The sequence below is a fragment of the Kibdelosporangium philippinense genome (assembly GCF_021390435.2).
GTDB classification, from domain to species: domain Bacteria; phylum Actinomycetota; class Actinomycetes; order Mycobacteriales; family Pseudonocardiaceae; genus Kibdelosporangium; species Kibdelosporangium philippinense.
In genome coordinates, this window is the sequence record NZ_JAJVCN010000003.1 from 171,756 (window position 1) to 286,816 (window position 115,061).

The 115,061-nt window shown below is 65.4% G+C and carries 116 protein-coding genes and 2 pseudogenes (2 of these 118 cut by a window edge); 47 read left to right on the top strand and 71 right to left on the bottom strand.

The genetic code is table 11. The features are described 5' to 3' along the window. Positions 1–773, top strand: partial view of a DNA-formamidopyrimidine glycosylase family protein gene (locus LWC34_RS32610; protein WP_233729124.1) — the 3' portion only. 52 nt of this gene lie to the left of the window's left edge; the window shows 773 of its 825 coding nt (coding positions 53–825); its start codon lies beyond the left edge, outside the window; its stop codon occupies positions 771–773. A 249-nt stretch (positions 774–1,022) separates the two neighbouring features. Here LWC34_RS32610 and LWC34_RS32615 read toward each other — a convergent pair whose 3' ends face one another. The 3 genes from LWC34_RS32615 to LWC34_RS32625 are packed head-to-tail and all read right to left on the bottom strand — an operon-like array spanning position 1,023 to position 3,650. Further along, a complete protein-coding gene (locus LWC34_RS32615) occupies positions 1,023–1,922 on the bottom strand; it encodes an ornithine cyclodeaminase family protein (RefSeq protein ID WP_233729125.1) in 900 nt (299 codons plus the stop codon). Between the two features lies 1 nt (position 1,923). After that, positions 1,924–3,021 carry an alanine racemase gene (locus tag LWC34_RS32620; protein WP_233729126.1) on the bottom strand — a complete coding sequence of 366 codons (1,098 nt, stop codon included), beginning with the start codon at positions 3,019–3,021 and terminating at the stop codon, positions 1,924–1,926. Beyond that, positions 3,018–3,650, bottom strand: coding sequence for a helix-turn-helix transcriptional regulator (locus LWC34_RS32625; RefSeq protein WP_233729127.1), 633 nt, complete (start codon positions 3,648–3,650; stop codon positions 3,018–3,020). The genes LWC34_RS32620 and LWC34_RS32625 overlap by 4 nt, the downstream gene beginning before the upstream one ends. 95 nt (positions 3,651–3,745) lie before the next feature. Here LWC34_RS32625 and LWC34_RS32630 point away from each other — a divergent pair, with 95 nt between their 5' ends. Then, a complete protein-coding gene (locus LWC34_RS32630) occupies positions 3,746–4,774 on the top strand; it encodes a quinone-dependent dihydroorotate dehydrogenase (protein WP_233729128.1) in 1,029 nt (342 codons plus the stop codon). A gap of 35 nt (positions 4,775–4,809) precedes the next feature. Here the strand turns inward: LWC34_RS32630 and LWC34_RS32635 are convergent, their stop codons facing one another. The 7 genes from LWC34_RS32635 to rimO all read right to left on the bottom strand — a co-directional run bounded on the left by LWC34_RS32635 (position 4,810) and on the right by rimO (position 11,500). Continuing rightward, positions 4,810–6,081, bottom strand: coding sequence for a uracil-xanthine permease family protein (locus LWC34_RS32635; RefSeq protein WP_235730366.1), 1,272 nt, complete (start codon positions 6,079–6,081; stop codon positions 4,810–4,812). A 281-nt stretch (positions 6,082–6,362) separates the two neighbouring features. Next, complete coding sequence (gene pspM / locus LWC34_RS32640; protein WP_233729130.1) at positions 6,363–7,148, bottom strand: phage shock envelope stress response protein PspM; 786 nt, start codon at positions 7,146–7,148, stop codon at positions 6,363–6,365. A gap of 20 nt (positions 7,149–7,168) precedes the next feature. Further along, entirely contained in the window at positions 7,169–8,005 is an 837-nt protein-coding gene (locus tag LWC34_RS32645) for a PspA/IM30 family protein (RefSeq protein ID WP_233729131.1), read from the bottom strand. Between the two features lie 297 nt (positions 8,006–8,302). Further along, positions 8,303–8,818, bottom strand: coding sequence for a helix-turn-helix domain-containing protein (locus LWC34_RS32650; protein WP_233729132.1), 516 nt, complete (start codon positions 8,816–8,818; stop codon positions 8,303–8,305). A gap of 122 nt (positions 8,819–8,940) precedes the next feature. Continuing rightward, positions 8,941–9,417, bottom strand: coding sequence for a CinA family protein (locus LWC34_RS32655; RefSeq protein ID WP_233729133.1), 477 nt, complete (start codon positions 9,415–9,417; stop codon positions 8,941–8,943). 23 nt (positions 9,418–9,440) lie between these two features. After that, positions 9,441–10,088: a CDP-diacylglycerol--glycerol-3-phosphate 3-phosphatidyltransferase gene (gene pgsA / locus LWC34_RS32660; RefSeq protein ID WP_372496675.1), complete on the bottom strand. Its 648-nt coding sequence runs from the start codon at positions 10,086–10,088 to the stop codon at positions 9,441–9,443. Then, complete coding sequence (gene rimO / locus LWC34_RS32665; RefSeq protein ID WP_233729134.1) at positions 10,085–11,500, bottom strand: 30S ribosomal protein S12 methylthiotransferase RimO; 1,416 nt, start codon at positions 11,498–11,500, stop codon at positions 10,085–10,087. Before rimO ends, pgsA begins: the two co-directional genes overlap by 4 nt. Before the next feature lie 107 nt (positions 11,501–11,607). On the opposite strand from rimO, the gene LWC34_RS32670 reads away from it, so the two are divergent. Then, positions 11,608–12,108 (top strand): amino-acid N-acetyltransferase, encoded by a 501-nt coding sequence (locus LWC34_RS32670; protein ID WP_308200173.1) that lies wholly within the window; start codon positions 11,608–11,610, stop codon positions 12,106–12,108. On the opposite strand, the gene LWC34_RS32675 is transcribed toward LWC34_RS32670, so the two are convergent. Continuing rightward, the gene (locus LWC34_RS32675; protein WP_233729135.1) at positions 12,105–12,719 is read right to left on the bottom strand and encodes a TetR/AcrR family transcriptional regulator; all 615 of its coding nucleotides are present in this window, start codon (positions 12,717–12,719) and stop codon (positions 12,105–12,107) included. The genes LWC34_RS32670 and LWC34_RS32675 overlap by 4 nt on opposite strands. 68 nt (positions 12,720–12,787) lie before the next feature. On the opposite strand from LWC34_RS32675, the gene LWC34_RS32680 reads away from it, so the two are divergent. Then, a complete protein-coding gene (locus LWC34_RS32680) occupies positions 12,788–13,282 on the top strand; it encodes a CcdC protein domain-containing protein (RefSeq protein WP_233729136.1) in 495 nt (164 codons plus the stop codon). Here LWC34_RS32680 and LWC34_RS32685 read toward each other — a convergent pair. From LWC34_RS32685 to LWC34_RS32700, 4 genes are all read right to left on the bottom strand, one after another. Then, positions 13,263–14,111 carry a DUF8832 domain-containing protein gene (locus tag LWC34_RS32685; protein WP_233729137.1) on the bottom strand — a complete coding sequence of 283 codons (849 nt, stop codon included), beginning with the start codon at positions 14,109–14,111 and terminating at the stop codon, positions 13,263–13,265. The two genes, LWC34_RS32680 and LWC34_RS32685, sit on opposite strands and share 20 nt — an antisense overlap. A 141-nt stretch (positions 14,112–14,252) precedes the next feature. After that, positions 14,253–15,545 carry a choice-of-anchor B family protein gene (locus LWC34_RS32690; RefSeq protein WP_233729138.1) on the bottom strand — a complete coding sequence of 431 codons (1,293 nt, stop codon included), beginning with the start codon at positions 15,543–15,545 and terminating at the stop codon, positions 14,253–14,255. 125 nt (positions 15,546–15,670) lie between these two features. After that, entirely contained in the window at positions 15,671–16,969 is a 1,299-nt protein-coding gene (locus tag LWC34_RS32695) for a cytochrome P450 (RefSeq protein WP_233729139.1), read from the bottom strand. Between the two features lie 29 nt (positions 16,970–16,998). Beyond that, positions 16,999–17,817: an SAM-dependent methyltransferase gene (locus LWC34_RS32700; RefSeq protein ID WP_233729140.1), complete on the bottom strand. Its 819-nt coding sequence runs from the start codon at positions 17,815–17,817 to the stop codon at positions 16,999–17,001. 179 nt (positions 17,818–17,996) lie between these two features. On the opposite strand from LWC34_RS32700, the gene LWC34_RS32705 reads away from it, so the two are divergent. Together LWC34_RS32705 and LWC34_RS32710 are read left to right on the top strand one after the other, a co-directional pair. Next, a complete protein-coding gene (locus tag LWC34_RS32705; RefSeq protein ID WP_233729141.1) occupies positions 17,997–19,013 on the top strand; it encodes an alpha/beta hydrolase in 1,017 nt (338 codons plus the stop codon). Positions 19,014–19,019: 6 nt separating this feature from the next. Beyond that, positions 19,020–20,888: a diguanylate cyclase domain-containing protein gene (locus LWC34_RS32710; RefSeq protein WP_233729142.1), complete on the top strand. Its 1,869-nt coding sequence runs from the start codon at positions 19,020–19,022 to the stop codon at positions 20,886–20,888. Here LWC34_RS32710 and LWC34_RS32715 read toward each other — a convergent pair. Both LWC34_RS32715 and LWC34_RS58230 read right to left on the bottom strand, forming a co-directional pair. Beyond that, positions 20,873–21,253: a VOC family protein gene (locus LWC34_RS32715; RefSeq protein WP_233729143.1), complete on the bottom strand. Its 381-nt coding sequence runs from the start codon at positions 21,251–21,253 to the stop codon at positions 20,873–20,875. The genes LWC34_RS32710 and LWC34_RS32715 overlap by 16 nt on opposite strands. A gap of 10 nt (positions 21,254–21,263) precedes the next feature. Further along, positions 21,264–22,097 (bottom strand): helix-turn-helix transcriptional regulator, encoded by an 834-nt coding sequence (locus LWC34_RS58230; RefSeq protein ID WP_233729144.1) that lies wholly within the window; start codon positions 22,095–22,097, stop codon positions 21,264–21,266. A gap of 32 nt (positions 22,098–22,129) precedes the next feature. On the opposite strand from LWC34_RS58230, the gene LWC34_RS32725 reads away from it, so the two are divergent. The 3 genes from LWC34_RS32725 (at position 22,130) to LWC34_RS32735 (ending at position 24,560) form a co-directional block, all read left to right on the top strand. Further along, positions 22,130–22,900 (top strand): alpha/beta fold hydrolase, encoded by a 771-nt coding sequence (locus LWC34_RS32725; RefSeq protein WP_233730914.1) that lies wholly within the window; start codon positions 22,130–22,132, stop codon positions 22,898–22,900. Then, a complete protein-coding gene (locus LWC34_RS32730) occupies positions 22,897–24,060 on the top strand; it encodes a CaiB/BaiF CoA transferase family protein (protein WP_233729145.1) in 1,164 nt (387 codons plus the stop codon). Before LWC34_RS32725 ends, LWC34_RS32730 begins: the two co-directional genes overlap by 4 nt. Before the next feature lie 62 nt (positions 24,061–24,122). After that, a complete protein-coding gene (locus tag LWC34_RS32735) occupies positions 24,123–24,560 on the top strand; it encodes a phospholipase (RefSeq protein WP_233729146.1) in 438 nt (145 codons plus the stop codon). A 45-nt stretch (positions 24,561–24,605) separates the two neighbouring features. On the opposite strand, the gene LWC34_RS32740 is transcribed toward LWC34_RS32735, so the two are convergent. Then, on the bottom strand, positions 24,606–25,340 hold the full coding sequence (locus LWC34_RS32740) for a dienelactone hydrolase family protein (protein ID WP_233729147.1): 735 nt from the start codon (positions 25,338–25,340) through the stop codon (positions 24,606–24,608). 34 nt (positions 25,341–25,374) lie between these two features. Then, positions 25,375–27,765 (bottom strand): FtsK/SpoIIIE family DNA translocase, encoded by a 2,391-nt coding sequence (locus LWC34_RS32745; RefSeq protein WP_233729148.1) that lies wholly within the window; start codon positions 27,763–27,765, stop codon positions 25,375–25,377. A 96-nt stretch (positions 27,766–27,861) separates the two neighbouring features. Here LWC34_RS32745 and LWC34_RS32750 point away from each other — a divergent pair, with 96 nt between their 5' ends. After that, positions 27,862–28,689 carry a lysophospholipid acyltransferase family protein gene (locus LWC34_RS32750; RefSeq protein WP_233729149.1) on the top strand — a complete coding sequence of 276 codons (828 nt, stop codon included), beginning with the start codon at positions 27,862–27,864 and terminating at the stop codon, positions 28,687–28,689. A 96-nt stretch (positions 28,690–28,785) separates the two neighbouring features. Next, positions 28,786–29,742, top strand: coding sequence for an EamA family transporter (locus tag LWC34_RS32755; RefSeq protein WP_233729150.1), 957 nt, complete (start codon positions 28,786–28,788; stop codon positions 29,740–29,742). A 52-nt stretch (positions 29,743–29,794) separates the two neighbouring features. Here LWC34_RS32755 and LWC34_RS32760 read toward each other — a convergent pair whose 3' ends face one another. From LWC34_RS32760 to thyX, 7 genes are all read right to left on the bottom strand, one after another. Continuing rightward, positions 29,795–31,477 carry a ribonuclease J gene (locus tag LWC34_RS32760; RefSeq protein ID WP_233729151.1) on the bottom strand — a complete coding sequence of 561 codons (1,683 nt, stop codon included), beginning with the start codon at positions 31,475–31,477 and terminating at the stop codon, positions 29,795–29,797. Next, positions 31,474–32,433, bottom strand: coding sequence for a 4-hydroxy-tetrahydrodipicolinate synthase (gene dapA, locus LWC34_RS32765; protein WP_233729152.1), 960 nt, complete (start codon positions 32,431–32,433; stop codon positions 31,474–31,476). Before dapA ends, LWC34_RS32760 begins: the two co-directional genes overlap by 4 nt. Before the next feature lie 85 nt (positions 32,434–32,518). Next, entirely contained in the window at positions 32,519–33,145 is a 627-nt protein-coding gene (locus tag LWC34_RS32770; protein ID WP_233729153.1) for a TIGR03085 family metal-binding protein, read from the bottom strand. 13 nt (positions 33,146–33,158) lie between these two features. Then, positions 33,159–34,610 (bottom strand): serine/threonine-protein kinase, encoded by a 1,452-nt coding sequence (locus tag LWC34_RS32775; protein WP_233729154.1) that lies wholly within the window; start codon positions 34,608–34,610, stop codon positions 33,159–33,161. A 76-nt stretch (positions 34,611–34,686) separates the two neighbouring features. Further along, positions 34,687–36,153, bottom strand: a complete 1,467-nt coding sequence (locus LWC34_RS32780) for a serine/threonine-protein kinase (protein ID WP_233729155.1) — start codon at positions 36,151–36,153, stop codon at positions 34,687–34,689. 99 nt (positions 36,154–36,252) lie between these two features. Then, positions 36,253–36,636 carry an ACT domain-containing protein gene (locus LWC34_RS32785; RefSeq protein WP_233729156.1) on the bottom strand — a complete coding sequence of 128 codons (384 nt, stop codon included), beginning with the start codon at positions 36,634–36,636 and terminating at the stop codon, positions 36,253–36,255. Continuing rightward, positions 36,633–37,385, bottom strand: a complete 753-nt coding sequence (gene thyX / locus LWC34_RS32790; protein WP_233729157.1) for an FAD-dependent thymidylate synthase — start codon at positions 37,383–37,385, stop codon at positions 36,633–36,635. Before thyX ends, LWC34_RS32785 begins: the two co-directional genes overlap by 4 nt. Before the next feature lie 109 nt (positions 37,386–37,494). Between thyX and LWC34_RS32795 the strand changes: the two genes are divergently transcribed. Both LWC34_RS32795 and LWC34_RS32800 read left to right on the top strand, forming a co-directional pair. Continuing rightward, entirely contained in the window at positions 37,495–38,010 is a 516-nt protein-coding gene (locus tag LWC34_RS32795) for a toxin-antitoxin system HicB family antitoxin (protein ID WP_233729158.1), read from the top strand. Then, a complete protein-coding gene (locus tag LWC34_RS32800; protein WP_233729159.1) occupies positions 38,007–38,870 on the top strand; it encodes a DUF4097 family beta strand repeat-containing protein in 864 nt (287 codons plus the stop codon). Before LWC34_RS32795 ends, LWC34_RS32800 begins: the two co-directional genes overlap by 4 nt. A gap of 61 nt (positions 38,871–38,931) precedes the next feature. Here the strand turns inward: LWC34_RS32800 and LWC34_RS32805 are convergent, their stop codons facing one another. After that, positions 38,932–40,143, bottom strand: coding sequence for a winged helix-turn-helix domain-containing protein (locus tag LWC34_RS32805; protein ID WP_233729160.1), 1,212 nt, complete (start codon positions 40,141–40,143; stop codon positions 38,932–38,934). A gap of 193 nt (positions 40,144–40,336) precedes the next feature. Between LWC34_RS32805 and LWC34_RS32810 the strand changes: the two genes are divergently transcribed. Together LWC34_RS32810 and LWC34_RS32815 are read left to right on the top strand one after the other, a co-directional pair. Further along, positions 40,337–40,894 (top strand): GNAT family N-acetyltransferase, encoded by a 558-nt coding sequence (locus tag LWC34_RS32810; RefSeq protein WP_233729161.1) that lies wholly within the window; start codon positions 40,337–40,339, stop codon positions 40,892–40,894. An 84-nt stretch (positions 40,895–40,978) separates the two neighbouring features. Beyond that, the gene (locus tag LWC34_RS32815; protein WP_233729162.1) at positions 40,979–41,488 is read left to right on the top strand and encodes a YqaA family protein; all 510 of its coding nucleotides are present in this window, start codon (positions 40,979–40,981) and stop codon (positions 41,486–41,488) included. Here the strand turns inward: LWC34_RS32815 and LWC34_RS32820 are convergent. Further along, a complete protein-coding gene (locus LWC34_RS32820; protein WP_233729163.1) occupies positions 41,469–42,863 on the bottom strand; it encodes an aminotransferase-like domain-containing protein in 1,395 nt (464 codons plus the stop codon). The genes LWC34_RS32815 and LWC34_RS32820 overlap by 20 nt on opposite strands. On the opposite strand from LWC34_RS32820, the gene LWC34_RS32825 reads away from it, so the two are divergent. The 3 genes from LWC34_RS32825 to LWC34_RS32835 all read left to right on the top strand — a co-directional run bounded on the left by LWC34_RS32825 (position 42,862) and on the right by LWC34_RS32835 (position 46,980). Further along, complete coding sequence (locus LWC34_RS32825) at positions 42,862–43,764, top strand: DMT family transporter (protein ID WP_233729164.1); 903 nt, start codon at positions 42,862–42,864, stop codon at positions 43,762–43,764. The genes LWC34_RS32820 and LWC34_RS32825 overlap by 2 nt on opposite strands. A 177-nt stretch (positions 43,765–43,941) precedes the next feature. Beyond that, a complete protein-coding gene (locus LWC34_RS32830) occupies positions 43,942–45,396 on the top strand; it encodes a DUF1996 domain-containing protein (protein WP_233729165.1) in 1,455 nt (484 codons plus the stop codon). Between the two features lie 117 nt (positions 45,397–45,513). Continuing rightward, the gene (locus LWC34_RS32835) at positions 45,514–46,980 is read left to right on the top strand and encodes a DUF1996 domain-containing protein (RefSeq protein ID WP_233729166.1); all 1,467 of its coding nucleotides are present in this window, start codon (positions 45,514–45,516) and stop codon (positions 46,978–46,980) included. 79 nt (positions 46,981–47,059) lie between these two features. On the opposite strand, the gene LWC34_RS32840 is transcribed toward LWC34_RS32835, so the two are convergent. The 13 genes from LWC34_RS32840 to rpsO form a co-directional block, all read right to left on the bottom strand. Further along, entirely contained in the window at positions 47,060–47,530 is a 471-nt protein-coding gene (locus LWC34_RS32840; RefSeq protein ID WP_372496744.1) for a MauE/DoxX family redox-associated membrane protein, read from the bottom strand. Then, positions 47,530–48,108, bottom strand: coding sequence for a cell wall protein (locus LWC34_RS32845; protein WP_233729168.1), 579 nt, complete (start codon positions 48,106–48,108; stop codon positions 47,530–47,532). The genes LWC34_RS32840 and LWC34_RS32845 overlap by 1 nt, the downstream gene beginning before the upstream one ends. Before the next feature lie 13 nt (positions 48,109–48,121). Continuing rightward, on the bottom strand, positions 48,122–48,280 hold the full coding sequence (locus LWC34_RS32850; protein WP_233729169.1) for an RlpA-like double-psi beta-barrel domain-containing protein: 159 nt from the start codon (positions 48,278–48,280) through the stop codon (positions 48,122–48,124). Positions 48,281–48,778: 498 nt separating this feature from the next. After that, a complete protein-coding gene (locus LWC34_RS32855; RefSeq protein WP_233729170.1) occupies positions 48,779–49,759 on the bottom strand; it encodes an ABC transporter permease in 981 nt (326 codons plus the stop codon). After that, entirely contained in the window at positions 49,756–50,706 is a 951-nt protein-coding gene (locus LWC34_RS32860) for an ABC transporter permease (RefSeq protein WP_233729171.1), read from the bottom strand. The genes LWC34_RS32855 and LWC34_RS32860 overlap by 4 nt, the downstream gene beginning before the upstream one ends. After that, entirely contained in the window at positions 50,703–52,136 is a 1,434-nt protein-coding gene (locus tag LWC34_RS32865; RefSeq protein WP_233729172.1) for a sugar ABC transporter ATP-binding protein, read from the bottom strand. Before LWC34_RS32865 ends, LWC34_RS32860 begins: the two co-directional genes overlap by 4 nt. Next, complete coding sequence (locus LWC34_RS32870; RefSeq protein ID WP_233729173.1) at positions 52,120–53,112, bottom strand: autoinducer 2 ABC transporter substrate-binding protein; 993 nt, start codon at positions 53,110–53,112, stop codon at positions 52,120–52,122. Before LWC34_RS32870 ends, LWC34_RS32865 begins: the two co-directional genes overlap by 17 nt. 257 nt (positions 53,113–53,369) lie before the next feature. Further along, positions 53,370–54,812, bottom strand: coding sequence for an amidase (locus LWC34_RS32875; RefSeq protein WP_233729174.1), 1,443 nt, complete (start codon positions 54,810–54,812; stop codon positions 53,370–53,372). A gap of 9 nt (positions 54,813–54,821) precedes the next feature. Further along, positions 54,822–55,262, bottom strand: coding sequence for a hypothetical protein (locus tag LWC34_RS32880; protein ID WP_233730915.1), 441 nt, complete (start codon positions 55,260–55,262; stop codon positions 54,822–54,824). A gap of 2 nt (positions 55,263–55,264) precedes the next feature. Next, the gene (dapB, locus tag LWC34_RS32885) at positions 55,265–56,005 is read right to left on the bottom strand and encodes a 4-hydroxy-tetrahydrodipicolinate reductase (protein ID WP_233729175.1); all 741 of its coding nucleotides are present in this window, start codon (positions 56,003–56,005) and stop codon (positions 55,265–55,267) included. Then, on the bottom strand, positions 56,002–57,372 hold the full coding sequence (locus tag LWC34_RS32890; RefSeq protein WP_233729176.1) for a M16 family metallopeptidase: 1,371 nt from the start codon (positions 57,370–57,372) through the stop codon (positions 56,002–56,004). Before LWC34_RS32890 ends, dapB begins: the two co-directional genes overlap by 4 nt. Beyond that, a complete protein-coding gene (locus tag LWC34_RS32895) occupies positions 57,369–59,639 on the bottom strand; it encodes a polyribonucleotide nucleotidyltransferase (protein ID WP_233729177.1) in 2,271 nt (756 codons plus the stop codon). Before LWC34_RS32895 ends, LWC34_RS32890 begins: the two co-directional genes overlap by 4 nt. A 220-nt stretch (positions 59,640–59,859) precedes the next feature. Beyond that, on the bottom strand, positions 59,860–60,129 hold the full coding sequence (gene rpsO, locus LWC34_RS32900) for a 30S ribosomal protein S15 (protein ID WP_054294817.1): 270 nt from the start codon (positions 60,127–60,129) through the stop codon (positions 59,860–59,862). A 277-nt stretch (positions 60,130–60,406) separates the two neighbouring features. Here rpsO and LWC34_RS32905 point away from each other — a divergent pair, with 277 nt between their 5' ends. The 5 genes from LWC34_RS32905 to LWC34_RS32925 are packed head-to-tail and all read left to right on the top strand — an operon-like array spanning position 60,407 to position 64,238. Beyond that, on the top strand, positions 60,407–61,612 hold the full coding sequence (locus tag LWC34_RS32905) for a sensor histidine kinase (protein WP_233729178.1): 1,206 nt from the start codon (positions 60,407–60,409) through the stop codon (positions 61,610–61,612). After that, a complete protein-coding gene (locus LWC34_RS32910; protein ID WP_233729179.1) occupies positions 61,609–62,253 on the top strand; it encodes a LuxR C-terminal-related transcriptional regulator in 645 nt (214 codons plus the stop codon). Before LWC34_RS32905 ends, LWC34_RS32910 begins: the two co-directional genes overlap by 4 nt. Before the next feature lie 43 nt (positions 62,254–62,296). Continuing rightward, on the top strand, positions 62,297–63,019 hold the full coding sequence (locus LWC34_RS32915) for a TspO-related membrane protein (RefSeq protein ID WP_233729180.1): 723 nt from the start codon (positions 62,297–62,299) through the stop codon (positions 63,017–63,019). A gap of 33 nt (positions 63,020–63,052) precedes the next feature. Beyond that, on the top strand, positions 63,053–63,361 hold the full coding sequence (locus LWC34_RS32920; protein WP_233729181.1) for an ArsR/SmtB family transcription factor: 309 nt from the start codon (positions 63,053–63,055) through the stop codon (positions 63,359–63,361). Between the two features lies 1 nt (position 63,362). After that, positions 63,363–64,238 (top strand): SRPBCC family protein, encoded by an 876-nt coding sequence (locus tag LWC34_RS32925; protein WP_233729182.1) that lies wholly within the window; start codon positions 63,363–63,365, stop codon positions 64,236–64,238. A gap of 45 nt (positions 64,239–64,283) precedes the next feature. Here the strand turns inward: LWC34_RS32925 and LWC34_RS32930 are convergent, their stop codons facing one another. From LWC34_RS32930 to truB, 5 genes are all read right to left on the bottom strand, one after another. Beyond that, positions 64,284–64,880, bottom strand: coding sequence for a DUF4383 domain-containing protein (locus LWC34_RS32930; RefSeq protein ID WP_233729183.1), 597 nt, complete (start codon positions 64,878–64,880; stop codon positions 64,284–64,286). A 48-nt stretch (positions 64,881–64,928) separates the two neighbouring features. Then, positions 64,929–65,384 carry a 2'-5' RNA ligase family protein gene (locus LWC34_RS32935; protein ID WP_233729184.1) on the bottom strand — a complete coding sequence of 152 codons (456 nt, stop codon included), beginning with the start codon at positions 65,382–65,384 and terminating at the stop codon, positions 64,929–64,931. Beyond that, positions 65,381–65,860 carry an XRE family transcriptional regulator gene (locus tag LWC34_RS32940; RefSeq protein ID WP_233729185.1) on the bottom strand — a complete coding sequence of 160 codons (480 nt, stop codon included), beginning with the start codon at positions 65,858–65,860 and terminating at the stop codon, positions 65,381–65,383. Before LWC34_RS32940 ends, LWC34_RS32935 begins: the two co-directional genes overlap by 4 nt. Positions 65,861–65,940: 80 nt before the next feature. Next, positions 65,941–66,885 (bottom strand): bifunctional riboflavin kinase/FAD synthetase, encoded by a 945-nt coding sequence (locus tag LWC34_RS32945; protein WP_233729186.1) that lies wholly within the window; start codon positions 66,883–66,885, stop codon positions 65,941–65,943. Positions 66,886–66,914: 29 nt separating this feature from the next. Next, positions 66,915–67,811, bottom strand: a complete 897-nt coding sequence (truB, locus tag LWC34_RS32950) for a tRNA pseudouridine(55) synthase TruB (protein WP_308200174.1) — start codon at positions 67,809–67,811, stop codon at positions 66,915–66,917. Between the two features lie 47 nt (positions 67,812–67,858). Between truB and LWC34_RS32955 the strand changes: the two genes are divergently transcribed. Then, a complete protein-coding gene (locus LWC34_RS32955; protein ID WP_233729187.1) occupies positions 67,859–68,245 on the top strand; it encodes a YfbO family protein in 387 nt (128 codons plus the stop codon). Between the two features lie 57 nt (positions 68,246–68,302). Further along, positions 68,303–69,106, top strand: a complete 804-nt coding sequence (locus LWC34_RS32960) for a helix-turn-helix domain-containing protein (RefSeq protein ID WP_233729188.1) — start codon at positions 68,303–68,305, stop codon at positions 69,104–69,106. Between the two features lie 3 nt (positions 69,107–69,109). Here LWC34_RS32960 and LWC34_RS32965 read toward each other — a convergent pair whose 3' ends face one another. Further along, positions 69,110–70,336 carry an MFS transporter gene (locus tag LWC34_RS32965; RefSeq protein WP_233730917.1) on the bottom strand — a complete coding sequence of 409 codons (1,227 nt, stop codon included), beginning with the start codon at positions 70,334–70,336 and terminating at the stop codon, positions 69,110–69,112. Between the two features lie 92 nt (positions 70,337–70,428). Continuing rightward, positions 70,429–71,721 carry an MATE family efflux transporter gene (locus LWC34_RS32970; protein ID WP_233729189.1) on the bottom strand — a complete coding sequence of 431 codons (1,293 nt, stop codon included), beginning with the start codon at positions 71,719–71,721 and terminating at the stop codon, positions 70,429–70,431. A gap of 67 nt (positions 71,722–71,788) precedes the next feature. On the opposite strand from LWC34_RS32970, the gene LWC34_RS32975 reads away from it, so the two are divergent. After that, positions 71,789–72,325: a CGNR zinc finger domain-containing protein gene (locus tag LWC34_RS32975; protein ID WP_233729190.1), complete on the top strand. Its 537-nt coding sequence runs from the start codon at positions 71,789–71,791 to the stop codon at positions 72,323–72,325. A 30-nt stretch (positions 72,326–72,355) separates the two neighbouring features. Continuing rightward, positions 72,356–73,327, top strand: coding sequence for a DHH family phosphoesterase (locus LWC34_RS32980; RefSeq protein WP_233729191.1), 972 nt, complete (start codon positions 72,356–72,358; stop codon positions 73,325–73,327). Here LWC34_RS32980 and LWC34_RS32985 read toward each other — a convergent pair. Next, complete coding sequence (locus LWC34_RS32985) at positions 73,311–74,126, bottom strand: alpha/beta hydrolase (RefSeq protein WP_233729192.1); 816 nt, start codon at positions 74,124–74,126, stop codon at positions 73,311–73,313. The two genes, LWC34_RS32980 and LWC34_RS32985, sit on opposite strands and share 17 nt — an antisense overlap. 165 nt (positions 74,127–74,291) lie before the next feature. On the opposite strand from LWC34_RS32985, the gene LWC34_RS32990 reads away from it, so the two are divergent. From LWC34_RS32990 to LWC34_RS33005, 4 genes are all read left to right on the top strand, one after another. Next, positions 74,292–77,102, top strand: coding sequence for a DEAD/DEAH box helicase (locus LWC34_RS32990; protein WP_233729193.1), 2,811 nt, complete (start codon positions 74,292–74,294; stop codon positions 77,100–77,102). A 28-nt stretch (positions 77,103–77,130) separates the two neighbouring features. Then, complete coding sequence (locus tag LWC34_RS32995) at positions 77,131–77,505, top strand: VOC family protein (protein WP_308200175.1); 375 nt, start codon at positions 77,131–77,133, stop codon at positions 77,503–77,505. Positions 77,506–77,507: 2 nt separating this feature from the next. After that, positions 77,508–78,296 (top strand): NAD(P)-binding domain-containing protein, encoded by a 789-nt coding sequence (locus LWC34_RS33000; RefSeq protein WP_233729195.1) that lies wholly within the window; start codon positions 77,508–77,510, stop codon positions 78,294–78,296. A 465-nt stretch (positions 78,297–78,761) separates the two neighbouring features. Beyond that, positions 78,762–79,007 carry a hypothetical protein gene (locus LWC34_RS33005; protein ID WP_233729196.1) on the top strand — a complete coding sequence of 82 codons (246 nt, stop codon included), beginning with the start codon at positions 78,762–78,764 and terminating at the stop codon, positions 79,005–79,007. Here the strand turns inward: LWC34_RS33005 and LWC34_RS33010 are convergent. After that, entirely contained in the window at positions 78,977–79,519 is a 543-nt protein-coding gene (locus tag LWC34_RS33010) for a hypothetical protein (protein WP_233729197.1), read from the bottom strand. The two genes, LWC34_RS33005 and LWC34_RS33010, sit on opposite strands and share 31 nt — an antisense overlap. 804 nt (positions 79,520–80,323) lie before the next feature. Between LWC34_RS33010 and LWC34_RS33015 the strand changes: the two are divergent. Next, a pseudogene (locus LWC34_RS33015) lies at positions 80,324–80,530 on the top strand (restriction endonuclease); the annotation flags it as partial. Between the two features lie 181 nt (positions 80,531–80,711). On the opposite strand, the gene LWC34_RS33020 reads toward LWC34_RS33015, so the two are convergent. Next, the gene (locus LWC34_RS33020) at positions 80,712–82,586 is read right to left on the bottom strand and encodes an ABC transporter ATP-binding protein (RefSeq protein WP_233730918.1); all 1,875 of its coding nucleotides are present in this window, start codon (positions 82,584–82,586) and stop codon (positions 80,712–80,714) included. A 467-nt stretch (positions 82,587–83,053) separates the two neighbouring features. Here LWC34_RS33020 and LWC34_RS33025 point away from each other — a divergent pair, with 467 nt between their 5' ends. Further along, positions 83,054–84,088 carry a TRM11 family SAM-dependent methyltransferase gene (locus LWC34_RS33025; protein ID WP_233729198.1) on the top strand — a complete coding sequence of 345 codons (1,035 nt, stop codon included), beginning with the start codon at positions 83,054–83,056 and terminating at the stop codon, positions 84,086–84,088. A gap of 31 nt (positions 84,089–84,119) precedes the next feature. On the opposite strand, the gene rbfA is transcribed toward LWC34_RS33025, so the two are convergent. The 6 genes from rbfA to rimP all read right to left on the bottom strand — a co-directional run bounded on the left by rbfA (position 84,120) and on the right by rimP (position 90,109). Then, positions 84,120–84,569, bottom strand: coding sequence for a 30S ribosome-binding factor RbfA (gene rbfA, locus LWC34_RS33030; protein ID WP_033381079.1), 450 nt, complete (start codon positions 84,567–84,569; stop codon positions 84,120–84,122). Between the two features lie 26 nt (positions 84,570–84,595). Then, positions 84,596–84,892 carry a DUF503 domain-containing protein gene (locus tag LWC34_RS33035; protein ID WP_233729199.1) on the bottom strand — a complete coding sequence of 99 codons (297 nt, stop codon included), beginning with the start codon at positions 84,890–84,892 and terminating at the stop codon, positions 84,596–84,598. Positions 84,893–84,968: 76 nt separating this feature from the next. Beyond that, positions 84,969–88,103 carry a translation initiation factor IF-2 gene (gene infB, locus LWC34_RS33040; protein WP_233729200.1) on the bottom strand — a complete coding sequence of 1,045 codons (3,135 nt, stop codon included), beginning with the start codon at positions 88,101–88,103 and terminating at the stop codon, positions 84,969–84,971. A gap of 90 nt (positions 88,104–88,193) precedes the next feature. Then, entirely contained in the window at positions 88,194–88,484 is a 291-nt protein-coding gene (locus tag LWC34_RS33045) for a YlxR family protein (protein ID WP_233729201.1), read from the bottom strand. A gap of 96 nt (positions 88,485–88,580) precedes the next feature. Beyond that, complete coding sequence (gene nusA, locus LWC34_RS33050; protein WP_233729202.1) at positions 88,581–89,597, bottom strand: transcription termination factor NusA; 1,017 nt, start codon at positions 89,595–89,597, stop codon at positions 88,581–88,583. Further along, positions 89,594–90,109, bottom strand: a complete 516-nt coding sequence (gene rimP / locus LWC34_RS33055; RefSeq protein WP_233729203.1) for a ribosome maturation factor RimP — start codon at positions 90,107–90,109, stop codon at positions 89,594–89,596. The genes nusA and rimP overlap by 4 nt, the downstream gene beginning before the upstream one ends. A 119-nt stretch (positions 90,110–90,228) precedes the next feature. Between rimP and LWC34_RS33060 the strand changes: the two genes are divergently transcribed. Together LWC34_RS33060 and LWC34_RS33065 are read left to right on the top strand one after the other, a co-directional pair. Then, complete coding sequence (locus tag LWC34_RS33060) at positions 90,229–90,681, top strand: hypothetical protein (RefSeq protein ID WP_233729204.1); 453 nt, start codon at positions 90,229–90,231, stop codon at positions 90,679–90,681. Further along, complete coding sequence (locus LWC34_RS33065) at positions 90,678–91,139, top strand: ferritin-like domain-containing protein (RefSeq protein WP_233729205.1); 462 nt, start codon at positions 90,678–90,680, stop codon at positions 91,137–91,139. The genes LWC34_RS33060 and LWC34_RS33065 overlap by 4 nt, the downstream gene beginning before the upstream one ends. A 32-nt stretch (positions 91,140–91,171) precedes the next feature. Here the strand turns inward: LWC34_RS33065 and LWC34_RS33070 are convergent, their stop codons facing one another. Both LWC34_RS33070 and LWC34_RS33075 read right to left on the bottom strand, forming a co-directional pair. Next, complete coding sequence (locus LWC34_RS33070) at positions 91,172–91,885, bottom strand: hypothetical protein (protein WP_233729206.1); 714 nt, start codon at positions 91,883–91,885, stop codon at positions 91,172–91,174. Between the two features lie 22 nt (positions 91,886–91,907). After that, a complete protein-coding gene (locus tag LWC34_RS33075; protein WP_233729207.1) occupies positions 91,908–92,939 on the bottom strand; it encodes an aminotransferase class V-fold PLP-dependent enzyme in 1,032 nt (343 codons plus the stop codon). Between the two features lie 30 nt (positions 92,940–92,969). Here LWC34_RS33075 and LWC34_RS33080 point away from each other — a divergent pair, with 30 nt between their 5' ends. After that, positions 92,970–93,380 carry a secondary thiamine-phosphate synthase enzyme YjbQ gene (locus LWC34_RS33080; protein ID WP_233730919.1) on the top strand — a complete coding sequence of 137 codons (411 nt, stop codon included), beginning with the start codon at positions 92,970–92,972 and terminating at the stop codon, positions 93,378–93,380. Here the strand turns inward: LWC34_RS33080 and LWC34_RS33085 are convergent. Further along, on the bottom strand, positions 93,318–94,289 hold the full coding sequence (locus LWC34_RS33085) for a YhgE/Pip domain-containing protein (protein ID WP_233729208.1): 972 nt from the start codon (positions 94,287–94,289) through the stop codon (positions 93,318–93,320). The genes LWC34_RS33080 and LWC34_RS33085 overlap by 63 nt on opposite strands. A gap of 125 nt (positions 94,290–94,414) precedes the next feature. Between LWC34_RS33085 and LWC34_RS33090 the strand changes: the two genes are divergently transcribed. After that, complete coding sequence (locus LWC34_RS33090; RefSeq protein WP_233729209.1) at positions 94,415–95,110, top strand: DUF8017 domain-containing protein; 696 nt, start codon at positions 94,415–94,417, stop codon at positions 95,108–95,110. On the opposite strand, the gene LWC34_RS33095 is transcribed toward LWC34_RS33090, so the two are convergent. From LWC34_RS33095 to LWC34_RS33105, 3 genes are read right to left on the bottom strand one after another with little or no spacing between them, the layout of a single operon-like run. Continuing rightward, a complete protein-coding gene (locus tag LWC34_RS33095) occupies positions 95,107–95,412 on the bottom strand; it encodes a transcriptional regulator (RefSeq protein WP_233729210.1) in 306 nt (101 codons plus the stop codon). The two genes, LWC34_RS33090 and LWC34_RS33095, sit on opposite strands and share 4 nt — an antisense overlap. Then, positions 95,409–96,236, bottom strand: coding sequence for a hypothetical protein (locus LWC34_RS33100; RefSeq protein ID WP_233729211.1), 828 nt, complete (start codon positions 96,234–96,236; stop codon positions 95,409–95,411). Before LWC34_RS33100 ends, LWC34_RS33095 begins: the two co-directional genes overlap by 4 nt. A 5-nt stretch (positions 96,237–96,241) precedes the next feature. Beyond that, positions 96,242–97,726, bottom strand: coding sequence for a hypothetical protein (locus tag LWC34_RS33105; RefSeq protein WP_233729212.1), 1,485 nt, complete (start codon positions 97,724–97,726; stop codon positions 96,242–96,244). Positions 97,727–97,856: 130 nt separating this feature from the next. Between LWC34_RS33105 and LWC34_RS33110 the strand changes: the two genes are divergently transcribed. Together LWC34_RS33110 and LWC34_RS33115 are read left to right on the top strand one after the other, a co-directional pair. Further along, positions 97,857–98,570, top strand: coding sequence for an HAD family hydrolase (locus tag LWC34_RS33110; protein WP_233729213.1), 714 nt, complete (start codon positions 97,857–97,859; stop codon positions 98,568–98,570). A 10-nt stretch (positions 98,571–98,580) separates the two neighbouring features. After that, entirely contained in the window at positions 98,581–99,414 is an 834-nt protein-coding gene (locus LWC34_RS33115) for a DUF8017 domain-containing protein (protein ID WP_233729214.1), read from the top strand. 56 nt (positions 99,415–99,470) lie between these two features. On the opposite strand, the gene LWC34_RS33120 is transcribed toward LWC34_RS33115, so the two are convergent. From LWC34_RS33120 to mtnA, 7 genes and pseudogenes are all read right to left on the bottom strand, one after another. Beyond that, positions 99,471–101,219: a proline--tRNA ligase gene (locus LWC34_RS33120; RefSeq protein WP_233729215.1), complete on the bottom strand. Its 1,749-nt coding sequence runs from the start codon at positions 101,217–101,219 to the stop codon at positions 99,471–99,473. Between the two features lie 67 nt (positions 101,220–101,286). After that, positions 101,287–101,973, bottom strand: coding sequence for an SDR family oxidoreductase (locus LWC34_RS33125; protein ID WP_233729216.1), 687 nt, complete (start codon positions 101,971–101,973; stop codon positions 101,287–101,289). A gap of 141 nt (positions 101,974–102,114) precedes the next feature. Then, positions 102,115–102,201, bottom strand: a pseudogene (locus LWC34_RS59415) (hypothetical protein); the annotation flags it as partial. A gap of 15 nt (positions 102,202–102,216) precedes the next feature. Next, complete coding sequence (locus LWC34_RS33135) at positions 102,217–102,822, bottom strand: IS630 family transposase (RefSeq protein WP_233724349.1); 606 nt, start codon at positions 102,820–102,822, stop codon at positions 102,217–102,219. After that, the gene (locus LWC34_RS33140; RefSeq protein ID WP_233723037.1) at positions 102,801–103,292 is read right to left on the bottom strand and encodes a winged helix-turn-helix domain-containing protein; all 492 of its coding nucleotides are present in this window, start codon (positions 103,290–103,292) and stop codon (positions 102,801–102,803) included. The genes LWC34_RS33135 and LWC34_RS33140 overlap by 22 nt, the downstream gene beginning before the upstream one ends. Before the next feature lie 15 nt (positions 103,293–103,307). After that, positions 103,308–104,369: a class II aldolase/adducin family protein gene (locus tag LWC34_RS33145; protein WP_233729218.1), complete on the bottom strand. Its 1,062-nt coding sequence runs from the start codon at positions 104,367–104,369 to the stop codon at positions 103,308–103,310. Beyond that, the gene (gene mtnA, locus LWC34_RS33150; protein ID WP_233729219.1) at positions 104,350–105,309 is read right to left on the bottom strand and encodes an S-methyl-5-thioribose-1-phosphate isomerase; all 960 of its coding nucleotides are present in this window, start codon (positions 105,307–105,309) and stop codon (positions 104,350–104,352) included. Before mtnA ends, LWC34_RS33145 begins: the two co-directional genes overlap by 20 nt. Positions 105,310–105,530: 221 nt before the next feature. On the opposite strand from mtnA, the gene LWC34_RS33155 reads away from it, so the two are divergent. From LWC34_RS33155 to LWC34_RS33165, 3 genes are all read left to right on the top strand, one after another. Next, the gene (locus tag LWC34_RS33155; protein ID WP_233729220.1) at positions 105,531–105,881 is read left to right on the top strand and encodes a VOC family protein; all 351 of its coding nucleotides are present in this window, start codon (positions 105,531–105,533) and stop codon (positions 105,879–105,881) included. Between the two features lie 14 nt (positions 105,882–105,895). Then, entirely contained in the window at positions 105,896–106,633 is a 738-nt protein-coding gene (gene yaaA, locus LWC34_RS33160; protein WP_233729221.1) for a peroxide stress protein YaaA, read from the top strand. Between the two features lie 151 nt (positions 106,634–106,784). Beyond that, entirely contained in the window at positions 106,785–108,278 is a 1,494-nt protein-coding gene (locus tag LWC34_RS33165; protein WP_372496676.1) for a DEAD/DEAH box helicase, read from the top strand. A gap of 567 nt (positions 108,279–108,845) precedes the next feature. On the opposite strand, the gene cobA is transcribed toward LWC34_RS33165, so the two are convergent. Next, a complete protein-coding gene (cobA, locus tag LWC34_RS33170) occupies positions 108,846–110,060 on the bottom strand; it encodes a uroporphyrinogen-III C-methyltransferase (protein ID WP_233729223.1) in 1,215 nt (404 codons plus the stop codon). A gap of 84 nt (positions 110,061–110,144) precedes the next feature. Between cobA and LWC34_RS33175 the strand changes: the two genes are divergently transcribed. From LWC34_RS33175 to LWC34_RS33195, 5 genes are all read left to right on the top strand, one after another. Further along, complete coding sequence (locus tag LWC34_RS33175; protein ID WP_233729224.1) at positions 110,145–111,059, top strand: alpha/beta hydrolase; 915 nt, start codon at positions 110,145–110,147, stop codon at positions 111,057–111,059. Between the two features lie 46 nt (positions 111,060–111,105). Continuing rightward, on the top strand, positions 111,106–111,870 hold the full coding sequence (locus tag LWC34_RS33180; RefSeq protein ID WP_233729225.1) for a DeoR/GlpR family DNA-binding transcription regulator: 765 nt from the start codon (positions 111,106–111,108) through the stop codon (positions 111,868–111,870). Positions 111,871–112,041: 171 nt separating this feature from the next. Then, positions 112,042–113,526 carry a sugar ABC transporter ATP-binding protein gene (locus LWC34_RS33185; protein WP_233729226.1) on the top strand — a complete coding sequence of 495 codons (1,485 nt, stop codon included), beginning with the start codon at positions 112,042–112,044 and terminating at the stop codon, positions 113,524–113,526. After that, positions 113,523–114,350, top strand: a complete 828-nt coding sequence (locus LWC34_RS33190) for an ABC transporter permease (RefSeq protein WP_233729227.1) — start codon at positions 113,523–113,525, stop codon at positions 114,348–114,350. Before LWC34_RS33185 ends, LWC34_RS33190 begins: the two co-directional genes overlap by 4 nt. Beyond that, on the top strand, positions 114,347–115,061 hold the 5' portion of the coding sequence (locus LWC34_RS33195) for an ABC transporter permease (protein WP_233729228.1). Its footprint extends 176 nt past the window's final position; only the first 715 of its 891 coding nucleotides appear in the window; its start codon is at positions 114,347–114,349; its stop codon lies off the right edge, out of view. Before LWC34_RS33190 ends, LWC34_RS33195 begins: the two co-directional genes overlap by 4 nt.

A 115,061-nucleotide genomic window follows, 5' to 3' on the forward strand; every position in this document is an offset into this window, starting at 1 on the left:
TGGCCGGGCAGGAGCTGACCCGTGGTGAGCTACGTCACCCGCAACTGTCGACGCATAACCTCGCGGGCCGGACGGTGGTCGGCGTGCGGACGGTCGGCAAGCACATTTTCATCCGTTTCGACCACGACCTGAGCTTCCATAACCACCTGCTCATGGACGGCGGGTGGCGCTTCGGCCGACCGGGCGCACGGTGGCGTTCGCCCGCGCACCAGGTGCGTGCCGTGCTCACCAACTCCACGGCCGAGGCGATCGGTGTCCACCTGCATCAGATGCAATTGTTGGCCACTGGCAAGGAAAACACGCTCGTCAGCCACCTCGGGCCGGACCTGCTCGATCCATCATGGACAGACGAGCACACCCAGCGCGCCGAGCACGCGCTAGCTTCGGACCCGGTGCGTGAGATCGGCATCGCCCTGTTGGACCAGCGGGTCATGGCAGGCATCGGAAACGTCTACAAATCGGAGGTTTGCTTCCTGCTCGGCGTGTCACCGTGGACGCCGGTATCCGAAGTAGACGTTGCACGCGCGGTGTCGATCAGCCGGGATCTGTTGGTACGTAACGCCATGACCCCTCGTCGGAACACGACAGGCTCCGCTGTGCGCGGACGTGAAATGTGGGTTTATGGGCAGAATCGGCGCGGCTGCCTGAAATGCGGTGGCCGCGTCCGATCGGCCGATCAAGGCAGCGGGCTCGAGGTGCGCACGACCTGGTACTGCCCGGCCTGCCAACCCGGTCCGCAAAATTCGTTGCCGCCTGGCACCCACTCGACATAAGTTGGATGTACACGAGAGAGGAGGTGGTCCAAAGTTGTATACCAACAGGACACGTGAGGTGGCTGTCCGCTAAGGACCACCACAGGCTCTAGCCGGCCTGCGAACACGGCAGACGCTGGTCCGCCAGCGCCGTAGACGCGGGCGTATGGTCGGCGAATCCAAAGCAGCCACCGGCCCTCGGGGTTTCCGGGATCGTCCAGTCCCGGACCTTGTGCCCATGCACAAGGAGTCACCCCGAGGGTTTTTTTACTACCTTCTCAGCAGCTCGACGGCCACGTAGAGGTCCTGCAACGCGATGCCGGAGCTGTCGAAGACCGTGATGTCGTCGTCCGCGACGCGCCCTTCAGCCTTCCCTGTCAGCACATCGCCCAGCGCGGTCAACCCCGTGGCATCTATGGCGTGCTGCATTTCACCAATCTGAACGGACTGCTCAGGCAGGTCGCAGAACAAACGCGCTTTCGCCAGCAGCTCAGGCGGCAGTTCCTGCTTGCCGCGCGCGTCCGAGCCCATGCTCGCCACGTGCGTTCCCGGACGAACCCAGTCGGCGTCGAACAGTGGCGCTCGGGATGTTGTGGCGGTGACGATGATGTCGGCCTGACACGCATCCTGTGCCGTACTCAACTGGGCACGAAGTCCTTTGCTTGACAGCAGTTCAACGAACCGCTCACCACGATCAGCCGATCGGGCAACGACCTGGACCGACTCCAGGTCACGAACCTTGCTCACCGCAACGCATTCGTAAAGCGCCTGGTGTCCGGTTCCGAAGATCGCCAGCGTTGTGGCATCCCGCCGGGCGAGGACATCCGCGGCCACCGCGTCGGCCGCGGCGGTACGGAAAGCGTTGACCTTCCCGGCTTCGATCACCGCGGCGGTACGACCGGTTTCCTGGTCCAGCAGCAGGATTGTGGAGTTGTGCCGCGGCATGCCCTTGGCGTCGTTGCCGGGCCAGAAGCTGCCGACCTTCACGCCAGCAAGCTCGGCAGAAGCCCCTGATTTGACCGTGAACCGATTGCCAGGGTCCGTTCCGTGGCCGAAGACAGCTGGGAACGTCTGCCCAGTGGTCGCGGCAATCAGCGCCTCACGGACGGCGTCGAAGGCGATTTCCTCGGTGATCAGCGCGGCTGACTCCTCTTCGGAGAGAAAACGCACGTCACCACCCCCGCACACGGGGCCAGACGGACTCGATCATGCGAGAACCTTTCGTCACTTGGTACTGGTCGTGCTGCGCGGCGGTGGCGCAGGCGTGATTCGGCAGAATGCGCAGCCGCGTGCCGACGGGAATGTCCGGGAGCTCAGCGGTGCTCCCTGGCCGGACCGACAGGATTCCGTGCTCCTGGCTGGCCTCGGTCATCAGCAGGTCAGCGAAGAGGGCGCCATCGAGGTCAGCGACCAGGCCGTAGCCCTGATCCACGCGCTGACGAGCGGTGCCGCGGTCCCGGGAAGTCGCCATCCACCCGCCGTCGGTGAGGATCCAGCCCTTGTCCGGGCGATGCCCGATGACCGTGGTGACCACAGTCATCGCGAGATCCTGGATCTCGCACACGCCAATGCCCACCATGACCAGGTCGAAAAACACGAAGTTGCCCGCGCGCACCTCGGTCACGCCGGTCAGGTCCTCCGCGAAATGCGCGGTCGGCGTCGATCCGACGCTCACCATGGGCGACTGAAACCCTTCCGCCCGAAGGAATTCCGCGACCTGCACGGCGCAGCGGCGCTCGTTTTCAGCGGCTGCGGCCAACGCCGAGGGACTGTCGGCGTAGTACGACTCCCCTGCGTGGGTCAGCACTCCACGCAGGCCGTCCTGCAGTGATCGCGCGATGTCCACAATGGCCGGATCGTCCGGTACGACGCCACCTCGATGGCCGTCGCAGTCGACCTCGATCAGGGCCGGAACCCGTTTAGCAGCAACAGCATCGGCTTGTTCCACACTGTCAACAAGCACCACGAGGTCCACGCCGCGTTCACGCAAGGCAGCGACCCGGTCAAGCTTGTCCGGCGCGATGCCAACGGCGTAAAGGATGTCGGTGAAACCCTGTTGAGCAAAGGCTTCCGCCTCGGCGAGGGTCGACACCGTGATCGGACCAACCCCGTCGTCGAACAACATTCGAGCCACCTCAACGCTTTTCGCAGTCTTGAGATGGGGGCGAAGTGTGGTTCCCAAGCGGCCGCGCAACCTGGCGATGTTTGTTTCGACTTTGTCCTTGTCCAGCACCAGAAACGGCGTCATGAGCGATTCGAGCGTGGTCATGATTCCTGCTTCCGGCATTCCGAGAGATCCGCGTACAACCCTGATCGAGATATGCCGAGGCGCTCGGCGACCCGGAGCGCCGCGTTGCGCACGGCGAATACGCCGCGCTCATCGAGAGCCTTGATCAAGCCGAGCCGCTCGACCCGGTTGAGCGCGGCGAATGGCTTGCCCCGCACCAGTTCTTCCTTACGCACCACCGCGTCGACCACTTCAGCGAAGTCGTCGGTGAAGGTCGTTGGCGCGACTTCCACCGAGGTCGTGCCCGCCAGCGCGGACAGGAGGTCGCCCGCCTGCCGCAGGGCGGTCACGTCGATGTTCACGCACAGTGCGCCGAAAACGTGGCCTTCCTCGTCGCGCAACGGCATGGTCGAGGACTTGACGACGCGTCCGTCCGGCGTGCTTGTGACGTAGTTCAAGTCGTTCTCCGCCAGATCGCCTTTGGCCAGCACCGCGAGCCCGATTTCGCTCAGTGATCCGCCGACCCGGCGGCCGGTCACGTCTCCGGCCACCGCCACCACCGACCGCTCCCCCTGGCGGTAGTCGTGCAGGACGACCTCGCACGACGGGCCGAACGTCGCCGCCAAGCCTTCAATGACCGGCCGTAGCGCGGCCAGGATCGCATCCGACATGCGTCCGAGTCTAGACTAAAAATCCAGATCTTGGATTTTTAGTCTAGATCGAGGTGGTGAGCGAGCCGCTGAGGTGACAAGGCAGCATGTAGAGCGTGTACAAGCTGATTCGACGGGCTCTTTTCCGGTTCGGCGGTGGGGACGCGGAGGTCGCGCACCACCAGACCACCACGCTGCTCGCCAAGGCCGCGCCGGTGCTCGGACCATTGGGGACAGTGCTGAACGTCGACGCGCCGGTGACGGTGTTCGGCGTGCGGTTCCCCAACCCAGTCGGCTTGGCCGCCGGAATGGACAAGGACGGCACCGCCCTGCACGCGTGGCCAGCTCTGGGATTCGGGTTCGTCGAAGTCGGTACGGTGACTGCGATCGCGCAACCCGGCAACCCGAAACCCCGGTTGTTCCGGCTTGTCGACAGCGAGGCCGTGATCAACCGGATGGGGTTCAACAACTCGGGCGCCGACGCGCTCGCCAGCCGGTTGCTGGACGGCCGGAAGCCCAAGGTGCCGTTGGGAATCAGCATCGGAAAGTCCAAAGTAGTCCCGGTCGAGCAAGCGGTTGAGGACTACCGGCAGTCGCTGCGGACGCTCTACTCGTACGGCGACTACTTCGCCGTGAATGTCAGCTCCCCCAACACTCCTGGGCTGCGTGGCCTGCAGGACCGCACGGCACTGAGCGAACTGCTGGCCGAATTGACGTTGGAGTGCAAGGCTTTGGCCGAACGAGACCGGTCCACACCAAGGCCGCTGCTCGTGAAGATCGCGCCGGATCTGACCGACGACGCGATCGCGGAAGTCCTTGAGGTGTGCGATGAACACGGTGTCAGCGGCGTGATCGCGACCAACACCACGCTCAGCCGTGACGGCATCGCGCCCGCGGATCAGCACCTGAGCGGCGAGGCCGGTGGGCTCAGCGGACGACCGTTGACCGTGCGTGCGCGTGAAGTCGTGTCCTTTGTGCACAAACAGACCGGTGGCAACCTGCCGATCATCGGGGTCGGCGGAATCATGGACGCCGACGACGCGGCACGGATGTTCGACGCTGGCGCCAGTCTTGTCCAGCTGTACACCGGCTTCATCTACGGCGGGCCGGGTCTGGTGCGCAGAATCAGTCGTTCCCGACGGTGACCGCGAATCCGCCGTTGGTGTTCCAGGTCATCTGATCAGGTGAACTTGGGCCCTTGGTTGTCCCGACGCACCCGCAGCCGCCGTACAACTGGATAGAGGACGACGATCACGAGCGAGCCCCACGCGACGCCGTGCAGCTCAAGTCCCCAGATAGAGACGGTCAAATCGCCAACCCCGGCGATGATGGCGGCGCCCGCGATCATCATCGTGACCGGGTTGGTCAGGTCGATTTTGCTCTGCGCCCAAATCCGGACACCGAGCATGCCGAGCAGCCCGAACAGACCGATGCCCAACCCGCCGACCACGCCAGGCGGCATCGTGTCGATCAGGGCGGTGAACTTCGGCATGAACGCGAGCAGCACCGCGCACACCGCGGCCATCGCGCACGCGGCTGTCGACAGCACCTTTGTCGCGACCATCAATCCGGTGTTCGCTGGGTAGGCCGTAGTGCCCGTACCGCCTGCGGCCCCGGCGAGTGCTGTCGAGATTCCGTTGGCGATCAACGTGTCACCGATGCTGGGGTCAAGGTCCTGCCCGCTGATCGCGGCAATGGCCTTGACGTGCGCAACCATCTCGGCGACCAGCACCAACACGACCGGCACCGACAACACCATCACCGACGGCAGCAGCTCAGGTGCGTGAAACTCCGGCACGCCAAACCATGGCGCGTTGATCAGCGCGTCGACCTTCGCCGTCTCTATGCGACCCGTCGCGATTGCGACGAGCCAACCGACACCCACCCCGACCAACAACGCGAGCCTCGCGAGCATGCCACGTGACAACACGAGACACAGCAGAATGGCTCCCACGGTGACCGCGCCTATGCCCGGCTGCGATTGGAACGGGTCCGCGGCGTACGGCGCCATGCTCAACCCGATGAGGAGTACAAGCCCACCGGTGACGACCGGCGGCAGCACTGATTCGAGGAGGCGTACACCCAACGCCTTGACCGCGATACCGAACACGATCAGGATGCCGCCCGCGACAACGACAGCGCCCAGTTGCGCCGCGACTCCGTGTTGCTTCGCCGCGACCAGTGGCGCCATGAACGCGAAGGACGAACCGAGGTAACCCGGCACACGGTTACGCGTGACGACGAGGAAGATGATCGTGCCGACGCCGGAGAAGAGAAGCGTGGTACTCGGCGGCAGGCCGACCGCGACCGGGACGAAGACCGTCGCACTGATCATGGCGGCGACGTGTTGCACGCCAAAGCCCGCCATCACCGGCCAGCTGAGTCGCTCACGGGCGCCGATCAGCTCACCGTCGCGTACCCGGCGTCCGTCGCCGTGTACGGACCACAGCATCACCGTCGCGTCCCTTCCCCGCTGAACCTTGCGGGCATACTGCCACGTCAGGTAGCCAAGGTTGGTACGTGACCCTCCTGTTATCACACGTTTGCCCTAGCGACCTGGCAGCAAGCTGCCGCAGCGCGACGCCGGAGCTACGAAGAGTGACCATGGCGACACTCACCGAGGTGTAGGGAGATTTCGGTGTGTCGGAACGGTGGACACGATGTGCCGCAACGGTGGACACGGTGTTCTGGAACGGTGGACACGGTGTGCCGGAATGGTGGACACGGTGTTTTTTAGCGGTCGGGGAAGATTTCTCTTAGGCCTACTGCCAGTCCGTGCAGGCGGTCTGTGGCGTCGGTGAGGGCGAAGTTGTCCGGGCTGCTGGACGAGCTGGCGGCGACGAGGCGGCCGGCGGCGGCGATGAGGGCGCCGTAACCCTCAAGGCCTTCCTCAAGCTGTTCCTTCATTCGAAGTACGCCTTCGGATAAAGCATGTCGGTCGGCCGCCGGTGCCATGTCACGGGCGCGTTCAACGGCTTGCAATTCGGCAGCCACTTCACGCAGTGCACTCGCGGCCTCCGCGCCTGATTGGCGCGCTTGCTCCACCGAGTCCGCTGGCACCGCACTTCTTGGCGAGCTGAGCTGGCGGAGTAAGTCCGCCAGCACTCGTTCTGCGTCCTGCAATCGCTCCATTGGTTCCCGGGCCGCGGACCTGGCAGGCGGAAGCGAAGGCTTCGCGGTGGGGGCCGGGGTGCGATTCAGCCTGCGCAGGCGGCCTCCGGACTTCGCCCCCAGCGCGAATGAGCCAAGGGCGAAGACGCCGATCACGGCACCCATCAGCATTGCTTCGACGCCAGCGGTCCCTGTGGCGATCACCGCGCCGACTACCGCGAGCAGCAAGCCGAGGAAGACGAAGAACCACATTGCCGCGGCCGCGCGTTTCTTGCGGCGTTCATGTTTGACCGCCGGGTCTCCGAAACGGGCCAGTTGGGCGCGGACCTGGTCGGCGACCTGGCCGCGTAGCTGCTTTTCCACAAGCTGGCGAAGTTCAAGGAAATCGCCCCTACGCGGCCTGTCCACAGGTCACATCCTTTGTAGTTTCAGTTGCCTTGCTGGTTCGCCCGCTGTTCCTGCGCCACTCGCTGCTGGATCTCGGCCTGGATGTTGGCCGTTGGGTTCGCCGCGGTCGGCTGGCCGCTGGTCACCTGCTTCGCTCCACCGGACATGGACGCGCGGATCTGCTCGAGCCGGGACTGGCCAGCCAGCTCCGAGGTGGAGGCCTGCACCTCCATCATCCGGCCCTGTACGGAGTTCTGTGCCAGCTCCGCCGATCCAAGCGCGGTCGTGTAGCGCTTCTCGATCTTGTCGCGGACCTCTTCGAGCGATGGGACGTTGCCGGGCGCGGCCAGTTCGCTCATCTGGTTGAGCGAGCGGGAGACCTGCTCCTGCATCTTGGCCTGCTCGAGCTGGCTGAGCAGCTTCGTGCGCTCGGCCAGCTTCTGCTGCAGGACCATCGCGTTGCGCTCGACTGCCTGCTTGGCCTGCGCGGCCGCCTGCAGTGACTGGTCGTGCAGCGTCTTGAGGTCTTCGATGCCCTGCTCCGAGGTCACCAGCTGGGTCGCGAAGGACTGCGCGGCCTGCTCGAACTGGCCTGCTTTCGCCTCGTCGCCCTTGGCGCGCGCCTCGTCGGCGAGCACGAGCGCCTGGCGGGCCGAGGCCTGCAGCTTCTCCACCTCGCCGAGCTGGCGGTTGAGCTTCATCTCCAGCTGACGCTGGTTTCCGATCACCGCTGCGGCCTGCTGCGAGAGGGCCTGGTGCTGGCGCTGCGCCTCCTCGATGGCCTGCTGGATCTGTACCTTCGGGTCGGCGTGCTCGTCAATCTTGGACGAGAACGACGCCATGAGATACTTCCAGAACTTCACAAAAGGGTTGGCCATCTCCTCCGCCTGCCTTCTTGCGTACTACGGCTGCCCACAGGCAACGACCCGGGTACCTGTCCTGGTTCCATCGTGTCAGGTGCGCGATTGTCGTTCCACCGGGCCCAGGGGTAAATCAGGGATGGCCCTGATCATTCCCCACGGGTCTGCCGGACGACAGTCAGTTGACCTCCTTGAGATCTCCGGAACCCCTGACATCGAACTTAACCCTGTTGCGCGCGCCTGGCCGCAGATTCATGCAAATGACAGACCGGCCGGGTCCCCATGCGGGAACCCGGCCGGCCTGCGTAGTAGTAGTTACGCCGCGAAAACGCTCGCCCTGGCGATGTCGGAACCGATCCGATGCGACAGCGTCGTCTGAATCCGCAGGTCGGAGAAGTTGTCGCCGACCACCGTGTCCAACCCGATGTCACCGGCACCCAGCAGCTCGTCCGGTACGCCAAGCGGTCCACCGTCGAGTCCAGCTGCCGACATGCTCGCTTCGCCGCCGCCACCGGACTGGGCCGGTGCGCTCGACGCGGGCTCCTCGCGCTTGGCCGCGGACTCCATCTGGGCCGATTCCAGAAGCTTGTCCGGGTCGATGCCGCTCATGTCGTTCGCGACGTTGTAGAGCAGCTCCGGCATCGGCAGCTCCAACGCGTCACAGATCGCGGCCAGCAGTTCACTGGACGCTTCCTTCTGCCCACGCTCCACCTCGGAGAGGTAGCCCAAGCTGACCCGCGCGGTCCGAGAGACCTCGCGCAGCGTGCGGCGCTGGATCGTGCGGGCATGACGGAGCCGATCACCGATCGCCTCACGCAACAGCACACTCATCGCGCCTCCCTTCACCGGCGGGCCCGTGCCGACAACGTTACCGACCCGGTAGGTCATCACGCATCGACTTGGCACGCCGTACGCCAAGGGCGAACGACTCAGCGTGGCGGAATGTTCCCCCGTCAGGGTGCAGTGCCACGCTCAGCGAGCAGGTCAACCGCCTTGCGCACGCTCGCCGCCCGTACTTCGTGCCGATCACCGGCAACAGTGATCGTCGCCACGTCCACGCCTGTCGGACCGGCGATGCCGAGATGGACGGTACCGGGCGCGACGCCGTCCTGCGGGTCGGGCCCGGCGACACCGGTCAGGCCGATCCCCCACGTGGCCCCGCAGCGATCCCTTGCTCCGGTCGCCAGTTGGACAGCGACGTCCGGATCGACCGCGCCGCGAGCCGCAAGCAATTCAGGGTCGACTCCGGCAAGTCCCCACTTGAGATCGGTCGCGTAGACCACGAACCCGCCGCGGACCACGGCGCTGGAGCCGGGCACGGTCGTCAACGCGGCCGCGACGAGACCAGCGGTGAGCGACTCGGCAGTGGCGACCGTCTCTCCCCGATCACGCAGCGATCCGATCAACGCGACGAGCTTGCCCTCGTCCAAGCCTAGAGCATCGGACAGAGGACTCACTCGGCAGCTCGCCGCGCGCGGATGCCCTTCGCGCGAAGCCGGAAGGCACGGAACACATAGTCGAGACCGGTGACCACGGTCAGCAGGACCGCGATGCCCATCAGCACCCAGTCGACCACGTCGAAGAACGCGGGCAGTGGCGCGAGGAAGAAGCCGATCGCGACTATCTGAGTGAGCGTCTTGGCCTTGCCACCGGGGCTGGCCGGGATGACGCCGTAGCGAATCACCCAGAAGCGCAGCAGGGTCACGCCGATCTCACGGACCGCGATCACGATCGTCACCCACCACGGCAGTTCGCCGAGGATGCTCAGGCCGAACAGGGCCGCGCCGGTCAGCGCCTTGTCCGCGATCGGGTCGGCGATCTTGCCGAAATCCGTGACCAGGCCATGTTTACGAGCCAGCCAGCCGTCGAGCTGGTCGGTGATCGAGGCAACCGCGAAGATGATCGTCGCCGCCAGCCGCCAGCCGAACGACAGACCTTCCGAAGTGAACAGCGCGACGAGGAAGACCGGGACCAGGATCAGCCGGGTGACCGTAAGGATGTTGGCCACGTTCAGCAAAGGCACCTGCCGCATCGGGACCACCGCCTCAGGCGCGGGTGCTGGCGCCTGTGTCTCGTGTGGATCGGCGGGCGCGGCGCTCACGTCACGACCTCAAGAGCACGAACGATCAGATCCACACCCTCAGCACCCTCGACACGGCATCGCACGAAGTCACCAACGGCAAGGCCGTCGCCGTCCTCGATCACGCATTCGCCGTCAACCTCAGGCGCCTGATGGGCGGCACGACCGATCACCTCGTCATCGGCCTGCTCGACCATGACGACAACCTCGTCGCCGACACGGTCCTCGGCGCGTTCCATCATGACCTGCTCGACCAGCGCGGATATCCGCGAAACCCGCTCGGCCACGGTGTCAGCGTCGTGTTTGTCCTCAAAACCCGCGGCTTCGGTGCCGTCCTCGTCGGAGTAACCGAACACGCCGACGGCGTCCATCCGCGCGCCGAGGAGGAACCGCTCGAGCTCCTGCAGGTCCTCTTCGGTCTCGCCGGGGAAGCCGACGATGACGTTGGTCCGGATGCCCGCATTGGGTGACAAGGCACGGATCTGCTCGGTCAGGCCGAGGAAGCTGTCACAGTCGCCGAACCGGCGCATCCGGCGCAGCACCTTGCCGCTGCCGTGCTGGAAGGACAGGTCGAAGTAGTCGGCGACGCCTGGCGTGGTCGCGATGGTCTTCACCAGACCCGGCCGCGTCTCGGCTGGCTGCAGGTACGACACGCGGACCCGCTTGACCCCGTCGACCTCGGCCAGCCGGGGCAGCAGCTTCTCCAGGTGGTCCATGCCGCGGCCGAAGTCCTTGCCGTACGAAGTGGAGTTCTCGCTGACGAGGAACAGCTCGCGGGCGCCGTTCTCGGCCAGCCACGCGGCCTCGGCCACGATCTCGTCCGGCGTCCGTGACACAAAAGCCCCGCGGAACGAGGGAATTGCGCAGAACGTGCACCGCCGGTCACACCCCGACGCGATCTTCAGCGCGGCGACCGGCGCGTCGTCCAGCCGGGTACGCATCACGCGCGGGCCCCACCCGTGTCCTGGCACAGCCAGTTCGGTCTCGCGCCGCTGCACCGGGCTGATCGGCAGCAGCGTGCGCCGGTCAACGGGAACGTGCGACTCGATCTGTTTGCCGTGCACCACCTCGTCGAGCCGCTCGGCCAGCTCCGGGTACTCGTCGAAACCGAGGACCGCGGACGCTTCCGGCATGCTCTCGGCGAGCTCCTTGCCATAGCGCTCGGCCATGCATCCGACCGCGACGACCTTCGCGCCGGTGTCGGCGGCGGCCAGCAGCGTGTCGACCGAGTCCTTCTTGGCCTGTTCGACGAAGCCACAGGTGTTCACCACGATCACCTCGGCGTCGTCCGCCTCGGACAGCTCCCAGCCACTGCCGGTCAGCCGACCGGCTAGCTCCTCGGAGTCGACCTCATTGCGGGCACAACCGAGGGTGAACATGGCTACGCGCCGCTTCGCGGTGGGGGAAGACACCGAATCAGAGTAACTGGCCATGGGGCATGACTCCGACCACACTACGAGCCCCTGCACCACACGGATGGGGCAACCGCGCAGGCCAGGGGTTAAGTTAAGCGGCAGGTCTCAGACAAACTGGCGGGTACGTGAACGACACGACTGTTGTGCGGCGCGCTCGCACCTCGGATGTCCGGGCGATGAAGACGGTCATCGATCGGTACGCAGGCAAGGTGCTGCTGGCGAAGCAACTGGTCACGCTGTACGAGGACATCCAGGAGTTCTGGGTGGCCGAGCAGGACGGCGAACTGGTCGGCTGTGGCGCGCTGCACGTCCTCTGGGAGGACATCGCGGAGATCCGCACGATCGCGGTGCTGCCGCAGACGCTCGGCAGTGGCATCGGCCACGTCCTGCTTGAGCGGCTCATCGCGACGGCGAAGGAACTGGGTGTGTCGCGCCTGTTCGCGTTGACGTTCGAGGTCCGGTTCTTCGAGCGGCACGGGTTCCGCGAGATCGAGGGCACGCCGGTCAGCCCTGAGGTGTACGAGGAGATGCTGCGGTCGCTCGACCAGGGTGTCGCGGAGTTCCTCGACCTTCCTTATGTCAAGCCGAACACCCTCGGCAACAGCCGGATGGTACTGGAGCTTTAACGTCCACTGTGGACCAGGAGGCTGGTGAGGTGGCGGCGCAGGATGGCCAGCGCGGTCTCCGGGTCCATCTGGGACGGGTGCAGGATCGCGTCCATCGACAGCCCGTCAAGCAACGCGCACAGGCGGCGGGCCTCTAGCGCGACATCGACATCCGGAGCGAGGCGGCCTGAGCGACGGCCGCCCTCGAAGATCCGGGTGGCCAGCGTGATCAGGTCTTTGTAGACCTCATCCGCGTGCGAACGCAGCGATGGGTGCGTTCGGGCAGCGTTGACGAAAGCCAGCCACACGACCACCTCCCGTCGCCGTTCGGCATCCAGGGGAAGCACCTCGGCGAGCATGTCGATGGCCACTTCAAGCCGATCGTCCGTGCCCTGGAGGCGCTCGAAGTGCGCTGACAACCGGTTGGCGACACGCTCGCTCATCGCCTTCATCGCGAAGACCATCAACTCGGCGTGATTGTCGAAGTAGTGCCGCACTGAGCCGAGGGCCAGGCCCGCTTCGGCGGCCACGTTGCGCAGCGACGCCTGCTCCAGACCATCCCGCTCGACCACGCTGAACAGGGCCTCCACCACGGCTTCCCGGCGAAGCGACGGATCGACGACTTTGGGCACACCTTTTTATAGCACGGCTGTGCTACTTTGATTTAGCACAGTCGTGCTATATCAATGGGAGGGTGCAAATGTGGGTGACTGTCATCGTGATCGCGCTGGTCATCGGGGTGATCGTGAAGCGCTTCCTTGGCGAGCCACTGAACGCGCGAGACGTCTTCGTTCCGCCGGTCGTGCTCACCGGGATCGGGGTGTATCACCTGGTCAAGGACGTACATCCGACCGGCGGCGAGATCGCGTGGATCGTCGTCGCCGCGCTGGTAGGCCTCGGGTTCGGCGCGATCAGGGGCCTGACTCCGAGGTTGTACGCCAAAGAAGGCCACCTCTGGCAGCGCTACACCGTGTGGACGCTCGCGGTCTGGGTGACGTCGATCGTGGTCAACTTCGGGATCGGCTTCCTCGCCACGACCGCGGGAGTCCCGACCGAGGCAAGGCCGATGACACTGTCCATCGGCGTCAGCCTCCTCGGCGAGGCGATCACGCTCGGCGGGCGCGCGCTGAAGATGAACGTCCCGTTCACGCCGGAGCAGGACATTCTCGATCGGATCAAGTCACGAATACGGTGAAAGCGGCGGTCCGGACAACGCCGCCAACGCGGAATTCCAGGAACAGCCGGTGCTCGCCGCGTTCGGCGAAGTTGGCCTGGAACGTCAGCTCCCCTTCCGGCAACGCCATTCCCAGGCGCTGCAACGGATGCAGGTGCGTGACCGAGTGCAGGATCGCGTTGAACCCGGTCAGGTGGCCGTAAGCCCCGAGGTGTTCTTCGGGCGCGGTCACGGGCGCGCCCGAGGAGTCGGTGAGGCGCAGCCGGATCGTGGACGGCTTGCCAACCAATGGTTTAGCCGCGCCTTCCGGCCTGGTCACGACGAAGCCATCGACCGAAGTGGACCCAGCGGGTTCGGGCAGCGGCACGAAAGTCGTGTCGCCGGGAATGATGAAAGCCGAGCCCAAGACGACAGGGTGCAACGGATCGCGTCCGATGAACTCGGCATACATCCGGTACGCGCCGCCATCCGGCACGGAAGCCGTGACATGCCAAGTGTCGCCGCGCAGCTCAGGGTGAACGTGTTGGTAGGACTGCATATCGTCCCGGACCACGAAGAAATGCAGCTGCTTGGTCTGGTTCTCCGGGAAAGACACCTCGGGCTTGCCCGATGGACCGATGATCTGGAAGGAAATGGGCACCGAGGCGCCGCGTTCCGATGGCACCACAACGGGTTGGAAGCGGAAACCGTCCTGATTGTCCGACAGGCCGTCGCTGTGCGGCACGACCGGCGGCGGCGCGACGTGGTGCACCACCGGCGAAGGCCGGGTCACGACATAGCCGACCGCGCCGAACACCAGCAGAATCAGGACAATCAAACCGGTCCGGGTCGCCCAGTGCAGTTGCCGCAACGCGATCCTCTATTCCACGGGATGTTTCACGAACAAGTGGGTCGGTAGTGCCACCCGACGGTCATTCGAGAGGAGGGAACGCCGGTCTGAGGGAGGGAATCGGCAGGGTGACCCCCTCCGCCAGACCGGCGTTCCGGTTCTTCAGCCAGCCAGGTTGGGCTTCACCAGCACGAGGCCTTGCTCGATGCCGCTGATCGCCACGATTCCACTGGCGAAGAACGGATAGTTGTTCCACGCGCCGTTGAAGCCGCTGCTGTTGTTGGCCGGGTAGATGTCGAAGAACGCCACCTCGCTCAGCTGGTTCTGCGCGATCCCGCCGATGTCCAGGATCCGCAGGCCCGCGCGGTAGTTCGCCTGGTAGCTGTACTTGCCGATGATGTACTGGTTGTGGTCGGTCGCCTGGATCGTCGGTGAGGTGTACACGCCGGTGTTGATCGGGTTGTCCAGGTCACGCACGTCCCAGATGAACGTCTTCGTGCCCGGCCGGTCGGTGTCGAGTTCGTCGTCGAGCAGCAGGCGCTGGTGGTCACCGGTCAGCCAGCCCTGGTGGCTGTAGCGCACTCCGGCGTAGCCAACGCGTGCGATCTGCCGTGGGGCCGACTTCGTCGTGACGTCCACAATGGTCAGCGTGTCGACGTTGTAGTTGAAGCAGATCTCACGGCCTTGGTACGTGGTGTCCGGGCCGCGGTAGGTCACGCACTGGTTCTCGTGCACGTAGCCGTCGTTGCTGACGCAGCCCGCGTTCACCGGGCTCTTGGGGTTGCGCACGTCGACCATGTGCACGCCGCCGTTGCAGGTGTTGGAGCCGACGGCGTAGATGAAGCCGGTCTCGTTGTTCACCGCGAGCGTGTGCGACGGGCCAAAACCGGTGTAGCGCGCGTCCGGCGTGAAGGTCTGCGGCGTGGTCACGGTACGCAGCCTGGTCAGGTCGAACACCTGCATGCCGTGGCCGCTGATGGAGTCGGCGCCGATGAAGGCGTGGTTGGCGTGCACCTTGATGTCACGCCACGAGCTGCTGGTTCCGTTGTGCGACGGCAGGTTTCCGAGGTAGCGGGGCGCGGTCGGCGTGGAGACGTCGATGAAAGCGGCGCCGTTGGACCGGCCGAAGATCACGTATTCCTTGCCGGTCGACGAGTCCGTCCAGCCCCACATGCTGTTGCCCTGGCCACCGCCGATGCTTGAGAGCGGCAGCACCGACAGCAGGTCCACGTTCTTGCAGGGGTACTGGTTGGCCATGCCGTTCACACACGGCACCGCGGCTGCGCCGGAGACTGCGGAGTCGCGGACCGGCGGTTCCAGGTCGGCCGCGAACTTGGCGTGTGCCGCGCGGCCTTCGGGCGAGTTGGGGTCGTGGGCCGAAGCCGGGGCCGACATGATCGCGACGACACCGGCGGCCAGCAGGGCCAGTCCGGTCAGCCGTTCCGGAAACCGCATATCAGTACTCCTCGACGCGGAGGCAGGACACGTTTGGGCGGTTTGACGGTAAATCGCCAACAACCGGACCCGGATGCGCCAATCGGCGGGAATCCGCAACTGTTAATTCACCAGATTTTCGCCTCTCACCTTCGTTGAACGGTCATCAACAAAGCGTTGGGGCGCAGAAAAGCCCTGGCCACTTCCCGTACGCGGTGCCCAGGAACAGGCAGGAGCTCCCAGTTCTGACAGACCGTCACCAACGCGGTGATCATCTCCGCGAGGGCGAAGGCCTCCCCGATGCACCGGTGGCGGCCAGCGCCGAACGGCACCAGCACGCCCGCCTTCGGCCACTCGCTGGCGCGCGGATCAAGCCACCGATCCGGGTCGAACCGCAAGGGATCGGTGAACAGCGCCGGATCGCGGTGCAACGCGGGCATGCTGATCATGACCTGCGCCCCGGGCGCGAGAGTCACATCGCCAAGCGTGACTGGCGAGATCGCCTTGCGCATCAGCAGCCAGACCGGCGTGTGCATGCGGACGGTCTCGGCGACCACTCGCTCCACATAGAGCAGCCGAGGAATGTCGGCCGCGGTGACAGGCCGCCCGCCAAGCACGGTGTCGACCTCTTCGAAAACCTTGTGCCGCACGGCCGGATCAGCGGCCAACTCATGGAAAGCCCAGGACAGCGTGATCGCCGTGGTGTCGGTCCCGGCCATCAGGATGTTCATCACCTGGGTACGGACCTCGGTATCGGTCATCTCGCTGGCCACCAGCATCGACAGCAGGTCGCCGTGGTCCGTGCCGGATTCCCGGTAGGCCTTGATGACCTCGTCGACGATCGTGGTCAGCCGTCGCAGACCCGCGTCGAACCGGCGATTACCGGGAGTAGGAATTCGTTCGTACACGTCCGGCACCATCGCGCGCTTGGTCACGCCGTTCAGAATCGGTCCGAGGGAACGACAGACCTCGCTGACCGCCGCAGTTCCGAGATCTGCCCGGAACAACGCCTTCGCGGTGACCGCGAGCGTCAGCTGGGAAATCTCGCGATCAAGCCGGACGACGTGACCCGGCCGCCATGAATCGACAAATTCGCGCATTTCCGAGCGCATGATGTCGACATACGCGGCCATCCGATCACGGTGAAACGCGGGTTGCATGATCCGTCGTTGCCGCATATGCGCTGGTTCGTCGGCCGTCGCCAAACCGTCGCCGAACAATTGCCGAGCCTTCGCAAATATCTGGCCACGGCCGAACCGATGCGCGTCGGTCACCAGCACCCGGCGAATCAGTTCGGGTGAATTGATCTGATGGATCGGCGTCGTGCCCAGATAGAACGTGACGACGTCGCCCTGCGCACGTAATCCCTGGATGAACCGCATCGGGCCGCGGGCAAGCGCGAGCGCATGCCCCAGCCCAGGCACGCGACCGGCCGCGACCGTCACCGCCCCACCCCCCGACTTTCAGTTAGCGATCAGGGCTTGCGCGCCACCGCCGCCAGCAGCGATGAATGCGCGGGCAGGTCACGGACCAGTTGAAGCCGCGTGTCCGGCCGCCACTGCGACGTGTAAACCACTCCAGGTTCGGCGACGTCAAGCCCGCTCAGCAACTCCTCGATCCAGTCACGCGACCGCGCCACACCCGCGCTCGACGTGGTCTTCGACAGCTCTACCAGCCTGTTCACCTCGTCCGCGCCGTCAGCCCCGCTGTCGCTGATGTGGGAGATCACGAAGTAGCTGCCTGGCACGACCGCGTCCATGTATGCCTTGACCACCCGGACGGCTTCCGCTGGGTCGAGCACGTAGTGCAGCGAGGACGCCATCAGCACCGCGATCGGCTCGTCGAAGTCCAGCAGTTCCCTGGTCGCGGGGTGATTCAGCACGACGCTGACGTCCCGCATGTCCGCGCCGACCATCTCGACGCCGTCCGTGCCGGACAGGATGAGGCCGCCGTGCGCGACCGCGACCGGCTCCTGCTCGACGTAGACCACTCGCGCGCACGGCTCGACCTCGCGCGCGACTTCGTGCACGCTCTTGGCCGTCGGCATACCCGATCCGAGATCGAGAAACTGCCGCACACCCGCTTCTGCGCAGAACCGCACGGCACGAGTCAGGAACTGACGATTGTGCCGAGCGAGTTCACGCACCCACGGCATTCGATCGATCGCCGCCTGCGCCATCATTCGGTCGATATCGAAATTCCAGCTCCCGCCGAGCAGATAGTCGTACACCCTGGCCGGACTCGCTCGCTCGACGTCGATGTCGGTCGGTATCCACGTCGCATGATCCGTCACTGTCGGTTCACGCCCTTCGCACATCACACCGGAAGGAATCGGAAAGGGACAAACGCTACCCGCAGACCCGATCGAAACGCAGAACACTACCCGATCGGATGACATGGGCCCGACTGGAGACATACTAGAGGTAGCATCTGCGCCTCGCATTCATCACCAATTCGGGAGATGACCTTTCCGTGCGACAGCGACGAACTCTTGTCGGTGTACTGATCTCCGCTTTCGCCCTTTCCGTCTCAACTCTCACCGCGTCCAACGCGGTTGCCGAACCGGCGCGCTGCGCGACAGTCAGCGTGCCGGTCATGCTTACCCTGCTGCCACAAACCGTCCGCGGGCAGATGTGCCTGCCCGCGGACGACACGCCTTCGACCGTGCAGCTCCTTGTCCACGGCGGCACGTACAACCGCGCCTACTGGGACATGTCCGATGGCTACTCCTACCAGCGCGAAATGGCCGCGGCTGGGCTCGCAACGTTCGCGATCGACTTCCTGGGAACGGGTGAAAGCTCACAGCCGTTGAGCACCCTGATCACGGGCCTGACCGCGGCGTCGGTAGTGCATCAGGTCGTCCAGAAGCTGCGGTCCGGAGTTGACGGGTACCAGTTCAGCACAGTGATCCTCGCCGGGCACTCGATGGGCTCCGGCATCGTCATCCTCACTGCGGCGACGTACCGAAGCGTCGACGGCGTGGTGCTGACGGGGATGACGCACTCGATGGACCTGGTGGCGCTGACCGGGATCTTCGTTGACGGCGTCCGCCCGTCACTGCTCGACCCGAGGCTGTCCACGCGGGCCGCGGATCCTGGCTACGTGACCACGCTGCCCGGCACTCGCGGGGTGTTCCACCTGCCCGGCGACTTCGTGCCCAGCATCCTTGACGCCGACGAGGGCACCAAGGACCAGGTGTCGGCCACAGTCGTGCCCGACCTGCTGACGCTGGCGTTCGAAGGCCCGGCCTCATTGGGCATCAACGTGCCGGTGCTGATCGCCAACGGCAGCAAGGACACGCTGTTCTGCGCGTACACGTGCTCGAGCGAAGCCGCGCTGCGGGCCGCCGAGGCACCGTACTTCAGCTCAGCCGCGCAGCTCAGCGTGCATCTGACGCCGGACGCCGGGCACTCGGTTGGCCTGTCGGTGCACGCGGACACGCACCGTGCGGCCATCCGCACCTGGATCGGAAGCCGCTTCGGCGACTGACCCGCCATGACCGCGCCTCAGCCATCCCGCAGGTCGTCCCGGGCCAAGATCGTCCGGCGATGGGCCGTCGCGGTCACTGCCGACACCCACATCCCACTGCAGGCCGATGAGCTGCACGAGCGGCTCACCGGTCTGCTCGACGACCTGCTCGACGCGCTCACCAGCGACCCGTTCACGCCCGATCCGGCGTTCTTGTGCGGTGTTCAGCTGGTGGAAATGCACTGCGGCACAGCCGAGAGCATCCGGTCCACAATGGATGCTCTCGGCGCCGGGCTTGCCGCGATGCCGGAACTCGCCGGACTGTCAAGGCGGACCGAACGGATCTTCTCCACGCTCGGTGCGATGGCCGCCGGATACAGCGAAGCGACCCGGCAATCCACGTTCGCCCAGCAAGAAGCCGTGCACCGGGCCTCGCTGACCGCGCTCGGCGACGTGCACCGAAAGCTGCGGGATGTCTCGGCCGAGCTCGACGAGGTGCTCAACGGGTGCACGGACGGCGTCGCGCTGATCAAGGAGGACGGCCGGTTCATCCGCGCGAACGCGGCGTTCCGGGAAGTTCTTGGCTACGAACCGAAAGAGCTCACCGACAAGACACTGTTCAGCGTGGTCCCACCGGAGGACGCCGGGCTGTTCCGCTCGCTGCTCGCCGGTGGTACCCGGCATTTCGAGCGTAAACAGCAACTGATCGGCAAGGACCAGCAGGTTTCGTGGACCAAGCTGACGCTGTCACGGCCAAGGCAAGCCGGGTTCGTGATCGTGTTCGAGGACCGGACCGAACTGGAACTGTTGCAGAGCCGGGTGAACCACATGTCGTTGCACGACATGCTGACCGGGCTGCCCAATCGCCAGTACTTCACGACCCGGCTGGAAACGGCGCTGCCGCGCGGGGTCACGCTGTGCCAGCTCGACATCGACGGCTTCGCCGCGATCACCCGTGGCCTCGGCAGGCAGATCGGTGACAACGTGCTGATGCACGTGGCGCAGCGGTTGCAGACCGCGGTGGCCGCTGACGACACCATGGTCGCCCGGTTCGGGCCGGACGAGTTCGCCGTGCTGATGCCGACCACCGCGCCGGAGTTGATCGTCCGGCATCTGCAAGAGGCGTTGCGGCAACCGATCGAGGTGTCCGGTCATCACATCGTGCTGAGTGTGGCCATTGGCGTGGTCAACGCGGTTGGCAGCGACCCTGGCGACGCGCTCGACGCGGCCGAACTAGCGCTTGCTCGCGCACAACGGCTCGGCCCGGGACAATGGTCCCTGTTCGGTCCGCAGGATCGTGAACACGCGATGGCGGCCGCGGTTCTGCCGACCGCGCTGCAGACCGGCCAGGTCGCCGTGCACTACCAGCCGCTGCATCGGTTGCCCGGCAAGCAAAGGGTCGGTTTCGACGCCGAGCTTTCGTGGGGCACTCTTTCGCATTGGGACTGTGTCAAGCGAGCCGAGAACTGGTTGCTGCGCACGGTGTGCTCGGCCGGTCCGGACCTGCCCGTGCACGTCGGCGTGAATTCCCCGGATCCCGGTGAGGTCAAACGGATCGCGGCCGAGACCGGCCGTGAGCTCGATCGGCTGTGTTTGAGTGTTCGCGGTGGCGACCAGCTGTTGCCGTTGGCGGATACCGGTGTGGGGATCGAGATCCGGGACTTCGACCTGACCGATCTTGCGTTCCTTGAAGCGTTGCCGATCAAGGCAGTTCGCCTCGATCGGCGCATGCGTCACCCCGGCGCCCTGACCACCAAGGCGTTGCGGCACGTGCTCACGGTCGTCCGTTCCGTTGGCGCGTCGGTCATTGTCGACGGCCTGCCGAGCTGGCGGGAGGCCGAGCGGTGGCGTGACCTTGGCGCGGACATCGTCGCGGTTGATCAAACGGGCCGGTAGGTGCCGAAATGCCAGTGGTTGCCTTCGAAGTCGCGTGCCGAGTACTCACGTGAGCCGTAGTCCATGTCGGTCAGTGGCATCGTGATCTCGGCGCCCGCCGCTTTCGCCCTGTCGTAATGTGCGTCCACATCGGACACTGCGATGTAGAGCGAGGCGGGCACGTACTTGAAGTCGGCGGACGGCGTGTAATCGAAGTCGTCCGGCGCGGAGTTGAGCATGATGATGCCGTCGTCGAAGCGCAGTTCGGCGTGGGCGATTGTGCCGTCCGGAGTTAGGTTCACGGACGATTTCTCGAAGCCGAAGGCCTCAACGAGCCAGTCGACGGCCTTCACGGCGTCCCGGTAGCGCAGCGTTGGATAGATCATGCGCGCAACGCTAAGCCGAGCCCGGCATGCCCGCTTGGAAAAATGGGATGCTGCCCGGGACGATCCCGGTGATCAGTTTGAAGTCCCGGTTGAGGTGGGACTGATCGAAGTAGCCGCACTCGTACGCGATGTCCCCGATCGACTTCCCGCCTGCCTGAAGCAGCCGCATCGCATGCCGACAGCGCAGCACCCTGGCAAGCGACTTCGGCGGCACGCCGATCTGCGAGCGGAACTGGGTCAGCAGGTAACGGCGGCTGCAGCCGAGCTCGTCGACGAGCGTGCCGATCGAGACCCGGCCTTGGGTTTCGGCGATCCGTTGCCACGCGTACTCGACCATGGGTGCGGGCGGACGGCCTTCGTCCAGCCATCGCGGCAGAACGGTGTCCATCACGGCGAACCGGCTTGGCCAGTCGGGTAGCTCAGCGAGGTGTTCGATCAGCCGCTTCGCCTTGACGCCGATCAGGTCTTCCAGATCGACCACGACCCCGGTGAGCACGTCCAATGGCACACCGAGCAGGCGGCTGGCGCCGAGCGGGCTGATCATCACCTCAAGGCCGTACTGCTCGCCGATGTACTCGGTGTCCGCCCAGGTGTCGCTGACCGTGGCGGCGAAACTGCCGACGCTTTCAATGGAACAGGCGCCGCCTCCTGCCACCTCGATGCGTGGCCCGAAGCTCATGATCAGGGCGACGTCCCCGGTCGGGACTTCCCTGCGGCGCACCGGGACCAGCGAGTTCTCTCGGTAACCGACGTACTGGCGGACCGTCGGGCGCAGTGGCGCAGCCGGCTCTTGGGACACCATTTCCCACCAGCCGGTTTCCATGAAAGACCGGAAAACCCGCACGATGTCTGTCTACCATGGGCCGAGTGCCGGAAATGATCATGCGTGGGCGACGGTTTTCGTATCTCGACGAGGGCGAAGGTGTCCCGGTGCTGGCCTTGCACGGCACCTTCGGGCGTGCCGAGATCCATCGGCCGCTCGCCGACATCCTCGGCCCCGGTTATCGCCTGCTTGCCCTTGACCAGCGCGGCCACGGGCTCTCGTCACACGGCGGGGACTTCAGCAAAGACGCGTTCGTGCAGGACGCGGCAACGTTCCTGCAGAGCTACGGTCCCGCGATCGTATTCGGGCATTCACTCGGTGGGGTGCACGCGTACCAGCTCGCGGCTCGGCACCCCGATCTGGTGCGCGGACTCATCGTCGAGGACATCGGTGCGGTCACCGAGCGGCCCGAGGTCGCCCAGCCGACGGTGGACATCGGCTCGTGGCCGAGAATCACCCGGACGAGGGACGAATTCGTCGAGTTCTTCTCGGTCCTGCCGGATCCCGGCTACTTCCTGGCCAGTCTCGTGCAGACAGCCGAGGGCTGGCGGATGCTCTACGACTACGACGACATGATGGCCGTACAGCAGGCCAACGTCGGTCGTTGGTGGGACGACTGGCTGGGATCGTCGTGTCCCGCGTTGCTGCTGCGCGGTTCGGAAAGCTTCATGCTGTCCGCGGCACAAGCGCAGGACATGCTCAAGCGCCCGAACACCCAGTTGGTGGAGTTTCCCGGGGCTGGTCACTGGCTGCACACTGATGATCCAGAACGGTTCGCGCGGGTGATCCGCGAATTCGTTGCGAGTACTAACTTCGATCTGTGACTACTTCGCACGGTCCGCTGACCGGTGTCCGGGTGATCGACCTCGCGTCGGTGGTGATGGGCCCATACGCCGCCCAACTTCTCGGCGACATGGGCGCGGACGTGATCAAAGTGGAGCCGCCCAGTGGGGACCTGACCCGGATCACGCGGCCACAGCGCAATCCCGGCATGGGCGCGCTTGCGTTGAACGTCAACCGGAACAAGCGCGGGATCGTGCTCGACCTGAAGACACCGGCCGGCCAGGAGGCGCTGCTCAAACTGGTTTCCGGAACGGACATCCTGCTCACCAACATGCGGCCGGGGGCGCTCAAGCGGCTGGGACTGGACTACGAACGGCTTTCCGCGGCCAATCCCAAGCTCATCTACTGCAACGCGCAGGGGTTCCGTACCGACTCGCCACAGGCCGGACTGGCCGCGTACGACGAGATCGTGCAGGCATCGTCCGGTTTGGTCGACCTGATGCGCCGGGCGACCGGCACACCCGACTATGTCCCGTCGATCCTCGCCGACAAGGTCAGCGCGCTGACGATCACGTACTCCGTGCTGGCCGCCTTGGTGCATCAACGCGCGACTGGGCAAGGCCAGCAGGTCGAGGTGCCGATGACCGACACATTGCTGGCGTTCACCATGATCGAGCACCTCAGCGGCCAGACGTTCGAGCCGCCGGTCGGGCCGACCGGGTTCAACCGTGCGATGGCCAAGCCGCATCGGGCTGTGCGGACAAAGGACGGTTGGGCGTGCATCCTGCCGTACACCGACAAGAACATCGCCCAGTTCTTCCTCGCGGTCGACGAACCCGCACTCGCGGCAGACGAACGTTTCCAGGACCACGAGCAGCGGGCCAGGAACTATTCGCAGCTCTACGCACTCGTCGAAGAGTTCGCTGTACGGCATACAACGGCTGAGTGGCAAGAGATCTGCGAGGCGCGCAGCATTCCGTTCGCGCCGGTGCTCGAGCTGGATCAGGCGGCCGACGATCCCTACTTCGAGCCACTGATCAAACGGGCGGTTCACCCGACCGAGGGACCGTACCGGCAGATCGGGTTTCCGGTCCGGTTTTCGGCCACGCCCGCGACCATTCGTGAACATTGCCCGACGCTCGGCCAACACACCGAGGAAGTCTTGACGGAACTTGGTTTGAACCACCCGGAAAGAGGGTAGCGCCGGGGCCGATTGATCAGCAGAGTGAGGCACAGCTCGACAAGTCCACAAAGGAGTCAGACGTGCCGAACCTGCTCAAGCGCGCCACAGTACTCACCGTCAGTGCGATCACCGCGATCACACTCGGCACCGGAACGGCCCACGCGGCATTAACCCCGTCGCAACTGGCCGCGGTGACGGACGACTATTCCTTCTCGAAATCGCTGTCACAGTTCAGCTCGATCCGCAACGGCCGCCCATACGCCGACCAACTCGACTGGTCGTCGGACGCATGTTCATGGTCGCCGGACAAGCCACTGGGCTTCGACTTCGTGCCAGCCTGCCACCGGCACGACTTCGGCTACCGCAACAACAAGCGCCAAGGCCGCTGGAACGCCGACAAGAAGCTCAGGGTCGACGACAAGTTCAAGGCCGACATGTACGGCATCTGTGGCGGCAACGTGATCTGCAAGGGAACGGCCAACCTGTACTACTCCGCCGTCCGCAAGTGGGGCACCTGATCAAGACTCGTGAGTGGTTATCCGCGTTCTAACGCGGATAACCACTCACGAGGTCCTTTCAAGAAGGGCGAACAGGTTCTCCCAGTGGCGCTTCTCGCCTGCCTCGTGGTACATCGGCGTGTCCGCCATGGTCCAGCCGTGCGGCGAGCCTTCGTAAATCTCCGACCGGTAGGTCACGCCTGCTTCGTCCAGCGCTGCTTCAAGCACCTTGACTTGATCCGCGGTCATCGAATGATCCTGGTCGGCATGCGCGAAGTACGCCTCGCCGGTGATGTTCCCAACGCTGAGGTGCGGGCTGTCGGCTTCGTCCGTCGCCAGGCGTCCACCGTGGAACGAAGCCACAGCTTTGATCCGGGACGGGAAAGCCTCGATCGCGCGCAGCGCGTTCGTGCCGCCCATGCAGTACCCGACGACGACCACTGGCTCAGCGGAAACTCCTGGCTGCGCGGCGAAGAAGTCCAAGTAGGACTCCGTGTCCCTGGCAAGTGCCGCTGCGTCCAACTGCTGGATGAACGGCATGATTTTGCCGAACAACGCGCCGCGCTGGTCCGGGTCCTGCAGTGCCGACAGGTCGAACTGCGGGCAGGGTCCGCCTCGGTACAGGATGTTCGGCGCCAGCACCGCGTAGCCCTGCGCCGCGATGCGGTCGGCCATTTCGAACAACCTTGGTCGCAGGCCGAAGGCGTCTTCGAAGAACAGCACTCCCGGACGCGGCCCGCCTTCCGGTACCACCAGGTAGGAATCGGCGATTCCGTCCTTTGTGGGCACATCGACCATCATGCGAGAACTCCTGTCGCCAGAACCACTCGCGACATTACTCCTCATCCTCATCCGGCGACGGTCCACCGCCGCGGATGGAGAACAGCACGTTTTCCAGTTCTTCCGGTTTGACCAGAACTTCGCGTGCCTTCGAGCCTTCCGACGGGCCGACAACGCCCCGGCTTTCCAGCAAGTCCATCAGCCGCCCGGCTTTCGCGAACCCGACGCGCAGCTTTCGCTGCAGCATCGACGTCGAGCCGAACTGCGATGTCACGATCAGCTCGGTCGCCTGCAGCAGCACGTCGAGGTCGTCGCCGATGTCGGCGTCGATCTCCTTCTTCTGGCCGCCGCCGGCGGTTGTCACGCCTTCGGTGTACTCCGGCTGCGCCTGGTCCTTGGTGAACGCGACGATCGCCTGGATTTCCTCGTCGCTGACGTACGCGCCCTGAACGCGGATCGGTTTCGACGCCCCCATGGGCAAGTACAGGCCGTCGCCCATGCCGATCAGCTTCTCGGCGCCCGGCTGGTCGAGGATGACTCGCGAGTCGATCAGCGACGACGTGGCGAACGCCAGCCGCGACGGCACGTTCGTCTTGATCAGACCGGTCACCACGTCCACCGACGGCCGCTGGGTCGCGAGCACCAAGTGGATGCCCGCGGCACGGGCCTTCTGGGTGATCCGGACGATCGCGTCTTCCACGTCCCGGGGCGCGGTCATCATCAGGTCCGCGAGCTCGTCAACGATCGCCAGGATGTACGGGTACGGCCGGTATTCACGCTCGCTGCCGGGCGGCGCGGTGATCTCGCCGGACTTCACCTTCTTGTTGAAGTCGTCGATATGCCGGACCCGGTTGACCTGCATGTCCTGGTAGCGCTGCTCCATCTCCTCGACGAGCCACGCCAGCGCGGCCGCTGCCTTCTTCGGCTGCGTGATGATCGGCGTGATCAGGTGCGGGATGCCTTCGTACGGCGTCAGCTCGACCATCTTCGGGTCGACGAGGACCATCCGCACCTCGTCCGGGGTCGCCCTGGCCAGCAGCGACACCAGCAGCGAGTTGACGAAGCTGGACTTACCCGAACCGGTCGATCCCGCGCACAGCAGGTGCGGCATCTTGGCGAGGTTCGTGGTGACCATGTTGCCTTCGATGTCCTTGCCGAGGCCGACGACCATCGGATGCGGGTCGTTCACCGCGACCGGCGAGCGCAGGATGTCGCCGAGGCGGACCATCTCGCGGTCGTTGTTGGGCACCTCGATACCCACCGCCGACTTCCCGGGGATCGGCGCGAGCAGCAGGATGTTGTCGGTGGCCACGGCGTACGCGATGTTCTTGGTCAGCGCGGTGATCTTCTCGACCTTCACGCCAGGGCCGAGCTCGACCTCGTAGCGGGTCACGGTCGGGCCCCTGGTGAAGCCGGTGACCTGCGCGTCCACGTTGAACTGCTCGAGAACGCCGCTGATCGCCTCGATGATCATGTCGTTGGCGCGGCTGCGGCTCTTGGGCACGTCGCCCTCGGTCAGCAGGGTCGGCGGCGGCAGCTCGTAGTCGCCTTCCACGACCCTGGTCGCGGCCATCGGAAGCTTTTCCTGGACAGCCTGCTTCTTCGGCTTCGGCTCACGCGGCGGCTTGGGCGGCGGCGCGGGCTCCTCGACGGGCATGGCCGCCGCGGGTTCCTCCACCGCGGGCTCGTCGACCATCGAGGCCTGGCGGCGCCGGGACGGGCGGCGAAGCTTGACCTCGGCGGGTTCGGCCTGCTCCTCTTCCTCGGCGACATCGTCCGGGTCACGGCCGAGCTCACGCAGCCGGTTCGGGATCTCCTTGATAGGCGTGCCGGTGAAAAGCAGGATGCCGTACGCCAGGGCCAGGATGAGCAGCGGCAGCGCTACCCACGCTGTGACACCTGCGGCGATCAGGCCACCGGAGAGGTACCCGAGCCAGCCGCCGCCGAACATCTGCTCCGCGTTCGTCTCACCGCCGTTGAGCAGGTGCAACATGCCGAGCAAGGCGAACGTCATCAGCAGGGAGCCGATCACGAGCCGCGCTCTGGCGTCCGGCTTGGGTTCGGTGCGCATCAACGTGACACCGATGACGATGAGGACCAGCGGCAGCGCCACCGCGCCAGCGCCGATGACTGAGCGGACACCGATCTCGACGTACCGGCCAACCGGACCGGCGGCGCGCCACCACACCGCGGCCCCGATGATCACGGCCATCGCGATGTAGAAGAACGCGACGCCGTCGCGCCGATGCGCGGGTTCGACGTTCTTGGTCTTGCCAAGGGTGCGCACGAGCCCGCCAACGCCCTTCGCCAGCAGGTTCCAGGTGCCCTTGACGGCCTTACCAGCGGTTGCTTTGGATTTCCTGGCTGGGGCAGCCTTTTTCGCCACCGCGGCGGGCTTCTTACGTGCGGTGGTTCGCTTGGCGGTGGTGGACCGGCTCGTCGCCATGCGTCCCACGGTAGTCGCCCTCGCCTCTCTGGTCCCAAATGTCACACGCCAGCCCAGGTCACACGGCCATGACCCGGGCATGCCATGCTCCGCACCATGGTTGCGCTGTACCGGGACGGACACGAGCCGACACGCCGCGCGGACGGCGAGGCATCCGCGCCACCGATCTGGCGGGCGATGCTGGAGATCGACCGGGCCGTCGTCGCTGGGGTCGGCAAGCTCGAAGTGACCGGTTCCGTACCCCGTGAGCTGCGAAATGGCCCGCTCGTGATGGCCGCGAACCACATCGGCGTGTTCGACGCGCTGGTGTTGATGAAGGCGTGCTACTCGATCGGCATCGCGCCAAGGTTCATGCTCGCGGGTGGCCTGCTCGACACGCCCGTGCTCGGCTGGGCGCTGCGTGAGGCGGGACATCTGCGGGTCGAGCGGGGAAAGTCGACCGTGCTCGAGTCCTTCGCGACTGCCGTGGAGTCGATCAAGTCCTCTGGGGTGCCGCTGCTGGTGTACCCGGAAGGCCGGATCACGCACGACCCCGGGATGTGGCCGGAGCGCGGCAAGACCGGTGTGGCCCGGATCGCACTGGCCGCGAACGCGCCGGTGATCCCGATCTCGCAGTGGGGCGCGCACGAGGCTGCGTACTGGGGCACGGAGACCGTGACCGGCTGGGACGACGTCAAGCCGGTACTCACGTCATTCCTGCGGGCCCTGCGTCAGCGACCGAAGTTCAAGGTCCATTTCGGCAACCCGGTGGACCTTTCGGACCTGTCGGCGACCAAACCCGGTGACGCCGTGCGCGCCCACAAGCGGATCATGCAGGCGATCACGGACAACTTGGTGCCACTGCGCCCGGACGAGCCGGACCTACCGAAGTTCCACGACCCAACCCGCCCAACGGACACCGTTTCCCCATGGCGAACCTCGTGAGTGGTTAGCAGGGTTAGAACACGCATAACCACTCACGACCCACACGCTGGGAAAACGCCGTGACCAGAAGGCCGGGCGGGCTGCACACTCCGCAGCGTGACCCATAACCGCGCACGAGGTACGGCCCTTGTCCTGGCGGCATCGTTGTTCTCGGCCAGTTCTGGCCCGTTGGCCAAGCAGGCGATGGCCGCTGGGCTGACGCCGCATCAGGTGGTCAGTGTCCGGATCAGCCTGGCGGCCATCCTGTTGACCGTCGGGCTCGCGATCTTCCGGCCGAGCCTGTTGCGGGTCAGGGCCGCCGACTGGCGGGTTCTCCTCGGGTTCGGCCTGTTCGGCGTCGCCGGGGTGCAGGCGATGTACTTCATCGCGGTGTCACGGCTGCCGGTCGGCATCGCGATGCTGCTCGAATTCACGGCGCCGGTCCTTGTCGCCCTGTGGGTGAGGTTCGTCAGGGGCACGCACCTGCCAGCGAAAGCGTGGGCCGGGACCGCGCTTGCCTTGCTGGGGCTGGCAATGGTCGCGCAGGTCTGGGAAGGCCTGCGGCTGGACGTGGTCGGGCTGCTCGCGGGAATCGGTGCCGCCCTGTGCGCCGCGTGCTACTTCCTGATCGGTGAACACGGCCTCACCACGAGACATCCACTGACGATGGCGACCTACGGCATGATCGTCGGCGCCGTGGCCGTTGCCGCTGTGCTCACGCCACTCTGGACGCTACCAGGCGAAACACTTGCCAAGGCGACACCGACTGGTCCTGTGTGGACAGTTCTGATCGAGATCGCGGTGTTCAGCACGGTCATCGCGTACATCCTCGGCATGAGCGCGCTGCGGCACCTACCGTCCAATGTGGTCAGCGTGCTGTCGTTGGCCGAACCGGTGATCGCGGCCGCGGCCGCGTGGGCGTTGCTGAACGAGCGGCTGACTGTGATCCAGATCATCGGCGGTTTGACGCTGCTCGCGGGAGCCTTTCTGGTCCAGCGTGCGTCTCAACCCTCAGTGGGACCGCAACTCCATCCAAAGACCGATGACATGGAGCCGGTCGCTCCACGAAGCTGAACACCACTGGGGGTAGGGCCCGGCCGGTCAAACCCGGTCGGGCCCTCGAAAACTACACCGGAATAACAGTAGGCACGATCATCGGACGCCTGCGGTACTTCTCGGCAACCCAACGGCCGACAACGCGGCGCACGATCTGGGCGATCCGGTGGGTGTCGGTGATGCCCTCGGCCTCGGTGCGCGACAACTCCATCTCCACAAGAGCGACGACCTCGTCCAACGCCTTGGGGTCGTCGGAAAAGCCACGTCCCGAGATCGTCGGCGGCGCCACAGCACGGCCGCTGCTGGCCTCCACGGCGACCGTGATCGAGATGAAGCCGCCCTCGCCAAGGATCAACCGGTCCGACAACGTCGATTCGCCGACGTCACCCACGGACAAACCGTCCACGTACACATGTCCGACCTCGACCCGGCCGGTGATCCGCGCGATGCCGTCGACCAGGTCCACGACCACGCCGTCCTCAGCGAGAACCACCTGCTCCTCGGGAACGCCTGTGGCCACGGCCAAAGCGGCATTGGCCCGTAGGTGCCGCCACTCGCCATGCACCGGCATCACGTTGGACGGCCGAACAGCGTTGTACAGGAACAACAATTCGCCCGCGGACGCATGCCCGGACACGTGCACCTTCGCATTTCCTTGGTGCACAACGTGTGCGCCAAGCCGTGCGAGGCCGTTGACCACGCCGAAGACCGCGGTTTCGTTGCCAGGAATGAGAGAACTCGCCAGCACGACCGTGTCGCCGGGACGGATGGAGATCTGCCGGTGCTCGCCGCGGGCCATCCTGGACAGCGCCGACAGCGGTTCGCCCTGGCTGCCGGTCGAGACGAAGAGCACCTCGTTCTCCGGCAGGTCCATCGCCTCGTGCAGGTCGATGATCAGGTTCTCCGGCATGGTCAGCAGACCGAGCTCGGAGGCGATGCCCATATTGCGGACCATCGAGCGGCCGACGAACGCGACCCGCCTGCCACTGTTCACCGCGATGTCCAGCACCTGCTGAACGCGGTGCACATGGCTGGCGAAACACGCCACGATCACCCGCTGGGTGGCCCGCGAGATCACGTTGTCCAGCACCGGCCCGATCTCACGCTCTGGCGTGACAAAGCCGGGGACCTCGGCGTTCGTCGAGTCCACAAGGAACAGGTCCACGCCCTCGTCACCGAGCTGCGCGAAGCCGCCGAGGTCAGTCAAGCGACCGTCCAACGGCAACTGGTCGAGCTTGATGTCACCGGTGTGCAGCACGAGCCCGGCAGGCGTGCGGATGGCGACGGCCAAAGCGTCCGGAATGGAGTGATTGACCGCGAAGAACTCCAGGTCGAACGGGCCCGCTGACCGCCGTTCACGCTCGGTCACCTCGACGAGCACCGGGTCCTGCCGGTGTTCCTTGCACTTCGCGGCGAGCAGCGCGAGGGTGAACCTCGAACCGATCACCGGCACGTCCGCACGCAGTCTGAGCAGGAACGGCACCGCGCCGATGTGGTCTTCGTGCCCGTGCGTGAGCACGATGCCGTCGATGTCGTCCAACCGGTCCTCGATGGCACGGAAGTCCGGCAGGATCAGGTCGACGCCCGGCTGCTGGTCCTCGGGGAACAGCACGCCACAGTCGACGATCAGCAGTCTGCCGTCGTACTCGAAGACGGTCATATTGCGGCCGACCTCGCCGATTCCGCCGAGAGCGACCACGCGGAGCCCGCCCTCGGCCAGCCGCGGCGGGAGGTTCTGCGAGGTTTCGATCACCTACTAACCGTCTCAGATGACGATCGCACGGTGTCAGGCAGTCCGAGTGAGACACCGGCCACGGTCAGATCGGCGGCGATGGCGGCGGTCTGCTCCTCGGTCGCGGGCAGGATCGGCAGCCGCGTGTCGCCCACGTCCAAGCCACGCAACCGCAGCGCTGCCTTGACGAACGCGAGGCCGAGACCAGGACCGGTGCGGCCCATCGCGCGGTTCACCGGCAGCAGGCTGCGGTTGACCTCAAGCGCCTTGGTCACGTCGCCGCTTTCGTAGGCGTCGACGAGCTGCAAGAGGCGGTCGGCGGCGACGTGTCCGATGACACTGACGAAACCGACCGCGCCGACCGACAGCCACGGCAGGTTCAGCACGTCATCGCCCGAGTAGTACGCCAGGTCCGTGTTCGCGATCACGTCGCAGCCCGCGTTCAGGTCGCCCTTGGCGTCCTTCACCGCGAGGATGCGCGGGTGCTCGGCCAGGCGGAACAGCGTGTCGGTCTGGATCGGGGTGACCGCGCGCGGCGGGATGTCGTAGAGCATCACTTGCAGGTCCGTCGCGTCGGCAATCGCGGTGAAGTGCGCGATCAGACCGTCCTGCGACGGGCGCGAGTAGTACGGCGTGACGGCCAGCAGGCCGTGTACGCCCGCAGCGGCCAGCTTCTTGGTCACGTGCACGCTGTGCGCGGTGTCGTACGTGCTGCCGCCGCTGACGATGGTGGCGCGGTCGCCGACGGCCTCGACGACGGCACGCACGAGGTCGGCCTTCTCGTCGTCGGTCGTGGTCGGCGCCTCGCCGGTGGTGCCGTTGAGCACCAGACCGTCGTTGCCGAGGTCGACGAGGTGAGTCGCGAGCTCTTGGGCCTTGGCCAGATCAAGCGCGCCACTCGCGTCGAACGGGGTGACCATGGCGGTCAGAACACGACCGAACGGCCGACCTGCAGCGGCCGAAGGACATCTCGTCATACCGCTGAAGGTACCCCGTCCACCTGCACGGATACCCCGCGCCGTCCCCGTCGCGAAAATTCCACGGTAGTCGGCTGTCCGTGCTTTAAAAGCTTCGTTTCGTGCCCTTGATCTCCGCCACAGCGACCTCGTCGCCGGAGAACTCGACGCGGGCTTGCTCACGGCCGAACGCGTGCAACATGAGCTCGCCGACAGCGCCGGAAATGCTCACCGCGTTCGGGCCACGCTTGCCCACGATGGTCTCGCCGTCAGGCCGCTTGAGCAGCACGCCGACCACACTGCGGTGGTACGCGCGGCGGGCGGCGAACCGCAACGTGCGCCACAGCGCCTCATCGCGGGCAGCGTTCTCGGGCCGCGGCTCCCAACCCGGGACGGCCCGGCGCACATCCTCGTGGTGGATGAAGTACTCGGCTCCGTTCGCCAGGTCGTTGAGCACGCCGAGGCTGAGCGGCGACCAACGCGGCGGGCCCGTGCGGACCAAGTCGACCAGCTCGGCCCACGGCTTCGCGGCGAACTCGTCCTGCACGCGCTGGGTCCGCGCGGCCAGAGCGGGCAGCATGATGCCGCCTGCCGCGTCCGGCCTGCGGTCGCGAAGCACCAGGTGAGCGGCGAGATCCTTGGTCTGCCAGCCGTCACACAGGGTCGGCGCGTCCGGCCCGACCTCCTCGAACAGGATGCTCAGCCGGTCACGTTCATCGCTTGCGAGACCCATGACCTCACGTTACTCAAGATGTCTCGTCCGGGACGATCGAGCCCGTCATGGCGCTGTTGTCCGCGGGCCACGCGATGCAGTAAATCGACCGCTGCGGGGCCTTTTCCGCCTCCCACGCCTGCTTGGACGGGATGACGGCCATCACATTCATCGCCTTGTTCTTCAGGACCTCGTTGGAGTTGTAGAACATCGAGCACGAGCTCTCGGCATACCGATCGAGCGCGTTGTCGGCCGGATAGGCCGCCGCTGGCGTGTTCTTCTCCTTTTCGGCGATCTTCATGAGCGTCTTGTACTCCATGAAGACCTCGGCTTGGTGCTCTTCCTTCGCGCAGTCGACCACGGCGTCGTACTGGACCTTGTCCGCCGGCCGCGCGTCCAGGCAACTTTTACCCCGGTTGAAGTACACGTCGAACACCGGGATGTTGCCGCCGACGCCGTAGGTCAGGGTCGGCTGGAGTTCCCCGCCACTTGCCGCGGCCGTTCCGAAGAGGTCACGGCCGAACCAACCCGCGGCCAACATGGCCGCGGCCAGCACGACGACCAGGCCGATCGCCAAAGCTCTGCGGCCCTTAGGCGGCTTGCTCGTCTGGGTGCTGGTGGGCTGTTGCGTCCAGACCGGCGCGGTCGGGCCGGTGTTCATCGCGACCTGCGTCGCCTGCCCGAGCAAGGCACGGACCTGCGGCGCGGTCGGCCTGCCGTCGGGGTTCGAGTTCAGCAGTCCCATGATCAACGAAGCCAGCGGGCCACGGCACCGGGTCAGGTACGCGACCTCGTTCATGATCGCCTGGATCGACGCGGCCGTCGTCGTGCGCTCGTAGGCGCCGTACCCCTCGACCGCGAAGAACAGCGTCGCGCCAAGGCCCCAAAGATCCGATGCTGGAACGGCTTCGTGCCCCTGCAGGCGCTCGGGCGACATGTACGTCGGCGAGCCGATCAGGGTGCCGCTGGTGGTCAGCCGTGGGTCGTCGGTCGACTGCGCGATGCCGAAGTCCGTCAGCTTCACGCGGCCGTTCGCGTCGATCATCACGTTGCTGGGCTTGACATCCCGGTGCACGACCCCAGCGCGGTGCGCAGCCTCCAACGCGGACACGAGCTGTTGGGCGATCTGCGCGGTGTACGCCTCGCTCAACGCGCCGCGCTGCCGCACGATGTCCGCCAACGTGGGCGCCTCGATCAGCTCCATCACGATGAACGTGTTGCCGTGCTCCTGCACCACGTCGTACACCGTGACGATCGCGGGATCGTTCAGCCTGCCCGCGATGCGTGCCTCACGCAGCACGCGTTCCTCGTAGATGTGCCGTTCCTGCGGGTCGATCCCGTCGGGCAGGTGCAGTTCCTTGATCGCGACCCGTCGCCCGATCGTCCGATCTTCGGCCAGCCAGACGATGCCCATGCCACCACGGCCGATCTCATGGACGATCTGGTAGCGGCCGCTGACAATCCTCTGCGTGAACTCCTGGGACACGCGGGCACTCTAACTCCCGCCCCGCCGATCCCCGTCAGGCTGCTCAAGGTTGCACCTTTAGAGTGCTTCCCGTTGGTCAATTTCCCTTGACCGAGCCGGTCATCCGGGTGCGATCCTCCTTGGACACCACGCATAGAGCCTTGCGGCGCCTGAGGTCCTCCCACGCGGTCTTGGTGGGAATCAGCGTCCACAGCTTGAGCTTGTCCTTGCCAGCAAGGCCATCGAACTGGGACTTGCACTCGGCCTCGGCCTCCTTGACCATGCTCTGCTCGCCCGGGTAGTCGCCGGAGTCGCGGTTGAGCTGGAACTGACCGAAGATCTCGGTGTCGTGCTCGACTGTGCAGTCGAACTTGGGCTCGTTGAGGTCGAGGCCGATGAAACACGTGCCCGGCTCGCCGGACATGACCACCTGCAGGTTGGTGATCTCGCCGTCCTCGCCGTAGGTCTTGGTCGTCGCGGCCCTGTTCCCGCCCGCGGTGGCAGGCGGCGGAGTGCTCTTGGCGCTGGTGCTGCTCTCGCTGGTGGGATTCTCACTTGGCTGCTGCCCAGACGTCTGCGGACCAGCGGCTTCCTGCTTCTGCTTGCTCTCAAAGACGCCGGAAAACACGAGGACCGCGCCGAGCGCGACGATCAGCACCACCGCGACGACCGCGATCACGGCGCCACGCTTGTTCTTGGGCATCGGCTTGGTCGTCGGCACCGGACCTTGTTGCACGCCAGCGGTTGCGTGCTGCCTCGCTTGGTCGATCAGGTACCGGACCTGGCCACCGTTCAGCCGTGTCCGCGGGTCGGGGTCCAACAGGCCCATGATCAGGTTTGCCAGTGGCCCGTGCGCGCGGCGAAGCTGGACGCGCTCGTTCATGATCGCCTGGATCGCCGCGGGCGTGCTCGGACGTTCATACGCGCCATAGCCTTCGACCGCGAAGAACAACGTGGCACCCAACGCCCACAGATCGGAGGCTGGCGAAGCCTCTTGGCCGAGCAGGCGTTCCGGCGATATGTAGGTCGGCGACCCGATCAGCGTGCCGCTCGAGGTCAGCTTCGGGTCCTCAATGGACTGTGCGATGCCGAAGTCGGTCAGTTTCACGCGCCCGTTCGCGTCCAGCATCACGTTGCTGGGCTTGACATCCCGGTGCACGATGTTCGCCCGATGAGCGGCCTCCAACGCGGACAGCAGCTGCTCGGCGATGCTCAGGACCTGGTCGACCGGGATCGGGCCGTGCTGCGCGACCACGTCGGAAAGGTTCTTGGCGTCGATGAGTTCCATCACCAGGAACGTGCTTCCGTGCTCGCGCACCACATCATGCACAGTCACGATCGCCGGGTCGTTCAACCGACCGGCGGTCCGTGCCTCGCGCATGACACGTTCCTCGAACACTTGCCGTTCTTGAGGCGCGATGTTGTGTGGCAGCAGCAATTCCTTGATCGCCACGCGCCTGCCGATGGTCAGGTCCTCGGCCAGCCACACCACGCCCATCCCGCCACGCCCGAGTTCCTCGAGCACACGGTAACGGCCTGCCCCCAGATGGTCCCCTCGATCCACGCCGGACACCTTACGGGAGCCCTCCGACAGAAAGGCTCCCGAAAGGGCGGCTAGGCGTGCACTTCGCGCAACTCGGCCACCGCCCGGTCCAAAGTGCGCCTAGGCGTGCACCTCGTGACCAGCCTCGCGCAGCGCCGCCACCGCCCGATCCAAATCAGTCCCCTTGACCAGGATGTGATCGGTGTCGAACGTGGACATCGCGTACAGCGAAACCCCGGCCGCGGCCAGGGATCCCGCCAGCGAAGCCATGATCCCGGTGAGCGTGAACTCCAACGGCCCACGCACGGTCAGCAGCCGCCAGCCCTCGTCCACCTTCTCGGCAGCAGGCGAGATGCCCGCCAGCGACACCACCGAGAGTTCGTCCGGGGTGCTCGTGATCGACACCAGACCGTCCGAAGTAGGCAGTGACGGCACGGGGGAACCCGACGGCAGCTTGGCGATCGAGTACTCGCCGGGCCGCACGTCGACGGTCAGCCGCTTCATCCCTCGGTGACCAGCGGGCTGTGGGCAACCTCGGTGCCGTCCGGCAGCGCGGAGATGGTGAAGTCGCTGAACACGTTCTCGGCGGCCTTCTGCAACTGGCGCAGGCATTCCACGGCCAGCGCACGGATCTCGACGTCCGCGGCCTCGCTCGCGCGCATCGCGATGAAGTGCCGCCAGGCGCGGTAGTTGCCGGTCACGACGATCCGCGTCTCGGTGGCGTTCGGCAGCACCGCGCGAGCGGCCTGGCGGGCCTGCTTGCGGCGCAGGGTCGCACTCGGCTCGTCGGCGAACTTCTTCTCAAGACCCGCCAGCAACTCCGTGTACGCCTCGACCGCCGCGTCGGCGGCCGCGATGAACTTGGCGTGCAGCTCGGGGTCGTTGGCGATCACGTCCGGCTCGACCATCGCGGCGTCGCGCTCGGGCACGTACCGCTGGGACAGCTGCGAGTACGAGAAGTGGCGGTGCCGGATCAGCTCGTGGGTCAGCGACCGGGAGATGCCGGAGATGTAGAAGCTCACTGAACCGTGCTCGAGCACCGAGAGGTGGCCGACTTCCAGGATGTGCCGCAGATATCCGGCGTTGGTCGCGGTGGCCGGGTTGGGCTTCTTCCACGACTGGTAGCAGGCACGGCCCGCGAACTCGGCGAGCGCCTGCCCGCCGTCGCTGTCGGTCGACCAGGGCACGTCCGCCGGTGGGATGAACTCGGTCTTGGCGATCAGCTGCACCTTGGGGGCGACGGTCTCGGTCATGGCGGTGAGCCTAACCGTCCGGGTCCGACACGCCCACAACCGACGCGTGATGTCACGGTGACATCACTCATCCTTGCGATGACGTCACGAGTGATGTCATAGTGACGTCATGGATCTCACGCCGTATATCGACTCGCTGCGGGAGGACCTCGCCACCACCGCCTCAGCCGGGGACGAGCAGACCCGGCGGGCGGCGGCCGTGTTGTCCGCCGCACTGGAACCAGCGATGCGTCTCGCGTTCATGAACGCGCTGGCCGACGTCGCCGCCGAGGTGACATCGGCCCTCGATGACCATGTGGTCGAGGTGAAACTGGCCGGTCGCGACGTCCAGGTGGTCGTCACGCCGACCCGGCGCGCCGCCGACCCGGAACCCGAGCAGCCCTTGCCGCCACCCGGCGACAACAGCGCGGAGAACATCAGCCGGATGACCCTGCGGATGTTCGAGCAGATCAAGAGCCAGGCCGAACAGGCCGCCGCGGCACAGGGTGTGTCGCTGAACACGTTCGTGTCGCAGGCCGTGCAGGGCGCGTTGCGCCGCAAGTGGTCCGGGCACCAGCACCGTCATGACGACGAAGACCGTGGCGGCCCGTCGTCGCGGGTGCACGGATGGACTGAGGGCCAATGACCGAGGAGAAGGTGCACAACTTCGAGGCCGACGGGCCACAGGACATCGAGGTGCGGATCAAGTCGGGCGCGGTGGACGTGCTGTTGACCGACGAACCGGGCATCAGCGTGCGCGTCCGGCCCCGGCCGGACAGCGGAAACCCGCTCTCCGAAGGGCTTTCCCAGCTGTGGGGCCTGCTCTCCCAGTTCGAGGCGGTGCCGTCACCCGAAGACGCGGCCTCTCAGGCCGTCGTCGAGTACTCGGACAACCGGATCGTCGTGCGCGCACCGGACCGGATGCGCTATGTCCCTCTCGGGATAACCGTGCGGGCGCCGTCCGGCTCGAATGTGGATATCCGCAGCCACTCCGGCGATGTGCTGGTGACCGGCGCGGCCGGACGGCTGTCGGTGTGCACGGGTTCTGGCGAGATCAAGGCGGACCGGGCGGACGGCGCGGCGACCGTGATCACGGGGACGGGTGCGGTCCGGCTTGGCCCGATGCTTGGCGGCCTGCAGGCCCGCACAGGCAGCGGGGACGTCGAGGTTTCGTCGGTCGGCGGGTCCAGCGCGGCTCTGATCACCGGCAGCGGTGACGTGTGGCTCGGGGCTGTGGCCAGTGACGTCACAGCAAGAACCGGGACCGGCGATCTGACCGTGGCCGACGCGGCGTCCGGGAAGATCGACCTGAACACCGGCTCCGGCGAGATCCGCGTCGGCGTGCGGCAGGGCACGCTGGCCGAGGTCGACCTGCAGTCCAGCACGGGCCAGGCGCTCAGCGAGCTCATGCTGAAGGACTCACCGCCGGAAGGCGAGGTGAAGCTGCGCGTCCATGGCCGAACCCGCTCCGGCTCGGCAGTGGTAAGCGCAGCCCTCGACGGCTAAAAGACCTCGTGAGTGGTTGTCCGGGTTAGAACACGAATAACCACTCACGAGGGTTTGCCTGCTACTTCACCAGTTTGGTCAGTGGCGCGGCGATGTCTCCCTTTTTGCCAACGGCCACACCGGACAGTCCGAGCCACTCGGCCATCAGCTTGAGCTCGGCGGACAGTTCGAGCAGCACCCGTGCTTTGTCCACACCGGCCTGGGCGAAAGCTCCGTGCACCCGCAGCAGCCCTGCCGCCCGATCGGCCTTGAGGTCAACGCGCGCAACGAGTTCACCGTCCAGCAGAAACGGGAACACGTAATACCCGTACTCCCGCTTGGGTTCCGGTACGTAAATCTCGATGCGGTACCGGAACCCGAAAATCCGTTCCGTGCGATCCCGTTCCCAGATCAGCGGATCGAACGGGCACAGCAACGCGCGGCCTTTGACCTGGCGCGGAGTTTTGGCGTCCGCGTGCATGAACGCCTTACGCTTCCAGCCATTGACCTCGACGGGAACAAGAACGCCGTCCTCGACGAGCGAGAGCACCGCCTGACGGTTGGCATCCGGCCCTAGCCGGTAGTAATCCCGCAGTTCCGGCTCGGTCGCCACTCCCAAAGCCCTCGCGGATCGCTCGACCAGTTGCCGAGCCGCTTCCTCCGGCGCAACCTGCTGGTTGAGGATCTCCGGCGGCACGACCCGCTCGGTCAGGTCATAGAGACGCTCGAAGCTACGTCGCGACCCGGTCGTGAGTTCCCCGACGCCGAACAGGTACTCACAGATGTGCTTGACGTCCGAGCGTTCCCACCAGGTGCCCTTCTGCCGCTTCTCCCCCTCACCGACGATCGCTCGCTCCAGCGCGCCAGCGCCGACCGGCCCCAACTCCTTGACCGCCGCCAAGACCTCCTGGACTAGGCCCGGTGAGCGGTTGACGACCTTCTCGTAGTGCCGCCACCAGCCAGCACGTTTGCCCAGGTGCAGCAGGGGCCAGTCCTCGATCGGGATCAGGCTGGCCTCGTGCGCCCATTTCTCCACGAACAACCGAGGCTTTCGGGCGGAATGCGACCAGGCGGCATCGTCGATCAGATCCATCGGGTACGCGCCCAGCCGTGAGAACAACGGCATGTAGTGGGCGCGGACCGCGACGTTCACCGAGTCCAGCTGGATGAGCTGGACACGGCTGGTCACCCGCAGCAGATGCCGTCTCGACGGCGTCGTGGTCGGGCGTGGATCGCAGAACCCCTGTGCGGCCAGCGCCGTGCGGCGGGCGGCGGCCTCGGTCATCGTCACCATAGTGAGCGCATAGTGCCACCGGGGTCCGACAATATTGGATTGTCCTCGCTCCGCGCGGGTCCACCCCGCCCCACGCGACCGACACCGCTCAGTGCCTGCTTGCCGCCGTGGCTGGGGCGGCGTCGGGCGTGTTCCGGTGCGTAGATGACCGGCGCGACAAAGCCACGGTTTCGGTTCACTAGATTCTCTGACCATGGCTGAGGCCGCGGTACACCCCGCTGAACCCGAAGACATCGACCAGATCGCCCGGATCCAGGTGGAGACCTGGCGTGCCGCGTACACCTCACTTCTGCCCGAGGAAGTCCTCGCTGGCCTGGACCAGGCCGAGATCGCCGAGGTCTGGCAGGAGACCGTCAAGCAAGGCAACGCCACGGTCTACGTCGCCACCGAAGGCACGTGGACGGTCGGTTTCTGCGCAGCCGGGCCCGCGCCGGACACGGAGATCGCGGACGTCGACGGCAAGCTGCCTGAAGACGCCGACATGGTCGGAGTGATCGCCACGTTGCTCGTCGAGCCACGGTGGGGGCGGCGCGGTCACGGCGGCCGGTTGCTCGCGACGGCGGCAAGCGGGTTGCGTGCGATCGGTTTGTCACGCGGTGTCGTATGGGTGCCGGAAAACGACGATGTTTCCATTGCGTTCTACGAGCGTGCCGGGTGGGAACGGGACGGTATGGTTCGCACTCTTGACGCGGGCGGACGGCCATTGCGTGAGATTCGGTTGACCGGAGAACTGAACCTCCGACTGACCTGAACCGTCCTTATGACCGAGGCCCGCCCACCGGTGGCTCCGATACCCTGACAGACAGGGGAATCACACAGGCAAGGGGATAAGGACTTGGTCATCAGCCTGCTGCTCGCGGCCGGTGTCGCGTTCAGTTCTGCGCTGATTCCCCTGGTCAGTACGGAAGTTTTCGTCCTCGCGCTGATCGCGCAGGAGCCGAATATCCCGTGCCTCGCGCTTGGTGCGGTCGTCGCGGTCGCGCAGGTGCTCGGCAAGTTGCTGTACTACTTGGCCGCACGTGGATCGTTGCGCTTACCAACCTTTATGCACCGTAAGGACAAACCGCTCACCGAGCGTCGAATTCGTTGGCAACAACGGACAAAACGGGTGCGTGGTTGGTTGCATTGGCTGACCGAGAAGTGTCACAAGCATCCACATTGGATGACTGGGACATATGGCGTAAGCGCGGTAGTCGGTCTGCCACCGTTCATGGCGACGAGTGTGCTGGCCGGTATGGCGAAAATGCCGATGTCCACCTTTGTCGTGGCCGGATTCGCCGGCCGCTGCCTGCGGTTCACCGTGCTGGCGATGTCCCCCGCGCTGATCACCGGATGGCTGCTCTGATCTCGGCGAGCCGCTGAATCCCTTCGGCCAGCGCGTGTTCCGGCGCGCCACCGAACGTCAACCGGACGTACGAGCCGGACGGTTCCGCCGCAAACCAAGGCCTACCAGGGAAAACCACGACGTCACGGGCCGCTGCCGCCGCCGTGAACGCCATATCGTCGACACCGTCGGGCAATTCGGCCCAGACGTGCAAACCGCCACTGGGCTTGGCAACGCGAAAATCCGGCAGATATGAGTGCAGTGCGCTCAGCAAAGCGTCGCGACGGGACCGCAACGCGCCCTGCAACAAGCGCAAATGCCTGCGCCATACAGGCGAAGTCACGAAGTCGATCGCGGTTTCCTGCAACGGACCGGACACGTACAAATCGTCGAATGAACGCGCTGTGCGCAACCGTTTTCCGGCGACACCGCGTGCACCGATCGCCGCGACCCGCAGACCCGGTGCGACCACTTTGGTCAGTGAACGGACGTACACGACATGTCCGTCCACATCCTCCGAGGTCAAGGTCGGTGGGGCGATTCCGTCGATGGTGAGACCGCGCGCCCAATCATCCTCGATGAGAAACGCCCCTGCCGCACGAATGATCGCGAACACCTCGGGCCGTCTCGCCGCGGAAAGCGTGGCGCCATGCGGGTTCGCGTGCAGTGGTTGGCTGTAGAACAGTCGCGCGCCGGTTCGTTCGAACGCCGCGGCGAGCAAATCGGGTCGTACACCGTCAGCGTCCGTTGGCACCGGAACAACGCGCAACCCGGCGTCTCGCGCGGCGGCGATAGCGCCCACGTACGTCGGTGACTCAAGGAGCACGACATCACCGCGTTCGCTCAAACCACGAAACGCGGCTGACAACGCTGGCTGCGCGCCTGAACAGACCGTCATGTCGCCAGCGCGCAGTTCGCCGCCTGCCTCGCGCGCGAACCACGCACGCAACTCCTCGCGCCCCTCAAGCGGCACACGGCCCCACGACGCAGGCCTGCGAGCCGCGCGGCTCATCGCGGCGCTGAGCGCTTCGACGGGCAGAAGCCCTGGGTCGAGGTAGCCGCTGGACAGCTGCAGGACCTCGGGCCGTGGCACCTCGATCAATCCGGCCACCAAGTCCTCACCGGGCCGTCCCGGGCCGAGGGCGACGGACTGCCAGGACAGATCCGGTTGCCGCGCAGGCGACGGATGGTCGGCGACGAAACTGCCCCGGCCTGGCCGTACCTCCACCAGACCTTCACTGGCCACGCGCTGGATGGCCTGCTGGATCGTGACCGGCGACGCCTTGTGCTTGGCCATCAAGGACCGCACGGACGGCAGGCGATCGCCGGGCCGACCACTGCGGACGATCGATTTCAGATCCTCGATAACGCGGAGCGCTGCGTTATCCTCATTCATGAGAGTAGAGAGTAACGTTATCGCGCCAGCTGGGGTAACACTCGGCGCGCTGGGGGTGCTGGGATTCAGCTTCTCTCTGCCAGCCACGCGGCTGGCCGTGACCGGCGGACTCGACCCGTGGTTCGTCGCATTCGGTCGCGCGGCCGTCGCGGGCATGCTCGCGATCGCCTATCTCGCGTTCGTCCGTGCGCCGCTGCCGACCCGCGACCAAGTCCGGCGCCTGTTGATCGTCGCGCTGGGCATCGTGGTCGGATTTCCGCTGTTCACGTCCTTGGCGTTGGCCACGCAAACGTCTGCGCACGGCGCCGTGGTGATCGCCGGGTTGCCGATGTCGACAGCAGTCTGGGCCGTCGTGCGCGCCGGTGAACGGCCGCGACCTGCGTTCTGGCTGGCCAGCGGCGTGGGATTTCTCGCCGTGTTGGCATTTATCGCCACCACAGGCGGTATTTCCGGCGGTTTTGGGATCGCCGACGTCTTTTTGCTGATCGGTGTCGCGCTGTGCGGATTGGGTTACGCGGAAGGTGGCGCGCTGGCCCGTGATCTCGGCGGCGCCAGGACCGTGTGCTGGGCACTGGTCGTGTCGTTGCCGATGACCGTGCCGATTTCACTGGTCACGATGAATTTCTCCAGCGCGAGCGGCACGGCGTGGTTTGGTTTCGCCTATGTGGCAGTGATTTCCATGTTCTTGGGATTCTTCGCGTGGTACGCCGGATTGGCCCGTGGCGGGGTGGCGAAGGTCGGCCAGGTTCAGCTCGCACAGCCGGTTCTGACGCTGGTCTGGTCCGCGTTTCTGCTGGCTGAGCCGGTCGGCTGGACCACGATCATTGCCGCGATTGTGGTCCTGACCTGCGTAATCTGGACCCAGCGGAGTAGGTCGACGGACTTGATAACGAAACGGTAACGAACAGGCCTCGTTTGAACGACCCCGGCCAACGCGTTCGTATCCCCCCATGAGCAAGGAAAAACCCCGACCCAAGCTTTCCGCCCCACAACCCCAGGCACTACCCCTTCGTGGCAGTCCCGCCGAGCTGCTTCAGCGTCCTCGCCTGGCCAAAATCCGGAACGAGGTGAGAAATCGATGGCCCGATACTCAGGGCGTCACCGAATCTCCCGCCGAACCAAGATCGCGACCCTAGGACTGGGTCTCGCGTTGGCAGTCGGTGGGATCGCGGTCTGGACGACCGCCGGTGACCCAGGGCAGGCCAGAGCAGATCTCGCGGACAAGTCCTTCTTCGTGGACATCACCACCGTTCAGCCGAACGTGGACCTGCCGGAACAGCAGAACGACGCGTCGACCGGCACATTCACGGTGGACTGCGGAAAGAACGAGAACGAGCACTTCAACCCCGACAATTTCATCGCGCAGCCCGGTGTCCGCAACGGCGCCCAGCACCTGCACGACTACGTCGGGAACCTGACCACCAACGCCGACTCGAACAACCAGAGCCTCCAGGCCGGTGGCACCACCTGCAAGAACGGTGACAAGTCCGCGTACTTCTGGCCGGTCATCCGGATCGAAGACGAAGAAGACGTCGCCGAGAACGAGCAGCAACAGCAACAGCAACAAGGCCAGGACAACGCCGGTCAGCAGCAGGGTCAGGAAAACGCTGGCCAGCAGAAGCAGGGCCAGAACAACGACGCTGGTCAGAACAACAACCAGCAGGACAACGACAACGCTGACCAGCAGCAGCAAGATCAGCAGCAGAGCCGCAACCGCAACGGCGGCAACCAGAACGCCGACCAGGACCGCGACGGCAACCAGCGCAACAACCTGGTGCAGCAGGGCAGCCTGCGGGCGGCCCAGAACCAGGGCCGCGACAACGACCAGCAGGGCGACGGGCGCCAGGGTGACCGGAACAACCGGAACCAGAACAACGGCGACAACAACGACCAGCGGGGTCAGAACAACAACCAGCAGAACAACAACGACCAGCAGGGCAACGAGGAAGAGGCGCCCGAGCTGGACGAACCGAACGCCGAGAACGAGCTGGCCGGTAACGACGGCGAAATCCAGCGTCCCGCCGACGTCGACTTGCAGTTCCGCGGCAGCCCTGTCGGTGAGGTCGTCGCGATGCCGAAGTTCCTGCGCATCCTCTACGGCGACGCGAAGGTCTCGACCAACGGCACGAAGAACGCACGGGATTCTTGGACCTGCGCCGGTTTCGAGGACCGGGTCCTGATCAACAAGTACCCGATCTGCCCGAACGGCGCTCCGGTGAAGCGGATCCACGACTTCCCCAGCTGCTGGGACGGCGAGAACATCGATTCCGAGAACCACCGGGATCACATCATCTACCCGCAGGAAAACGGGCAGTGCAAGAACGGGTTCAAGGCGGTCCCGCAGCTGCGGATCACCCTGACCTACAACATTCCCCAGGAGGTTCAGGAACAGGGCCGGTACAAAGTGGACTCCTTCCCCGAGGAGGAGCACAACCCCTTCTCCGACCACGACGACTTCGCCAACGTCATGTCCAACCAGATCATGAACAGGCTCGTCGACTGCGTCAACGAAGGCCGGACCTGTAACGAGTAGCAGCTTCACAGCCGTGAGTGCCGCATCCGCGCGGCACTCACGGCCTTGCCGGGGTTTACCCGCCGATACAAAAACCCTTTGATAAACCGAAAAATGAAACAACGAGGTGAGTAGTCGATGGCCCGCACAACTGGGCGACACCGCATCTCCCGCCGAACGAAGATCGCAACCGGAGCCTTAGGCCTCGCGATCGCAGTCGGTGGCCTAGTCGTGGTTACGACTACCGGCAATGACCCGGACGCAAGCGCGGCACTGGCCGACAAGTCGCAGTTCGTGGACATCACGAAGGTCAAGCAGAACGTCAATCCCCCCAAGCAGCAGGGGAACGCGTCGCGCGGCACCTTCACAGTGAACTGTGGCCGCAACGAGAACGGCCACTTCAACGCCGACAACTTCATCGCACAGCCCGGCATCAAGATGGGTGCCGAGCACCTGCACGACTACGTCGGAAACCTGACCGCGAACGCGGACTCGAACAACAAGAGCCTCGCCAAGAGCGGCACCACCTGTAAGAACGGTGACAAGTCCGCTTACTTCTGGCCGGTCGTCCGCATCCCGAGCGCGGACAAGGCATCGCAGAAGAACGGCACGAAGGACTCGGACGGCAACTGGCAGCGTTACCAGCAGGACCAGCAGGACGCCGCTGTCGAGAAGCGCGAACCCCGCGTGGACTGCAAGGACGTCGCCAGCGAACTGCCCGAGGAAATCCCCGACTCGGCCAACCAGGTGATCGAGAAGGAGATCGACAACCTGGACAAGCAGAAGGAAGCTGCCGAGAAGAAGCTCGAGACGGCCAAGAACATCGACCAGGAGGTCGTCGGCCCGCTGACCGAGCAGCGCAAGCAGTCGCTTGACAAGATCACCCAGGCGCTGATGCAGCCGGGCAAGCAGCCCAAGGACTTCGGCCAGCTCGCCCCGTGTGGCATCAAGCAGCCGAACAACGGTGGCGTGACGGACAACGGCGACGAGAACAACGAGGTCAACACCGAGGGCAAGCAGGAGCACAAGCACTCGAAGCCCGGCGACAAGAACCTCGAGATCGGTATCAACAACGGCACCATCCAGCGGCCGGTCAAGGTCGACCTGACCTTCCGTGGCAGCCCGAACGCCAAGGTCAAGGCGATGCCGAAGTTCATGCGGATCCTGACCGGTGACGCCAAGGTGTCGACCAACGGCCCGAAGAACGCCCGCAAGGTGTGGACCTGCTCCGGGTTCGAGAACAAGGTCCTGATGGACAAGTACCCGATCTGCCCGGAGGGTTCGCAGGTCATGCGGATCCACGACTTCCCGAGCTGCTGGGACGGCAAGAACATCGACTCGGCCAACCACCGTGACCACGTGATCCACCGTGAGGCCAACGGCACCTGCAAGAAGGGCTTCACCGCGATCCCCGAGCTGCGGATCAGCCTGACCTACGACATCCCGAGGGACGTCCAGCTCAAGGGTGGCTACTCGCTCGACTCCTTCACGCAGGAGAAGAACAACCCGGCGTCGGACCACAACGACTTCGCCAACGTGATGTCGGAGAAGATCATGCTGCGCCTGGTCAAGTGCATCAACTCGGGCAAGAACTGCCGCGAGTGAACGAGTAAGCGCTGGATATCCCTCGTGAGTGGTTAGTCGCGTTCTAACGCGACTAACCACTCACGAGGGTTTTTTGCTGTTATGCCAGGGCGAAACGGACCGCTTCGGGCTCGTCGCGCTGCAGCGGAACCGCGAACACGGCGGTCGCCCGTTCGCCGTCACGTTCGGCGGACAGCAGCACAATCGCCACGGCAGCCATCACCGCCTGCCAAGGCAGAAAGACCGCTCCCGCCAGCACCAGCGACCTGACGATCGCCCGCATGCCGACGGGCGCGAACTTGTCGGAAAGACAGCCGCACGAGGAGTCAGGCGCGGCGACTCGTGCCCACATCAGATATCCGAACAGGCCGAGAAACCAGGCCGCGACAGCCCACTTTCCCGCGGGTACGGGAAGGCTGATCGCCAGTCCTATCTCGACAACGCCGATGATACGAAACGCTGTCTTTGTACGGTGTTTGCCGACCAGCTTGCCGAGCGCGGATCTCTTCGAGCCGCCACGCAACTTGAAGACGGCCGCCCATAACAGCACGGCTGCAACGAGAACCTCCATCACGCCGCCGCAGCGTAGACGGTCGCGATGTCGACGTCGTTGGTATCCGGCCGCCACGCGCCGATCACCTGAGCGTGCTTGCCGACCTGCAGCAACGACAGGTCGCTGATCGCCGGAGTGCCGTTGTAGACAGCGGCCGTCGTACCAGCGACTACGTGCCCGACGATGCGGTGACCGTGGTGATCGAGATGCAGCACGTTCCGGTTGATCGCCACAATGTGCGTCCGCAGGTTGACGATGTTGAGCCAGATCGAGTCCGCGGCCAGGACGCCGTCGGGCATCCTGGCGCCGCGCGCGTAGAGGCCGTCGCCGAGTTTGGCGTCGTCGAGCGTGGTGTTGCGCAGCTTCCAGATGCTGGTGCCGCTGGTGATCTGGATGCGGTGGAACGTCTTGTCCGATCCGGTGACCATCAGAATGGTGCCCTGAATGCCGGTGATCCGTCCTTCAGCGAAGTCCGGATCGACGGCGTCCGGGTCTAGCCTCAACTGCTCGGCGAACGCCGTTTCCGGTGCCAGCGAACCAAACGCGGTCGCACCCGTGAGCACGGCGGCGGTAAGGAACTTCCTCCGTGATTCCATTCTGGACACCTCCTCAGCTTCGAATCGTGACCGGGATGATCCCCGCGGACAAGTTGCCGAGCCGGGTGAACGCGGCCGGCGTGAAGTCGATCAGCCGGTCGGTCGCGCATTTGCCGCTACAGCAGCGTTGTTCGCCGCACCACAAGTCGGTCTGCGGCCCGCAGTCCCGCACGGTAACGCCGATTTCGGTTGTGCCACACAGATGTTTGACGAAGAACTGATGACCACAGGTGCGGCGTAACACGTCGTTGCCACAGCGGTCAGGACGCGTGATGTCGAAGCATGCGTCCGAAGTGTTCGGCCATGCACAGTGCAGGCTAGCTGACCTGCAGGTGCCGCATGCGCCGCCACCGGCCGAATCACACGGGCCGAACGCCGGTCCACAACAGAACCAAGATGCTTCGGCCGTCGTCGGAGCCATGACTTCCATGGACTTTCGCTCCCTTCGAGGCTCCCAGTAGAACGCGCAGGTTCTTCCTCTTCGGTTGCAAAAGGGCAAGACCGCATCGCGAGCCCGGCCGAGCTCGCGGCGCTCTCGTCTGGCCCTCATCGCACGATCGTTGACAGGGTGGAACTTTCGCGCGAACAGACGGGAGTTGGTGATGTTCTGACAAAATGCACGGTACATCGCGCCAACGGATCCCACAGTCGCCCGTACGGCGCAGTACCGCTACTCCCGTCGGGCGAGCGTGACCCGGTTGAGCAGCGCGGAGACCACCAAAACCGCGCCAAGCGCCAGCAGTTGGTACTGGCTTCCCCGCGAATCCTCGAACGCGAGCAGGATCCCAGCGTTGAGCCAGACCACGAACAGCGAAGCAATGAGCACGCCGCCAACGCGGCCGATCCCGCCGGTAATCGCCGTGCCGCCAAGGATCGCGATGGTGATCGCGGGCAAAGCCATGCCGTTGCCGACAGTTCCGGCATCCGGGCGTGCGGAAGCGAACTGTGCCACCGTTATCACCGCGACCACGGCCGAGAGCATCCCGGAAAGTACATAGGCACGGAATCTAATGCTCACAACGGGAAGACCGGCGAACTTGGCCGCGGCCTCATTCGTGCCGACCGCGTAGAGACGCCTGCCATAGTTGGTCCGGTTGGCCAGCAACCAAGCCAGCACGGCGCACGGCAGCAGGAACGTGAACACCTGCAACGGAACCTGGCCAACTGTGCTGGTGAGCGAATGCAGGTCCTGGATCGGCTGCGTGGAGATCGGCGCATTGTTGTTGCTGACCAAGGCCAACGAGGTAAAGGCGTAGTACGTCGCCAAAGTCGCGATAAGGGCGGGAACACCAAGCCACGCGACCAGGAAACCGTTCACAGCCCCAAGAACCGCGCCAGCCACGAGCGCGCCGGCGATCGCGAGCCACACCGGCCAGTGCCAAAAGCCGACCATGAACCCGAACATCATGCCAACCAGGCTGACCATCGCCCCGACCGACAGGTCGATCCCACCACGCCCGGACACAATCACCAACAGCTCAGCCAAGCCAAGCAAGCACAGCGGAACAAAAGATTCCAAAGAGGACAGGAGATAGTCCGCATCGTACGGCGCCACCAAGTAGCCGTTCGCGCCAAGCACGCTCATCCAGACCACGAGAATGACGAGCAACGCGAACAGAAGCAGGACGCGGTCGGTAATCAGCCGTTTCACAGGCGCCGCCTCCTTCGCTCCCGAATCAAATCCGCGCCCACAGCCAGCAGAATGAACACCCCGATGAACAGAGCCGTCAGCTCACTGCGCCAGCCGAGCAATGTGACCGCGCTCGTGACCGTGCCGACCAGCAACGCCCCAAGGACCGTGCCCAGAACGGATCCGCGGCCACCGAGGATGCTCGTCCCGCCGATCACCACAGCCGCGATCACCTGAAGTTCCAAGCCTGTTCCGGCGCTTTGGCCAACGAGCCCGCCGCCACCGATGACACAGCAGGCCGCCAGTCCAACGAGGACACCCGTGATCGTGTACACGCCAACCAAGCGCCTGGTCACCCGGATCCCAGCCAGCCGGGCGGCGGGCGCGTTGCCGCCTATCGCATAGAGGTGACGGCCGGTTGGCGCGTGTCGCATGTAGAACCACATGCCTGCGGCGAGCAGGATCGCCAAGAGCCAGGCGTGCGGGATGCCGAAGCTTCGTCCTTCGGCGCCGCCGCCGAGGAATTCCAGGATTGCTGGGACTCCCGCGACTTCCTTGCCGTCGAAGATCTGGAGTGCGACGAACCGGAAGATGTTCAATGTGCCGAAGGTGATGATGATCGCGTGCACTCGGCCGTATGCGACAAGGACGCCGTTGATCGCACCGAGAACTCCGCCTACTCCCAGGCCAAGAAGTATCGCTGGAACAAGCGCCAGCTCGGTATCCCGCAACATTTGCGCGACGACGACCATCACGACTGCAAGCGCGCTGCCAACCGACACATCAATCCCGGCGGTGACGATGACCGCGGTCATGCCGACACCGATGATGGTCACCGGAGCGACCGTGGCCAGGATGTTCTGGAGGTTGGCGGCTGCGAAGAAGGTGTCGGTGCCGAACCCGAGCGCCAGCCACAGCACCGCGAGTACGGCGATGAGGACGACCTCTTGCCCCTCGGTCTTGGTCACTCGTCACCCGCCGCTGCCGCGAGCACGTCCGCCTGCGCCGCCCCTCGGTCAAAGCGCGCGGTGATCCGGCCGCCCCGGACAACCAGGATCTTTTCCGCGAGGCTCATCACTTCCGGCAAGTCCGACGACACGAGAAGGACGGCCGTACCCTGCCCGACGATGTCCCTGACCAGGCCGTGGATCTCCTCCTTGGCACCGACATCGACACCCTGAGTCGGTTCCTCCAGCACGAGGACCTCCGGGCGTTCGACCAATTGCCGTGCCAGGACGACCTTCTGCTGGTTCCCGCCGGAGAGCGTTGCGATGAGGGCGTTCGGGCCTGGGGTCTTGATCTGCATGCGTTCGATGAACTCGATGGCCGTGCGGCGTTCCTGCTTACGTTTCAGCCACAGGCCTTTCAACGATGCGATGGAGATGTTGAAGCCGACGGTCTTGGTGGCGAACACACCCTGACGCGACCGATCGCCTGGGAGCATCGCCGTCTGTCCTGTTCGGACTGTACCGGAGTCAGCGGGTTCGACGCCGTAGATCGCGCGGGCAATCGAGCCTGTGCCTGAGCCAACCAAGCCGAACAGGGAGACGATCTCCCCTGGCCGGACTTCGAGGCTCACGTTCGTGAACCTGTTGCGACGGTTCAGGTCCTCCACTCTCAGGACCGGCTCGCCTTGGGGCGCGCCGGCTTCGGCTGTGGTGCCGTTGATGGCGTGACCAACCATTAGTTCGGCGATCTGGCGTACGGTCAGATCTTTCGTCGGCTCACTCGCGACGACCTTGCCGTCTCGCAGAACCGTTACGCGGTCGGTGATCTGCGCGAGCTCATCGAGGCGATGGCTGACGTAGATGATGCCGACTCCCCGGTCCTTCAGGGTTCTGATGGCTGTGAAAAGGGTTTCGATCTCCCGGTCGGTCAGGATGGCGGACGGCTCGTCAAGAATGAGAATCCGGGCCTCGTGGGCAAGCGCCTTAGCGACAGAAACAAGCTGTTGCTCGGCGACAGAAAGATCCGCGACGCGCTGCCCGGCGAGTTTCTCGCTGAGCCCAAGGCTGGTCAGCAGCTCTGTGGCCCGCCGCTGTTGCTCACGCCAGTCGACCAGGTAATTCCTCCTCAACTCTCGCCCGACGAAAACGTTCTCAGCCACCGTCAACTCGCCGAAAAGCTGCGGATCCTGATACACGGTGGCGATCCCGGCCCTGAGCGCCTTGACCGTATCTCCCAACGCCTCGCCATTGAGCGAAGCCGTGCCCTCGTCGGCTTTCTCCGCCCCGGACACGATCTTGATCAGCGTGGACTTGCCAGCACCATTGGCGCCGACAAGTCCGTGCACCTCACCGGGCCGCACCTCGAAATCCACACCTTGCAACGCATAGACGCCGCCATAGTGCTTGCGGATTCCGGTAAGCGTGAGCAGCGCGTCAGTAGTCGTAGTCACCGACGTTGTCCTTGGTGAGCTTCAACGGATCACCCAGCAACAACATCTTGTTCTCGAACTTCACCGCAGGCAGCTTGGCCGACACGTTGTTCGAAGCCTGTATCGCTTCGCCACGTTTGACCTTCGCACCGGCCCATGCGGTCAGATAGCCCAACTGCTCGACGTCCCACAGGATCGAGGTCGAAGACGACCCGTCCTGCAAGTAAGGCTTCATCGAATTCGGCGTGCCCACACCAACCGTGAAGACCTTCCCGAGCTTGCCCGCCTCACGCACGGCCTTCGCAACACCCGGCGCCGACGTCGTGCACTGGCCGATCAGGCCGGTCAGGTCCGGATGCGCGTTCAGCAGGTCCTTCGCCATGGACACGCCCTTTGCTTCGTCCTCACCGGCGTAAACCGTGTCGACGAGGGTGGCGTTCGGGTACTTCTCGGCCGCGTAGCGCTTCTGCACTCCGATCCACGTGTTGAGGTTCGCGGCCGTCTGGCCACAAGAGACGATCGCGTACTTGCCTTTGCCGCCCATCGGCGCCATCAGCGAGTCGATGACCGAGTGCGCGATCCCGTCGGCCGTCGCCTGGTTGACGAACAACTCCCGCACGGAATTCGGCGCGTCGGTGTCGGACGTCAGCACCTTGATGCCCTTGCTCGCGGCGTCGGCGAGGATCGGGACGACGGAGTCGGGGTCGTTCGGCGCCACCACCAGCACGTCGACCTTCTGCTGGATGAGCGACTTGAGAATCTCGGTCTGCGCACCGGGGTCGGCGGTCGTGCCGCCCTTGTAGATCCAGTCGATGCCGAGCTCCTGCGCGGCCTTCTGCCCGCCGGTGTTCATCGCCTCGAAGTACGGGATACCCTGCAACTTCGGGACGAAGGCGACCTTGATCCGCGGTTGGCCGCCAGCCGGGGGCTGTTCCTTCTTGCTGCACCCGGTGATGATCAAACAGAGGCTCAGTAACACAGCGAAACCAGCACGCATGGCCGCTCCCCGTTGAGACGTTTCAATCACCCACAGGCCGAACTTAGCCCCGCCTCACATCTCGTTCAAGCCCCGGCCACTCCGCCACCCGCGTGTCCACCTTTCCAGCACACCGTGTCCACCATTCCAGCACAATGAGATGCACTTTCCGGCACCACGAAATCGCCAGGGGCATGATCATGGGGAATTTCATGCTGCCGCAACGGTGGACACGGTGTGTCGGAGTGGTGGACACGGCGGGGTGAAATCCACAGTGGTCATACGGGTGGAATGCGCGTGTGCCAATCCGTTGCCTGCTGGTAGGCGTCGGCGACGGCAGCAAGCAAGTCCTCTGAATGCGCGGGACCCATCAGCTGTGCCCCGACGGGCATGCCGGAAGTGCTGAAACCGCAAGGGAATGCGATCGCTGGCAAACCGGTCAGGCTGGCCGGGAACGTGTACGGCGTGAGCACCGGAATCAGCGGTACACCCTCATACTCGGAAATCCCGTGTGGCAGCTCGGTGATTGGGCTGGTGGGCAGCAGGAGCACGTCCACTGTCCCCAGCAGGTTCGCGTAGTCACGCCGGATCGCGGCCCGGACCCTGGTGGCGTGCAGGAAATCGGACGCCAGGACGGTCAATCCGGCCTCAAGGAACGCCTGAATGTCATCGGCGAACTGCGCGCCATCCGCTATCTGGGCACGGAATTCACAAGCGGCCTCGGCAAACACGAGCACGCTCGCGGCAGCCTGGGTGATCGGCAGCGAAGGCAACGTGACCTCGATGATCTGCGCGCCCAATGACCGCAGGGTTTCCGCGACAGCTACCTCATAAGGAGTCGCGATATCGGCAAGCCCAACCCGAACCTGCCGAAGGTCGACCACGGGCGCAGCAAGCGAACCAGGTTCACCGGCCAGCACCCGCAGCAGCAACAGGCAGTCCCGCGCGCTACGAGCCATCGGGCCAACAGCATCGAAAGAAGGCGCCAAGGTCATCACGCCATTACGCGGGATGAGGCCATGAGTCGGACGAATGGCCGAAGTCCCGCAAAACGCCGACGGCAACCGCAGCGAACCGCCCGTATCCGTGCCCAAAGCCATCGGCACCTGCCGGGCGGCCAAAGCAGCAGCCGAACCACCGGAAGACCCCGACACCATCCGAGTCAGATCCCACGGGTTACGCACCCCAGGCGTGGACACGCCATAAGCGATCTCATGCGTCGCCGTCTTGCCCACCAAGATCCCGCCAGCGGACCGGACCCGGCTCACCACAGTCGCATCCCACGCGGGCATCCGTCCCGCGAAAACCCGGCTGCCATACTCCGTGGCCACATTCGTGGTGTCGAACAAATCCTTGGCCGCAAACGGAATCCCGTGCAACACACCCGTCGGCTGGCCAGCCAAGTCGGCCTGGCTCCGAGCAGCCTCCGAAGTCAGCCGCACGAACGCACTCACCACAGGCTCGGTGCGATCGATGCGCGCCAGACAGGACTCCAACAACTCCCTCGGCGAGAGCTGGCCGCCCGCGATCGCCAGCGCAGCCTCCACCACGCCCAGTTCACAAGGCGAGGTCACGTCAGAAGAAACCACAGGCTCGAAACGCACAGGGATCGAAGACCGAGGGCTGTCCGGGGCCGAGTCGATGCCTTCAGCCTCTGCGATCGCGTCCACGGACGCGGTGACGAACGGCATCGCCCACTCTAACCCGGCCTGTCGCTCCATCCATCAACTTTACTGGGCGGACAGCTCCAGAGCTTTACGCATCGCTTCGCGGGCACGACGGCGATCACCGGCGATGTCGTAGCCGTGGGCGAGGCGGAACCACGTACGCCAATCTTCCGGCGCAGCCTCAACTTCAGCCTTACGCTCGTCAAACCAAGCATCCGCGGCCGCGCGGTCAATCCGGCCGGAAGGCATGCGGGGCAACGAAGAAGTATCCGGCAACAAGCCCTCGGCGGCCAGGCGTTGGCCGAGGCGCTCGGTTTGCAGGCCGAAGCGAATCGTCGCGACGGCCACCCACGCGCCTACGATGGGCAGCAGTAAAACACCGATACCGAGGCCGATGCCGACCCCGGTTCCGGTTTCCAGCAACGCGATCGCCCGCCCGGTCATCAGCACGAAGTACACCACCAGCACTGCTGTCAGCAGCAGCGCTGTTGTCCGGGCGGACAGTTTCACAGGTCCATCAGCTTGTCGAGGCCGACGAGCAGGCCGGGACGGTCGACGATCGACCGCACCGCGAGCACCACGCCGGGCATGAACGAGTTGCGGTCCGTCGAGTCGTGCCGAATGGTCAGGGTCTCCCCTGGCCCACCGAACAGGACTTCCTGGTGCGCGATCAGTCCCGAGAGGCGCACTGCGTGCACACGCACGTCGTCGACCAACGCGCCGCGGGCACCGTCTGGGTCGTGCGTGGTCGCATCCGGCGCCAAGCCGAGGCCTGCGGCGGCGCGCGCGGCGCCGATCAGGCGGGCTGTGTGTGCGGCCGTTCCCGATGGTGCGTCGGCCTTACGCGGGTGGTGCAGCTCGATGATCTCGACCGACTCGTAGTACTTCGCCGCCATCTCCGCGAAACGCATCGACAACACCGCGCCGATCGCGAAGTTCGGGGCGATGAGCACGCCGACTTCCGGTGCGGCCGCGAGCCATTCGGAAACGGTGTCCAGCCGCGCAGCAGAGAAGCCCGAAGTGCCCACGACACAATGGATTCCGTGCTCCACCGCGTACTTGACGTTGTCCATGACCACGTCGGGGTGGGTGAAGTCGACGACCACCTGGGCGCCGTCCAGCTTAGAGATGTCGTCGCCGACGTCGATCTTGGCGACAACCTCCATGCCCTCCGCCGCGTCAACGGCACGGCAGACCTCGGCACCCATCCGCCCTTGCGCGCCGAGCACGCCAACGCGGATCGTCATTTCATCACCTCGTGAACCTCGACGGGCACATCGTCGACGTGATCGTACGGGCCGACTACTGCCGCGGCGATCGGCCGGGACAGCAACTCCTTGGCAAGCAAGGCGATATCCTCGCCGGTCACCGCGTCGATCCGGTCGAGCGTCTCGCCGACGGTCAGGTAGTCACCGTACGTCAGCTCGCCCTTGCCGATCCTCGACATCCGGGAACTGGTGTCCTCCAAGCCAAGCACGAGCCCGCCGCGCAGTTGTCCTTTGCCACGCGCGACTTCCGCGTCGCTCAGGCCTTCACGCGCGACCTGCGCGAGCACATCGCGGATCACCGAGGCCGTTTCGCCAAGCCGGTCCGGTTGCACGCCCGCGTAAACCGAGAGATGCCCAGTGTCCGAATAGGACGCGATCGACGAGTAGACCTGGTACGCCAGGCCACGCTTCTCGCGGACTTCCTGGAACAGCCGGGAACTCATCCCGCCGCCCAGCGCCGCGTTCAGCACGCCCAACGTGAACCGACGGTCGTCGTGCCGGTCCAACGCGCGCACGCCGAGCATGAGGTGCGTCTGTTCCGTGTCCTCCGTGTGGAGAACCAGGCGCGGAGCACCAGCGATGCGAGCACGGCCCTTACGCGGAGCAACGGGAGCAACGTCGCCAACCAAGCGCGCCTTGAGTGCCTTACGCACCAAGCGAAGTACGTCAGCGTGCTTGATGTTGCCAGCGACCGCGAAGACCATCTTGGGCAGCGTGTAGCGGCGCTTGTAGAAGTTGTACAGCGCGTTGCGGCTCAGTTCGGTGATGGACTTCTCCGAGCCGAGGACTGGACGGCCGAGCGTGTGATCCGGCAACAGCGCGGCGCAGAACGCGTCGTGCAGCAGGTCTTCCGGGTCGTCGTCACGCATCGCGATCTCTTCGAGCACGACGCTGCGCTCGGTTTCCATGTCCTTCTCCGTGCACAACGCCTCGAAGACCACGTCACACACCAGGTCCACCGCCAGCGGCAGGTCCTCGTCGAGGACGTGCGCGTAGTAGCAGGTGTGTTCCTTGGCGGTGAACGCGTTCAGCTCGCCGCCGACCGCGTCGATCTCCTCGGCGATCTGCATCGCGGTGCGCCGCGAGGTGCTCTTGAAGAGCAGGTGCTCGAGGTAGTGCGCGGAACCCGCGACGTTCGGCTGCTCGTCGCGGGACCCGACACCGACCCACATACCGACCGAGGCCGATCGCACGCCGGGAACGTGCTCGGTCACCACCCGCAGTCCGCCTGGCAGCAAGGTCCGGCGGACCTCACCGGCTTCCGTGCGCTCAAGCGTGCGGGTGGTGCCGGGCTTTTGCAGAAAGCCGCGGGCAGCGCCCGCGGCTTGTGAACTGCGAACCGTCACGTGGTCGCGGGCTCCTCTGCCGATGCCTTCTCGTCGGTGGCCGCGGCCTCGTCGGCCTTCTTCTCGGCGTCTTCCTCCTTGACCAGCACCAGGCTGATCTTGCCGCGCGAGTCGATGTCGGCGATCTCGACGCGAAGCTTGTCGCCGACCTTGACGACGTCCTCGACCTTGCCGATCCGCTTGCCGTTGCCCAGCTTGGAGATGTGCACCAAGCCGTCCTTGCCCGGCAGCAGGGACACGAACGCGCCGAAGGCGGCGGTCTTGACGACCGTGCCGAGGAAGCGCTCGCCGACCTTCGGCAGCTGCGGGTTGGCGATGGCGTTGATCTTGGAGATCGCCGCCTCGGCCGACGGGCCGTCCGCCGCACCGACGTAGATCGTGCCGTCATCCTCGATCGAGATGTCGGCGCCGGTCTCCTCGGTGATCGAGTTGATCATCTTGCCCTTCGGGCCGATGACCTCGCCGATCTTGTCGACCGGGATCTTCACGCTGGTCACGCGCGGCGCGAACGGGCTCATCTCGTCCGGCTTGTCGATCGCCTCGGCGATCACCTCGAGAATCGTCAGCCGGGCGTCGTACGCCTGGGCCAGCGCCTTGGCGAGCACCTCCGACGGGATGCCGTCGAGCTTCGTGTCCAGCTGCAGCGCGGTCACGAAGTCCTTGGTACCGGCGACCTTGAAGTCCATGTCACCGAAGGCGTCCTCGGCACCGAGGATGTCGGTCAGCGCGACATATTCAGTCTTGGGGCCGTCGCCTGTGTCGATGATGTCGGACACCAGGCCCATCGCGATACCCGCGACCGGCGCCTTGAGCGGCACACCGGCGTTGAGCATCGACAGGGTCGACGCACACACCGAGCCCATCGAGGTGGAACCGTTGGAGCCCAACGCTTCCGAGACCTGACGCAGTGCGTACGGGAACTCGTCCCGCTTGGGCAGGACCGGGACCAGCGCACGCTCGGCGAGCGCGCCGTGGCCGATCTCGCGGCGCTTGGGCGACCCGACCCGGCCGGTCTCACCGGTCGAGTAAGGCGGGAAGTTGTAGTGGTGCAGGTAGCGCTTGTGCGTCTCGGGCGACAGCGAGTCGATCTGCTGCTCCATCCGCAGCATGTTCAGCGTGGTGACACCCAGGATCTGGGTCTCGCCGCGCTCGAACAGCGCCGAACCGTGCGCCCGCGGGATCACGGCGACCTCGGCGGACAGCTGACGGATGTCGGTGAGGCCACGGCCGTCGATGCGGACCTTGTCACGCAGGATCCGCTGGCGGACCAGCTTCTTGTTCAGCGAACGGAAGGCAGCGCCGAGCTCCTTCTCGCGGCCCTCGAACTCCTCGCGCTCGCCGACCATCTCAAGCACACCGGCTTTGACGTCGTCGATCGCGGCCTCGCGCTCCTTCTTGCCCGCGATGGTCAGCGCCTCGGCCAGCTTCTCGGAAGCGGCGGCCTGGACAGCCTCGTACGCGTCCGGCTGGTAGGCCGGGAAGACCGGGAACTCAGCGGTCTCCTTCGCGGCGAGACCGGCCAGCTCCTGCTGCGCGACGCACAGCGAGCGGATGAACGGCTTCGCGGCCTCGAGGCCCTCGGCCACGACCTGCTCGGTCGGCGCGGTGCCGCCCTCGCCGATCAGGTCGATCACGTTCTCGGTCGCCTCGGCCTCGACCATCATGATCGCGACGTCCTCGCCGACGATCCGGCCGGCGACGACCATGTCGAACACGGCCTTCTCCAGCTGCTCGTAGGTCGGGAACGCGACCCACTGGCCCTCAATCAGAGCAACGCGCACGCCACCGACCGGGCCGGAGAACGGCAGGCCGGCCAGCTGGGTGGAGGCAGAAGCGGCGTTGATCGCCACGACGTCGTAGAGGTCCTGCGGCGCCAGGCTCATCACCGTGACGACGACCTGGATCTCGTTGCGCAGGCCGTCGACGAACGACGGGCGCAGCGGCCGGTCGATCAACCGGCAGGCCAGGATGGCGTCGGTGGAGGGGCGGCCCTCACGGCGGAAGAACGCGCCGGGGATGCGGCCGACCGCGTACATCCGCTCTTCGACGTCGACCGTCAGCGGGAAGAAGTCGAAGTGCTCCTTCGGGTGCTTCGACGCGGTGGTCGCCGACAGCAGCATGGTCTCCTCGTCGAGGTAGGCCACGACGCTGCCCGCGGCCTGCCGCGCGAGGCGGCCGGTCTCGAAGCGGACCGTGCGAGTGCCGTACTTGCCGTTGTCGATCACGGCAGTGGTCTCGTGGACCCCAGGTTCCTGGGAGTCAGTCATGTAGTTGTTTCTCCTCGTCTTACGGGCCCGCGGTCGGAACTTCCGCCGTCGACGCGGTGTGGACGAGGCCGGTCTTCGATCGAAGCCCCCGGGTCTCCTCTTTGCTCACCCGGAAGCCACTACCGAGGACCGGCGCAGTTACTGCCCCGTCCGCTAAGCCCTCTTGTTTCTTGTCAATGTGCGGAGGGGGAGCGGCCCCTGGCCGCTCCCCCTCCCAAGCTCACCTGCGGAGGCCGAGTCGCTGGATCAGCGACCGGTACCGCTGGATGTCCACCTTGGCCACGTAGTTGAGCAACCGGCGGCGGCGACCCACCAGCAGCAGCAAGCCGCGGCGGGAGTGGTGGTCGTGCTTGTGCTCCTGAAGGTGCCGGGTCAGGTCACTGATCCGCTTGGTCAGCAGGGCGACCTGTGCCTCGGGTGATCCGGTGTCCGAGTCGTGCAAGCCGTACTCGCCGAGGATCGTCTTCTTCTGGTCGGTGGTCAGCGCCACGCGTGTTTCTCCTTGTTCAGCTATGTGTCCCGTGAGGACGCCCGGTAACAGGGCGTTAGTCGGTACCAGCCGCCACGGACTACAGCAGGACCCAACTACGAAGGATATCAGGGCCGACGCGCACGCAGGCAACCGAGCGGGCGCCACACGCTCGGATCTCGCAGTCGACCAGGTGATGTCCATTCTACTGAATCGAGGTGGCCTGACGCTCGTGCTTATTTTCGGCATGGGGGCTAACCGGGTCGTCCGGTCACGAAGCGTGCGGCAAGCTGGGCATATGTTCACGAAACGCACAGGGGCTGAGGTGCTCTACGTGCTCGCCTGCCTGCCCATGTGCCTCGTGGGACTGGTGGCGATGCTCGCCCCGCTCGTGGTCGGCGCGGGGTTGTCCATCACGCTGATCGGTCTGCCCATCGCCGCGCTCGGTGTGCTCATCGCGCGTGGGCTCGGCAATACATATCGAGGTATGGCCCGGTCGTTGCTCGGTACGAAGGTCGCGAAGCCCGATCCCCCGGCGCCGACCAGCGGAATCATCCCGGCGGTGCTGCGTGACCCGGCGAGTTGGCGTGCGGTGCTCTACGTCGTGCTCAAGGCGCCTGTCGGGGTGGCCACGTTCGTGCTGAGCATGGCGTTTTGGGTCTATGGGCTGTTCATGCTGACCCACATCGCCTATTGGTACGTGCTCTCGGACAAGCTCGGGCTGCCGTTCGTCGACTTCAAGGTGGACACCTGGCCCAATGCTGTGTTGTTGGCCCTGGTTGGGCTGGGTCTGCTGTGGGCGGCGCCGCGCGTGACGCATGGTCTGTTGTGGCTGGACCGGATGCTGATCCGCGGGCTGCTTGGTCCGACAACGCTGTCGCAACGGGTCCGTGACCTGGAGGAAACCCGGGCTCACGCGGTTGACGACACCGCGGCTCGGTTGCGGCAGATCGAGCGTGACCTGCATGACGGCACCCAGGCACGGATGGTCGCGCTGGCGATGCACCTCGGCATGGTGAAAGAGGAGCTGAACGGCGAACCTGACCTGGCGATGACCCGCAAGCTGGTCGACCTCGCCCACACGAACGCCAAGGAAGCCTTGGTCGAAGTCCGCGATCTGGCTCGTGGAATCCACCCGGCCGCGCTGGACAAGGGGCTCGACGCTGCACTGGCCACTTTGGCGTCCCGCAGCCCGATCCCTGTGTCGTTGTCGGTGTCGCTGGATTCCCGTCCAGCCCAGGCGATCGAGATGATCGCGTACTTCTGTACGGCCGAGCTGCTCACGAACATCGCCAAGCACTCCATGGCAACCGAAGCCTCGGTGTCTGTCACTGGTCCTGGGCCCCGGATCGAGGTCGTGGACAACGGAATCGGTGGCGCGTTGGTGAAACCCGGCGCGGGATTGGCCGGTTTACGCGAACGTGTGGCCACTGTGGACGGAACTGTGGCGGTCGACAGCCCTTTGGGCGGCCCGACCAAGGTCGTGATCTCATTTCCAGCATGAGGATCGTCATCGCCGAGGACAGCGCCGTACTCAGGGACGGCCTGTCCTTGCTGCTGACCACGCGTGGCCACACGGTCGTGGCGACGGTCAGCACGGGGTTGGAACTCGAAGCCGCGGTCGCCTCGCATGTTCCGGACATTGCTGTGGTGGACGTCCGCATGCCACCGAGTTTCACCGACGAAGGCATCCGTTCGGCTTTGGCCGTCCGGAAAACGCATCCTTCGGTGGGGTTGTTGGTTTTCTCGCAACACATCGAGACCCGGTATGCGTCGGAACTGTTGGCTGGCGGGGCTCGTGGGGTTGGGTATTTGTTGAAGGACCGGGTTGCGGACGTGGGTGACTTCATGTCCGCCTGCGAGCAGATCGCGGCTGGCGGGACCGTGCTCGATCCGGAGGTTGTGACTCAGGTTCTTGGCGCGAGCAGGCGTTCCCAGGATCTTTCGGCTTTGACGGCCAGGGAACGTGAAGTTCTCGGGCTGATGGCCGAGGGCAGGACGAATGCCGCGATCGCCAAGTCCTTGTATGTCAGCGATGGCAGCGTGGAGAAGCACATCAGCAGCATCTTCGGCAAGCTCGGCCTGCCGCCGTCGGAGACCGACCACCGGCGCGTGCTGGCCGTGCTGCGTTACCTGTCGGGTTAGCATTCGTCATGCCGATGCCCGGCAGGGCGACGACAATAGACGGATGACGCGGTCGATAGCGCTCCTTTGTGCTGCTGTGCTTCAGGTTCTCGCCGGGATTGTCGGCGGCGCGGGGTTGTGGGGCGAGTCGGTTGGTGTCGTGGCCAACTCGTATCCGACGCTCCTGCTGCCCGCCGGCACCGCGTTCACCATCTGGTCGTTGATCTATGTCGGCTTCGGCGCGATGGCGATTCGCCAGGCGCTGCAACGAAATCGGGACGTGCATCGGCGGACGGGCTGGTGGTTGGTGGCCGCAGGCGTGCTGAACGCGGCCTGGATCCTGCTGTTCACCAACCGTCTGATCCTGCTGGCTCAGGTGGTCATCGTCGCCCTGCTGATCTGCCTCATCGCCGCGGCTCTCAGACTGCAGCCCGCGAACGGCTGGGCGGACCGGCTGCTGCTGCACATTCCCGTCATGATCTACCTGGGCTGGGTTGGTGTCGCGACAGTCGCCGGAGCAGCGACGACAGCTGCCGCCTTCGACGCGGCGCCGGGGAACGCCGCCGCGATCGTCCTTTTGGCACTGACCGGTATCGCCGCGGCTCTCGCGGTGTTGCGGTTGCCCGCAGTGATCGGCTTCGCCGCCGCGGTGTGCTGGGCGTTGGCGTGGATTGCCGCGAATACCCCGACGACCTGGGTACGAGTGACCGCACTCATCGCCATCGCCGTGGTCACCCTGACCGTCCTGGTCCGGGTTCAGAATGGCAGCGCGATCGCGTGGGGTTGACAGACTGTATGCCCATCGGGCTATATTGCCCATATGGCATCCATCTTTGAGGTGCTGGCCGAACCGAACCGCAGGCAGATCCTCGACCTGTTGCGTGCGGGCGAGCGGCCCGTGAACGACCTGGTGGACGAGTTGCGGCTGACCCAGCCGACGGTGTCGAAGCACCTGAAGGTGCTGCGTAGCGCCGGGCTGGTCGAGGTTCGGCAAGACGCGCAACGCAGGTGGTACCGGCTGCGCCTTGAGCCACTGACCGAACTGGACGCGTGGCTCGCGCCATACCGGCAACTGTGGTCGTCCAGTTTGGACGCACTGGAACGGCACCTTGACACCATGGAGGACTGACGTGACCGAACGTGCGACATTGAGCACGATCGACGGCAAGCCGACGCTGCGGTTCGAACGCCGCCTGCGGCACGCGCCCGCGAAGGTGTGGCGCGCCATCACCGAACCCGCCGAACTGGCGCACTGGTTCCCCGCGGCCATCGAGGCGGAACTGCGGCCGGGCGCGCCGATGCGATTCGTGTTCCCGGAAGAGGCCGTGGTTGACGGCGCCTGGGACGGCGAGGTCCTGGAGTTCGATCCGCCCAAGGTGTTCATGTTCCGGTGGAACGAGGACGTGCTGCGGTTCGAGCTGATCCCGGACGGCGATGGCTGCCGGTTGGTGTTCACGCAGACGGTCGGCGGCGGCTGGATCGGCAAGCTGGGCGCGGCCCGTACCGCGGCTGGCTGGGACCAGTGCCTTGCCGCGATGCACGCCCGGCTGAACGGAGAAACCCTGTCAGCAGAGGACTCCTGGCTGAGCCGGGCCGAACGCTACATCGACGAGTTCGGCCTCGGCGAAGGAACGGTACGCGAGACCGACGACGGCTACACGCTGCACTTCGCCCGTGACCTGGTCTGGAAGCCACCGGCCGAAGCCTGGGCATTGCTGACCGAAAACTCGCCGGTCAACCAAGAACCGCCGCTGCCCGCGACCAACGACCACGCTCCGCCCGGTCGCGTGATCGTCGCCAACGAACCGAACGTTTTGGAATACGAGTGGCTGGCCGACGGATCACCCGCAGGCACCGTCCGCTGGGAGTTCGCATCGGACCCGCAGCTCGGCGTGCGCGTCGAACTGACCCAGACCATTCCCGCAGCGCGCGCCGACACCGTCGCCGAGTCGCTGGCGACGTGGCACGTGCACCTGGAGCGCTTCTTCGCAGCTCTGCTCTCGTGAGTGGTTAGCAAGGTTCTAGCCTTGCTAACCACTCACGAGGGTTTTTCAGTGGGCCGTCGACCGGTTACGCAGGCGGCTCAACCGGTGCAACCCGCGTGGCTTCGGCTCTTCCGTCGCCTTCTGGTCGTCGACAGCGGCAGTCGTCTGCGGCTGTTGCGCCGGAACAGGATCCGTGACGGGTTCCTGCACCGGCTCCGGCTCACGCTCCACGATCTTGCGCCGCAACGGCATGATCGCGATCACCAGGCCGAGCACCGCGATACCGAGGTGCAGCCAGTTGTCCGCGACGTTCAGGTTGAGCGGGTTGCCAAGCTCGGACACCGGGTTGGTTGACGTCAGCCCGACGAGCATCAGGCCCCAGATCAACACCAGCCCGTATCCGGCGAACAGCACCCAGCCATACAGCCGCGCGGTGACCGAGGTCAACGCCAGCAGCACACCCACAAGGCCGAACAACAGGTGCACGATGTTGTGCAGTGGGTTGATCGCGAAGACGCCCCACAACATCGCGTGGCCCTGTCCGGCGAAGTCGTTCACGCCGGTGTGCGCGAATCCGATGATGCCCAGCGCGAGGAACGCCAGGCCGACGAGTCCGGCCAGCACCTGGGTGGGCTGTACGCGTGCCCGTACTGACTCAGCCATGACCAACTCCCTGGGGATATGAATGTCCCCGAAAGGATTCCCCGCAGGTCAGTCGGCAAACCTCAGCCGGTCTACCACGGTGTATTCGTATCGCCGGTCGGCGCCGAGCAGGACGATCTCCTCGATGGTCCACTGAGGACCGGAGTACGGCAGGTCGAGCACCTCGCCGTGCCCGATGGTCAGATGCGGGTGCCACGGGCGGTGCGCGTTCCACTCCAGCGCGGCGCCGAGAGCGGCGAACGACGAGTCCACTGCGGACACGCCCATCCACAGCGTCTTGCCGAAGTTGCCGGCGTCACTGAGCGAGACCGTCGGCGCCACAAGGCCTTTGGCCTGCGAGCGGACCCACGGCACGCGGGTCTCCGGATCTTCTTCGCCGTAATAGCCTAACGTGATGTGCCAGCTGTTTCGCGGTACCCAGTCGACGTTGTCGACTCCGTCGAGAACAGCGGCCAGGTGATCGAGGACCTCGGGCGGTGGGACCGCCGCGGTGAACAGCCTCACGTAAGGGCACCCGCCCTGCGCAGCACTTCGGCGAGAGCCGGGAAACGACCGTCCAGCAGCCGCGCTGCCTCGGTCAATTCCTCGACGGTCGCGGTCCGGCGCAGCATCGCGAGCGCGGCACGGTCAGCGCGGCCTGGATCGACCGGGAGCATGTCCCGGCTGACGGTGGGTTTGGAGTCACGGACGTCCTCAAGGGCCTTCTGCAGGGCTTCCTTGCGGCCGGATGCGACCTCCGGGGTGAGCACCTTGCGCTCAAGCATGATCAGCCTGGCGAGGACGGACGGGTTGCCGATCTTGGCCCGCCTGCCGCTCATCACCTGGCTGAGCATGGGTGCGCTGATCCCCAGCACGTCGGCGAGGTTCGCCTGTGAGACGTCGAACGCCACCACGAGCCGCCGGACACGGTCGCCAAGCGGCTCGCCGTACCACTGTTTCTGCAGCTCCAGGTTCCGCTGGACGATCTTCTGGTCCTCCACCTTTGCCCCTCGTCGCAGGTCGGTTCCCCTGCATCTTGCCAGGCCAGAGCCCCTGGCGAGGCGAATTGCCAGATCCCGAGCTAGTCGAGCAGCTGCCGTGCCTTGGCCACGTCGAGGTGCATCTGCTCGATCAGGGCATCCACGGTGTCGTAGCGTTCCATCGGCCGCAACCGCTCGATGAAGTCAAGTCCGACGCGCTGGCCGTAGAAATCCTCGTCGACATCGAGCACGAAGGCCTCGACGCGGCGTTCCCTGCCGGAGAAGGTCGGGTTGGTGCCGACCGACACGGCGGCCTTCATCGGCTCCCGGTTCGGGCTGCCGAGCAGCGTGAACCAGCAGGCGTAGACACCATCCGCGGGAACGGCGGTATACCTCGGCGTCGACAGGTTGGCCGTCGGGAACCCCAGTTCGTGACCACGCCGGTCCCCGCGCACCACGATGCCTTCAAGGCGGTGCGGCCGCCCGAGCGCGGCTTCGGCGGCGACCACGTCACCGGCGTCCACACAGGCCCGGATGTACGTGGAGGAGAACGTGATCTCCCCATTCGTGGCCGAGGTGAGTAACTTCGCGCCCTCGGTGGTGAACCCGAACCGGTGGCCGAGGCTGGTCAGCTGCTCGATGTCGCCCTGCGCCTTGTACCCGAACCGGAAGTTCTCGCCGACCACGACGGCCGAAGCGTGCAGCCGGTCGACCAGCACCTCGTGGACGAACTCGTCACCAGGCACCTTGGACAGCTCGGCGGTGAACGGCAGCACGCAGAACACGTCGACGCCCAGTTGCTCGACCAACTCGGCCTTGCGACGAAGCGTGGTCAGCTGGGCAGGGTGACTCCCTGGCCGGACGACCTCGGACGGATGAGGATCGAACGTGACCACCACACTGGGCACATCCCGCTGGTGAGCCAGCTCAACGGCTCGCTGGATCAGACTCTGGTGGCCCCGGTGCACACCATCGAACACGCCGATGGTGGCAACGCATCGCCCCCAGCCGCCCGGAATATGTTCCAACCCGCGCCATCGCTGCACGACCGTGAGGGTACGTGGTCCAGGGCCATTTATCCCGCAGGGGCAAGCACCACTATGGGCCGCGCCACAGAACCCTCGTCGGTAGCGAGCGCGAGCACATGCCCCTCCGGATCGAACACGCCATACGTGCCCTGCACCCCAGCAGCGGGGATCCGCTGGCCGTAACGCAACGCGGCGGTCTGCCGCTCGTCCACGTCATAGCGCTTGAACGCGGTCGCGACCGAATTGTCCAAGTCGAGCGACAACCCGGGATCCTGCTCAAGCTGCTCAAGCGTGCGTGCGACACGCAGGTCGAACGGACCGACACGCGTCCGCCGTAGCGCCGCGAGGTGCCCACCTACGCCAAGATCAGCGCCTAGGTCACGCGCTAACGCGCGGACGTAGGTGCCGGACGAGCAGTCGACCATGGCATCGATCTCGACCGCGGCGTCCTCTCGCCGAATCGACAGCACGTCGAAACGGTTGACAGTGACCGGCCGGGCCGGGATCTCGACCTGCTCGCCCTCACGAACCCGCGCGTACGCCCGTTTCCCATCGATCTTGACGGCACTGACCGAGCTCGGGACCTGCATGATGTCGCCGGTCAGCTTGGCGATCCCGGCGTGGATGGCCTCATCGGTGACGGCCGAAGCGTCCACTTCGGACAGAACCTCCCCCTCGGCGTCATCGGTGGTCGTCGCCGAGCCGAGCCGGATCGTGCCGAGGTAGACCTTGGTGTCGAGGGCGAGGTGGCCGAGCAGCTTGGTCGCCCGTTCGACCCCGAGCACGAGCACGCCGGTGGCCATCGGGTCGAGCGTGCCGGCATGGCCGACCTTGCGGGTACCGAGGATCCGGCGCACCTTGGCGACGACGTCGTGCGACGTCATTCCCGGCGCCTTGTCGACAACAACAAGGCCGGGTGGAACAGTGGAGCGTTTCGCGGACACGGTCAGAATCCTCGCATTGGCACCCCGGGATGCGATAAAGGTATGCCGTGCTTGCCGACTTGCTCGCCGAGATCGCCAGCCAGGAAGGCACGGCCGAGCCGGTCGTGCCGCTCGAGCTGTTCTTCGACGGCAACGACGATCCCGCGTCCATCGGCTGCAACTTGTCGCCACATCCAGGGGTTTCCCGGTTCGCTTCGGTGCTGGGCTCGATCCGGTCGCAGTCTTCGGTGCATGACGTGCTCGTCGGCATCGAAGAGGTCATGGGGCCGGACGAATGGCCGTTCAGCTGGCACGTGTACGTGGTCACGACGGCTTCGGCCGCGGAGGTGGCGGCGTGGGCGGCGGAGCTGCGGCCGGAGACACCGAGTACCGGATGGGACGCAGCGATCGAGGTCCCGTCTGATCACCACGTCGTGACGCTCTGGTGGGACTGACCCAGCGCAGCATCGCGATTCTCAACTCCTGATTTCACTGCCTACCGTCGCCAGATCATGGGAACGCCGGGGCTTCCGAACTATCACGGCAGGCAATTGCTGCGCGAGCTCAAGCGGCTGCGCGAGCAGGCGGACATGACGCAGGAGGAGGCGGGAACGCGACTGCACCTGACTTTGCAGAAACTCAGCCGGATCGAGAACGGGCAACTGCCCGGCTATCACGAACTACGGGCGATGCTCCGGCTCTACGGGCTGCCGCCCGAGGACTGGAACCCACGCCTCGAACTGTGGGAACTGGCGAAGAAACGAGGCTGGTGGCGCGATCTGGGCCTCAAGGACGGCAGTTACGTCTGCATGGAAAACGAGGCCGCGCGGGCGGTCGAGTTCTCGCTGGGCCTGCTGCCAGCCCTTGTGCAGACCGAGCGGTACGCGCGGGCGAGCTTGCAGCACGTCAGCGACGCCGAAGCCGCTGTCACGGTCCGGATCAGGCGTCAACGCAGGCTGTTCTCGGACGAGAAGCCGTTGGTGCTGCACGCCTTGATCCACGAACCCGCCGTGCAGCAGGGCGTCGACCGGGAACAGCTTGTTCACCTGGTCGAACGCGCCCAATTGCCCAACGTGACGTTGCAGATCGTGCCGCAGTCGGCCGGTTTGCACGGCGGGTTGGAGGGATCGATGACGCTGCTGGAATTCCCGGACCCGGACGAACCGGACATCGTGTGCACGGAGACGGTCCTCGGTCTGGCTCAGTCCCAGGACCGAGACACGGTGGTGGCGGCACGTCACCGCCTTGACCAGTTGGTCTCTCTTGCGCTGACGCCGGAGGATTCACTGGACACCATCAAGGCCCTGATCTGGTGAACCTCAGGCGCTGAGGGACACCGTGTCCCATCGGCGCTGCCTGATCCGCACGGGCACGTCCTCACCGCGTGCCTGCGCGGCGAACACCTCGGCTCTGGCGCGCAGCCACCAGACGGCTGTGCGCCAGATGCCGAGCGCCATCAACGCACCTGGCACGAGCAACGCATAGGTGTACGAGTCGGTGATGTCCAAAACGACGCCGATGCCTAGCGCGGCGACGGTTGCCGCGAGGAATCCGCCAACATTGACCACGCCGCTCGCCGTGCCCACGCGAGTCAGGGGGTTGTAGTCACGAGCGATCGTGAAACCGATGGCCGACAACGGCAACCCGAGCGCGATGACACCGAACACGACACCGAGCAGCACCGGAGGAAACGGACTGATCAACAGCACAGCCCATAGGCCGAGCCCGACGACGTGGTACCCGGCAATAAGGAACATCCGTAATTCCGGACGGCGACCGATCACCGCGCCGATGAGCGGCCCGCTCGTGATCGTCACGATCACCATCACGCCAAGCACCGAACTCGCCGCAGGCTCGGAAAGCCCATGTGCGGTAACGAGATACGGAAATCCCCACAGCAACGCCAGCACGGCAGGAAACTGCATGGTCGCGAAGTGCACCCAGAAACCCAGCCGGGTCCCCGGAGTACGCCACGTATCACGCACATTCCGAGCCACCACACGGAACTTCATCAATTCGCCGCGCGGCGCCGGGCCGTCTGGCGTGTCCTTCAAGCGGGACGCGACCAGCGCGTACCCGGCCGTCGCCAACCCGGTGATCAGGAAAGTCGTTGTCCAGCCCGCGTTGTGCAGTAGCAACGTCAACGGCACGGTCGCGGCCAAGTTGCCCAGGCCACCCAGCGCCGCGGTCACCGAAACCACCAGCGAGTACTGGCGCGCCGAGAAGTGCGCGGATGCCACGCGCAGCAGGCTGATGAACGTCATCGCGTCGCCGAAACCCAGCACCGCGCGGGCAATCAGACCAAGTGGATACGAGGTCGCGAGCGCGAACAACACCTGCCCGGCACCCATCAGCAACGCCGCCGTGACAAGCACCTTACGTGGGCCGAACCGGTCGACCAGGAGCCCTGTCGGCACCTGCATCGCCGCGTACACAAGCAGTTGCAGCACGGTGAACGTGCCGAGCGCGGCCGGTCCGACGCCGAACCGTTCCGTCGCTTCAAGACTGGCCACCGCGAGCGAACCGCGATGGAAGACCGCCGCCATGTAGACGACCACTGCCGTTCCCCAGATCACCCACGCCTTGGTGGCGGCGCGCACAAGGACTCCTTCCAGATCAATTAGATAGCCCACCTATGCTAACGAACTGCCCCCACCACAGCCCACCTTCCGGAACGCGCGCGAAGCAAAACGGCAATGAGCCTGATCACCATGAACGCGGCCAGTCCGGTCCAGATCCCGGCCAGTCCCCAGCCGAAGAACAGCGACGCCCAGATGAACGGCAGGAAGCCGACAATCGCCGCCACCAACGTGGCATTACGCATGAACGCGGCGTCGCCCGCGCCGAGCAACACGCCATCAAGCGCGAACACCACACCAGCAATCGGTTGCAGCGCCACAAAGAACCACCACGCATTCGGGATTTCAGCCAGCACGGACGCGTCCGGCGTGAACACCCTCGGCAAAACCCCGGCCAATGCGGCGAAAAGCACACCAAGCAAGCAACCGAAGATCAACCCGTACCCAGTCACCTGCCACGCGACCTTGTGCGCCTGACGTTCGTCCCCAGCGCCCAACGCCTCCCCCACCAGGGACTGCGCCGCGATCGCCAGTGAATCAAGGACAAGCGCCAGAAAAGTCCACAGCTGCAACACGACTTGATGTGCACCAACCGCGGCGGTCGACGTATGCGCGGCAACCGTGGTCGCCGACACGAAGCACGCCTGGAACGCCAGGCTGCGCACGACCAGGTCACGCCCCAGCCCCAGTTGCGCCCGCATCTTGCCGAACTCCGGCTTGACCGAGACCTTCTCGACGAGCAGCGCGCGCACGAACATCGTTGCCGAGATCACCTGGGCGGCAACGTTCGCGATCGCCGAGCCCTCCAACCCCCAGTCGGCGACGTACACCAGAATCGGGCACGACACCGCGGACAAAGCATTGCCCGCCAACACATAGCGCAACGGGCGCACGGTGTCCTGAACACCACGCATCCACCCATTGCCCGCCATTGTGATCAAGATGAACGGCACACCCAGCAAGGCGATCCGCAGCCAGCTGACCGCCGCGTCGGCGACTTCCGGCGAGCCGGACAGCAACTCCGCGACGGGCCTGGCCAGCGATTGTCCCGCGACGATCAGCACGAGGCCCATGAAGATGGCCAGCCACGTCGCCTGCACGCCTTCGGCAACCGCGTCAGCGCGCCTGCCCGCGCCGTGTAACCGGGCGACGCGCGCGGTTGTGCCGTACGACAGGAAGGTCATCTGGGTCGAGACCTGCGCGAGCATGATGCCCGCGACCGACAGTCCCGCTAGCGGAATCGCGCCGAGATGACCGACCACAGCGGTGTCGACCAGCAGGTAGAGCGGCTCGGCCGCGAGCACGCCCAGCGCCGGGACGGCAAGCGAGAGCAAGCGCCGAAGCGGCGTCACGAGCATCCCCCTGGGTAAGGTGTGTAATCCAGTTAGACCCCTGACAGGGTAAATGTAAGGACCGCTCGTGGACAATGCCGATTACTTGGACGTGGCTGTGAGATTGGCCAACGCCGCCCTGGTGGACGTTTCCGCACTTCAGGAGGCATTGCACGAGGAACCGTGGTGGGCGGCCCGAGTCACCTCAGACGACCTGGTCGCCCTTCGGCCGGTCACCCAAGGCCTGCGTACCGCCCTCGCCGCAGCGGTCGCGGAGGACACCCCTGGCGTCCGTTCAGCTGTAAACGCGCTGCTAGAGGCCTATCCCCTGCGCCCACGGCTGTCGGCGGGTCACGACGCCGAACCGAACTGGCACATCCACGTCGCAGACCCGGATCAGCCGCCAGCCACCGAGGTTGCCGCCGCGGCCGCGTGGGGAATCGCGCACGGAATCGTGCGCTACGGCCTGTCCCGCTGGGGCCAGTGCGCCGACGCGAACTGCGAGAACTACTTCCTGGACACCTCGACGAACCGCGCGAAGCGATACTGCTCGGCGCGCTGCGCCAACCGCGTGCACGTCGCGGCACACCGCTCGCGGCAACGCTCGACTGGCGCCGTTCACTGATCTTGATCGGAACGCCTTACGCTACAAGGTGTGAGTGATCTCGACGGCGCCATCGAACTGTTGCAAGCGGCCACCGACGTAACGCTGCTTGCCCACGTCAACCCGGACGCGGACGCGCTCGGCAGCGCACTGGGCCTAGGCCTGGCACTACACCGGCGCGGAGCGACCGTGCGGGTGTCTTTCGGTTCGCCCGACAGCGTGCCGGAATCGTTGCTCCCCTTGGACTACGCAGGCTTGCTCGTGCCTGCGGCCGAGGTCCCCGAATCCTCACCCCTGCTGATCGCGCTCGACACGGGCAGCGTCGCGCGGCTCGGCAAGCTCGGCGACCGCGTCGCCAACACGATCGCCGCAGGTGGAAACGTTCTCGTCGTCGATCACCACGCGTCGAACACGTTCTACGGCACGCACCACGTAGTCAACGAGCACGCCGTCGCGACGGCGGCATTGGTCGCCGATCTGCTGGACGCCCTGAACGTCGAACTCGACGCAGAACTGGCTTCTTGCGTGTACGCGGGCCTCGTCACAGACTCGGGATCATTCCGCCGCGCCACTCCGGAAACCCACCGGCTGGCCGCACGCTTGCTGGAAGCTGGCGTCGACCCGGACAAGACAGCACGCTCTTTGATGGAAGCCCATCCTTTCGCTTTCCTGCCAATGCTTTCGCACGTCCTCGGCCGAGCCAAGCTGGACAAGTCGGCCGCTGGTGGTCGGGGCGTCGTGTACACGTACGTGACTCTGGCGGACGCGGCCGACGTCCGCGCCGAAGAAGTCGAGTCCGTTGTGGACATCGTGCGGACAACGCAAGAAGCCGAAGTCGCCGTGGTGTTCAAGGAGATCGAGCCGTTGTCATGGTCGGTCTCGTTGCGCTCGGTGTCCGAAGTGGACGTCCAGGAAGTCGCGGTCGCGCTTGGTGGCGGCGGGCACCGGCGAGCGGCCGGATATGTGGCCGAAGGCCCGGTCGAGCTGTTGATCGAGACCCTGCTGGCTACACTGTCCCGCTGATCCGCTCGCCGACGAACGTCAGAACCTCGGGCATGATCCCCGCCCAGTATTCCTCGGTGTGGGCGCCCGGGGTGATGACGGACTTGGCCGGTTTCGCATTGTTGATCAGGGCTTTGGTGACCGTGATGAACGGATCGCTCGCACCACACCAGATTCCGACCGGCATGCCGACAATGTCGTTGGCATGCCTGAGCGGTTCGTTGGCCTCCCAGTGCGCCTGGTCGGCGAAAACCCGCTTGGACTTGGCCGTCGGCCAGTCCCGGAACAACGCCGGACTGATGGCGACAACAGCTTTGAGGTCTTTGCGAGCCCGTGCGAACCGCAACGCCCCGAAGCCGCCCATGGAGATACCGAAAGCAGCCTGGATCGGCCCGAGTTCCTCAAGCAGCATCTTCTGCGGATTGTCACCGGGTTTCCCGTCCACCCAGTAGGTATCCCCGCCGTCGACAGCGACGACCGCGAACGGCTGCGCTTTTCGGGCGGCTTCGGTGAGAAACCTCTGGACGCCCAGCCTGACCATCCAGGCCGCGTCAGCCCCACGACCGTGTAATGCAAGGCATTTCGGCAGGTCATCGGGATCATGGCCGTCCGGCGCCATCGTGATCATCGTGACTTCACGGCCCCGGGCCTTCGAAGCGAACTTCGCGGTGACAACGGATTCCGCGACCAGCGGGCTTGAGCTCGACGGCGGTCTTTCGGCTGTGTTTCGGGGCGTGTTCTCAGGCGGGTTTTCGGCCGTGCACGCACCGACTGCCAGGCCGGTCGCGCCCAGGATCATCGTCCGTCTAGTCAGCCCCACGCCTCCAAGCTACCCGCGGCTCTCAAGGAACGTCTTGAGGTCGGAAAGCAACTCCCCTCGTGAGTGGTTACGCCGGTTCTAACCGGCGTAACCACTCACGAGGGCTGACCTGGGGTGACGCGGGGGTCGACCAGAACTGTCGGTGGGGCCCGCTAGCTTGTAGTCGTGGCATCGAACTGGGAACAGTCCCTCAGCTCGCTGCTCGGCGCGACGACAGAGCCGGGCGGGGCTCCGTTGGGCGTCGAACTGACGCTGGCGACGGAGCCCTTGGTGTCACGCGCGCGAGGACCGGCGCCAACGGTGTTCGCGAAAGTGGTGCGGCAAGGGCGAAACGGCTGGGTGAGCGGCAATGTCTCCTGGGGCAGGCTGACGCCGTTCGAAGGCTACAACGACGCGCATGTCCGGCTGCTGCGCCAGATGTACGCGGTCTACAAGGCGCAGGACATGTACCCACGGGACGAAAAGGTCATCGATCTGTCCCACTTCGACACCCGGCACCTGTGGACGATGCTCGACGAAGCGCAAGAGATCGGCGTGGAGCTGCTGAACGTCGACTACGGGTCCGGTGAGCTGTTCCTCGACGCGACGGATGGCGACGAGCTCGTTATCAAGCCGGTGGTCCGGGTCGACGGTCAGGGCGAGGTCGTCCCCGTGCGGTTTCTCGGCGATGGGCATGGCCTGGTCTACGTCAGCCGGGAAGAGCTGGACGAGCTCGGCGAGGTCGACGAATGCCGGATCGGGCTGGCGAAACTCGCCAAGGAAGTGCCGAAGTCGTTGCAGGACATGGTTGTCAGCGATCATCGGCTGCGAATTCCGCCGTGGGAACGGTCAAAGTTCGTCGACCGCTACTACCCACGCCTGCGGCACACGGCCCAATTCGTCTCGACCGACGGGTCGTTCACGCCGCCGTCGATATCCGGGCCGACGTTGCGGTTGAACGCGTCCTATCGGGACGATCACCAACTGGACCTCGATTGGGAATGGCTCTACCGGATCGGCAACACCGAACTGCGTGCGCCCCTTGACGCCCAGCCGGAAGAGTACCGGGACCCCGATCAGGAACAGGCAATCCTGGCGAACCTGACGCTCAAGCCACAGGACACAACACTGTGGGACGTCCACACCATGCGGTTCACCACCGAGGTGCTGCCGCAGATCGAGGACATGCCGGATGTCGAAGTCGAGGTATTCGGTGTGCGCCCGGATTACCGCGAAATGGGCACGGTCCGCATCGGGGTGTCCACAGAGGAGATCCCGGGCAAGACCGACTGGTTCGACCTGTCCGTGACCATCACTGTGGACGGCCGGACCGTGCCGTTCATGGACGTGTTCCTGGCGCTGACCAAGGACGAGCAATACCTGCTGATGCCGGACGGCGCGTATTTCTCCTTGCAGAAGCCGGAGCTGCGGTCGTTGCACAAGCTGATCATCGAGGCGCGCGGGTTGCTCGATCAGCCGAGCGACTCCTTGCAGATCAGCCGTTTCCAAGCCGGACTGTGGGACGAACTGGCCAACCTCGGCGTGGTCGATCATCAAGCGCGCGCGTGGCGCAACCAGGTCCGTGGGCTCCTGGACGAGGTACCGGAGTTCGACGTGCCGCGGTCGCTCGACGCCCAGTTGCGCCCGTATCAGCTGGAAGGCTTCCGCTGGCTGACATTCCTGTGGGAGAACCGGCTCGGCGGAGTCCTGGCCGACGACATGGGTCTCGGCAAAACGCTGCAGACGTTGGCGCTGATCTGTCACGCGGCCGCGGACGCGCCGTTCCTCGTGGTCGCGCCAACCAGTGTCGTATCGACGTGGGAATCCGAGGCTGCCCGGTTCGCGCCAGGACTGTGTGTGGTGTCCATATCAGACACGTTGCGACGCAAGGACTTGGGCGCGCTGATCGCAGGCGCTGATGTAGTCCTGACGTCGTACACGTTGATGCGCCTCGACGTCGAGCACTACGCGAAGGTGCAGTGGGCGGGCATGGTGCTCGACGAGGCGCAAGTGGTCAAGAACCACCAGTCGAAAGTGCACCAATGCGCCCGCAAGCTGCCAGCACCATTCAAACTGGCGATCACGGGCACGCCCATGGAGAACAACCTGATGGAGCTGTGGTCGCTACTGTCGATCACGGCGCCCGGCTTGTTCCCCAGCCCAGTCCGGTTCCAGCAGTACTACGCGCGCCGGATCGAACGGACGGGCGACCCAGATCTGCTCGCACAACTACGCCGCCGCGTCCGCCCGTTGATCAAACGCAGAACCAAAGACCAGGTCGCCACCGACCTACCTGCCAAGCAGGAGCAGATCCTCGAGGTAGAGCTGCATCCCAAGCACCGCACGGTCTACCAGACGCATCTGCAACGCGAGCGGCTGCGAATCCTCGGCATGGTCAAGGACATGAACAGCAACCGGTTCACGATCTTCCGGTCGCTGACCATGCTGCGGCAACTGAGCCTACACCCCGCCCTGGTCGACGAGAAACACCAAGACCTACCGTGCGCCAAGGTCGACGCATTGCTCGACCAACTGCACGACGTTGTCGCAGGCGGTCACCGCGCGCTGGTGTTCAGCCAGTTCACGAGCTTCCTCGACATCGTGCGCGCGAAACTGGACGTCCCGCACTGCTATCTCGACGGCACAACCCGAAACCGTGGCAAAGTCGTGCAGCAGTTCAAGGACGGCACGGCGCCAGTGTTCCTGATCAGCCTCAAAGCGGGCGGCTTCGGCCTGAACCTGACCGAGGCCGACTACTGCTTCCTGCTCGACCCCTGGTGGAACCCCGCGACCGAAGCGCAGGCGGTCGACCGCACGCACCGGATCGGCCAGTCCCGCAACGTGATCGTCTACCGCCTGATCGCCAAGGACACGATCGAAGAGAAAGTCATGGCGCTCAAAGCGAAGAAAGCCGAACTGATCGCCAGCGTGTTGGACGAAGGCGACATGTTCGGGTCAAGCCTGGACGCCGACGACATCCGCGCCCTGATCTCCTGAAAGGCACCCCATGCCGCACCTTGGCCTCGTGGCAGTCGTCGTGCGCGACTATGACGAAGCAATCGCCTTCTACACCAACGCCCTAGGCTTCGACCTACGCGAAGACACACCCCAAGGCGACGAAAAACGCTGGGTCACAGTAGCCCCACCCGGATCTAAAGAAACCGCAATCCTATTGGCCAAAGCAGATTCGCCAGAACAAGAAGCCCGAATCGGCGACCAAACCGGCGGCCGCGTCGGCCTCTTCCTGAACACAGACGACTTCGCCCGCGACCACACCCACATGCTTGAGCACGGCGTGAAGTTCCTGGAAGAACCCCGCCATGAGCCATACGGCACGGTCGCAGTGTTCGCCGACCTGTACGGCAACCGCTGGGACCTGATCGAACCACGAGACCAGTAGCTATGGCGCCCTACGGGTTCATCGGAACAGGCGCGATCACAGCCGCGATCGTGGAAGGCGTCAGCGCACCCACATCACCTGCGATTGTGCAAGGCCTCAGCGCGCCCGCGATCTTCCTCTCGCCGCGCAGCCGTACTGTCAGCCAAGATCTGGCAAGCCGATTCCCAAACGTGCAGATATGCGACACCAACCAGGACGTGCTCGAAAGCGCAACCGCGATCGTGCTGGCCGTCCGCCCACAGATAGCACGCGATGTCCTAGCGGATCTGACGTTTCATCCGGAGCACATCGTAATCAGCGCAATGGCCGGGGTGAGCCTGGCGCAACTGTCTGAATGGACGGCGCCGGCCAAACAACTGATCCGTGTCATCCCCCTGCCGTCAGCTGCAAGCGGCGACAGCCTGACCGTGATGTACCCCGACAACCCAACCGCCCGCGAGTTGTTCAACCGAGTCGGCGGCCTCGTCACACCCACCGACGAGACCGCACTGGAAGTCTTCAGCGCAGCAACAGCAACATTCGCCGCACACCTCGACTACCTCGCAACGATCACAGCCTGGCTTGCCAACCACGGGGTCGATGAACATGACGCAACCGCCTACACCAGGCACATCTTCGGCCAACTCGGCCAATCCTTGCTCCACCGCACAGATTCATTCGCCGTACTGACCAACGAACACATGACGCCAGGCGGCATCAACGAACAAGTCCTAACAGATCTCCGCCGCAACGGTGTCCCCGACTTAGTCCGACGCGCTCTCGACGAAGTGCTGACGCGGCTGCGTACATAGCCGCCTTTCGTCAATGAGGGTGCGCCCTAGTGATCCCGTCGCGGTCGGGCAGAGCACAGCGACGGCGTTGATACCGTTGTTGGCACGCCCAGGGAAGGCGGCGAAGTAAATCCACGAGTGGGTCCCCAAGGTTTGGCATATCTCGTCGAGGTACTCCGGCATGCTCGGCTAATGGCGCTACGCGTGGTCAGCAGCCGTGGGACTGGACTGTCGGCAATGGTTCGGCCTTGCCAGGCCTGGCTGGGTCCGTCACTGGGCGACGCGTCCTATGTCCGCAGTGGCTTACTCGATGCTAGCGGAGGAAAATCGGTGGATGCTCGCAGCTGAATCTGTCACGATCGCTGGATGGGCGTGTTGAACGCAGTGGCGACACGGGTTGCCAGCGGAGCCACCGTCACGTTCCGGCCAACCGGATCTTCAATGGTCCCACTGATTCGCAGCAGGCAGTTGGTTCTCGTTGCTCCCGTGGATCCAACGAAGTTGGCGGTTGGAGACATCGTCTTGGCGCGCGTCGCGGGCACCGTGTACCTGCACCTCGTATCCGCTCTCGACCCGGTGCGCAAGCGTGTGCAGATCAGCAACAACCGCGGCCGGGTGAACGGTTGGACCAGCCATGATCGGATCTTCGGCATCTGTGTGGCGATCGACGGCGTCAACCGGTCCAGCGCCGAAGGCAAGACTCAAACGCGAGACGCACCAACGGCCGATTGACATAACGGTTTCGTGGCCGCCGTCTGTGCGGAACGTAGCGCCAACCGAACCAGCCCACTAATGTTGTGAGGCGAATTTGGCGTTACCGAGGGGCGGGACAGTTGATGGCGCGAAAGCGCGGATTCTTCGCTGAGCTGGAACATCAACGTAAGCAACGCGAACTTGCCGAACGACGCTTCCAAGCAGAACAGAAGCGCTTGGCTGACCAAGCGATACGAGAGCAGCAACGCACCGCGCAGGTCGCGAAACGCGCTGAAGCACAGGCGATTCGTGAGCAGCGCGCTCAGCACATCGAAGATCAGCAAACTCTCGCGCTTGAGTTGACGGCAACAGTCGCTGCGCGCCTTGCCGAGTTGGACACGATTCTTACCGGCACCAAACTCTCCGTATTCTCGTTTAACCAGCTCCGGCAGACCTACAAACAGACGCCGTTCGATCCCGGCGGCCTGTCTGTCGCACCGCCACCTCCCCGGTGGACGATTACGCGCCACCACCGCCCACTGGGGTGGCACGGATGCTCCGCAAGGCAGCCATGAACGAGCAATCGTGGCCGCTCAGGAGCGTTTTACCGCAGCGAATGCCAAGCACGAACAAGATGAGCGGTGCCGACTGAGCCGCTTGGCCGACGCCGAATCCGAACACACACAAGCTGAAACTTCCTTGCGTCAAAAGGTGGAGCAGAACAACGCGCACGTTGACGAACTAGAGCGAAACGTCACGGCAGGCGTTCCTCAGACAGTCGAGGATTACGTCGAGCTGCTCTTGGAAGCATCGCCCTTACCTGCCGACCTCCCTGTCGGTGTGGAGACCGCATACCAGAGCGATGCCCGCAAGCTACTCGTGGTCCGTGATCTGCCTGGCCTTGATGTCATCCCAGAGAATCGCGAAATGCGCATATGTCCGCACGCGGGACGAGATCACTTCGAAACCACGACCTGTCAAGGAAATCAAGCAGCGGTACGCCAATCTGGTCGCTCAAGTGGTCCTGCGCACCATGCGCGATGTCTTCGATCTTCATCCGGCGGGCGTCATCAACGAGGTCGCGATCAACGGTCACGTCTCCACTCGGAACAAAGCCACCGGCCAACCGGAACGTCCGTGCTTGGTCAGTGTGTCTGCGACACCTCAACGCGCTCGTCTCCCCGCACCCATGGGACCTTGAGGCTGTCCGGCCGATCTTCGATCCTGACTTGTCCAAATACCGGTTGGTGGACGCCCATGACGCAGCAGCCGGGCTCGATGCCCGGCCGGTGCTGGTCGAGATGCGACCGCTCGAATTCGAAATCCTTGTCAAGCAACTGTTCGAGGCGATGGGGATGAAGTCCTGGGTCACTCAGGCATCGCGCGATGACGGCGTGGACGCGGTCGCCATGAACGAGGACCCGATCATGGGCGGAACCTGCGTGATCCAAGCCAAGCGCTACCGCGCAGTTGTGCCTGTCGAGGCGGTACGTGCGCTCGCCGGCGTCATGGACGACAAACGGGCCAGCCGCGGCGTGCTCGTCACGACTTCTTGGTTCGGCAAAGCCACCGAGGATTTTGCCGCACGCCATGGCCGGATCCAGCTCATCACCGGCCCCCGAGTTGAAGCACCTGCTCGCCGAGCATCTCGGCCTCGACGTCGTGCTCGGCCCGCTCAAGGGCCGCTAACCAGACGCGGCCGCGGCACCGGATTTCCAGGTGCCGCAACCGCGTCTCGTGAAGTTAAGAAGCGTCCACTTTGGCTGGAGTGCGGTCGTCGAATTGGGTGCGGTAGAGCTCAGCGTAGCGGCCGTCGGCGGCGAGGAGTTCGTCGTGTGTGCCGCGTTCGATGATGCGGCCTGCTTCGACGACGAGGATGAGGTCGGCGGCGCGGACAGTGGACAGGCGGTGGGCGATCACCAATGCTGTTCGGCCTGCGAGGGCTTCGACGAGGGCCTCTTGGACGGCCGCTTCCGATGATGAGTCCAGGTGTGCTGTGGCTTCGTCGAGGATCACTACTCGGGGTTTGGCGAGCAGCAGGCGTGCGATCGTGAGGCGTTGGCGTTCGCCGCCGGACAGGCGATAGCCGCGTTCACCGACGACTGTGTCGAGTTGGTCGGACAATGAACGAACCAGGTCGGCGAGGCGGGCGCGGGTTAGTGCGTCCCAGAGTTCTTCGTCTGTTGCCGTTGGGCGGGCGAGGCGGAGGTTTTCGCCGATGGTCTCGTGGAAGAGATGGCCGTCCTGGGTTACCAGGCCCATGGCGTCACGGATCGAGCTGAACGACAGGTCACGAACGTCCACTCCGGACAGTTTGATGGTGCCGGAGTCGGGGTCGTAGAGGCGGGGCGTGAGGGACGCGATGGTCGACTTGCCCGCGCCGGACGAACCGACGAGTGCGACGAGTTGGCCAGGTTCGGCGCGGAAGGAAATGTCGTGCAGGACTTGGTCGCCGCCTCTGGTGTCCAGCGCCGCGACATCCTCAAGAGACGCGAGGGAGACCTTGTCCGCTGCCGGATAGGCGAAGTTGACGTTGTCGAACTCGACCGAGACCGGACCGTCGGGAACAGTCTTGGGGTTCGGCTTCTCCTTGATCAACGGCGGCAGGTCGAGAACCTCGAAGACCCGCTCGAAGCTGACAAGCGCGGTCATCACATCGACGCGGGCATTGGCAAGGCCAGTCAGCGGACCGTACAGACGAGTGAGCAGCAGCGCGAGCGTGACGACTGTTCCTGTGTCGAGTTGTCCTTCCAACGCAAGGAATCCGCCGAGGCCGTAGACCAAAGCAAGCGCGAGCGCCGACACAAGCGACAAGGCCGTCATGAACAACCATTGGTTCACGGCAGTCCGCACGCCGATGTCGCGCACGCGACGAGCCCGCTTGCCGAACTCCGCCGACTCGTCCTGCGGGCGGCCGAACAGCTTGATCAGAGTGGCACCCGGGGCGGAAAAGCGTTCCGTCATCTGCGTGGTCATCGCCGCGTTGTGGCCCGCTGCCTCACGTTCCAAACCTGCCAGCCTGCGCCCCATTCTGCGCGCAGGCAGGTAGAAGACCGGCAGCATGATCAGCGACAGCAAGGTGATCTGCCACGACAGCGCGAACATCACCACGAGGGTGAGCATGAGGACGATGATGTTGTTGGTGACCATGGACAACGTCATCGTGAACGCGCGCTGCGCTGCGATCACGTCGTTGTTCAACCTGCTGACCAACGCACCCGTGCGAGTTCGCGTGAAGAACGCGACCGGCATGCGTTGCACATGATCGAAGACCGCCTGGCGTAATTGAAGAATCAACTCCTCGCCGACACTTGCCGAGCGCCATCGCTCGATCATGCCGACTACCGCGTCGACCACCGCGATCGCGGCAATGATCAACGCGAGGCCGAGCACGACACCCGAACCTTCGCGGTTGGTGATCGCGTCGACGACGCGGCCCGCGAGGACCGGCGTTGCCACCGCGAGCACCGCCGAGATAGCGCTGAACGCCAGCAATGCCAGCACAGCACCGCGCAGCGGTCGCGCGAACCGGATGATGCGGCGGACCGTCTCCCGGCTGACGCGCTGACCTCCTTCCTGCATGGCGCTTTCCAACGCCATCCATGACGAGAAGTTCATGTCCACGGTGGTCTCCCCAGACTTTGTTCGGTACGTGTGGCAGTCAGTCTGCGACCTCAACCATGCTTGAGGTCAACTGTTCGGTCATGGCGACCGTAGCGGACAGGTCTGACAGTTTCGGACTTTTCGCTGGTCAACCCCGGCGGGACGGGAAACTGTCGTACCACTGCGGTAGCGTAAAAATCAGGGGTCCCCCTGGGGAATTGCTGGTGCGGTGTGGCGCGGGCGAAACCTGGAAGTGTCGTACCCCTGGAGTAGCGTTGAAATCGGGGGTTCCCCTTCGGGAATTGGTGGTGGGGTGGAGGCTGCGCGGGTGCCGATGGGGATGGAGTGCAGGCTGGGCAGGCGCTGATTGGCGATGCGATGAAGGCCGCGCAATGTACGGAATGGCGGTGCGGTGCGGGGCGCGTTAAGGCCGATCAGTTAGGCTGCCTCGCCCGATCCCGAGCTCTCCCTGATTGGTTCCGATGACCCGCTACGCACTTCTAGTCCTTCCTGCGACGAACCGGGTCTACGCCGAGTCCGCGACCGGGTTGACCATGGCTGAGCTGGGAGTGTTCAGCCAGGCTGTGCTTGGGGGTCGGATCGGCGATATCGCCGAGACTCGCATTGGCGGGATCCCATACGTCACCTTCGAGGCGGACGAACTGAGCGGCAAGGACGCGGATTTCCTTGCCAACATGTCCAACATCTACGCCTTGTTCCGCCAGGACGGGCGCTTGCTTGAGCCGGTCGAACTCGCCAAGCTGGACAAGTTCGACGATGATCTGATCACCATTCAGAAGTACCAGGGCAAGACCAACGAGCACTTCACCAAGCTCTTGCTCAACGTCACCCTCCTGGCCTCGGCCATGGCAGGCGACATGCTCGATCACCGGTTCAGGGTGATCGATCCCTTGTGCGGCAGGGGGACTACGCTCAACCAGGCTTTGATGTACGGCTATCACGCCGCCGGTCTGGACATCGACCAGAAGGATTTCGAGGCTTACTCCACCTTCATTCAGACCTGGCTCAAGCGTAAGCGGCTCAAGCACGAGGCTGAGGTCACCCGGATCCGCCGCGAGCACAAGAACATCGGGCGCAAGCTGCACGCCTCCATCGGCATCACCAAGGAGAGCTACAAGGCTGGCGAGGCGCTGGATCTCACGTACATCAACGGGGACACCGCCAAAGCCACCGAGTTCTACCGGGCAGGCACGTTCGATCTCGTTGTCGCCGATGCGCCCTACGGCGTGCAGCACGGCAGCCGGACTCAGCAACAGGGCCTGCATCGCAGTCCACTTGAGCTGGTCAAGGCTTCAGCGAACGGGTGGGCTCGACTGCTCAAACCCGGTGGGGCGCTGGGGATTTCGTGGAACACCAACGTCGCCAAGCGCGACGACGTCACCGACGTGCTCGGCCAGGCAGGCCTTGAGCCGCTGGAAACCGGACCGTATCTCGATTTCACGCATCGGGTTGATCAGGCGATCGTCCGGGACATCGTCGTCGCCCGTAAAAAGTAGCGGCAGGGCCTGCATACGGCCCTGCCTCAGCTCAGTCCTCTGTGTCCTGTTCGCGTGGCGCTCGATATGGATCCGCTTCACCGGCTGGCTTCGCGCCGGTCGCTATCCTGGCGACTTCTTCGTCGGCTTCTTTCACCTTCGCGAGCAGGTCGTCGATTCGCCTGGCGTCCTCAGGGATCGTGTCGGCCACGAAGGTCAGCGTCGGGGTGAACCGCACTCCTGTTCCTTGGCCGACAAGGGAACGCAGCACTCCCTTGGCGCTTTCCAGCGCCGCCGCCGCACCCTTCGTGTCAGGCTCGGCGTTGAGCGAGTCTCCGAAGACCGTGTAGTACACGGTCGCGTCCTGCAGGTCACCGGTCAGCTTGACGTCCGTGATCGTCACAAGCGTCAGCCGTGGGTCTTTGACCTCGTGCTCCAACGCGGACGCCACGATTTGCTTGATCCGCTTCGCAAGTTTGCGGGCGCGGGCCGGATCGGCCACGGCGCTCCCCTCCTTCGATAAAACTCTCAGTCGTCCTCGGGACCGACAAGCCGGTGCCGGGCGGACAGCAGCTGCAGTTCTGGTCTGCCGGACACGAGCCGTTCGCATGCTTCGAGCAGCTCACGCACGTGCGAAGCGTCCGGCGCCACCACCGCCACCCCGATCAGGGCACGACGATGAAGGTCAAGATGACCGGCTTCGGCCACGCTGACCTCGAATTTGCGCCGCAACTCCGCGACGACCGGCTTGACCACCGACCGCTTCTGTTTGAGCGAATGGACGTCACCGAGCAGGATGTCCAGCTCGAGTGCACCGACGTACAACGGGCATCACCGTATGAATGATCGAAAAAAGACCCCGTGCGGGGCCCGGTCACCCGAGCCCCGCACGGACTGGCAATCAGTTGCGCGGCTTCTCGCGCATCTCGTAGGTCTCGATCACGTCGTCGACCCGGAGGTCGGAGTACGAGCCGAGCGTCAGACCACATTCGTAGCCTTCACGGACCTCGGTCACGTCATCCTTGAACCGCCGCAACGAGCTGACCGGCAGGTTCTCCTGGATCACCTTGTTGTCGCGCAGCAACCTGGCCTTGGCGTTACGCCGGATCTCGCCGGACATCACCAAGCAACCGGCGATCGTGCCGAACTTGGAGGACTTGAACACGTCGCGCACCTCCGCGCGGCCGAGCTCGACCTCCTCGAACTCCGGCTTGAGCATGCCCTTGAGGGCCTGCTCGATCTCGTCGATCGCCTGGTAGATCACCGAGTAGTAGCGGATGTCGATACCTTCGCGGGTGGCCTGGTCGGCCACCTTCGACTCGGCCCGCACGTTGAAGCCGAGGATGATCGCGCCGGACGCGATCGCCAGGTCGACGTTCGCCTTGGTGATGCCACCGACACCGCGGTCGATGACCCGCACCTGGACCTCGTCGCCGACCTCGATCTTCATCAGCGCGTCCTCGAGTGCCTCGACGGTACCCGAGTTGTCGCCCTTGATGATCAAGGTGAGCTCGCCGGTCTCCTTCAGTGCCGAGTCCAGGTCCTCGAGCGAGTACCGCTTGAACTTCGCGGCGTTCTGCGCGTTACGGGTCCTGGCCTGGCGGCGCTCGGCGATCTGCCGTGCCACCCGGTCCTCGTCCACGACGAGGAACGTGTCACCGGCGCCCGGCACCGACGTGAAGCCGATGACCTGGACCGGCCGCGATGGCGTTGCCACCGTGACGTCCTCGTTGTACTCGTCGACCATCCGGCGCACGCGGCCGTACGCGTCACCGGCGACGATGGAGTCACCGACACGCAACGAACCACGCTGCACCAGCACGGTGGCGACAGGGCCACGGCCACGGTCGAGGTGAGCCTCGATCGCGACACCCTGAGCCTCCATGTTCGGGTTGGCCCGCAGGTCCAGCGCCGCGTCGGCGGTCAGCAGGATCGCGTCGAGCAGGCCGTCGATGTTGATGCCCTGCTTGGCCGAGATGTCCACGAACATGGTCTCGCCGCCGTACTCCTCGGCGACAAGGCCGTACTCGGTGAGCTGCTGGCGGATCTTGGCGGGGTTCGCCCCCTCCTTGTCGATCTTGTTCACCGCGACCACGATCGGCACGTTGGCCGCCTGGGCGTGGTTGATCGCCTCCACCGTCTGCGGCATCACACCGTCGTCGGCCGCGACCACGATCACCGCGATGTCCGTGGCCTGCGCACCACGGGCACGCATGGCGGTGAACGCCTCGTGACCGGGGGTGTCGATGAAGGTGATCAGCCGGTCGTTGCCCTCGAGCTCGGCTTTGACCTGGTAGGCACCGATGTGCTGGGTGATGCCACCGGCCTCGCCCGCGATCACGTTCGCCTTGCGGATGGTGTCCAGAAGGCGCGTCTTACCGTGGTCGACGTGACCCATGACGGTCACGACCGGCGGACGGGCCTGCAGGGCCTCTTCGCCACCGGTGTCCTCGCCGTAGGTGATGTCGAAGGACTCGAGCAGCTCGCGGTCCTCCTCCTCCGGGCTGACGACCTGCACGGTGTAGTTCATCTCGGTACCGAGCAGCTCGAGCACGTCCTCGGAGACGGACTGCGTCGCGGTGACCATCTCGCCGAGGTGGAACAGCACCTGCACCAGCGAAGCCGGGTTGGCGTTGATCTTCTCGGCGAAGTCGGTCAGCGAAGCACCGCGCGGCAGCCGGATGGTCTCCCCGTTGCCCTTCGGCAACCGGACACCGCCGACGCTCGGCGCCTGCATGTTGTCCATGTACTCCTGGCGCTTCTGCCGCTTCGACTTGCGGCCACGGCGCGAGGGACCACCGGGACGGCCGAACGCGCCTGCGGCACCGCCGCGACCACCGCCACCACCGGGACGGCCACCGCCGCCGCCACGGAAGCCACCGCCACCGGCAGGCGCACCACCGCCACCACCGGGACCGCCGCCACCGGGACGGAAGCCGCCGCCTCCGCCACCACCGCCGCCGCCACGGAAGCCACCACCTCCGCCGCCGCCACCGCCGCCACGGAAGCCACCGCCGCCGCCCCCACCGGGACGACCGCCGCCGCCACCGCCGGGGCCACCACGGCCGCCGCCACCGCCACCGGGACCACCACGGCCACCGCCGCCGGGACCACCGGCAGGACGCTGCGGACGAGGCGGCATCATGCCCGGGTTCGGGCGAGGCGGCATGTTGCCCGGGTTCGGCCTTGGGCCGGACGGACGGTCACCGCGGTCGCCGCGTGGCGGACGATCCTGCCGGTCGCCACCTGGACGCGGGCCACGCTCCGGACGGTCGCCTTCTTGACGGCCACCACCTGGGCGCGGGCCAGCCGGACGAGGCGCGGGAGCGCCGCCGCCGACACCGAACGGGTTGTTACCCGGCCGCGGCGCGCGCGGACCAGGCTTCGGGGACTGCGTACGCGGCGGAACCGTGTTCCCGCCACCCTGCTGGGCCGGCTGCTGCCTCGGCCCCGGACGCGGCCCAGGCTTGGTCGACGGCGCGTCAGTACGCGCGGCGGCCGGCTTCGGCTGTTGCTGGGGCTGTTGCTGCGACGGCGCCTGCTGTGGCGAGGGCTGCTGCGTTGTCTGCTGCTGCGGCGGCTTCGGGCCGGGCCGTGGGCCTGGCTTGAAGCCCGGACCAGCCGGCTTGGCCGGTGCGGACTGGAAAGTCGCCGTGTTGTTCGCGGCCGCGGCGGCCGGCTGCTGGGCCGGCTTGGGCGCGGGAACTGCCGCTGGTTTGCTGGCAGGCGGGGCGGACGGCGTGGCTGCCGGGGCAGCACTCGCCGCGGCCGCTGGGGCCTGCTGCTGTGGTTTCTGGGGTGCCGGCTTCGGGGCCGGCGGGCCGGGCCTCGGGCCCGGCTTGGCGCCGCTTGGCTTGGCGCCCTTGGCGTCGCCTGACTTCGGGTACGAGTCCCGCAGCCTGCGCGCCACCGGCGCCTCCACGGTGGAGGACGCCGACTTCACGTACTCACCGAGATCGGCGAGTTTCGTGAGTACTTCCTTGCTCGTGACACCGAGCTCTTTCGCGAGCTCGTGCACGCGGGCCTTGCCTGCCACTGCTCTCCTCACTGGGGAGGCCGGCGGCAACGTAACCCGCTCGACCTCGTCCTACCGTCGCACGTTCATGGTGTCGGCTTCACGGCTGACTCATGACGGGTCGACCTGCTTCCTGTGTCCGGCTAGACCAGCTGTCTGGTCTTCTGTCGGTCGGGCGGTGTGCCCGATTCGGGCTCGCACCTCTGCGGCATCCAGCGGTCCTTGGACGCGAAGCGCCCTCGGGAACGCCTTCTTGCGTTCGGCGGAGTCCAGGCACGCCAGAACGGGATGCAACCAAGCGCCCCTCCCAGCGTGCCGCCGCCGCGGATCGGGTACGAGCTTCCCGTCCTCGGCGACCACGCGCAGTAATTCCTCGGCCAGCGTCCTTGCCCGGCAGCCCACGCACGTACGTACCGGGCCATGCCCTTGCGGGGGAGCCTCTCGACGTGCGGGAACCGGCCCTCGACGACGACCTGCCAAGATTCTACCTACAACCGCCTACTCGGCCGAACCCGATGTCGGTCCAGCCGCGTTCGCGGCAGTCTCAGCATCGCTACGGATGTCGATACGCCACCCGGTCAGCCGAGCGGCAAGCCTTGCGTTCTGGCCCTCTTTACCGATCGCCAGCGAAAGCTGGAAGTCGGGCACGACAACGCGCGCGGTCTTCGCGCGCTCGTCGACCACCCGCACAGATACAACCTTCGCAGGTGAGAGGGCATTCCCGACGAACGTTGCCGGATCGTCGGAGTAGTCGATGATATCGATCTTCTCGCCGGCAAGCTCGCTCATTACGTTTCGGACTCGAGCTCCCATCGGTCCGATACACGCGCCCTTGGCGTTGACTCCGGCGACCGTGGAACGCACCGCGATCTTGGAACGGTGACCTGCCTCACGTGCGACCGCGGGGATCTCCACGGTGCCGTCGGCGATCTCCGGGACCTCCAGGGCGAACAGTCTGCGCACGAGGTTGGGGTGCGTTCTGGACAGCGTGATCTGCGGGCCGCGGGCACCGCGCGTGACGCCGAGGACGTAGCACTTGATCCGCAGGCCGTGCTCGTAGCGCTCGCCAGGCACCTGCTCGACCGCGGGCAGCACACCCTCGGTGTCGCCGACCTGGACCACGACCATGCCACGCGAGTTGGCGCGCGCGTCACGCTGCACGACACCAGCGACGATCTCGCCCTCCTTGGCGGAGAACTCGCCGAAGGTCTTCTCGTGCTCGGCGTCCCGCAGCCGCTGCAGGATCACCTGACGGGCCGTGGTCGCCGCGATCCGGCCGAAGCCTTCCGGCGTGTCGTCCCACTCCTCGACGACCTCGCCGCCAGGGCCCAGTTCCTGGGCAAGCACCCGGACAACGCCGGTGCGCCGGTCGATGTCGATCTTGGCGTGCGGCACGTGCCCGTCGGTGTGCTTGTACGCGGTGAGCAGAGCTGTCTCGATGGCCTCGATGACCGTCTCAAACGGAATGTCTTTGTCGCGCTCGATGGCGCGAAGCGCGGCGATGTCGACGTTCACCGTGCCCCCTCCTGGCTACCGCCGCCCAGCGCGGCCAATTCGTCCGGCGGTGGTTGTTTGAACTCGACCTCGATGACGGCGTGGTCGACGGCGTCGAACGGCACTTGCCGCAGCTCGCCGGCGACGAGCATGCGCACGTCGTTCTCACTTGCGTCGCCGACGCGCCCGGTGAACGTCTCGTCGGCGGTACGCACCTTCACCAGGCGCAGCCGCGCCCGGCGCCAATGCCTTGGCTTGGTCAGCGGCCGGTCCAACCCCGGCGAGGTCACTTCCAGGGTGTACGGGCCGCCAAGGACGTGGTCGTGGTCGTCGAGCACGGTCGCGAGGGTGCGGCTGACGCCGGCGACCTCGTCCAGCTCGATCCCGTTCTCGCCATCCACCACCACTTTGACCAGGCTGCGACGACCGGCGCGCTGCACCTCAAGCTGCTCGAGCTCGAAGCCTGCTGCGCCAACGGCGTCCCGTACGACGGGCTCCAGCGCCGCCCCGAGATCACCTTGCTGGTTCGCCACGTTCCGCCGCTCCTGTTCTGGATGATGTTCTCGATCAGTTCGAGTGTGTACAGCCCAGCGTATCTCGTCCAGCCGACACCGCCCGCCACGCGATCCGCCTGCTGGCAATATGACTCACTGTGAAGAGGTTTTCCCGGCGTGCCGTGCTGGCGGTTCTTGCCGTTCCGTTGGTCCCCGCGTGCACGTCGGAACCCGATGGCCCGCCACCGCCGGATCCCTTGGCAGCGTTGGCGGAACAGGCCCGCAAGGACGCCGCCGCGGCGACCGCGCTCGCCCAGTCGAACACCGATCTGGCGACAGCCGCAGGCACCGTTGCGAAGGCGCGAACCGCGCACGCGACCGCCCTGCAGGCCGAAGTGGACCGCGCGCGTCCACCCAAAGTCACAACCTCGGCCCCGCCGACCACATCGAGCGCGCCACCCGCGCCCGCAACGAAGGCGACGATGATCGAGGCGCTCAAGGCCGCGGAGAAGCAAACGGGCGAACTGGTCGCCACCGTGCCCCGGTATCGAGCCGGGCTGCTCGGCTCGGTCGCCGCCAGCTGCGCGAGCCTGCGGGAAGTGGTCGCATGACTCAGCCATCCGCGAAGGCCATCCCGGCGGATTCGATCGACGCCGTCCAGCAGGCCTTGGGCGCCGAGCACGCGGCGATCTGGACGTACGGCCTGGTCAGCGCCTTCCTGCCGAACTCGTTCAACAACGCGCTGAACGAGGGCGCGACCACGCACCGAGCCCGCCGCGACACCATCGAGCGGTCCCTGAACGCCAGCGACGTCGCACCAAAGACGGCTGAGGTGGCATACGTGCCACCGCAACCGGTGACCGATCAGGCCTCAAGCCTGGCGGTGCTGGCGATCGCGGAATCCGACGCGGCCGTGGCGTGGCGCTCGGTCCTTGAGCACACGGACGACGCTGACCTGCGTAAAACCGCACTGGAGGCGCTGACCAGCTCAGCCGTCCGTGGCACCAGGTGGCGTAAAGCAGGCGGCCAGAGCCCAGCGGCCACTGAAATGCCAGGTCAACCGTCGTGAGTGTTTTCGCCGGTTAGAACCGGCGAAAACACTCACGAGGTTTTTTTGAGCTGTTCGCCGAAGGCCAGGGCGTCGGTGCTGATTTCTTCGAGCTTGGCGTCGTCGCCCTTCTTGCTGCCGCCTTCGATGTCCGACTCGACGATGATCACGTCGTTGCCGCTGATCTTCGCGGCGAACGCGCCGTTGCCGAGCGACGCGAGCCCGGCGACCTTCACGCGCCCGTCCTTGACCAGGTCGTTGACGTTGCCGGTGCCGTTGGTCTCGGTCAGCTTCTTGAGTTCGGCGGCGTCGGCGGAGCTGGACATCCGGACGACCGCGACCGAGCTGAAGACCTTCTTGCCGTCGACGTTGGTCGTGTAGAGCTCACGGATCACCTCGGTGCACGGTTTCTTCTCGAAGAAGTCCTGCACCTTGGAGTACGACACGCGGGCGCAGTTGCTGTCGCGCACCGGTTCGGCCACCTGCTCGTGCTTGACGAACTTGAACTTCGTCGTCGGCTGCGGGGTGCTTGTCGACAGTGACGACGTGTCAGGGGCGTTGCCGCTCTGCTGGATCAGCCACCACAGCATGCCCGACACGACCGCTACGCCTACCAGGCCAAGCCCTTTGAGCACGTACTCGCGGGTCTTGTTGTTCCCTGGCTCCGGCGCACGTCGTTGCGGCGGAGCGGGGTGCGACGTCACCCGTGGGATGCGCGTCGTCTGGTCCGGGCTGTTGTACTGACCCGGGCGGTAAGGATCGGACACGAGAGGCACGGTACCTAGTCCATCAGTCCCGGAGTGCCGAGAGTACCGATTCGATATCTCCGGCGGTGTTGTACAGATGGCACGCAAGACGTGCTCGACCTGCGCGGACACTGGATTTCACGCCCACGGCGGCTAATTTCTCCGCCGCATGCGGGATGTCGAGCGACACGATCGCGGATCCCTGCGGTGCCAACCCGAGCGCGACCAGCAGGCCGTCGGCGAGGCCGACGCAGTGATCCCTGACCGCCTCGATGTCGAGTGATGCCAGCCACGGCACCACAACCGCGGCGGTGAGCTGCGAAAACCACACGGGCGAAAGGTCAAACCGGCGTGCGTCCGGCGCTAGTCGCAGCGGCAGTCCGTACGCCGTCGCGGCTGGATCTTCACCCGCGTACCAGTTGGCCGCGATGGGAATGGTGCGCTCAAAGGCTTCCGGCTTCACCGCCAGCCACGCGGCGCCGCGCGCCGACATCAGCCATTTGTAGCAAGCGCCGATAACCCAGTCGGCCCAATCCAGTTTCAAGGGCATCCAGCCCGCGGCCTGAGTGACGTCGAGCACGACGGCGGTTCCGGCGGCGGTCGCCGCGTCCCGTAACGCTTCGAGGTCGACAACCGCGCCGGTGGCCGACTGCACCACACTCACCGCGACAAGATCAAAACGGTCCACATAGGACGGCAGGTCGGCCAGTCCGACCTCGGTCACGGTGACCCCGCGATGTTCTTGCGAGGCAAAGGGAAACGTGACGCTGGTGAAGTCGCCTTCGGCCGCGAGCACCCGCGTCCCATCCGGAATGCTCGTCGCGACGAGACTCATCAACTGGGAAACGCTTGCCCCGGAAGCGACTGTGCTCTCCTCGACGCCGATCAGCGCGCCCCAGGCTTTTCGGGCAAGTCGTACGTCGGCGTCGAAATCGGCTGGGGTGTCCGCCCCGGACCGCCAGCGCCGGACGGCATCCGTCAGGCCATCGACAGCTACTTTCGGTGGAATCCCGATACTCGCCGTGTTCAAATACCCGGCAGGGACATCAAAGGACTGCCCGAATGCGATGCGCACGCATGCACGGTACCCGGCATGATCCCGGATATGTACAGCGAAGAATTTCAGCTCAGGACCGGATCACGCGAAGTCGTGCACGATCTGACCGAGTTGTGCGCCCGGTTTCTGTCCGATGCCGACGCTTCGGACGGGCTGTTGCACGTGTGGGTGCCGCATGCGACGGCCGGTCTCGCGGTGATCGAGACCGGCGCGGGCAGTGACGACGACCTGTTGACGGCGTTGGGTGACTTGTTGCCCAAGGACAACCGCTGGCAGCACCGGCACGGATCGCCGGGACACGGCCGGGATCACGTACTTCCGGCGTTTCTGCCGCCGTACGCGAGCGTGCCTGTCCTCGACGGCCGGATGGCCTTGGGCACGTGGCAGTCGGTGTGCCTAGTGGACACCAACGGCGACAACCCCGTTCGGACTGTTCGCCTCAGCTTCCTGGCGGGCTGACCCGGGCCAGAGGATCACGAGCAGCCCGACGACCGCCATCGAGCCGAGCACGATCAGGCCGGTGGTCACGTCGGGCGCGGAACCGGTGCCCTGCAACAGACTCCGCAGTCCTTCGGCCGAGAACCTGAAGGGCGTCCAAGACCACAGGACGTCACGGTAGAACGGGTGCAGCAGTTCAGGCACCTGACCGGCGACCGCGGGCGCGATCAGGTACAGCGGTGCCAGGATGGCCGCGGCCCTGATTCCCATCAGGCGCAGCAAAGCACCTTGCACGCCGGTGAAAGCGAGCGCGGCGAGCAGCATGTAGCCGAGCACGTCCCAGCCAAGCGGCAGACTGGAATCCCACAACAGCAGCAGAAGCGCGACCACGCCGACCGACAGCACGCTGGCAGCCAAGGGAAGCGTGATGCGTGTGCCGATGCCGGGCGTCTCACGCTTTTTCATGAACACGAACAGCAGGCCCGCGACCAGACCGGCGATCCAGATCAGCGCGCTGCCCGCGAGCGGTGCGACCCGGCCAGCCGTGCCCGCCGGATGCAACATGATCATGTGTGGCGGTTGCCCTTGACTCAACGCTGCCCCGGCACCGGCCAGAACCTGTTGCGCGACTTGCGTTCCACCGGGATTGATCGCGCCGGACAGCACGACCGTGACCGGGTTGCCGAGTTCGAGAACACCGTAGACCTCTTTGTCCTCAAGCAGTTGACGTCCTTCCGCTGCCGTCACAGCCCGCCACGCGACGTGTTCGCCGCCTTGTCTGGCTAACTGCTCGGCGACTTGAGGCGGTCCGGCCACAGCCAAGGGCACGTGGTCGGGGTTCACGGTTGCCTGCGCACCGAAGGTCAGCAGTCCGAGTACGGCCGCAACCAATGCGCCGATCAGGCTCGCGGCCAGTGCTTTCACGGTCATCGCCACGCCTTTCTCATCATGTGTTGAATTAAGCGTGAGCGTACGCCTCCATGACTCGATAAATCAGCTGTTGTTGAAATAAGGCCTGTTAAGCGTCACCGATCACGACGAGCTACCGTTCAGGTGTGGTTTTGCGACGGTCGACACGGCTCCTGGTGACCCTCAGCGTCGTCGCGGGCCTGCTCGTCGCCAGCGGAATCGCGGCCGCGGGCCTGCTCAGCCGTACCGAGGAACGTCCGGCCGAGTACTTCGACGAGCCAGCGGCCGCGGCGCCGCACGACACCTGGCAAACAGTGACCGACGCCACCGCGAAGGTGAGCTACGACGTCCCGCCGGACTGGGAACTCGCGGACGCCGAGGAGTCGCTCACCACATCCAACGGCGTCAAACTCGGCAACCTCGTCGACTGGGGCCGCTACACGTGCCAAGGCGCGGAATACGGCCGTGCGTTCGCCGCCAGCGGCCTCGCACAGCCCGACCGCAGGCCGAGCAAGGCCGCCGCCGAGCTGGCCGCGGCTGTCGCGGCCGATCAGTACAGCGACGGGCACCGGACCGCGGCCGTCAACATCGGTCGGCCACAACCACTTTCGATCGACGGCGTCCAAGGCGCGATGGTCCGTGCCGAGGCCACGTTGCCCGAGTCGACTGATCAGTGCACCGGCAGCAAGGGCACGGTCACCGTCGTCGCGGTGTCCACGCAGGCAGGCAATTCCGTGATCGTGCTTGCCGCGGACAGCGTGGCTGGTCCCGAGCAGCCCACTCCCCTCGCCGACACCGCGCGCCTTGACGCGATCATCAACAGCCTGCGGCTCGTGCCCTAGGAATCGTGCCTGGCCACGAGGGCGCGAAGCGCGGCCATCTCAGCGGCCAGCGCCCGCTTGCCCGCGTCGGTGATGCTCACCCAGGTCCGTGGGCGCCTGCCCTCGTACCCCTTCTCGATGTCGAGCAGGCCTGCGGTGTTCAACACGGTGATGTGCCGGGAGAGGTTGCCGCCGGTGAGCTCAAGCGCCTCTTTGAGATACCCGAACTCGACCCGTTTGGACTCGGCCGCGATCGTCAGGATGCCGAGCCGATGCCGTTGGTGGACAACATCGTTGAGGTCGTTTGTCGGGTGCTCGGTCATTCCGCGGCACGCCTTGACCGGACAAGCGCAATCACGCCGCCGATCATAAGCACCGCCGCAGGTGGCGCCGCGTCGAGCAACAGCTGCCACTCGTTGTCGAGGCCGAACAGCCTCCCGAGGCCGACCGTGTTCGCGTGCGTGATCGCCGCGCCGAACAGCACGGCGATTACGGCGAGCAGTGGACTGCGCTCCAGCCAAGCCAGCACGGCCAACGCGCCAGCGATGATCAGCAGCGGGACCAGCCCGCGCAGCAGGACGACCGCGATGGCCGACAACGCCAGCATCGCGAACACCGCCGCAACGATCATTCCGGCCATCCACAGCCGCTTCCACCGGACGCCGACCAAGGCGGCGGCGCCTGCCACGATCGCCGAGCCGATCATGATGGGCTCGAGAATGTCCGGCCTCGCGGAGAGCGAGATGTCCCAGTGGGTCCATGCGGTCAGTTCGAGAAACCGGCCACCGAACAGCAGCGCGAGCGGCACAGCGGCGGCGACAAGGCGATAACCGCCCATTCTTCCTTCGACCCCGACCATCACACCGCGCCTGCGGTACCACCACGCGGACGCCTCGATGCACAGGATCAGCCCGATCGTCCAGTACCACATGACCACCGAGTCGCCATCGCTCCAGATCGTCGACGACCCGGTGGCCACCAATGGGATCCCGTCATATCGAGCCGACAAGGCCCAGTAGCACAGCGGGGTGAGCAGGATCAGCACGGCGAACAACATCAGCGGGAACCAGTAGCCGCGCCGGTCCCTGCGGACCTTCCTGCGCAACTGACCCAGATCGCCGAGCAGTTCGGCCGCGCTGTCGCTCATGCGCCCTATCCTGCCCGATAGGCGTTGATGATGGTCTGCTCGACCGTACTGGAATTCCAGTCGGTTGCCTTGGCTCGCAAGGAGACCGTGCTCGCGCCGGGCGGGTACTCGATGATCGCGCCCGCGTTGCCGACGACCTTCGCGGGTTTCCACGTCGCGCCCTGGTCGAAGGAGACGTCCATCGTGAGGTGTTTCGCCAGCCGATCGATCTCGGTGTGCTGCGCGCGCAGGAACACCGGGACGATCGCGGGCTTGCCGTCGTTGCCGTCGAGCTTGGGCACGAACCTCATGGTCGACAACGGAAGCAGCCCGGTCTGCGCCGCGCTTGACCGGAACGTCCACGCGATGCTCACCTGCGTGCTGAGCGTGGCCATGGAGGCGCGGTTCGATGTCAGCTCGAGGCGGTACTCGCTGTCCTGCGGCGGGACATCGAAAAAGCCGCCACTGCCAATGTTGTTCTCGCCGACCTTGACGCCGTCCCGGTAGAGGACCGTACTTCCTTTGTCCTCTTTGGACCAACCGGCGTTGCCGAAGCCGTCGGAGTACATCCGGGCATAGCCCGCGATCTGGTCAGGACTCCGTACGACGCTTGGGGAAGGCAAGCCCGCGTTCGGCACCGCCGGACCCACGATGGCGTAGTTGAAGGGCCGCTCGTACGTCCCGGCCGGGTAGCGCTGCGGCCTGGCGATCACTGAGTGGTCGGTTTCCCACGGTGGCGGCGGTTCCTCGGCGGCCTCGACTTGGCGCAGCTCAGGAATCCAGTACGTGTCCGTGTTGTAGTACTCAGTTCGCTCGCTGGGTAACGGCACTTCCACGGCTATCGCGGATCCGCGGTCATCGTCGAGATCCGATGGTCCTGTCGCGGGTATGAGCGTGCGGTAGCCCATGGTGCCCTTCCGCGTGGCGCCGAATTTCGCGTGCACCTTGGCCAGTTCCCTGTGGCTCGGCGTGCGCCTGAACCCGTCGGGAAGGCCGTCGTTGAAATGCCAGGCCAGGGCGTAGAAGTCCGCGCCTTGCCACTGCGTGTTGATCCAGGCGGTGACGTCCTTGGTCCGCGGACCGAGGTGCGCGATGGCCACTCCGTCCAGGTTGTCCACGTCCATGCCGCCGAACGGAACGCTGATGTCACCAAACACCAACTTGGCCGTCGGGTCAGGAGCCTTGACCACCACGGGTTTCGCCACGCGGGCGTCGAGATCCAGACGGACGTCCTTGGTCATGTCCAGGTTCGGATACGTCAGCAGGTCCCGGCTTGCTGCACCGTTGATCGTGCTGACCAGCGCGTACTGACCCGGAAACAGCTTGATCGACCCCTCGACGACCGGGCTGACTTCGTAGGTCTCCTTGTTGACCACATAGGTGTCGTGTTGTTGAGCGGTCGTGCCGTCCCTCCCGATGTGATGCACCGTCAGCAAGACGGTGTCTTGGGCTAACGCCGGTGTCGCACTGCCCAGCAGCAGAAGGGCGGCAGCGAGCAGGGCTCTTCGCATTCTTGACCCCCAATATGCTTGCGATGCGGTTAAGTTTGCAATGCAAACTAGAGAGGTGTCAACGCTTGTCGGTAACCGGGAAGTTATGCGACATGCCGACGACGTCGCCCGATCGTGCCACTATGTATCGGTGGGTAACCGAACGCTCGTACTGTGGGACATCGACCTGACACTGGTTGACCTGAAAGGCATCGGCCGGGAGTGGTACTCCGCCGCGCTGGCAGGCGCACTCGGCCTCACCCTCTCGCACCTGCCCGCGTTCCCTGGCCGGACCGAACGGGCAATCACCCATGAACTGCTGTCCGCGCACGGCGCGCAGGCGACAGAGGACGAGATCCAGGCGATCTTCGCCCAGCTGATCGCGATCGCCGAATCCGAACGCCACCTGCTGCGCGAACGCGGCCGCGTACTGCCGGGCGTCTACGAGGTCATCGCGGAACTGGCCGCCCGCGAGGACGTGGTCCAGACGCTGGTGACCGGAAACCTGCCGGAGGTCTCGCACGTCAAGCTGGACCCATTCGGCCTGCTCGAACACATCGACCTGGAAATCGGCGGCTACGGCTCGCTGTCAGCGGAACGCAGCGACCTGGTCTCGGCGGCGATGGAACTGGCCGCCGCGAAACACGGCGGCTTCGCACCCGACTCGGTCGTCGTCATCGGCGACACACCCCACGACGTACAAGCAGCACTGCACCACGGAGCCGTGGCAATCGGCGTCGGTACAGGCAGACACAGCCTCACGTCTCTGCGTGAGGCCGGCGCGCACGCGGTGTTCCGTGACCTGTCCGACACTGAGAAAGTGCTTTCCGCAGTTCTTGACAGGCAGCTACAGCAGGGTCGCTAGTCTCAGTGCCGTGAGTGCTCCAGGTGGGGGATATCAAGGACTCGGCTACTACGACGAGCCACATCCCAAGAAGCCGACCGGCCTGATCGTGTCGGTGGTGATAGCGGCTGTCGTGGTGGTCGGTCTGGTGATGACGCTGCTGATCGTCAACCCGACGAACCCGGTAACGGGCTCGCCGCTCGCCATCGCCAACCCGACGCGGTCCACGTCCTCCCCGACCAGATCAGCGCCATCGAACAACCCACTGCAGCCCAAAGCGACGGGAGCCCCGAAAGTCGAAGGCTGGAAGGTGATAGCGGTCAACGACGGCAGAGAACTGGTCACCACCAAGGCCTACGACGTCCCGCCAGTGTGGGAACCCCTCACCTCGACAGCCTCCTTCGGCTCGGGGGACACCAGGTTCACGCTGTACACCCCAGCGATCTACATGCGAGGCATCTGCCCCGGAGCACCAAACACCTTCCGGTCGATCGCAGGCCTGTTGACCGTGAAGAACGAAGGAGACAACGCGGCACAGGCAGTGGCTGCGGCGCAACGAATCTCCGACGGGGCGTACGCGACCAAGTCAGGCGAAAAACCCAAGGTCACAATGGGTCAAGCGCAGCCAGTCGTGGTGGACAAAGACAAAAAGGCCCAAGCCGTCACCGCCAAGATGACGATCACTCCGGGCGCAGAGGACAAGTGCTCACCCAACGCGGCGACCGTGAGTGTCGTAGTGCTTGAGTCGAAGCCAACGGACAAGACAAGCGTGGTCATCGCGGCATTCGCGGATCAAGGAGTGGCCAACGCAACCCCGGAAGGCGACCTGCTCAAAATCGTAACCAGCCTCCACCCCGCCAACTAAAAAGACCCTCGTGAGTGGTTAGCCGTGTTCTAACACGGCTAACCACTCACGAGCTTCTAGCTGCGGACGAGCGCCGTCAGGTGCTCCACGATCTCGCCGACCGGTACCTCGACGCGCCCACCGCTAGCTCGGTCCTTCACCTCGACAACCCCGTTGGCGAGACCGCGACCGATAACCACGATCGTCGGCACGCCAATCAACTCGGCGTCGGCGAACTTGACCCCAGGCGAAGCCTTGCGGTCGTCCAGAAGCACAGTAACGCCAGCGGAATCCAACTCCCCAGCGAGCTTCTCGGCATATTCCCGAATGCTGTCGTCCTTACCCGCCATAACGACGTGCAGGTCGAACGGGCTGACATTCCGGGGCCAGATCAGCCCCTTCTCGTCGTGGTACTGCTCAGCGATCACGGCCACCGCACGCGAGACGCCAATCCCATACGAGCCCATGGTGATCCGGATCGGCTTCGAGTCCGGCCCAAGCGCATCCAACTGGAAAGCGTCCGCGTACTTGCGGCCCAGCTGGAAGATGTGCCCGATCTCGATACCCCGCGCGGCCACCAACGTGCCTTCGCCATCGGGCGCGGGGTCGCCCTCGCGAACCTCGGCAGCCTCAATCGTGCCATCCGGCGTGAAGTCCCTGCCGCACACCAAATCCACGACGTGGTGGTCAGCCTTGTCCGCACCCGTCACCCACGCGGTCCCACGGACAACCCGAGGATCAACCAGGTAACGAACCCCGTTCGCGGCCAGAGCCCCAGGGCCGATGTATCCCTTGACCAGGAAGGAGTTCGCGGCGAAGTCCTTCTCCTCCAACAGCGCGACCTCGGCAGGCTCCAGCGAGGCCTCGAGCCGCTTCATGTCGACCTCACGGTCGCCCGGAACACCGACACCAAGCAGGGTCCAGTCCGTCGAACCCGGCTGCCGCGTCTTCACCAGGACGTTCTTCAACGTGTCGGCGGCCGTGAACTCGCGGCCGAGGCCAGCGCCATTCAGGAAGTCGACGAGCGTCTCGATGGTCGGCGTGTTGGGCGTGTGGTGCACCTGCGCGTCCGGCTTGTCCTCAATGGACTGCTCGGCGGGCGCGGGGGTCACGACGGCCTCGACGTTCGCGGCGTAGTCCGATGCGGTGCTGCGGACGTACGTGTCCTCACCGGACGCGGCCACCGCGAGGAACTCCTCCGACGCCGAGCCGCCCATCGCGCCGGACGTCGCCTTGACGATCACGTACTCCATGCCGAGCCGGTCGAACGTCTTGATGTAGGCGTCGCGGTGCAGCTGGTACGAGCGCGCCAGGCCTTCGTCGTCCAGGTCGAAGGAGTAGGAGTCCTTCATCACGAACTCGCGGCCGCGCAGGATGCCCGCGCGGGGACGTGCCTCGTCGCGGTACTTGGTCTGGATTTGGTACAGGATGACCGGGTAGTCCTTGTACGAGCTGTACTCGCCCTTCACGGTCAGCGCGAAGAGCTCCTCGTGTGTCGGGCCGAGCAGGTAGTCCGCGCCCTTACGGTCCTTCAGGCGGAACAGGTTGGGGCCGTACTCGGTCCACCGGTTGGTCGCCTCGTAGGGCTCGCGGGGCAGCAGGGCGGGGAACTGGATCTCCTGTGCGCCCATCGCGTCCATCTCTTCACGCACGATGTTCTCGACGTTGCGGAACACGCGCATGCCCAGCGGCAGCCAGGAGTAACCGCCCGGGGCCACCCGGCGGACGTAGCCGGCGCGTACCAGCAGCTTGTGGCTAGGTACCTCGGCGTCCGCCGGATCCTCACGCAAGGTGCGCAGGAACAGCGACGACATCCTGGTGATCACGGCGTTCACTCCTCGTGGCGATAGTGCCAACGAGAGTAGTGAACGCCGCAGGCCCACTTCCAACCGGTTATATGACCCGCTCGTTACCGCCGTCGACCGGGATCTGCGCGCCGGTCGTGCAGCCGAAGGTCGCCGAGCACATCTCCGCGACCAATCTGCCGACTCCGGCGCTGGTCACCTCGGCTTTCAGCAGGTTGCGCCGCTTGTATTCATCGATCGGCACGCCGTAGTGCGCGGCCCGCTGTTCGAGCAGGTCCTTGGTCCACAGGCCGGTGTCGAAAACAGCGTCCGGATGGACCGTGTTCACGCGAATGCCGTCCGCCGCCCATTCCAGCGCGGCGACCCGGGCAAGTTGGGTCACGGCGGCTTTCGAGGCCGAATACGCGGCCGCGCCCGGTCCAGGGGCAGGCACGTTCTTGGAGGCGATCACGACAACCCGGCCGCCGTTGGGCGCCAGTTTCAAGAACGGGTGCACCTGGGTGAACAGCTCGGCGATCGCGTCGGTGTTCACGGCCATCGTCCGCCGCCAGGTCCGCTGATCAAGCTCGGCGATCGGCGTATTGCCAGTGAAGACACCGGCCGACGGGATCACCATGTCGATCCCGCCGAACCGCTCGACGCCCTGGGCAATCACCTGCTTGAGCGCTTCGGGGTCGGTCACATCCGCGCGCAGGCCAAGGTAGTCGGCCGCGCTGTCGGTTTCGGTCAGATCCAGTCCGATCACGCTGGCGCCCTTGGCTTTGAGCGCCTGCACGCACGCTTTGCCGATGCCCGACGCGGCGCCGGTGACCAGCGCGACCTCGCCGGTGAACTCCGCTGGCGCGCCGGCGAGCTTGAGTTTGGCCTGTTCGAGCTCCCAGTACTCGACCTCGAACAGGTCACGCTCCGGCAGTGCCTGGTACGTGCCGATCCGTTCAGCGTCCTCGATGATCCGGATCGTGTGCCGGTAGATGTCCCTGGCGATGTCCGCGTCCTTACAGATCTTGAAAGGCCAGGATTACGGCGGTTGTGGTTCGAGGTTCAGTCTGGTGTGGGCGAAGAACGCGTCGATCAGCCCGGGTCGGTACTGGATGCGTTTGAGTCGGTTCTTCACGATGGCGGTGAGCTGGTCGATGCCGTGCACGATGAGGTTTCCGAGGTTGCGTTTGACGTGGGACCACACGTGCTCGGTCGGGTTGAGGTCCGGGGCGTAGGGCGGGAGTTGGATCACGTGTAGCCAGTCGCGGGCCGCGACCAGTTTGCGCATCGCGTGACTGGTGTGCGTGTTGAGGTTGTCCCAGATCAACACGATCGGGGCGCCGAGCTGCTGGTGTGCGGCGTCCAGCAGGGCGGCGTAGTCGGTTTCGGCGAAGCTGCGCCGTTCCCCCTTGCGGCCGCGGTGGGTCCGGACACGGTAGATCAACCGGGGCCGGTGCCCGGGCCGGACGCATACCAGCCCGGCGACCGATACCCGGCCCGAACCCTTGCCCGACACCGGGATCTGTGGTGTCTGGCCCCGGCGGCCCCAGGTGCGGGCTTTCGGCGGGCGCAGCGTTTGCCCGGCCTCGTCCTCGAAACACAGCCAAGCACCTTGCTGCGCCGCTACCGTTTTCCCGCCGGCCATACCTCCCGCCGCCAGGTGGCGATCGCCTGCTCGTCGCGCTCGATCGCGCGGTGGGCGGGTACTTGTGGCGAGAACCCCATGCGGTGCAGCAGATACGACACCCCGCGCAGCGTGTAGCGGGTGTGAAACAGCCGGGCGATCAGATCGGCGACCCGAGCCAGGGTCCAGCGCTGATCCTCGCCGAACCCATGCACGGCTGGGCCTTGTTCCACAGCCTGGGCCAGCCTGTCCAGTCGTGGCTGGTCCAGCCGGCAGGACGATCCGCCCGGTCCCTTCGACGCCAGCCCTGCCTCACCCTCGGCACGCCATCGACGCCGCCAGGTATAGACCGCGTTGGTGGATACCCGCAGTCTGCGGGCGATCTCGGCGGCCGGCACGTCCTGGGCGAACCATTGGGCCGCCTGCAACCGGACAGCTTCGCGTGTGGCCCTGCCCCGCTCGGAAAGGCCACCTCCATCCGCGTACCTCATCCATCCCTGCGTAGATCATGAATCGATCAGGATCGAGGAGGACACGCCGCCCAAGGACAAGATCAACCCTGGCCTTTCATGATCTGTAGCGCGTTTGCCGATCGTGAGCATGCCCAGCTCCGGATCGAGGATCACCCTCGGCTCAGGGTCGAGCATCACCAGGCCGTCGGTCGCGTTGGCCGCGAAGTACTGCCGGTAGTCACGGCGGAAGGCGTCGATGTCCCGGCCGATCAGCGGCACCCGTTTGGTGCGAATGATGTGGTCAGGGGTGGCCGGGCCTCGTGTGGCCACGTCGGCGAGGTCATGCCGGTTGACGAAGGCCATCGTGGCTGGATCGCGGTGCCTGCTGACGATCATCGGGCCGATCTCCTTGCGGATCCTGGCGATCGTCAGCGGGTCCGCCGGGTTGGCCTCGGCTGTGGTCGTCTGCTGGCCGATGTACGCCTCAGCCTCGGTGACGAGCTGGATATGCCGGTCGTAGGCCTCTTTGGCGGTGTCGCCGAACGTGAACAGGCCGTGGTTCATCAGGACAACGCCGACAATGCCGTCCGTCAGCTGGTTCTGGAAGATCTCCGCGGCGACGCGGGCGAGTTTGAACCCGGGCATCACGTAGGGCACAACCACGACTTTGTCGCCGTAGACCGCTTTGACCAGCGGTTCGCGTTGGTTGGTCAACGTGATCACCGCGTCGGAATGGCTGTGCAGCACCGAGGTATGCGGCAACAGGACGTGCATCAGCGTTTCCACGCTGGGGTCCGGCGCTTTCGCGTCAAGCAAGGCACAGCGCAGCTCGTTCATCATCCGGCTGTCCGGGAGTTCTTCGAGCTGCACCAGTTGCCGCAGCCGGTCGAGGCGCAGTGGCGCGAAACCCGGCCGTTCAATGGTCGCCAGATCCCAGCCGCTTCCCTTGACGTACAGGACTTCCACCTGCTCGCCGGTGATGTCCTGGACGGTCACCTTGACCGACGTGTTGCCGCCGCCGTGCAGCACCAGGTGCGGCTCGGCACCCAGCAGCCGTGATGCCTGGACGCAGTCGTCGAGCGGGTCGGGATACGTTTCAGTCCAACGGTTTTCCATCGATGATCCGTTCATCCGTGACGATCGCGGTGACCAGGTCGGCCGGGGTGACGTCGAAGGCGTAGTTGAGGGCGGTACTGCCATCCGGCGTGTGTTCGCCGAGAATCTCGGCGGCATCCCGGATCTCGATCTCCACGGCCGAACCGTCCGGCGTGTCCGGATCGATCGTGGATTCCGGCGCGGCGACAAGGAAAGGAATGCCAGCCCGCTGCGCGGCGAGAGCGAGCGGATACGTCCCGATCTTGTTGACGACATCGCCATTGGCCGCGATCCGGTCCGCGCCGACGATCACCGCGTCAGCCAACCCCCTGGCGAGCACGGTCGCACCCGCGGAGTCGACAACGATTGTGTGGTCGATGCCCATCTGCTGTAGTTCCCACGCCGTCAACCGCGCGCCTTGCAGGAGCGGACGGGTCTCGTCGAGGTACACGTGGCCTATGGCGTCACGCTCTTGCAGTGCTCTGACAACGCCCAACGCGGTCCCCCACTCCACGCACGCGAGCGCTCCCGCGTTGCAGTGCGTGTGAACGTTGATGGGTTGTCCAAGGCGGTCGATCAACCACTGCGCGCCTCTTCGGCCAAGGTCGGCGTTGCGGCGGATGTCGTCTTCGAGGATGTGCTTGGCCTCGTCGACCATGGCTTCGACGCCCTGGTCAAGCTTGGCGAGGACCTTGCCGACTCCCCAGGACAGATTCACGGCCGTCGGCCTGGTCTTGCTGATCTTGTCGGCTTGGATTGGCACGTCATTGCCGTTTTTCGCGGCCAGCGCGACGCCAAGGGCGCCCGCGACACCGAGGGCAGGAGCACCTCTGACGGCCAAGCGTTTGATCGCATCGATGAGCTCGTCGACCGTGTCGATGTCGATGATCTTCAAGGTGCCGGGCAGCAAGGTCTGATCAATCAGGACAATTCGGTCATCACGCCAGTCAATCGTCCGCATGAGGTCCAGCTTTCCAGTTTCTCCACACGTTCGGCTTTGTCGCGCCGGTCATTTACGCACCGCAACACGCCCGACGCCGCCCCGACCACAGCGGAGAGCGGGCACTGAGCGGTGTCGGTTGCGTGGGGTGGGGTGAAAATGACCGGCTTTGGCGACAAAGCCCGTCCGAGCGGAGCGAGGACGATCCAAAACTGTCGGTGGGTGGGTCTAGCGTCGTCCTCATGCACCTCAAGATGATCACTATTGACTGCGCCGAGCCCCGTGACCTGGCAACTTTCTGGACCGCCGCCCTCAGGACCGAGGTCACCAGCGACTACGAAGGCCACTTCGTCATGCTGGCGCCGTGGGATCCCTCAGGCGTCGCGCTCGGCCTGCAGAAAGTCCCCGAAGAACGGACCGGCAAGAACCGGGTGCACATCGATCTGCACACCGACGATCGCCTCGCCGAGGTCGACCGCTTAGCGGGCCTGGGGGCGACCATCGTCGACGAGCAGAAAGTGCCCGGACTGTCATGGACTGTCCTGGCCGACCCGGCAGGCAACGTCTTCTGCGTAGCTGGAGAGGAGCACTAAGTAAACTTCCCGGCGTGCTCGTGCTGCTTCCGCCGTCGGAGACCAAGGCAGAGGGCGGTAGCGGCCCCTCACTCGACCTGACCAGGCTGTCGTTTCCCGAACTTGAGCCGGTCAGGGCGAAGTTGTTGGCCGCTCTTGTCGACCTCGCGCAGGATGTCCCCGCCAGCCTGGCCGCACTTGGCTTGTCGGAACGCCAGTCTGGCGAAGTCGCACGCAACGCGGCGTTACATTCTTCGCCGACAATGCCGTCGTTGTCGCGCTATACAGGCGTGCTCTACGACGCATTGGATGTCGCTGGCATGAAACCGGCGGAGCGTGGCCGTGCGTCCGAAAGGCTCGCTGTCGCGTCGGCTTTGTTCGGTTTGGTACGTGCGGATGATCATGTGCCCGCATACCGGCTTTCGGCGTCCAGTTCGGTTCCTGGCGTCGGTTCGCTCGGCGCGCTGTGGCGTCCGGCATTGGAGCCAGTTCTTGCCGGATTGGACGGCCTTGTCGTTGACATGCGTTCAGGGCCGTATGCCGGGCTGGCCAAGATCCCTGGCGCCATCACGGTCAAAGTGGTCAGTGAGGAAAAGGGCGGACGACGCTTGGCGGTGACCCACTTCAACAAGGCGCACAAGGGCAAACTGGCGCGCGCCCTGGCAACGACGACGTCGGAACCGGACTCCGTGGGCAAGGTGATTGCCGTTGCGGCCAAAGCGGATCTGCGCTTGGAGCAGACCGGGCCGACCGCGCTGGAGCTCGTGATCTGACGCAATCGGCAACGGAATAAAGTGGACGCGTAAAGTTCGCTACGTCACAGCGGGACTAATCGGTTCGAGGCCGTGGTTGTGCTTCAGGTAAGCTGATCAGTACTACCGCGGCAGACAGCCGCACAGCTCCCCCAATCCATTCGGCGCATCCGTGCGCCGGGCTCGTCCGGCTGGAAACACCTGCTCGGGACGTGCCAACTCCCGAGAGGTCTTCGTGTCACCGAAGTTCGACCAGCTGGGCCTGCTCCAGCCGTTGCTTGCCGCCCTGTCCGAGGCCGGCATCTCCGAGCCCTTCCCGATCCAGGCCGCGACCCTGCCAGACGCACTCGCGGGCAAAGACGTGCTCGGCCGCGCACAGACCGGTTCCGGCAAGACTCTTGCCTTCGGCCTCGCGCTGCTGACGCAACTCGACGGTGGCCGCGCCAAGCCGAAGCGGCCGCGCGCGCTCATCCTTGTCCCGACGCGAGAACTGGCCCTTCAGGTCAGTGACGCGCTTTCGCCACTTGCCCGCGCGCTCGGCCTGTGGTGCCGTGCCGCGGTCGGTGGAATGTCCTTCGTCAAGCAGGCCGAGGCGCTGCGCCGCGGTGTCGACTTGCTGATCGCCACGCCTGGCCGGTTGTCCGACCACGTGCGCCAGGGCACAGTCACCCTGCACGACATCCGGTACACGGCGATCGACGAAGCCGACCAGATGGCGGACATGGGTTTCCTGCCGCAGGTCCGCGAGATCATGGACCAGACCGACCCGACCGGCCAGCGGCTGCTGTTCTCCGCCACGCTTGACGGCGACGTCGACCAGCTCATCAAGCAGTACATGAAGAACCCGGTCACCCATTCGGTCGCGCCTGCGACGGCGAGCGTGACCACAATGGACCACCACGTCCTGCTGGTTTCCCGCGAGGACAAGCCGAACGTGGTCGCCGAGGTGGCTGCCCGCGAAGGCCGCACGATCATGTTCGTGCGCACCAAGCACCACGTCGACCGGCTCGCCACCCGTCTGCGCTCGATCGGCATCAACGCGGGCGCGCTGCACGGAGGCAAAGCCCAGGGTGCCCGCACCCGCGTGCTCGGCGAGTTCAAGGACGGCCACACCCCAGTCCTGATCGCGACCGACGTCGCCGCCCGCGGCATCCACGTCGACGACGTCAGCCTGGTCGTGCACGTCGACCCACCGGCCGACCCGAAGGACTACCTCCACCGCGCAGGTCGTACGGCGCGTGCGGGCCAGTCCGGCACCGTGGTCACCCTGATCACCCACGACCAGCGCCACAGTGTCCGCCGGATGACGGAGCGTGCAGGCGTACGCGCCAAGAACATCAAGGTCCGCCCCGGCGACACAGAGCTGATCCGCATCACCGGCGCCCGCGTGCCCAGCGGCGAGCCGGTCCCCGAGCGCGTGATCGAACCCCGCCGCCCGAAGGGCCCCCGTACCGGCGGCTTCAAGGGCAACGGAGGCGGTGGTCACCGAAAGTTCAACGGCGACCGCAAGTTCGGCGGCTCAGGTGAGCGCAAGTTCGGCGGAGAGCGGAAGTTCTCCGGCGAGCGCAAGCGTGACGGCGCAGGCCACAGCCAAGGCGGCTCCCGCCCCTTCCGCGGCAAGCGTGACGGCGGCCGCAGCTCCGGCCGCAAGGTCTCCGCGGAATAAGACAGCATCACCAAAAGGTGCCCTCGGCCTCGGCCGAGGGCATTTTTGTTTCACCTGAACGCCCGCAGATGAGTGCACCGGAGCTAAAGACGGCGCAAACAATGAGCATCTCACTGCAGACCCACAGCCCTGCGAAGTCGGCGACGAGAGCACGCCGGCATGCTTCTCATTGCTGCTGCTGAGGCAACGTCGAAGATCGATGGCATGGCGGCCGCATGGCTTCCCTCGCCACTGCGAGATCATCAGGACAGGCAGCAGCAACAGACCTCGGCAACGCCTAACCAAGCAGCAGTCCCCGGGCAACGCCCACCCAAGCACCAGCAGACCCCGGCAGCATCGAACCAAGCACCTCCGACAGGATCGAACGAAACTGTCAGACCCCTGCGGTAACGTAAAAATCGGGGGTCCCCCTGGGGAATTGCTGTTGCAGTCAAGGCTGCCCGTCGCAGGGGCCTTCGCGTACGCGGACGAAACTGTCGTACCCCACTGGTAACGTGAAAATTGGGGGTTCCCCTGGGGGAATTGTTGGCGCGGGAGAGGCTGCGCGGAGGTCTGCCCGCTCGTTGGTCAGCCTGGTTCGGACAAGCCTGCGACTGGGCCGAAAACGATGATCGCGGGTGGGCGGATGCCTGCCTCGCGTACTTCTTCGGCCACTTTGTCCAATGTGGACCGGACGACGCGCTGGTTGCGGGTGGTTCCCTCCTGGATCACCGCGGCGGGCGTGTCCGCGGGGCGGCCGCCTGCCAGCAGTGCCGCGGCGAACTCGCCGATTCGCTCGACCCCCATCAGCAGCACGATTGTTCCGCGCAGCCTGGCAAGTGCCGACCAGTCCACAAGGGACAGTTCGGAGCCTGGGGCGACATGGCCGGAGACGACGACGACTTCGTGCGCTACTCCGCGATGGGTGACCGGCACGCCTGCGGCTGCCGGGGCGGCGAACGCCGAAGTCACGCCGGGCACGACCGTGACCGGAACCCCGGCCTTCGCGCACGCGATCAGTTCTTCGAAGCCACGGCCGAACACATAAGGGTCGCCGCCCTTCAGACGCACCACGAATTTCCCGGCCAGCGCGTTCTCGATCAACGTCTGGTTGATCACGTCCTGGCTTGCCGCGCGGCCGTAAGGGATCTTGGCAGCGTCGACAACCTCGACACTCGGCGGCAGGTCGTCCAAGAGCTCACGCGGCGCAAGCCGGTCTGCCACAACGACATCCGCGCGGGACAGCAACCGGCGGCCGCGGACGGTGATCAGGTCAGGATCTCCAGGGCCGCCGCCAACCAAAGCAACGCCCGGCAGTTCCGAAGCAGACGGACGCGCCTCGATACGACCCGAGCGCAGTGCCTCAAGGAGCTCATCGCGTACGGCCCCAGAGCGGCGGTACTCACCGCCAGCGAGCACACCGACCAACAGACCGTCGTGATCCCCCACCGCTGGCGTGACGGCGCTGCCCTCGGTACCCGCGTCAGCACGGACGCAGAAGACACGAGCCTCCTCAGCCTCCGCAGAGACCGCTGCGTTGACGGCTGCGTCGGATGCACAACTCACCACGTACCAGGCGCCTGTGAGGTCGCCGTGCTGGTATGTCCGCTGGTGCCAGGTGATTTCGCCGTTGTCTGCCATGGCTTGGACGGCGGGGGTTGCCTCTGGGGCGACCACCTCCACCTGTGCGCCTGCGGACACTAGGCGGGGCAGGCGTCGTTGCGCGACTGTTCCCGCACCGACGACGACAACCCGGCGACCGGCCAAGGAGAGACCGGCCAGGTAATGGGGCTCGTTGTGCATGACGGACAGCATGCCTGCTCACCTGGATGACTCGCGTCACCACGCCCATCGAATTCGTCACATCCACCCGCTAATGTCCCCGAGGTGAGCGACGACTTCGACACACGCACGCTGCAGCTCAAGGGCGGCGTCATCGCGACTCTGGTGCGGGTGCCTGCCGTGGGTGAGACGCGCGGCGCGATCCTCTACGTGCACGGGTTCGCCGACTACTTCTTCCAGCGGCACGTCGCCGAGCACTTCACCGCGCAGGGGTACGACTTCTACGCGGTCGACCTGCGCTACTACGGTCGCTCACTGCGCGACGGCGACACGCCGAACTTCGCTCTCGACCTGGGCATTCATTACGAGGAGCTGGACGCAGCCGCCAAGCTGATCCGTGAGGACGGGCACGAGCGGTTCACGGTCATGGCGCACTCGACTGGCGGCTTGATCACGCCGCTGTGGCTGGACGCGCGCAAGGACCTCTCGGTCGACGCACTCGTGCTCAACAGTCCGTGGTTCGAGCTTGCTGAGCCGTGGATCGCGCGCACGGTCGGCACCGTGCTGATCAAGGCGCTCGGCCGCTATCTGCCGAAGCTCGTGCTGCGTCCTGGGCTTGGCGGGGTGTATGGCGAGAGCATCAACAAGGCCCACCATGGCGAGTGGGAGTACGACCTCAAGATGAAGCCGATCAACGCCTTCCCTGTCCTGATGGGCTGGCTGCGGGCGATCCGGATCGGGCACGCCAAGCTCCAGGCCGGGCTCGACGTCCGTGTGCCTGTCCTCGTGCTGCACTCGAGCCGCAGCCTGCTGCGCACCAAGGCGTGGACGCCTGCCGCGATGACCGCTGACACCGTCCTCGACGTCGCTGACATGGTCAAATACGCACCCAAACTCGGCCGTGACGTCACGGTTGTGGAGATTGCAGACGGTCTACACGACTTGTTCCTGTCCGCCGAGGCCGTTCGGACGAAAGCGCTGACCGAAGTTGACAGCTGGCTCGCCCGAAAGTCGTCATAACTGATCACTTTCGGTACACAAGTGGTCGATTAGATAATCTCGGCGCATGTTCGCCGCCGAACGCCGCCAGGTCATCCTGGAGCTCGTCAGGTCCAACGGAGCCGTGTCGCTGCGTGAGCTCGCACGCATCGTCAAAACGAGCGAGGTGACGGTCCGCCGCGATCTACGGCAACTTGAAGCCGAGGGCATGCTGGCGCGACGGCACGGCGGCGCCGTCGCCAACGATCGGACGGCCTACGAGCCCAGCTACAGCGAGAAAACCGGGGTTGCCAGCGAGGAGAAGGCGGCGATCGCGGACCTGGCTGCCGAGCTCGTGTCGCCGGGCGACGCGATCGTCATCGGCGCCGGAACGACCACGCTCGCGTTGGCCAAGCGCTTGGCACGGCTGTCCGAGTTAACAGTGGTCACGAACTCGCTCCTGGCCGCGCAAGCGTTTGCGAGGTCGCCGGGGATCGAGGTGATGGTCACTGACGGCCTGATGCGTGGCTCGATTCACGCCTTGGTCGGCAGCGCGGCCGAGAGCAGTGTCGCGAACTTGCGTGTACGGCGTGCATTCCTGTCCGGCAACGGGCTTACGGCGGCCCGCGGTATGTCCACTCCGAACTCCGCCGTGGCCGCGATCGACCGCGCGCTGGCGGCCACCGCGGGCGAAGTCGTCGCCCTGGTGGACAACACCAAGGTGGGCGTCGACACGATGGTCCAGACCGTGCCAGCGAGCGGCATCAGTCATGTCGTGACAGACGCGGGCGCGAACCCGGAAGAGCTTGCGGCACTACGGTCCTTGGGGTTGGCAGTCCACATTGCCCAATAGCGTAATAGGAAACAAAACAGTGTCCCGATGACCGATTTCCTGCCCTGAATCGATCAGTTTCGATCGTGATGCCACAGCTCTTGACGATTGGTCTGGATGCAGTAACTAATAAGACTCACGTCGTCACGAACGGGTGATCCGTGTCCACCGATCGGCTCAAGGGAGGGTGGCTTGCTCGAAGCCGTACGGGTGACGAAACGGTTCGCCGGCGTACCGGTCCTGCGCGACGTCGACTTCCTGCTGGAACGCGGCCAGGTGCACGCACTGGCCGGCGAGAACGGCGCGGGTAAGTCCACTTTGGTCAAGGTGCTCACCGGCGTGTTGCAGCCGGACAAGGGCATGGTGTTCCACAAGGGACAACCAGTCCGGTTCAGCGGCCCACGGGACGCGTTGGCGCGTGGAATCAGCACGGTGTACCAGGATGCGAACCTGGTCGGCTCGATGTCGGTCAGCGCCAACCTGTTTCTCGGCAGGGAGCCACGAAACCGGTTGGGGCTGGTGAACTTCCGACAGATGCACGCGGCCGCAGGACGGTTGCTCGACTCGTTCGGCCTGCTGATCGACCCACGCAGCGAGCTGCGTTCGTTCACCCCCGGCATCCGGCAGATGATCGCGATCGCGCGCGCGGTGGACACCGATTCGCGCGTTGTGATCCTCGACGAACCCACCGCATCCTTGGAACCACCGGAGATCGACACACTGTTCGACGTCATCCGGCGGCTGCACGAGCGCGATGTCGCCGTTGTCTACATCAGCCACCAGCTCACCGAGCTCTACCAGATCTGCAACCGCATCACGGTGTTGCGTGACGGCCAAGTCGTCCACAGCGGACTGATGTCGCAGATCGGCCCGAGCAGGCTGCTGGCCACGATGCTCGGCCGCGATCTTGCCGACATCCGCCCGCACCACGTGCCCAACACATCGCGGAGTTCGGTTTTGCAGGCACATGGGCTTTTTAAGCACGCCGAGATTGACAACGTTGACATCGACGTACACGCAGGTGAAGTAGTAGGCCTCGGCGGCCTGCACGGATCAGGCCGCAGTGAAACGGTCAAAGCCCTCGCCGGGCTGCGTCACCTGGAACGAGGCACGGTCCATGTGCAGGGCAAGCCGATCCAAACCGGCTCGGCGGCCAAGGCGATCCGCGCGGGCATCGTGCTGGTCCCCGAAGACCGCAAGGCCGAAGGCCTCATCCCGCGCCTGTCGGTCCGCGAGAACATCGTCCTCGCGGCGCTCCCCCGCCTGTCGCGAGCGGGCATCGTGTCACGGTCCAAACAGGACAAATTGGTCGAGACATTCATGCGGCGGCTACGAATCCGCGCGGCCAGCGCCGAACAGCCGGTGCGTGAACTGTCCGGCGGCAACCAGCAAAAGGTCATGCTCGCCCGGTGGCTCGCGATGAGCCCGAAGGTGCTTCTGCTCGACGAGCCCACGCGTGGCATCGACGTCGCCGCCAAGGTCGAAGTCCGTGCCCTGGTTGAAGAACTGGCGGGGCAAGGGCTTGGCATCGTGCTCGTGTCCAGCGACGTGCATGAGCTCGTCGCGGGCGCGGACCGAGTCGTTGTGCTGCGCGAAGGCGCCCGTATCGCGGAACTACGCGGCGAACAGGTCACCACGGACGCGGTGATGTCGGCGATCGCCGAGGGGCCTCAATGACGCGAACCCAGGTGTGGGTGAGCCGGGGTTATTGCGTATACGCGGCCCTTGTGGTGCTCGTGATCATCAACTGCTCGATCTCCGCTACCTTCCTGACCCCAGACACGCTGTACGCGCAACTGGTCGCGGTGGCCCCCGTGGTGATCGCGGCGCTGGGCGTCGCGTTGGTCATTGGGACAGGCGGCATCGACTTGTCCATCGGGGCGGTGATGTCCATCAGCGCCGCGCTCTTTCCCGCGTCGCCTGTGCTGGCGCTGCTCGCTGGGGCGATGGCGGGCGCGTTGTCGGGTTCGCTCATTGCGGTTTTCGGAGTCCAACCAATCGTGGCGACGTTGGCGATCCTGGTCGGCGGCCGCGGATTGGCGAACGTCCTTGGTCAACCACAGGGAAGCATCCCGCATCCAGTGTTGATCGCGGTGGTTCTCGTTGTGGTGGTGGCGTTTTTGGCGGAACGAACGACGTACGGCCGTCAGCTGGTGGCGATCGGCGGTAACCGGAAGGCTGCTGGATATTCGGGCCTGCCGGTGACGCGGGTCCTGATCACCACTTACGTCCTTTGTGGCGTGTTCGCCGCCCTGGCCGGTGCTTTGCCTGCGCCGCAGCATGTCTATCCCATCCACACCGGACTTGCCTCGATCAGCGCGGTGATCGTCAGCGGAACACCGTTGTCCGGTGGGCAAGTCCGCGTGCGTGGCACCATCGCGGGCGCGCTCGTGATGCAGTTGCTCACGACGGCATTGCTGACGTTGGGCACACCAACGTCACTCATCCTGATGTTCCACGCGGTGATCATCATCGTGGCGGTGCTGAGGTGTGTTCGATGACGCGGGGCGCTCCCTCGATTTTCTTGCTGCTGTTGGTTTTCACCCCGGCGCCCCTCGATCACCTGAGCACGATGGTGAACCAGGCGTCGGCGCTCGCGATTGTCGCTGTGGGCATGACGATGGTCGTCGTGACCAAGGGCATCGACTTGTCCGTTGGCGCTGTCTACGCGTTGGGTGCCGTGCTCGCGGCTTACTCGTCGCAGTGGGGCGTGCTGCCTGCGTTGCTCATCCCGTTGGCCGCCGGGGCTTTGGCCGGTGCGGCCCAAGGTTGGCTGATTGGGCGGAAACAGTTGGCGCCGTTCATCGTGACGGTCGGCGGCCTGCTTTTCACACGTGGCTTCGGCCAGCTCATCTCCGATGAGGGACAGCGAACCTATGTCGTGCCCAAGGACTCCGGGTTCCTCACGCTCGGTCAAATCGCCCTGCCCCTGGCTTTGGCGGTCGCACTGTTCTGTGGCTTGTTGTTGCGGCGCACGCCCTTCGGTCTCCGCATGGCGGCCGTCGGCGGGTCGGAAGACGCCAGCGACCTGATGGGCGTGCCCGTCGCGCGAACCAAGATCCTGGTTTACATGATGTCCGGCACGCTTGCCGGTCTCGCGGGCACCATCGCTGCTGCTCAGGCGGGTACGGGCGCCGCGAACGTCGGCGTCGGCCTCGAACTGCAGGCCATCGCCGCCGTAGCCATCGGCGGCACGATGCTGTGCGGCGGCT

Excerpts from the sequence above, each read along its gene's own strand:
- LWC34_RS32715 (WP_233729143.1), bottom strand. The coding sequence starts at position 21,253 with ATGATCTATCCAACGCTGCGCTACCGGGACGCCGTGAAGGCCGTCGAC.
- LWC34_RS33095 (WP_233729210.1), bottom strand. The coding sequence starts at position 95,412 with ATGACCGAGCACCCGACAAACGACCTCAACGATGTTGTCCACCAACGG.
- LWC34_RS33025 (WP_233729198.1), top strand. The coding sequence starts at position 83,054 with ATGACCCGCTACGCACTTCTAGTCCTTCCTGCGACGAACCGGGTCTAC.
- LWC34_RS32740 (WP_233729147.1), bottom strand. The coding sequence starts at position 25,340 with ATGATGGTCGATGTGCCCACAAAGGACGGAATCGCCGATTCCTACCTG.
- LWC34_RS32805 (WP_233729160.1), bottom strand. The coding sequence starts at position 40,143 with ATGGTGACGATGACCGAGGCCGCCGCCCGCCGCACGGCGCTGGCCGCA.
- LWC34_RS33155 (WP_233729220.1), top strand. The coding sequence starts at position 105,531 with ATGCACCTCAAGATGATCACTATTGACTGCGCCGAGCCCCGTGACCTG.
- LWC34_RS32650 (WP_233729132.1), bottom strand. The coding sequence starts at position 8,818 with ATGAGTGTGCTGTTGCGTGAGGCGATCGGTGATCGGCTCCGTCATGCC.
- LWC34_RS32965 (WP_233730917.1), bottom strand. The coding sequence starts at position 70,336 with ATGGCGGCGGTCTTCCATCGCGGTTCGCTCGCGGTGGCCAGTCTTGAA.
- LWC34_RS32830 (WP_233729165.1), top strand. The coding sequence starts at position 43,942 with ATGGCCCGATACTCAGGGCGTCACCGAATCTCCCGCCGAACCAAGATC.
- LWC34_RS32895 (WP_233729177.1), bottom strand. The coding sequence starts at position 59,639 with ATGACTGACTCCCAGGAACCTGGGGTCCACGAGACCACTGCCGTGATC.
- LWC34_RS32920 (WP_233729181.1), top strand. The coding sequence starts at position 63,053 with ATGGCATCCATCTTTGAGGTGCTGGCCGAACCGAACCGCAGGCAGATC.
- LWC34_RS32750 (WP_233729149.1), top strand. The coding sequence starts at position 27,862 with ATGGTTGCGCTGTACCGGGACGGACACGAGCCGACACGCCGCGCGGAC.
- LWC34_RS32795 (WP_233729158.1), top strand. The coding sequence starts at position 37,495 with ATGGATCTCACGCCGTATATCGACTCGCTGCGGGAGGACCTCGCCACC.
- LWC34_RS33135 (WP_233724349.1), bottom strand. The coding sequence starts at position 102,822 with ATGGCCGGCGGGAAAACGGTAGCGGCGCAGCAAGGTGCTTGGCTGTGT.
- dapB (WP_233729175.1), bottom strand. The coding sequence starts at position 56,005 with ATGACGATCCGCGTTGGCGTGCTCGGCGCGCAAGGGCGGATGGGTGCC.
- LWC34_RS32870 (WP_233729173.1), bottom strand. The coding sequence starts at position 53,112 with ATGCGTGCTGGTTTCGCTGTGTTACTGAGCCTCTGTTTGATCATCACC.
- LWC34_RS33190 (WP_233729227.1), top strand. The coding sequence starts at position 113,523 with ATGACGCGAACCCAGGTGTGGGTGAGCCGGGGTTATTGCGTATACGCG.
- LWC34_RS32625 (WP_233729127.1), bottom strand. The coding sequence starts at position 3,650 with ATGTCGGATGCGATCCTGGCCGCGCTACGGCCGGTCATTGAAGGCTTG.
- LWC34_RS32910 (WP_233729179.1), top strand. The coding sequence starts at position 61,609 with ATGAGGATCGTCATCGCCGAGGACAGCGCCGTACTCAGGGACGGCCTG.
- LWC34_RS32840 (WP_372496744.1), bottom strand. The coding sequence starts at position 47,530 with ATGGAGGTTCTCGTTGCAGCCGTGCTGTTATGGGCGGCCGTCTTCAAG.
- LWC34_RS32635 (WP_235730366.1), bottom strand. The coding sequence starts at position 6,081 with ATGCTGTGGTCCGTACACGGCGACGGACGCCGGGTACGCGACGGTGAG.
- dapA (WP_233729152.1), bottom strand. The coding sequence starts at position 32,433 with ATGACGAGATGTCCTTCGGCCGCTGCAGGTCGGCCGTTCGGTCGTGTT.
- LWC34_RS32690 (WP_233729138.1), bottom strand. The coding sequence starts at position 15,545 with ATGCGGTTTCCGGAACGGCTGACCGGACTGGCCCTGCTGGCCGCCGGT.
- LWC34_RS32810 (WP_233729161.1), top strand. The coding sequence starts at position 40,337 with ATGGCTGAGGCCGCGGTACACCCCGCTGAACCCGAAGACATCGACCAG.
- LWC34_RS32725 (WP_233730914.1), top strand. The coding sequence starts at position 22,130 with ATGATCATGCGTGGGCGACGGTTTTCGTATCTCGACGAGGGCGAAGGT.
- LWC34_RS32875 (WP_233729174.1), bottom strand. The coding sequence starts at position 54,812 with ATGGAGCGACAGGCCGGGTTAGAGTGGGCGATGCCGTTCGTCACCGCG.
- LWC34_RS32745 (WP_233729148.1), bottom strand. The coding sequence starts at position 27,765 with ATGGCGACGAGCCGGTCCACCACCGCCAAGCGAACCACCGCACGTAAG.
- cobA (WP_233729223.1), bottom strand. The coding sequence starts at position 110,060 with ATGCACAACGAGCCCCATTACCTGGCCGGTCTCTCCTTGGCCGGTCGC.
- LWC34_RS32680 (WP_233729136.1), top strand. The coding sequence starts at position 12,788 with ATGTGGGTGACTGTCATCGTGATCGCGCTGGTCATCGGGGTGATCGTG.
- LWC34_RS33180 (WP_233729225.1), top strand. The coding sequence starts at position 111,106 with ATGTTCGCCGCCGAACGCCGCCAGGTCATCCTGGAGCTCGTCAGGTCC.
- LWC34_RS32785 (WP_233729156.1), bottom strand. The coding sequence starts at position 36,636 with ATGAAGCGGCTGACCGTCGACGTGCGGCCCGGCGAGTACTCGATCGCC.
- LWC34_RS32915 (WP_233729180.1), top strand. The coding sequence starts at position 62,297 with ATGACGCGGTCGATAGCGCTCCTTTGTGCTGCTGTGCTTCAGGTTCTC.
- LWC34_RS32645 (WP_233729131.1), bottom strand. The coding sequence starts at position 8,005 with ATGGCCAACCCTTTTGTGAAGTTCTGGAAGTATCTCATGGCGTCGTTC.
- LWC34_RS33145 (WP_233729218.1), bottom strand. The coding sequence starts at position 104,369 with ATGGAAAACCGTTGGACTGAAACGTATCCCGACCCGCTCGACGACTGC.
- mtnA (WP_233729219.1), bottom strand. The coding sequence starts at position 105,309 with ATGCGGACGATTGACTGGCGTGATGACCGAATTGTCCTGATTGATCAG.
- LWC34_RS33085 (WP_233729208.1), bottom strand. The coding sequence starts at position 94,289 with ATGACCGTGAAAGCACTGGCCGCGAGCCTGATCGGCGCATTGGTTGCG.
- LWC34_RS32620 (WP_233729126.1), bottom strand. The coding sequence starts at position 3,021 with ATGACCACGCTCGAATCGCTCATGACGCCGTTTCTGGTGCTGGACAAG.
- rimO (WP_233729134.1), bottom strand. The coding sequence starts at position 11,500 with ATGGCCAGTTACTCTGATTCGGTGTCTTCCCCCACCGCGAAGCGGCGC.
- LWC34_RS33105 (WP_233729212.1), bottom strand. The coding sequence starts at position 97,726 with ATGCGAAGAGCCCTGCTCGCTGCCGCCCTTCTGCTGCTGGGCAGTGCG.
- LWC34_RS32800 (WP_233729159.1), top strand. The coding sequence starts at position 38,007 with ATGACCGAGGAGAAGGTGCACAACTTCGAGGCCGACGGGCCACAGGAC.
- LWC34_RS33100 (WP_233729211.1), bottom strand. The coding sequence starts at position 96,236 with ATGAGCGACAGCGCGGCCGAACTGCTCGGCGATCTGGGTCAGTTGCGC.
- LWC34_RS32930 (WP_233729183.1), bottom strand. The coding sequence starts at position 64,880 with ATGGCTGAGTCAGTACGGGCACGCGTACAGCCCACCCAGGTGCTGGCC.
- LWC34_RS33140 (WP_233723037.1), bottom strand. The coding sequence starts at position 103,292 with ATGAGGTACGCGGATGGAGGTGGCCTTTCCGAGCGGGGCAGGGCCACA.
- LWC34_RS32835 (WP_233729166.1), top strand. The coding sequence starts at position 45,514 with ATGGCCCGCACAACTGGGCGACACCGCATCTCCCGCCGAACGAAGATC.
- LWC34_RS33065 (WP_233729205.1), top strand. The coding sequence starts at position 90,678 with ATGACTCAGCCATCCGCGAAGGCCATCCCGGCGGATTCGATCGACGCC.
- LWC34_RS32905 (WP_233729178.1), top strand. The coding sequence starts at position 60,407 with ATGTTCACGAAACGCACAGGGGCTGAGGTGCTCTACGTGCTCGCCTGC.
- LWC34_RS32770 (WP_233729153.1), bottom strand. The coding sequence starts at position 33,145 with ATGGGTCTCGCAAGCGATGAACGTGACCGGCTGAGCATCCTGTTCGAG.
- LWC34_RS33020 (WP_233730918.1), bottom strand. The coding sequence starts at position 82,586 with ATGAACTTCTCGTCATGGATGGCGTTGGAAAGCGCCATGCAGGAAGGA.
- LWC34_RS33080 (WP_233730919.1), top strand. The coding sequence starts at position 92,970 with ATGTACAGCGAAGAATTTCAGCTCAGGACCGGATCACGCGAAGTCGTG.
- thyX (WP_233729157.1), bottom strand. The coding sequence starts at position 37,385 with ATGACCGAGACCGTCGCCCCCAAGGTGCAGCTGATCGCCAAGACCGAG.
- LWC34_RS32710 (WP_233729142.1), top strand. The coding sequence starts at position 19,020 with ATGACCGCGCCTCAGCCATCCCGCAGGTCGTCCCGGGCCAAGATCGTC.
- LWC34_RS32845 (WP_233729168.1), bottom strand. The coding sequence starts at position 48,108 with ATGGAATCACGGAGGAAGTTCCTTACCGCCGCCGTGCTCACGGGTGCG.
- LWC34_RS32825 (WP_233729164.1), top strand. The coding sequence starts at position 42,862 with ATGAGAGTAGAGAGTAACGTTATCGCGCCAGCTGGGGTAACACTCGGC.
- LWC34_RS32960 (WP_233729188.1), top strand. The coding sequence starts at position 68,303 with ATGGGAACGCCGGGGCTTCCGAACTATCACGGCAGGCAATTGCTGCGC.
- LWC34_RS32820 (WP_233729163.1), bottom strand. The coding sequence starts at position 42,863 with ATGAATGAGGATAACGCAGCGCTCCGCGTTATCGAGGATCTGAAATCG.
- LWC34_RS33000 (WP_233729195.1), top strand. The coding sequence starts at position 77,508 with ATGGCGCCCTACGGGTTCATCGGAACAGGCGCGATCACAGCCGCGATC.